This window comes from Salinicola sp. MIT1003 (genome assembly GCF_001858555.1).
Classification (GTDB): domain Bacteria; phylum Pseudomonadota; class Gammaproteobacteria; order Pseudomonadales; family Halomonadaceae; genus Salinicola; species Salinicola salarius.
Genome location: NZ_MCAP01000057.1, coordinates 57,672 through 171,738, shown reverse-complemented (window position 1 = coordinate 171,738; position 114,067 = coordinate 57,672). Strand labels below are relative to the sequence as shown.

Genomic DNA, 114,067 nt, shown 5'->3' with positions numbered 1-114,067 from the left:
CAGAACGGACAAGCTCGAGGCCCTGGTGGCTTCTCTCGGCGAGGAGCGCGCCCTGGCGCTGAGCTGCGATGTCACCTCCGCCGAGGATCAGCACCGGGTCGTCGAACAGACCCTTTCCCGTTTCGGCCGCCTCGACGGACTTTTCGCCAATGCCGGCATGGGCGGCACGCCCGGTGGCTTCAGCGGCGCGGATGCCGATGTGTGGAAGTCGATGATACTGACCAACGTCTACGGCGTCGGCCTATCGATCCAGGCAGCGCTGCCGGCCTTGCGCGAGAGCCATGGTCACGTGCTACTGACGGGCTCGGCCGCCGGCCGCACCACCATCGCCGGCTCGATGTACAGCGCCACCAAGTGGGCGGTCACCGGCATCGGTCACAATCTCAGAGAAGAACTGCGCGGTTCGGGGATTCGCGTCACCCTGATCGAACCCGGCATGGTGGACACCCCGTTCTTCGACTCGCCGCCCGAGCAGGCGCTCCAGGATCAGGATATCGCCAACGCCGTGCTCTATGCGCTGAGCCAGCCGGAACGCGTCGATGTCAACGAGATCCTGATTCGACCGACGCCACCGCGTGACAAGACTTGAAAGCCGTGACGCTGTCATCCTGGCAGCAAATGCAACTTTTTCTCATCGGGAAACTCTCAGCAACAGCCGAAAAAGGAAGGACCTTCATGTTGTTGCCGTCGAGACTCCCGCATTACCCGCGCCTGACCTGGCTGGCGCCGTTCACGTTGCTGGCCGGTTGCACGGGCGTGCCCGAAGGCACCCAGCCGGTCAGCGACTTCCGAATCGATCACTACCTGGGCCAGTGGTACGAGATCGCTCGACTCGATCACGGCTTCGAGGAAGGTCTCGAATGCGTCACGGCGGAATACAGCCGCCGTGACGATGGCGGTATCCGGGTCATCAATCGTGGTTACGATCCGGCCGAACAGCGCTGGGAAAGCGCCGAGGGTCGGGCCAGTTTCGTCGGCGACCCCGATGTCGGCCATCTCAAGGTCAGCTTCTTCGGCCCGTTCTATGCCGGCTACAGCGTGCTGGCGCTGGATGACAGTTATCAACATGCCCTCGTCGCCGGCCCGGACCGAGACTACCTGTGGATACTTTCGCGGGACCCGACCCTGGATGCCTCCACCTACACTGACCTGGTATCCCGGGCGCGCGAGCTGGAGTTCCCGGTCGACGAGCTGATCCAGGTCTCGCAGGATGCGCAAGCCTGCCAGCGAACCGGGAATGTCGGCGAAGCGCCCGGCTGATCCGTTCCGAAGCCACCACCTTGAGGCGCATCCGCCTCGACGCTCATGCTTTGGTCGACGTTCGAAGGTCTCTTTCTCGCCTCATCCGGCTGACGTCCTATAGTGGAAGTCATCCTTCCGACCTGGAGCCTGCCAATGACCCTCGATCGTCGACAGCTGTTGCGCAACTCGGCGCTGCTCGGTGCCTCCCTCGCCTTTTCCCCCGGCCTGCTGGCCCAGACGACCGGCGCACCGCCCGCCCGCTACCCGGACGCGGCGTGGCAGGTGCTGGACGATCGCTTCAAGCCCTACTACCTCTTCAACTCCCCGCTCGAACGCCACTGGTCGGACGGGCTGTGGCTGGAAGGCCCGGCCTGGAACGCCGTGGGGCGTTATGCCGTGTTCAGCGATATCCCCCGCGCCCGGCAGATGCGCTGGGATGAAGTGACCGGCCAGGTCAGCGTGCTGCGCGAAGGCGTCGGCCACTCCAACGGCAACGCCTTCGACCATCAGGGTCGCCTCGTCGCCTGCGAGCATTCACCGGCGCGGGTCGTGCGTTACGAATGGGATGGCACCACCACGGTGCTGGCCAGCCGCTTTCAGGGCAAGCCGCTGAATGCCCCCAACGACCTGGTGATTCTGGACAACGATGGCGTGATCTTCACCGATCCCGGCTACGGTGCCCACGTTGATTATGAAGGCGAGAAGCGTCCGCTGGCGCTCAAGCCGGCGGTCTATTACATCGACGACACCATGGACACGCCCAGGCTGCTGACCGACGAGCTGGGCAAACCCAACGGCATCGCCCTGTCCGGCGACAAGCGCCGCCTCTACGTCAGCGACACCGCGCCCTCCCACTTCCCCGACCGACCGGCAACGGTGTCGCGCTGGGCGATCTCCCAGGATGGCCAGTCGCTCAGCGGCCGCGAAACCGTGGTATCGAGCCAGGATACGGAAACCTACGATGGCATCACGCTGGACCAGGACGACAACCTGTGGGCGGCGACATCCGGCGGCAAAGGGCATGACGGCGTATCGATCTTCGCCCCGAACGGGGACCGGATCGGCCGGATCCTGCTGCCGGAGGTTTGCGCCAACCTCTGCTTCGTCGGCGAGCATCGCAACCGGCTGTTGATGACCGCCAGCCGTTCGATCTACGCCCTCTACACCGGAACCCGAGGGCTGGTATAAGACCCGACCGGCGTCTGGCGTAGACTTGGGCGTAGCCTGGCGTAGAAGACCTGGGCGTAGCCTGGGCGCGGCCTGAGTGCGGTCTGAGTGCGGTCTGGCGACGCAGGACACGAATCCGGAACGGCACGCGGCAAGCGGGCCTTCCGGATTCCATTGCAGGAGCGTGGCAGCGCGACGACGAGAACGAGGGCTTTCCAGCCCAGACTATCAAGAACCGCGCTTTCATGATCGAGCCGCGTTTTTTCAGCGTATCGACGCGGCGGCTTGCCGGAGATCGCGAACGGGGTAAGCTGATCTCACCGTGATAACAGCCGAAGCTGGCGAGAGAGCCTATCCTGCCCATGTCCGTGCCGATCTCGATACCCGCCCCGCCCGACACCCTTCGAATGCTTACGCCGTGGCGAGCGCGCCATGCTGGACTGTCGCGCCATGCTGGATAAGTGGCTCTCGGCGACACTGGACGAGGCATCGAAGCCGGGCGACGGCGCCTCGGGTTCCACCGACCGCAACGCAGCAGAACAAGGCCGCCTGCCCGGCGGGCGCTATCGAATCCTCGGCGAGGGCATCCTCGAGCTGACGCCGGATACCGCCGCGCCGGATGCCCGTAGCGTAGTGGTTTCCGCCGGCATTCACGGCAACGAGACGGCGCCGATCGAGCTGGTCGGCGAACTGCTTGCGGCGCTCGAGGTCGGCCGCCTCACGCTGGGCGCGCCGTTGCTGGTCATTCTCGGCAACATCCCCTCGATCCGCGCCCGGACCCGTTTCGTCACCACCAATCTCAACCGCCTGTTCAGGCGCGATCTCGATCAGACGGGCGACGAGCCCCAGCGAGCGCGCGAGCTGATGCGCGCAGTCGATGAGTTCTTCGTGAAACATCCCGACCAACCGCTGCATCTCGATCTGCATACCGCCATTCGCGACAGTCGTTACCCGCGCTTCGCCGTCGTCCCCTATACGGAGACGCAGCCCGAGTCCCGTTGGCCGGGACTGGCCGCGGCCGGCATGCAGGCCGTGCTGCTGCAGCATCAGCACAGCTGGACCTTTTCCCACTATTCGCGTCACTATCACGCGGCCGAAGCCTATACGCTGGAGCTCGGCAAGGTGCGCCCCTTCGGTGAAAACGATCTCGACGCCCTAGGCGGCATGCGGGCCTGGCTCGCCGCCCTCGCGGAAGGCCGCCCGTTTTCGGCCGACAGTCTGGATGGCCTGCGCTTCTTCCAGGTCGCTTTCGAGCTGATGCGCACGAGCGAATCCTTCCGGCTCACCTTTGCCGAAGACGTCGCCAACTTCACCGAATTCGCGATCGGCGAGACGCTGACCGAGGACGACGCGACCGGGGCCTTTACCGTGCAAGAGGCACCGCTGTCGGTGGTCTTCCCCAACGCCCAGGTCGAGCTGAATGCGCGCGCGGCCTTGCTGGTCCGCCCCTGCGTGCCCCCCGGCTCGTCGTAGTGCTTTTGCGTCCCTCGGCTACGTCCCCGAGATTCGACCACGACGTCTCGGGGCTCGACCACAACGACCTTGGACTCAGTTCGCAGCGATTTTGATTCCACCAACAACGACAACACTTACCAGGAGTTTTCCCAAAATGAACAATGAGTTACCGCTCGCTTACCCGGTTTTTGCCGCATCGCGCCCTCGCTCCGAGCAGGCGTTGTCTGGAACCTAACGGCGAAACTGCTAGAATCGCCGCATTTTTCGCCGGGGAGTCGGCGTCGCCCATGCCATCCGACGATGGCACGATCGACAGCAAGACGGGCCATCTGACGCCGTGCCGCTTCCCGCCAGCCAACCCACTCGGTGGACAACATCATGGCCGCGACCCCCATCCCCCTGGAAGCGAAGGGCATCAAGAAGCGCTTCGGCGATCATGAGGTGCTCAAGGGGATTTCTCTCCAGGCGCACAAGGGTGACGTCATCACCCTGATCGGTGCTTCCGGTTCCGGGAAGAGTACCTTTCTTCGCTGCATGAACCTGCTGGAACAGCCCGACGAAGGCGAGCTGATCGTTCACAACGAAACGATCGACTTTCGCGCGACCAAACACGGCCGCGAGCCGGCCGACTGGAAGCAGGTCGAGCGGATTCGCGCCAAGCTGTCGATGGTGTTCCAGAATTTCAATCTCTGGTCGCACATGACGCTGCTCGAGAACGTCATCGAAGCGCCGGTTCACGTACTCGGCAAGCCCAGAAAGCAGGCGATCGACGAAGCCCGCGCCCTGCTCGATCGGGTCGGCCTGCTCGATCGTGCCGACTACTTTCCGACCCAGATGTCCGGCGGCCAGCAACAGCGCGGTGCCATCGCCCGCGCCCTGGCGATGGATCCGGAAGTGATGCTGTTCGACGAACCGACCTCGGCGCTCGATCCGGAACTGGTCGGCGATGTGCTCCAGGTCATGCGGGGCCTCGCCGACGAAGGTCGCACCATGATCCTGGTGACCCACGAGATCGCCTTTGCCCGGGACGTTTCCAGCCAGGTGATCTACCTGCACCAGGGCGTGGTCGAAGAGTCCGGTACGCCGGCCGACGTCCTCGACAACCCGCGCTCCGAGCGCCTGCGCCAGTTCCTGGCGCCCAAGCACTGAGGCGGACTCCATCATGATCGACCTGCAAGGCTACGGCCCGCGGCTGCTCGAGGGGGCCATGGTCACCATCGAACTGGCCGTGCTATCGCTGATACTGGCAGTCATCCTGGGATTGCTGACTGCCAGCGCCAAGCTGTCGCGCAATCGGCTGATCCACGGTATCGGTACGCTCTACACCACCCTGGTGCGGGGCGTGCCGGATCTGGTGCTGATGATGCTGCTGTTCTACGGCGGCCAGATCGGTATCAACATGCTTACCGATCAGCTCTATTACGCCTTCGACATCGATATCTTCGTCAACATCAATGCCTTCGTCGCGGGCGTCATCACCATCGGCCTGATCTTCGGTGCCTACATGGGCGAAACCTTCCGCGGCGCCTTTCAGGCAGTGGAAGAGGGACAGATGGAGGCCGCGCGCGCCTACGGCATGAGCCCCCTGCTCGCGTTCAGACGCGTTCGCTTTCCGCTGATGATGCGTCATGCCCTGCCGGGTATCGGCAACAACTGGATGGTGCTGCTCAAGACTACCGCGCTGGTCTCGATCATCGGCCTGACCGACATGGTCCGTGTCGCTGCCGAAGCCACCAAGGCAACCCATGAGCCGTTTCTGTTCATGATTCCGGTGGCGATGATCTACCTGCTGATCGCGACGTTGTCCGAGTGGGGCTTCGCCAAATTGACCAAGCGCTACAACACCGGCTTCGGGGAGTCCAGCGAATGGAACAATTGAACGGCTGGTTCACCGACCTGTTGTCCAACAACGCGATCTTCACCGCCAATACGCTGGGCTTCTACTGGGACGGGCTCGTCACCACGGTACAGCTGGTCTTCCTGTCGCTGCTGATCGGCGTGATCCTGGCGGTGCCGCTGGCCATCGGCCGCGGTTCGAAGCGACGCTGGATCAAGCTGCCGATCTACGCCTACACCTATGTCTTCCGGGGCACGCCGCTGCTGATCCAGCTCTATCTGGTCTACTACGGCGTGGTCTTCTTCGAAGGCATCCAGGACAGTATCTTCTGGGTAGTTTTCAAGCAGGCGTTCTTCCCGGCGCTGATCGCATTCACGCTCAACACGGCGGCCTACACCACCGAGATCTTCCACGGCGCGATCAAGAACACCGCCAAGGGCGAGATCGAGGCGGCCCGCGCCTACGGCATGTCGCGCAAGTTGATGATGCGCCGCATCATTCTGCCCAGCGCCTTTCGCCGTGCCCTGCCGGCTTACGGCAACGAGGTGATCTTCATGCTGCATGCCAGCGCCGTGGCCAGCGTGGTGACGATCATGGATCTGACCGGGGCGGCCTACTATGTCTACGCCCGCTTCTACGCGCCGTTCGATGCCTTCATCTTCGTCGCACTGATCTATCTCTGCCTGACCTTCGGCATCATGTTCGTGTTCCGAAAACTGGAAAAACGCTTGCTGGCGCACCTGCGTCCGCGCGGCGCCTGACCGCAGACCGAGTCATCGCTCGACGTCATCCGCCACCCATCACGAGCCATCACCTACAAGCCACCACATACACAAAAGAGAGCTTCTCATGAACAAGTGGATCACCAGTGCGCTTATCGCGGGCGCCCTTTTCTCCGGTCAGGCATTCAGTCAGGCCATGGCCCAGGAAAGCCAGGATGCCATTCGCCTGGGTATCGACGTGCCCTATGAACCCTTCGTCGTACGTAACGCGGATGGCGATCTCGACGGCTTCGAGATCGATCTCGGCAACGAGCTGTGCGCCCGCGCCAACCTCGAGTGCAGCTGGGTGGAACAGGGCTGGGACGGCATCATTCCGGGTCTGCTGGCACGCAAGTACGACGCCATCCTGTCGTCGATGGCGATCACGCCGGAGCGTGAGCGCCAGGTGATGTTCTCGCTGCCCTACTACAACACGCCCAGCGTCTGGATTACCGCACGCGATCGCGATATCGACATCGACGACAAGGACTCCCTGAAAGGGCTCTCCGTCGGCGTACAGCGCGGCACCATCCGTGACGTCTACGTCACCCAGGAATACGGCGACGTTCTCGATATCCACCGCTACGGCTCTTCCCAGGATGTGGTCAACGACCTCAAGTCCGGCCGGCTCGACCTGACCTTCGAAGACTTCCCGATCGCCAACGACGCCATCGATTTCCGCAAGGACGACAGCCCCTACAAGCAGCTCGGCGACAGCATCAAGACGCCCACCTCGATCTTCGGGGAAGGCGCGGCGATGGCGTTCCGCCAGCGTGACAAGGCGCTGGCCGCCAAGTTCGACAAGGCGATCTGCGAGGTTTACGCCGATGGCACCTTCGACGAGCTGATGGAAAAGTACTTCGACTACAATCTGTCGGTACGCCCGAGCGAGCAGGACTGCGCCGAATAAACCCGCCCTGTCCGGTCGCTGGTCGTAGTGCCAGCGACCGGGCTCATGATTCTCGAGTCGAGGAAGTGTCGTGGAACACCAGAAGCACCCTTTGATCAGCCCGGTGCCGGGCACCGAACGCTACATCGACAGCTTTCATTTCGGCCCGGCGGATGCCGAGCGGCATCTGTACGTACAGGGCGCGCTGCATGCCGACGAACTGCCGGGCATGCTGGTCGCCTGGACGCTCAAGCAGCGCCTCGCCGAGCTCGAGGCCCAGGGGCAGCTGGCCTGCCGCGTGACGCTCGTGCCCGTCGCCAACCCGGTGGGGCTGGACCAGCAACTGATGGATACGCCGCTGGGGCGCTACGATTTCGAGAGTCTGACCAACTTCAACCGTCGCTACGTGAACGTCGCCGGTAACATTGCCGACGGACTGGAAACAGTGCTGACCGACGACATCGCCCACAATCGCCAGGTGATTCGCGATCGTTTCGAAGCCGCGCTGGCGTCGATCACACCGACCACCACGCTGGAGTCGATGCGGTTGACGCTGCAGCGCCTGGCCTGCCGCGCCGACTTCGTGCTCGACCTCCACTGCGATTTCGATGCCGTCGAACATCTCTACACCACGCCGGCGGCCTGGCCGGTGTTCGAGCCGCTGGCGCGCTACTTCGGCGCCAAGGCCAGCATGCTGGCCACCGATTCCGGCGGTCAGTCGTTCGACGAGTGCTTCACGCTGGTGTGGGAACAGCTGCAGCAGACGTTCGGCGCGCGCTTCCCGCTCGACTACGGCTGCCAATCGGTAACGCTGGAGCTGCGTGGCCAGTGTGACGTCGACCATGCTCTGGCCGGCCACGATGCCCAGGCGATCATCGACTGGTTGCGGCATCTAGGGCTCGTCGCCGGCGAGGCCCCGGCATTGCCCGAGCTGGCCTATCCGGCCACCGAACTGGCGGCGATGGACTTTCTGCATGCGCCGATCGGCGGTCTGCTGGTATTCCACGCCGAACCCGGCATCGAAGTGGAAGCCGGCCAGCTCATCGCCGAGATCATCGATCCGATCAGCGATCGCGTCGAGCCGGTCCATGCCACTCAGGCCGGCATGTTCTACGCCCGCAGCCAGCGTCGGATGGCCACTGCCGGCATGATCGTCGCCGATATCGCCGGCCATCACAGCCACCGGAGCGGCTACCTGCTGGCGCCGTGAACCAGGCGTTGATTGCGGCGATATTCAACCGTACAAGCATTGGTTATGCTGCGGTTGTCGCCCATCGAGTGTCAGGGAGCGTTCACCGTTCAAAAGGCGGTGAGCGGACCGGAACCGAGTCGCAACACACAAGAACTCACGCATCACAAGAGAGAAGCGATCCATGAAGAAACTGCTGACTACCAGCCTGCTCGGCGCCGCGCTGATCGCGGGTGTCGCCCAGGCCCAGGATACCGAACAGCTGCGCATCGGCGTCGACGTTCCCTACGAGCCGATGGAATACCGTACCCCGGAAGGCGAGCTGACCGGCTTCGACATCGAACTCGGCAACGCCCTGTGCGCGCAGATCAAGGCCGAGTGCGAATGGGTCGTTCAAGCCTGGGACGGCATCATCCCCGGCCTGCTGGCACGCAAGTACGACGCCATCATGTCGTCGATGACGATCAACGACGAGCGCCGCCAGACCGTGCTGTTCTCCGATCCGTACATCAAGCCGCCCTCTGCATGGTTCGCCGCCGCCGACAGCGGTATCGACACGGTCTATCCCGAGTCGCTGAAAGGCAAGACCATCGGCGTCCAGCGCGGCACGCTGCAGGACAACTACGTGACCGACATGTACGGTGACGATGCCGATATCAGCCGCTATTCCACCGCCGACGATCTGGTGCTGGACATGGACGCCGGACGCGTCGACATTGCCTTCCTCGACTTCCCGGTCGGCAAGTCCACCCTGCTGGACAGCAAAGAGGGCAACTACGTCACTGTCGGCGACATGATCAGCGAACCGGAGAAGTATTTCGGTGAAGGCTTCGGTATCGCCTTCCGCCCGCGCGACAAGGAGCTCGCCAACCGCTTTGACGACGCCCTCGTCACGCTGAAGCAGAACGGCACCTACGACGAGATCTACGACAAGTACTTCAAGGTCAAGTAATCGTCACCACCCGCCGGGCGTGATTCCGCACGCTCGACGACGCGCGGTTTCTTTCGAGACTCGCCGCGTCAAGGCGCAAGGCCCCGATCCCAGGATCGGGGCCTTGCGTTTTCATGCCCGCCTTCATGCGCACCGATACGACTGGTTTGCCAGCACGGCCTCCCGCTGGATCGGCAATAGCAATCCTTATCGATCGCTACGTAAGACAGCAATTGTTTACCGTTCTAATGTGGAGAGCGGTAGTGGCGATCCGTATTCTGCTAGGCATGTCGGGTCTGCCAGCAATGCTGGATTTGAGAGAGAAAGGAGCCCAAGCAGGCACCGTAAGAAATAACGACTTTGCCCACCGATAGAGGCTATCGCGTCAAGAAGCAGGGGAGACCCCATGGATCAATGGTTCAATCAAACGCCGGAAGAGATAGCACTGTGCCTGGGCCTGGCCTCTCTCGTACTGGTTTATCGGCGTCTCTCCCGCCCGGGCCTGTCAGCTTGGCTCGCCACGTCAATGCTTCCCACCGATGGCAGAGGGGCGGAAATTGCCGTTCAGGTGGCCGCCCATCCGGTTAGCGGAAAACTGCAGGTCTACCATCTGTCGCGCTGGTTCGAGGCGGTGCTGATCGATCCCGCCAACCCGCCGCTACGCGACGGCGAGACCGTCTACCTGATCCGCTGGGAGGCGCGCCAGGCCTGGGTCAGCCGGGTACGCAGCCATACCCCGGCCAAGCCTTCGAAGCGCACTCACAAGCGCTGGCAGTGGAGCTTCGATTAGCCGGGCCGGAGCGGCTCGAATGACTCGAAACCAACACCGGGTTCTACGCCGTCGAAGGTCTGGCAAAACGCGCCACCAGTCTCGCCATCCCCGGCCCCACCAGTACGACCGTGAACAGTCGCAGCGTCTGCAACGCTACCACCAGTCCGACATCGGCATGAGTATCGATGGCGATGATCGTCATCGAGTCGAGGCCACCGGGGCTGGTGCCGAGATAAGCGGTGATGAACTCGGTATGCATCAGCAGGGTCATCAGCCAGGCGGACAGGGCGCATAGCGCAATCAGCATCAGCGAGGCGAAGATCATCTTGCTCAACGCACGGGCAATGTTGTGGACCGTCTCGCGGTCGAAGCGCAGCCCCACGTAGGTACCGATGACGCCGTAAGCCAGTTCGAGCAGCGGCTGCGGCAACACGATGGTGATTACCCCGGTCAGATGCAGCACGCTCCCCACCACCACCGGCCCCAGCAGCGCACCGGCGGGCATCCGTCGATCGAAGATCCACACGCCAATGGCAACCACCGCCAGCGTCGCGACGAGGTTGCCCAGATAGCCCAGGTCGACGGGAAGAGCCGCCGCATGGCCAGCGTTGCCGCTATCCGTCACACCCAGATAATGACTGACCAGCGCTCCCACCAGTACCACGCAGACCACGCGCACGTACTGCATCGCCGCCACGATTCGCGGATCGGCATCGCTCTCCTCGGCCATCGCGACCATGGCGGCGGCGGCGCCAGGCGTCGTGCCCCAGGCTGCCGTCGATCCCGGAAGCCCGCCGTAGCGAACCAGCCCGATCCCCACGATCAGGCTCAACAGCAGGGTAATCGCCGTGGCGATCAGCATGACCGGCCAGGCATCGAGAATCTTGAACAGCACCGACAGGGTCAGCGTCTGGGCGATCAGCACTCCGATGACGCCCTGACTGAGCTTGAAGCCGATGCGGGGCAGCCTCAGGCCACCGACCATGACGCCATAGGTGATCGAGACCGCCATCGGCCCGATGAAGCCGCCAGCCGGCATATGGATCGCATTCAATGCGCGGTTGGCGATGACACAGCCGAGGACGAGCAGCAGCCAACGCATCCATGTCGGGGGAGACAAGCGCGGCGGAGAGGAATCAGCAGACAAGGTCAAGCTCCGGTAAAAGGCTAATGATATCAACTTTGGCTAATACCGGGCAGGGTTTGTCGACAATCTCACGTTCGGATGTCGCTTAGCGCCACGATGCGACTCGCCATGCCGCCCGCTCGCGCGGAAGGCTGCTACAGTCAGAAAGGAAGCGCGATGCCAACCCCATGGAGACTGACATGATACGAAGCCTCGTGACCTCGTCCGGCACTGCCCTGCTGCTATCGCTCTGCGGCGAGACGCTGGCCCAGCAGCCGGTACAGGGCGGCCCGCCCAACGCACCGGATCAGACGCCGGCATTCGAACGCCAGACCCGCGCCCCCGCGCTCGAGGATGATGTCGCACTGACCACGACGCCCGTGGCCGAGGGGCTGGTCCACCCGTGGGGGCTGGCTTTTGTCGACAACGACCTGGCGCTGGTGACCGAGCGCCCCGGACGCCTGCGCGCCGTCGACCTGCAGAGCGGCACGCTGTCCGAGCCGATCGAGGGGTTGCCGGAGATCGACGCCCGCGGCCAGGGCGGGCTGTTCGACGTGAGTCTCGATCCCGACTTCGCCGATAACCGTCGGATCTACTTCAGCTACGCCGAGCCCCGAGGCGATGGCAAGAACGGCACTGCCGTCGCTCGCGGCGTTCTCGGCCAGGACCACGGCCGCCTGGAAGACGTGGAAGTCATCTTCCGCCAGACGCCGGCGTGGGACTCCACCAAGCATTTCGGCTCCGTGCTGGTGTGGGACAACGAAGGCAGGCTCTACGTGACCCTGGGAGAGCGCTCGCTACCCGAATCCCGGCAACTGGCACAGGATCTGAGCACCCATCTCGGCAAGATCGTGAGGATCCACGCCGACGGCTCCATTCCCGATGGCAACCCGTTCGCCGATGGTCAGAACGCCAGTGTCGCAAAAGACGGGCTGGCCGAGATCTGGTCCTACGGCCATCGCAATGTGCAAGGTGCCGCGCTATCTCCGGAAAGCGGCAAACTATGGACGATCGAGCACGGCCCGAAGGGCGGCGACGAGCTCAACGTCCCGGAACCCGGCAAGAACTATGGCTGGCCGATCATCACCTACGGCGAGGACTACAACGGCGCGCCCATCGGCGAGGGTCTGACCGCCAAGGAAGGCATGGAGCAGCCGATCTACTACTGGGACCCGGTCATTGCTCCGGGCGACATGACCTTCTACCAGGGAGAACGCTTCCCCGGCTGGCAGGGCAATCTTATCATCGCCTCGCTCTCGCCGGGCGGCCTGGTTCGGCTCGCGCTCGATGGGGAACGGGTGAGTGGCGAGCAGCGTCTCGCACAATCTCTCGGCCGCGTGCGCGCCGTGACGGAAGGGCCGGACGGCGCGCTATGGGTGCTGACGGATGCCAGCAACGGCGCGCTGATTCGAATCACGCCCGAAGACGAGTGATTCCGTTCATAACGGCAGGTGAACGATAGCGCCGCGAATGCCGCGTTCGTCGATCCATAGCTTGCCGAGCGTGATGGGCAGGCGAAAGCGGCGCTTTCCCGCCGCGCCGGGGTTGAACCACAGCTGGCGTGCGCTGGCGCTCTCCCGCCACTCGTTGCGCGGCTTGTGGGAATGGCCGTGCAGCACGGCCTCACAGCTCATCCCGGGATCGATATCTGCGATATCGTGAACCAGCTGCAGGGCCCGGCCATTGATCACCAGGCGCCGGTGCAACGGCAAGGAAGCACATTCGCCTTCGATATCGATATTGCCGCGGACGGCATGAACGGGCGCGAGCTCGGCCAGTCGCTCGAGAATGGCCGGATCGCCCACGTCACCCAGGTGGAACAGCGGGTAGCAACCGGCCAGCAGCGCCAGCGCTTCGTCTCGCAGCAGCCCGTGAGTATCCGAAATGACGCCGACAGGAGCGTCGGTCTCGAACGTTGCCGAGGGAATCGCCTCTGCCATCGCTACCCTGGTCCGAACCCGTCAGATGTGTGGACAAAACAACCGCGCCATGGCGTCGCAGCGAAGCCATGGCGTAGCCAAAGGAATAGACTCAAGCGCCACCCGGGCTGGATTTGACGGTCGCGGTTTTTTCCATACCCTCGTAACTCATGTTGCCGTCGGCGTCGATCTTGCAGGTGAGGTTGTACTTGGCGTTACCCGCGCCAAGCAGATCGACGAGCAGCTCGAACTCCTCTCCCTGTTTGTAATTCTTGGCGTTGGTCTCGTAGATGGACTTGCCATCTATCTCCTCGGACTGTTCATCCTTCTGCACGGCAAGATCACGGCACTCCTGCGCGAGCTTGGGGACCCCATTCTTCTGAACCCCCGTCTCGCGGGCGTCCTCCTGCTCGTTGGTCTGATCTCCCGACTGCTTGTCCAGATTGGGCTGATCACTCGTCTTGTCCTGTGCCATTGCCCCGCCGCCGAACAGCAGCGCGCCGAGCGCCAACCCCACACCGGCATTCTTCATCCCTTTCATCGACATTGCACTTCTCCCTGTTGTGCCGCTTGCCCACGCAGTATAGGAGAAGGCCACAGCCTGCAAGGTTACGTTTTGCAATGAACGCTCAGCCCCACAGCCGACGGGTGGCGATCGCCGCGCCCTCGCTCAGCGCCTTGAGCTTGGCCCAGGCCACGTCCTGGGCGACGAACTCATAGCTGGCGAAGGTGCCGAAGCCGCAGTCGGTGCCAGCGACGACACGCTCACGGTCGCCGATGGCCGCCACCGAGGCGCAGATACGGTTGGCGACGACCTCCGGGTGCTCGAGATAGTTGGTGGTAACGTCGATCACGCCCGGCATCAGCAGCATGTGATCCGGCAGCGGATGCGTCTTGAACGACACCGTCTCGTGCTCGTGGCGCGGGTTGCCCAGCGGAATGCTCAGCGCCCCGACCTTGGCCCGGTAGAGGATCGGCAGCAGCTCGGCCACGGGCACATCATCCTGGTGCGGCCCCTGCCAGTTGCCCCAGCAGACGTGCAGCCGCACCTTGTCAGCGGGAATGTTTTCCAGTGCCAGGTTGATCGCTTCGATGTGCAGCTCGACCCGTTCGAGGAACGTGCCCAGATCGTCATCGCCGAACATGATCACCCGCTCCATGGCCAGATCCGGCGCATCGAGCTGCAGCACATGACCGGCCGCGACGATGGCCTCGTACTCCTGCTTCATTTCCCGCGCCACCGCCAGCACGTAGTCGCGGTCGGTGGGATAGTCCGGGTTGTTCTCCGCCCGCAGCATGGTCGTGGTCACGACGCCGGGAGACGCCGCCGTCATGAAGGTCTCCAGCGGTTGAGGGCGATTGGCGAGCGCGGCATCGAACGAGGCGAGCTCCGCCTTGACCCCGGCCAACGTCGGGTCGTACTGGACGGCGCGCTGGGCCAGCGGCGTGTTCCAGACCTTGGCGAGATCGTCGGAGACCCCGATCTGACGCGCCATGTGCTCGGCGTAGCCGGGGAAGCGCTGGATATCCAGCGTCGGCTTGCGCCGCCCTTCCCCGCCGAAGCCGGTCATGCGCTCGGTGACGTAGGTCGAGAAGCCGACCCGCGGCGCCTCGCCGTTGTTGATGCTGTCGAGCCCGGCGTCGAGCTGAGCGGCGATCACCCCGTCCAGGCAGCGGGCGACCTCGCTATCGAAAGCCGCGGTGTCCACCGGCTTCCCCTGCTCGCGCATGACCAGCAGCTTCGATAGTTCGAGCGTTCGCGGCAGGCTGCCGGTATGCGTGGTGATGATGCGATCGCGACTGGTCTTCATGATCTTTCCTTGGCGTTGTTGGCCGGTTCGAAGGCGGCGAGAGGGTCGGCGGGCGCAGCGCCGCCGAAAACACAGGCCGCCAAGGATACCCAAGCGGCGATGAGGATAGGCGCATGACGGCATGAAAGTTATGCAGCCACTTCATGAACTGAATTCATTAGCATGCGGAAAAAATCGGTACGCGAACGAAAACGCCCCGAGGTCGAAACCTCGAGGCGTTCGTACGGCTAGCGTCGATGCGAAACGGCATCGATCGCCCGGCGCCGGTTCAGTCGTCCAGCGCTTCGGGCAGGTCGGTGACTGCCCCCTTGGACGCCGAGCTGACCGTACGCGCGTACTTGGCCAGCGTGCCACGGGTGTAGCGCGGTGCCGGACGCTTCCAGGCCGCGCGGCGGCGCTCCATCTCGGCATCGTCGATATGCAGCGTCATCACGTCGTTCTCGGCGTCGATGGTGATCTCGTCGCCGTCCTCGATCAGGCCGATCGGGCCGCCGACGAAGGCTTCCGGCGTGATATGGCCGACCACGAAGCCGTGGCTGCCGCCGGAGAAGCGACCGTCGGTGATCAACGCCACCTTGTCGCCGAGGCCGCGGCCCATGATCGCCGAGGTCGGCGTCAGCATCTCGCGCATGCCAGGACCGCCCTTCGGCCCTTCGTAACGAATGACCACGACATCGCCGGCGACCACGGTCAAATCGTTGATCCGCGCCTGCGCTTCCTCTTCGGAATTGAATACCCGAGCGCGGCCGGTGAAGCGGGTGCCTTCCTTGCCGGTGATCTTCGCCACCGCCCCTTCCGGCGCCAGATTGCCGTAGAGAATGCGCAGGTGGCTGGTCGCCTTGACCGGCTTGTCCAGCGGCTTGATGATCTGCTGATCGACCGGATACGGCTTCACGTCCGCCAGGTTCTCGGCCAGCGTCTTGCCGGTGACGGTGATGCAGTCGCCATGCAGCATGCCGGCATCGAGCAGGATCTTCATCAGCGGCTGGATACCGCCGATCGCCACCAGCTCGCTCATCATGTAGTGGCCGCTGGGGCGCACGTCCGCCAGTACCGGAACGCGCTTGCCGATCTCGGTGAAGTCATCGAGGGAGAGCTCGACACCGACGGTATTGGCGATCGCCAGCAGGTGCAGCACGGCATTGGTGGAACCGCCGAGGGCGATGACCACGGTGATGGCGTTCTCGAACGCCTTGCGGGTCATGATGTCGGACGGCTTCAGGTCCAGTTCGAGCAGCTTGAGCACGGCCTCGCCGGCGGCGCGGCAATCGTCGTGCTTGGTCTGCGAGACGGCTTCCTGGGCCGAGGAGTTGGGCAGGCTCATTCCCATCGCCTCGATCGCCGAAGCCATGGTGTTGGCGGTGTACATGCCACCGCAGGAGCCTGGCCCGGGGATCGCGGTCTCCTCGATCTGCTTGACCTCGATCAGCGACTTGTTGCCCTGGGAGTAGGCGCCCATCGCCTCGAACACCGAGACGATATCGGTGTGGCCGGCGCCGGGCTGGATGGTGCCGCCATAGACGAAGATGCCGGGGCGGTCGAGGCGCGCCAGGCCGATCATGCAGCCGGGCATGTTCTTGTCGCAGCCGCCGATGGCGACCACGCCGTCGAATCCTTCGCAGCCGGCTACCGCCTCGATGGAATCGGCGATGATCTCGCGCGAGGCCATGGAGTACTTCATGCCCTCGGTGCCGTTGGCGATGCCATCGGAAATGGTGATGGTGTTGAAGATCACGCCCTTGCCGCCAGCGGCATCGGCGCCGTCGCTGGCCGCTTCCGCCAGGACGTTGATATGGCTATTGCACGGGGTGACGCGGCTCCAGGTCGAAGCGATACCGACCTGAGGCTTCTTGAAATCTTCATCGGTGAAACCGACGGCGCGCAGCATCGCACGGCTGGCCGCCTTGCCGGGACCATCGACCACGTTGGCGGAATGGCGACGGCGGTGGTCCGTATTGCCGGGAAAATTGTCGTCCGGGAAATCCTGGCTCATCAAGCACTCCTCATTTTCGTCTGTTCGCCGCGAGGGCAGTCTGGCTGCCACGTCGGGCAGAGGTTGAGCGACACAGGCCGGCTGGATGATGCAGCGAAAGGTGACGGTCGGCTTGTGTCGTGGTGTCACGGTCAGATGACAATGCACGGACGCGATGGCTCTTGTGAAGCGGCTCTCGTGAAGCGAATCGGCCGCGTCCGATACAGAAAGGGTGACCCATTGTAGCGGCCCGAAGCGCGCACGGACATCCGACCATGGCGGAAATCGCCCATCTCCTGCGCGCGATCGTCTATGCAATACTGGCGGGCGCCCTGTGCCACCGTTCCCCACCGCAACCCGAGCGAGCCCGTCATGTTCGACTTCAAGGAAATCGAAGCCTTCGTCTGGATCGTGCGGCTGGGATCGTTCCGCCTCGCGGCGCGCCATCTCCACCTGACCCAGCCCTCGGTGTCCGATCGTATCGCAAGGCTGGAGTCCATCGTCGGCGAGCCCTTGCTGGAACGTACCCAGCGGCCGATCAAGCCGACACCGAAAGGGCGTCAGTTCCACCGTCACGCCTTGCGCCTGATGGAAGCTCGCGAAGAAGCCATGACCATGCTGGAGCTGGCAACCCCGTTTCAGGGCACGCTGCGCCTGGGGGTTGTCGAATCCATCGCCCACAGCTGGCTACCCCAGTTTCTAGCCGAACTGTCGCGGCGCTTTCCGGAGATGACATTGGAGCTCGAGGTGGACAGCTCACCGGGGCTGGCCGCCAAACTGCACAACCGTGACATCGATATGGCGTTTCTGATGGGGCCGGTCAACGTTCAGGAAGTGTTCAACCGATTTCTCTGCCACTACACCATGGGGCTGATCGCGAGCCCGCGCCTCGGGCTCGATCCCGCTCACTTCTCCCTTCATCGGGTGCACGGACTGCCGCTGATCACCTTCGCCCGTGATAGCCGGCCCTATCGCGAACTGGGCTCGCTGCTCCACCAGCAGAAACTCGAACACTTAAAGCTGCACTGCTCGAGTTCGCTATGGACAATCGTGCGAATGACGCTGGATGGCCTCGGGCTCGGTGCCATTCCCCCACGGCTGGTTCGGGAGGAGCTGGCCGAGGGCAAGCTGATCGAACTGCCCATCGAATTGCCCGAACTCGAATTCACCGCCTCCTGGCCACAACATCTGGATAAATCGCTGGCCGAGGGCGTCACGGAACTGGCGATCGAGATCGCTCGGCTCGATCAGCAATCCTCGCTTCCGGGTGCCAATTCCAGCAAATGAAAGGTTATTCCTATCCGTTAACATCAAAAAAATCGATTTGCCTTATCGATTGCCGCTTTTTATTGTCGAGACCATAATCACAACCGAGTCATCGACATGATCGCCTCGACCGATTTATCCCGACCGTTCGCCGCCCGCCAGGCCATTCGCCAAGGCCAGTGGCAACGTCATACCAGCGGGCTCGCGCCAGGTTACGCCCAGGCCAACTTGGTAATCCTGCCCGCTCGTTACGCCGAAGATTTTCTCCGCTTCTGTCAGCGCAACCCGCGCGCCTGCCCGCTGCTCGACGTTACCGATCCCGGCGATCCACATCCGCGATCACTGGGTGACGATATCGATCTGCGCCACGACGTACCGCGTTACCGTCTTTACCGCGACGGGGTATTGAGCGAAGAGCCCACGGATATCGCCGATCTATGGCAGGACGATCTGGTCACCTTTTCGATCGGCTGCTCCTTCTCGTTCGAGGATGCCCTGATCGCCGACGGGCTCGAAGTCCGCCATATTCAGCTCGATCGCAACGTGCCGATGTACCGCACACGAGTCCCGCTCGCGCCCAGCGGTCCATTCGGCGGCAACCTGGTCGTCTCGATGCGTCCGTTCAAGCCGGCCGATGCCATCCGTGCCATCCAGATCACGACCGACATGCCGCGGGTTCACGGGGCACCGGTTCACATCGGTCTGCCGGCATCGCTGGGGATCGCAGATCTTGCCCGGCCGGATTTCGGCGACGCCCCGGTCGTCAACGACGACGAGCTGCCGGTTTTCTGGGCCTGCGGCGTCACGCCCCAGGCCGCCATCGAAGCGGCAAGACTCCCGCTGGTGATAACGCACAGCCCGGGACACATGCTGATCACCGACATTCCCAACCATCGACTGAAGTACGGCTAGAACTGGAAGTACGGCTAGCCCGAGCCAAACGGGCGATTCTCGACGCAACGTCGATAGTACGACACAACATCAACAACGAATGCCAATAGCGAGGCTCACCATCATGATCTGCAACCCTGCAAAACCTCTCCGTCGAACCCGCACCGCGGCCGCAGTGATTGCCGCCGCACTCAGCGCCAGCGTTGCCACCTCGGCAGTGGCGGAAACGTCACTCAATGTCGTCGGCAGCTGGGGCAGCCTGGAGCTGCACCAGAAGTTCGAGCAGCCGTTCTGGAGCGAGACGCTGCCGGAAGCCAGCGATGGCGATATCACCACCCAGGTCACCAGCTTCGACCAGATGGGCATCGCCAGCGGCGACGTCTTCCGTTATCTCGGCGACGGACTGTTCGATGTCGGCATGACGGTGGGCGATTACACCGTCAGCGATGCGCCGGAGCTCGAAGGTCTCGACCTGCCGATGATGGCGACCGAAACCGACAAGGCCCGGGCGGTGGCGGATGCCTTCCGCCCCATCGCCGAGAAGACGATGAACGAGCGTTTCAACAGCCACGTGCTGGCCATCGTTCCCTACCCCGCCCAGGTCCTGTTCTGCAACACGCCGATTTCGGGCCTTGCCGATCTCGAAGGCAAGAAGGTACGTGGCAGCGGCCGCTCCACCGGTGAATTCCTCGAAGCCCTCGGCGCTCAGAGCCTCAACATTGCGTTCAACGAAGTGCCGGGATCGCTCGAGCGCGGCGTGATCGACTGCGCCGTGACCGGTTCGATGTCAGGCTACAGCGCCGGCTGGTACGACGTCTCGAGCCACATGCTGCCGCTGCCCATTGGCGGCTGGGACTACGTCATCACCGCGGTCAACCAGGACAAGTGGAACAGCCTGAGCGCGGACGAACAGCAGCTGATCCAGGAGCAGGTCGACAAGCAGTTCACCGCGCCGGTGTGGGCGAATTCCAAGACCGAAACCCAACGTGGCATTGCCTGCCTGACGGGACAGGGCCAGTGCGCATCCGGCAAGCCGGCCAGCATGACGCTGGTCAAGCCGACCCAGGCCGATATCGATCGTGCTCACCAGGCTCTCGAAGAAGTCGTGCTGCCCGCCTGGGCCGGTCGCGTCGATGCCGAAACGCTCGAGCAGTGGAACGCCGGCGTCGGCAAGATCGTCGGCCTGCAGGCCGAGACGCCCTGACGACCGCTTTCACACACACCGGCCCGCTCGGGCCGGTGTGTGTGAATCGTTACCTTCGATGGACAGGAACTTCCCATGTCTGCATTGATTCAGGGGCTGGACGGGCTGGTGCGTTTCACTCGCGGCCTGTCGCGGCTCGCCGCCCGCGTGATCGGCTTCGCGCTGCTGGCGGTGGTCATCTTCATTGGTGTGGAAATCCTGCTGCGCAAGCTGGCCGGCCATTCGCTCTCCGGCGTCCACGAGTATTCGGGCTACGTGCTGGCCGTGCTCTCGGCCTGGGGGATTTCCCACACGCTGCTCGAGCGGGCGCACATCCGCATCGATGTCGTTCACGGCCGGTTGCCGCCCTTGTCGCAGCACACTCTCAACATCGTGTCGCTGCTGGCACTCAATCTGGTGGCCTGGATGATCGCGCTGAACGCCTATCCGGTGCTGGCCAAGTCCCTCGCCAACGGTTCGACCGCCAACACCCCACTGGCCACACCACTGTGGATTCCTCAACTGCTGTGGGCCGCGGGCTATTGCTGGTTCGCCTTCACCACCAGCGTCATGGGCCTGAGAGTGCTGGTCGCGCTGTTCCAGCGGGACACGGCGACGCTCGATGCGCTGGCCGGCATGGATAACGGCGAACTTTCCGAAGCGCCACTTTCAGAGGAGTCACGCTGATGCTCGGATTTCTCTCGGTCGGCATTCTGGTGCTGCTGTTGGCCGGCATTCCGGTCGCGGTCACGCTGTTCCTGCTCGCCTTCGGTGTCGACCAGTTCTTCTCGTTCTTTCCGCTGACCAAGGCGCTGGGACAGAACCTGTGGTCGGCGGCGGACTCATTCCTGCTGATCGCGATTCCGCTGTTCGTGCTGATGGGCGAGATCATCGTCCGCGCCGGCATCGCCGAGAAGGCCTATCGCGCCATGGATCACTGGCTTTCGTGGCTGCCGGGCGGGCTGATCCACGCCAACATCACCACCGCCGCGCTGTTCTCGGCCACCTCGGGTTCCTCGGTCGCCACCGCCGCGACGATCTCCACCGTGGCGCTGCCACAGGGCGACAAGCTCGACTACGATCCCCGTCTGTTCTGCGGCAGCATCGCCGCCGGCGGTACGCTGGGAATTCTGATTCCACCGTCGATCAACCTGATCGTCTATGGGTTCCTGACCGAAACGTCGATTCCCAAGCTGTTCATGGCGGGGCTGGTTCCCGGCCTCGGCCTGTCGCTGCTGTTCATGGCCGTGGCACTGGTAATGTGCTGGTGGAAGCCGAGCCTCGGCGGCCCGCGCAACGTCGCCAGTTGGGACGCACGGCTGCGCAGCCTGGCCTTCCTGGCGCCGCTGCTGATTCTATTCATCGTGATCGTCGGTTCGATCTACCTGGGCTGGGCCACGCCCACCGAAGCGGCCGCCGTCGGCGTCATCGTCTCGCTGGGACTGGCGGCGGCCAATCGTCGCCTGGATCGTCGGATGCTGACAGCCGCGCTGGACGGTACGGTCAAGACGACCTCGATGCTGCTGTTCATCATTCTGGCGGCCTCGTTTTTGAACTTTGCGCTGACCTCGTCGGGGCTGGTACAGAATCTGACGACGCTGCTGAACACCTACGACCTCTCGCCCTACGGGCTGCTGCTGGCGGTCATCGCGCTGTTCATCGTCCTCGGCTTCTTCATCGAAACGCTGTCGCTGATGGTCATCACCATTCCGATCGTGACGCCGCTGATCGCCGCCGCCGGTTTCGACAAGGTGTGGTTCGGCATCGTCATGATTCTGTTCGTCGAGATGGCCCTGATCACGCCGCCGGTGGGACTCAACCTCTATATCGTTCAGGCATCCCGGCGCAGCAAGCCGTTCTCGGACGTGATCATCGGCACCCTGCCGTTCATCGGTGCCATGCTGCTGATGGCCGCTCTGCTGGTGGCTTTCCCCAGTATCGCGCTGTGGCTACCCGACTCACTATGATCCGCGCGCTGTGAACCTCATTCATCGAATCCGGAAACCTATCTCATGCTGACTTTCGAAACGCCCCAAGGCTCCCTCAGCGTCACCCCGCAACGCCTGGCCATCGCCGGCTGGGCCGGCCGCGACCAGGCCGGCGTCCAGCACCACATCGAGGAACTGGCCGAACTCGGCGTCAAGCCGCCGTCGAGCGTGCCGCTGTTCTACCGCGCCAGCGCGCAATTGCTGACCCAGGCCGAGAACGTCGAGATGCTGGGCGGCGAAGGCTCCGGTGAAGCCGAAGTCTGTCTGATCAGCGATAGCAACGGCCGCCTGTGGGTAACGCTCGCCTCCGATCACACCGACCGCAAGCTGGAAGCCGTCGGCGTGGCCGAATCCAAGCAGCTCTGCGCCAAGCCGGTCGCTACCCGGGCCTGGGCACTGGACGAGGTCCGTGATCATTGGGATTCGCTGGAACTGGCAAGCGAGATCGAAGAAAACGGCCAGACCGTCACCTATCAACAAGGCACGCTCGCCGAGCTGCTGGATGTCAATACGCTGCTGGCCAAACTGCCCGACGCGCTCAAGCAGGGGCAGTCGCTGGCGCCCAACACCCTGCTGCTGTGCGGCACGGTACCGGCCATCGGTGGCATTCGACCCAGCCCGCGCTTCTCGATGATGCTCAACGATCCGGTCCTGAATCGTCGTCTGGGCCACAGCTACACCGTCATCGAACTCGAGGTGGCGCAATGAGCCAGCTCGATGCCGCCAGCGCGTTCTGGGCCCGCCCGCCGCATCAGCGCCGCTTGAATGACTGGCAGGCGGCAGTCGATGCTGGCGATTTCACGCCCGCCCAGGCGCTCGAGGCGTTGATCGAGCGGGCGCAGTCGCAGACCGACGTCGCCACCTCTGCCTTCATCGAGTTCGATGCCAACAAGCTGCGCGACCGGCTGACGCGAGTCGACCCGAGCGAGTCGCTGGGCGGCGCTCCGATCAGCATCAAGGATCTGTTCGATGTTCGCGGCGAGGTGACCATGGCCGCTTCACGGGTGCTGGGTGACAGCGCACCGGCCGAGAGGGACGCGCCCTCGGTTGCCCGTCTGCGTCGCGCCGGGGCGCTGCTAACCGGACGCACCAACATGAGCGAGTTCGCGTTCTCGGGGCTCGGGCTCAATCAGCACTATGGCACGCCGCCCAATCCTTTCGATGCCGAGCGCATTACCGGTGGGTCGACCTCCGGTGGCGCCGCCTCGGTGGCGTTCGGCCTTGCCGCAGCCACGCTGGGCAGCGACACCGGCGGTTCGCTGCGCATTCCCGCCGCATTCTGCGGTCTGACCGGGTTCAAGCCCAGCCAGCAAGCCGTACCAGGCGAAGGCGCCTACCCGCTGGCGCCGAGCCTGGATTGCGTCGGACCGATCGCGCCCAGCGTCGACTGCTGCGCGCGGCTGTGGTCGATACTCGCCGACCGGCCGATGCCGCCACTGGATGCCTCGCCTCGGCCACTGCGGCTGGCGATCGCCGAAGGCGGTCTGCTGAGCGAACTGGACGATGCGGTCCGTGATGGCTTCGAAGCGGCCATAGCCGCACTCCAAGCCAAGGGGTGCCACGTCGAGCGCCTGTCGTTTTCGGCCGTCGACGGCGCGCTGGCGATCAATCAGCAGGGCGGTCTGGTGGTGCCGGAAGCGGCAGCGCTGCACCGTGAACAACTCGAGCGTGCCGAGGCGGACTACGATCCGCTGATCGCCGAGCGTCTGAACGGCGGCCGGGACATCAGCGCAGCGGACTATCTCCAGCGCCTGTGGCCGAGGGCCGGCTGGCAACGTCGCTTCGAAGTCGAGATGGCCGGCTTCGACGCAGTACTGCTGCCCACCGTCGCGACGCTGCCGCCCAAGCGGGCCGATCTCGAGAATGACGCCGCCGCGTTCCAACGCGCGAACCGGCTGGCGCTGCGCAACACCAGCGTCTTCAACTATCTCGACGCCGCTTCGATCTCGCTGCCCTACTTCCCTTCAGGCGCGGAACTCCCTATCGGCCTGATGCTGTCTCGCCCCCAGGGCGGCGACGCGGCGCTGCTGCAGCACGCCTGCGTCGTGGAGGCGATGCTGGGAGAGTGAGTCGCCTCGGGGAGTCCCAGGGCTCCCCGCGACGGCATCAGCGCCTGACCGAACGGAGCCAGTCGCCGACGCTGCGGCCGATCCTGTCCATCAACCCCAGCGGCGGCATGGCCGGCATGTAGAAGCGAGGGACCGGAGAGCCCGACATTGCTGACGAAACGGGCTTCCGGCAAGCGCCTCGAGCAGCCACGACTTCCTCCTGTCGCTTGTCCTGCTTTTCGTCCGAGCGATATCCGACCAGCATCGTCGCCAGAGCGATCAGCGCAAAGACGATGAAGCAGAAGGCGTACCCCCGGCTGCCGATCAGATAGCCGGCCAGCGGCGAGCCGACGATCTGGCCCACGGCGATCATCAGAAACGGCAGGCCAAGACCGATGGCGGGTCGGTCCGCGTAGAGCCGGATTCCCCACACCAGGTAGACACCGGTGAGCATGATGTAGGCGCCACCGAAAAGTGCGGCCGAGAAGAGCACCGCCGGCAGGCTGGATGGGATCAGCGCAAGCAAACCCAGCGAGAGCGCAAGCGCGGCCAGCGTTGCACGATGAGTGACGTTGAGGCCGAGGCGCTTGACCAAATCCCCCGCCAAACTACCGATCAGCCCGGCGACACCGATCAGGATCCAGACGATATTGGTCATCGCCTGATCGAAGTGGCCCAGCATAACCACGGCTTCGCTCGAAAAGGTCCAGTAGGCGGCGCTGGCCAGGCCCGTACTGGTGGCCGCGACCACGAGCATCAGCGCGCGCGGGCGCCAGAGACCGCCGCGAGGCTCTTCTTGCCGTGAACCGGATTGGCGGCCGGTACCGGAATTCGCTCGCGGCATGGTCACCAATAGCAGCAGCGCATTGAGCAGCGCGGCGACGGCGAACGCAGCGTAGGCGAGTCGCCACTGCCCCGTGGCGATGAAGGCCACCGGACCCGAGATCGCGACGCCGAGACTGGTCCCGGCATTGATGATGGTGTTGGCCCGGTTCTGCCGAGCGGGCGCGATCGACGCCGAGACGGCCTGGGCCATCGGCGGAGAAGCCAGCCCGGTGCTGGTACCCGCCAGTAGAATGGCCCCGGCCAGCAGCAGCGGGCTGGTACTGATCGAGATGATTGCCATGCCTGCCGCCGCGATCAGGGCCGCGGTGACCGCCACGAATCGCGGTCCCAGGCGCTCCACCAGCAGTGCGCTGACCACGATGGCGAGACAGTAGCCGACATAGGCACCACTACCGATCGCCCCGGCCATGGCCGAACTCAGCCCCACATCCTCGCGCATGCTGGGCAGAAAGAGTCCGTAGGCAAAGCGAGCCAAACCATAACTGACGCCGGTCAGCAGCGTGCCAGCGAGGACTAGGCGCATTTCCGAGCGCTTCATGAGGCATTCTCCATTCGAGCATTCACCGTCGCGAGACGGGAAATCCGGTTCGTCGAAAGCGATGTCCGATCAGATGTAAAACGATCGTTTTTATTACAAGCGTAAAAAATCCGCCGATCCTGGGGTCAGCTCGTTCGTCGAATACGGCCGTAAAGCCGCACCTGGGTAACCCGCGGCGTCAAGGCGTCCGTGCGATCTCGATCAGCCGATGGGCGGCACGCCGTGCACCATCGACAGCCGCACCGCCACGATAGGTCGCGGCGTGCATCGCGCCCTCGAACAGCAGCAGAATCGTTTCGGCCAGCTCGTCGTCGCGCCGGCCGATCTCCGCCACCACGATCTCGTCGATTCGCTGCCGCAGTCGCTGCTTGTGTCGCGCCATCGCCTCGGCGATTTCCGGCACGCCGCCACCGGTTTCGCCCCAGGCCCGCAGGAACAGACAGCCCCGCGCGCCCTCCTGTTCGAACCAGGTCTCCAGGGCTTCGAACAGCGCGTCGACACTGTCCGCGCCGACGAGCCGATGAAAGCGGCGGTCCCGCTCGTTCAGGACGGCGGCCATCAGCCCGTTCTTGCTGCCGACGTGCTTGTAAAGCGTACGGCTGGAGATCCCGGCCGCCTGCGTCAGCCGGTCCATCCCGGTGGCAGTGAAGCCGTACCGGTCGAACAGCTGCTCGGCAGTCGAGATGAGTCGTGTGCGAATATCCATGACACCCAATGTAAAACGACCACTTTACACGCGCAAGCACCAATCGCTTCGACTTTGACGTGCCTCGCGCAGCCAACGGGTGGTGAACCTCGCCAGCACCGATACGCCGATCAACGATGGTAAAATGCCGGCCCATTCAGCGAAGGATCATTCCCCGTGTCGTCAGCCTCGATCTCTCGTCCCCCGCTACCGGCCTGGCTGTGGCTCGTCGCCTTCGGTCTGGCGGCGATCAATCTGCGTGCGCCGATCGTCGTCATCGGGCCGGTACTCGATCCGATCATGTCGACGCTCTCCATCGGCGCGGGAACGGCGAGCCTGTTCACCACCGGGATGATTCTCTGCTTCGGGTTGCTCTCGCCGTTGGCGCCGGGCTTCGCCGATCGCGTCGGCCTCGACCGCGCCATCGCCTGCGCGATCACGCTGATCGCCCTCGGCGGCGTGCTGCGTGGCGTCGAGAGTCTGACGGTCATGCTGCTGGGGACATTGTGCGCGGGGCTGGGCATCGCCTTCGGCAATGTGTTCATGCCGAGCCTGGTCAAGCGCGATCGCGGCGACCGCCTGGGCCGCACCATGGGGCTCTACACGGTGATGATGGGCGTCGGCGCCACGATCAGTGCCGGTAGCGCCATTCCGCTGATGAATCTCTCCGGAAGCTGGTCCACGCCGATCTGGCTATGGGCGGCGTTCGGCATCGGCTCCGCCATCGTGTGGTGGCGGGTGGCGCTCACGCTGGCGCCCGAAGAACCGGCCGCCACGCGCCGGCCGCCGATGTCGCGGCTGTTCAGAAGTCCGGTGGCGTGGACGTTGACGCTGTTCATGGGCGCCCAGTCGCTCAGCTTCTACACGCTGCAGACCTGGGTACCGGCGGTGGCGATCCAGGCCGGCGTTCCCGTGGCGACCGCCGGGATCATGCTGTCGCTGATCAACCTCACCAGCATTCCGGGCAGCTACATCGTTGCTCGCTTGGCGTCGCGGCTGACCCATCACAGCCTGCTGGTGCTGGGGCTCTGCTCGCTGGTGGCGCTGGCGCTGTTCGGCCTGCTGCTCGCGCCCACGGCCTCGCCGCTGCTGTGGGCGTTGCTGCTGGGCGCCGGCCAGGGCGGCTGTTTCAGCTTCGCGCTGACCATGATCGTGCTGCGCACCCGTCAGCCCCAGCACGCCGCGATGCTGTCGGGCATGTCCCAGAGTATCGGCTACCTGATGGGCGCCAGCGGGCCGCTGCTGTTCGGCGCGCTGCACGGGCTGAGCGGCGACTGGCAGCTGTCGCTGATCTTCCTGATCGTGCTGCTGGCCGGCCAGAGCGTGGCCGGCGTGCTGATCGGCCGGCCGAAGATGGTCAAGCTGACGGACGACTGACGCACGGTTTCTCCCTTTCATTGCTCTCGGTAAAGCCGGGGCATGCCTTGGCTTTGCAATCCCCTGCCGCCTTCTATGCTGTAGAGAGTTATTTTCCAGAACAGACCCCGAAATAGACCCTGGAACAGACCTCGGAACAGGTCCCGAAACGGACTTCGCTCAGGCACGAGCGCGATGCGTCAAGGGCCGGCAAGGAGAGCGACATGGGTATCAGGCTGAAGCATCTCGAAGATCAGGTCGTCGTGATTACCGGCGCAACCTCCGGCATTGGGCTCTCCACGGCGCGCATGGCCGCCGATCGGGGGGCGCGCCTCGTGGTATCGGCACGTAACGAGAATACGCTGGTTCGACTGGTGGAGGAGCTTCGTCAACGTGGCGCGGAGGCGGTTCATGCCGTGGCTGACGTGGGCGATCCCGCTCAGGTACACGGCATCGCCGAGACCGCCTTCAACCATTTCAGAGGCTTCGATACCTGGATCAACAATGCGGGCGCGTCGCTTTACGGCTATATGCTCGATGTGCCGCTGGAAGACCATCGCAAGCTGTTCGAGACCAACTTCTGGGGCGTCGTTCACGGCTCGCTGGAGGCGGCGCGTTATCTCTCCACACGCACTGCGGGCCATGGCGGCGCGATCATCAATCTGGGTTCGCTGGTGTCCGATCGCGCGATTCCGATTCAGGGCATGTATTCCGCCTCCAAGCATGCCGTCAAGGGCTTCACCGATTCGCTGCGCGTGGAGCTGGAAGCCTTGGGCGCCCCGGTTTCGGTCACCCTGGTCAAACCCGGCAGCATCGCCACGCCCTATGCCGAACATGCCCACAACCTGCTCGAGCAGGAGCCCAGCCTGCCGCCGCCGCTTTACGAGCCGAGCATCGTCGCCAAGGCGATCCTGCACTGCGCCGTTCATCCCCGACGCGACATTCGTGCCGGGGGCGGCAGCAAGGCGATCGCAATGCTCGACTACTTCGCGCCGCGCCTGACCGATCGCCTCATGGGCGGCCTGATGATCGATCAGCAGAAGTCCGGGCGTGCGGAGCATCGCCAGTCATTTGCGCTACATGAACCCGGCACCGAGATGCGCGAGCGCGGGAACTACCCACATCATGTTTCCAAGACCAGCCTCTACACCGAGGCCTCGATGCACCCTGTCATCACCACAACGGTCATCGCGGGGGCACTGCTCGGCCTCGCGGCGCTGAGCCGGCGTCGACGGTTCTGACCAGGCAGGCGTCTCGTTACGCGCGTTCTGTCGACTCGCGCTGAAACGGATAGACGTTGCCGATACCGAGCAGCCGAGTCAGCTCGTCGAGCGCCGTGAGTGTCTCGTCGGCGAGCCGGGGGTCGGCCAGGTCGTCCGGAGTCAGGCTGTCGCGGTAGTGCCGCTCGACCCAGCCCACCAGATCGGCATGGAGCGCGTCGTTCAACAGCACCCGCCCGCTCAGCGCCTGACGCTCGGCCGCGGACAGCACGATCCGCAGGCGCAGGCAGGCGGGGCCGCCGCCGTTGCGCATGCTCTGCTTGACGTCCTTGACCATCACCTCGCTGATCGGGTTGTAGCCCGCCAGCAGCAGGTCCTGAATCGTCCGCCAGACGGATTCGTTTTCCTGACACTCCCCCGGTACCACCAGCGTCATGCTGCCATCCGGATTCGACAGCAACTGCGAGTTGAACAGGTAGGTCGATACCGCGTCTTCGAGACTGATCGCTTCGCTGGGCACCCGCACCGGGATGAGTGGCGTCGTCATTCGTTCGCGCAGCGCATCCAGCGTCTTCTCCTCGTCGAGAAACGCCATCTCGTGATAGAGCAGCACCGGCCCGTTGCCTACGGCGATCACGTCGTTGTGAAAGACACCGGCGTCGATGGCGTCGGGATGCTGCTGGGCGAAGACGGCCCGGGAATCCTCGAGGCCATGCTGGCGCGCGATCGCCTGGCTCGCTTCCAGCGTCTGACGAGCCGGATAGCGTTTGGGGGCGCGCTCGCCACCGAAGGCCTGACGGCCATAGACGAACAGATGCACGCCGGCGTCGCCGTGGTCGCCACAAAGGCGCGTGTGATTGGCGGCACCCTCGTCGGAGAATGCCGGCGTCGCCGGCAGCACGGGATGATGGGCGAAATGGCGTTCGTCGCGAAAGATCGAGGCGAGTACGCGGCCCGTGGTTTCCGGCTCGAGATAGCGATGGAAGCTCGACTGCAGGTTGGCGGGCGTGAAGTGAACGCGGCCGTCGGGCGCATCGAGACTCGGCGTGATGGTGGCGGCGTTGGCGGTCCACATCGACGAGGCCGAACACACCGCCCGCAGGATCTGCGGCGCTTCCCTGGCGGCCCGCGCCAGCACCTGGGTGTTGTCCCCCTGGAAACCGAGCGCCCGCAAGGCGCCCAGGTCCGGGCGCTGCTGTGGCGGCAGCACGCCCTGGGCGTAGCCAGCGTCCATCAGCGACTTCATCTTGGCCAGCCCCTGCAGCGCGGCCTCGCGCGGGTTGGACGCGAGCCCGCCATGGCGCATCGAGGCCACGTTGCCATGGGCCAGCCCGGCGTAGTTGTGGGTCGGGCCGACCAGGCCGTCGAAGTTGACCTCGCGCACGTCCCGTTCGGCCGTCATGTCCGCTTCGCTGCTCACAGTGTCACCCCCGGCGGCAGCTCCGTGGGCATCGTCAGCGTATCGGCCTCCATCGAGGCCACCGGGTAGGCACAGTAGTCCGCCGCGTAATAGGCGCTGGGGCGATGGTTGCCGCTGTCGCCGATGCCGCCGAACGGTGCATCGCTGGAAGCACCGGTGGTCTGGCGGTTCCAGTTGACGATACCGGCGCGAATCCGCAGCAGGAAGTCGTCCCAGTCGGCCTGGTCGCCGCCGATCAGGCCGGCGGAAAGGCCGTAGCGGGTATCGTTGGCCAGCTCGATCGCCTCGTCCCAGCTCTGGTATCGATGGACCTTGAGCAGCGGGCCGAAGTGCTCTTCGTCGGGCACGTCGCAGCCGGTGACGTCGACTAGCCCCGGGGACAGCAGGCTGGTGCCGGCCTGCAGGGACTGCATGCGTACCAGCACGCGTCCGCCACGGGCTTCGAGATCGCGCTGCGCCTCGAGCAGGCCTTCCGCCGCTTGCGGACTGACCAACCCGGCATAGAACGGCGCCGGCTCGCTGAACGGCTCGGCCACGCGAAGCTCGGCCAGCGCTTGCGACAGCTTCTCGACCAGCCGGTCGCCGGCCTCGCCCGCCGGCACGATCAGCCGGCGCGCACAGGTACAGCGCTGCCCGCCGGAAAGGAACGCCGACTGGACGATGGTCAGCACCGCCGCGTCGAGATCACGCACGTCCTTGACCACCAGCGGGTTGTTGCCGCCCAGCTCCAGCGCCAGGATCTTGCCGACCTGGCCGCCGAACTGGCGGTGCAACAGCCCGCCAACCTTGGCGCTGCCGGTGAACAGCAGGCCGTCGATATCGGCGTTGCCCGCCAGCGCCTGCCCCACTTCCGCCGCGCCCTGGACCAGGTTGATCACGCCGGCAGGCAGGCCCGCCCGCTCCCAGCACTGCAGGGTCAGGTCGGCGGTCATCGGCGTCTGTTCGCTGGGCTTGAACACCACGCAGTTGCCCGCCAGCAGCGCCGGCACGATGTGGCCGTTGGGCAGATGGCCCGGAAAGTTGTAGGGACCGAAGACCGCGAGCACGCCATGCGGGCGATGGCGCAGCACGGCGCGCGTGCCACCGGCATCCCGGGCGCGCTCGCCGGTGCGCTCGTGATAGGCGGTCAGCGAAATCGCCACCTTGCCGATCATCGCGCCCACTTCGGTGCGCGCTTCCCAGATCGGCTTGCCGGTCTCGTGCGCGATACAGTCGGCCAACGGCTCGCGGTGGTTCTCCAGCTCATCGCGGAAACGCTCGACGATCGCCTGGCGTTCGGCAAAGGGGCGACGCGCCCAGCCAGGAAACGCACGCCGCGCTGCCGAGATCGCCTCGTCGACCTGCTCGGGCGACGCCGCCGCGGCCTGCCACAGCGAGTCGCCCGAAACGGGATCGCGCTTGTCGAAACACGCCGCCGCGCCCTCGATCCAGCGGCCGTCGATCAGCAGTTGTTGTTTGGCGTGCATATGTCGCTCCTGATGATTGGTTGGTAAGCCGCGAGCCGCGAGCCGCGAGCCGCGAGCCGCGAGCCGCGAAATTCAGGATTCGATCACGCTGAAAGCTCGAAGCTCGAAGCTCGAAGCTCGAAGCTCAGGTTTCCAGCACCCGCAACCGGTCGCCGCTGGTCACGTCCAGGCGCTCGGCTTCGGCGGTGGTGAGCGTGATCACGTCATCCTCGCTGGGGCCGCGGCCGATCCAGCTGCAGCGGAAGTCGCTCATGCCGGTGGTCGCAGCCATCCAGCCGGGGCGCTCGGACTGTGCCAACCGCTCGCCGCCGACTTCCACCGTGACGCAGCGCGAATGCCGAATGGCGCGCACGTCATCGATGTAGGCTTCCACCGTGGGGCCGCCGTCGAAGATGTCGATGTAGCCTTCCCAGCGCAGCCCTTCCTTCTTGAGCATTTCCAGCGCGGGCCGGGTGTGCTCGTGGACCTGGCCGATGCAGTCCTGCGCCGCCTGCGGCAGAAACGGCACATAGATCGGGTACTTCGGCATTAGCTCGCCGATGAAGCTCTTCTGCCCCAGCCCGGTGAGCTGGTCGGCCTGCTTGAATTCCATCGGAAAGAAGTGGCTGCCGAGACTGTTCCAGAACGGGCTGACGCCGTCCGGACTGAAGACGCCGCGCATTTCCGCCAGCACCTTGGCCGGAAAGCATTCGCGGAACTCCGCCATGAACAGCCAGCGCGCCTTGGAGAGCAGCGTGCCGTTGCGGTCGCGCCGGTAGGCCGGACGCAGGAACAGCGAGGCGACTTCGGCGTCGCCGGTGTGATCCGAACTCAAAAACAGCGTATCGATGGTGCGATGCAGGTCGAGCTGGACCGATGAGTGGGCCAGCTTGCCGACACGATAGTGGTAGAACGGCGTCTCCCGGCCGACCTCGGCCTCGATCGCGCAGCAACCCGCCAGCGCGCCGGTCTGCTCGTCCTCGAGCACGAAGAAATAGAGCCGCTCCGGCTCGGGGACGCGACCTTCGAACGCCGCTACCGCGTTGTCGATCTTGGCGGTCAGGAACTCGCGGCTGTTGGGCAGCGAGGTGAAACCGACGCCGGTTTCCTGGGCCAGGGCCTGCAGTTCGTCGATATCGTGGTGCCCAATGGGTCGCAGGCGCATTACAGTTCTCCCTCGTCCAGCGCGTCTTCGACATTGGGTAGCGCCAGCGGCGCGACCAGCACGGCACGCCCCTCCTCGACGCCCAGCAATGCCGCCTGCTCTTCCGACAGCAGCAGCTGGCCGGTCGGGGTGAGCGCGTAACGCGCGACGGTGCAGCGAAAATCCGCCAGCTGTTGATTGGCCACCATCGCCGGCTCGGCATCCGGCAGCGAGGCCGCCGGACGGATCCGCACCGGGTGCCAGCCGCAGTGGGTCAGCGTGTGCAGCCGCTGCCTTTCCGCTCTGACCACCGGGCCGGCGTCGAAGATATCGACATGGCGCGAACGCACGAAGCCTTCGGCCAGCATCTCCTGTAGCGCCTGCTCGTGGGCCGGATGCTCACGCCCGATCGCCGCCCGGGCCTGCGGCGTCAGCAACGGCAGATAGAGCGGGAACTGCGGCATCACCTCGGCGATGAAGCTCTTCGAGCGCACACCCGCCAGCAGGTTGATCTCGTGGTAGCTCTGCTCGAAGAAGTGGCGGCCGACACTGTCCCAGAACGGCGAGCCGCCCGCCTCGTCGAGGTAGCCCGGGAAGGCGACGCCCAGCGTCTCCGCAAAGCGCTCGGGATACTGGGCGATGAACATCAGCCGGGCGCGGCGCAGCAGCGTCGCCGCACTGGTGCCGCGGTAGCGCGAATCCAGCGACAGCGCGCACAGCAGCGAGACTTCCGACATCTCGTGGGAAAGCGACAGCGTCTGCACCTCATGGCGCAGGTTGAGCTGCTGCGAGGCGTGGATCAGGGTTTCCTGGCGGTAGGTGTAATAGGCGTCCTGCGCGCCGGCCTGAGCCCGAATGCTCGCCGTGCCGATGATCTCCCCCAGGTTCCGATCCTCGAGCACGAAGGTGTAGAGCTCGTCGCCGGGGAAGTCGACATTGCGCGCAAGCGAACGGGAGGAGCGGGCGATCCGCTCCTCCAGCCGGTCGCGATGCGCGGGCAGGTTGGTCAGCTTGGGCGTGGAGCCGCCAGCCAGCCGCTCGATCGCGGCCAGATCGCCGGACTGCGCCGGACGAAACAGCAGGTGTCCGACGCTTCTCGTCGTCGAATCCGCTACGGCACCTGAGACAACATCGGCATGGATCATGATTGGCCGACGAGCTGCTCGATGGCCAGTTCCAGCCGCGCCATGCCTTCCTGGAGATCCGCTTCCGGGATCACCAGCGACGGCGCCATGCGCAGCACGTTGGGGCCGGCAACCAGAATCATCAGCCCCTGTTCGATGGCCAGCGGCAGGATATCCCGCGCGCGGCCCTCGAAGTCGTCGCTCATCTCGGCGCCGATCAGCAGACCCATGCCGCGGATCTCCTTGAACACACCGTACTTGCGATTGATGACCTCGAGATGCTCGCGGAAGAGCTCGTGACGACGCTCGACGCCCGCCAGCACTTCCGGCGTATCGATGGTGGTCAGCGCGGCCAGACCCACGGCGCAGGCCAGCGCGTTACCGCCGTAGGTGGAACCGTGCGTTCCCACCGCCAGCGACGGCGCCACGCGATCGGTGGTCAGCATCGCGCCGATCGGGAAGCCGCCGCCCAGCGCCTTGGCAGAGGTCAGGATGTCCGGGGTCACGCCGTAATGCATGTAAGCGTAGAGCTTGCCGCTGCGACCGACCCCGGACTGCACTTCGTCGAGGACCAGCAGGGCCTGGTGCTGATCGCACAGCTCGCGCAGACCGCGCATGAACTCGGGCGTTGCCGGCGTTACGCCGCCTTCGCCCTGGATCGGCTCGACCACGATGGCGCAGGTATCGTCATCGATCAGCGCGCGAACGCTGTCGAGATTGTTGAACTCGGCGTGCACGATGCCGCCCGGGATGGGGCCGAACCCCTCGGAGTACTTGGGCTGACCGCCGACGCTGACGGTGAACAACGTACGGCCGTGAAACGCCTGCTTGAACGAGATGATCTTGTGCTTCTTCTCGCCGAAGTTGTCGAAAGCCCAGCGCCGCGCCAGCTTGAAGGCCGCTTCGTTGGCCTCGCCGCCGGAAGAGCAGAAGTACGCCTTGTCGGCGAAGGTCCGCTCGACCATCTGCCTGGCCAGCGCCAGTGCCGGCTCGTTGGTATAGACGTTAGAGAGGTGCCACAGCTTGTTGGCCTGCTCCGTCAGCGCGCCGACCAGCGCCGGATGACAGTGCCCCAGCGCATTGACCGCGATACCGCCAGCGAAATCGATGTACTCCTTGCCCGCCTGATCCCACAGGCGGCTCCCCTCGCCGCGCACCGGAATCGCCTGCTGCGGCGAATAGTTGGGGGTCATGTAGCGGTCGAAATCGTCACGTGTCGGGCTCGCGGCCATGTCTTTCTCCCTGAGGGTTAGGGGTTATGTCAATCGAGTATAAGGAGGCGGCAGCCCCACGGCTTTCAGCGATGGGACGGCGAATTGCGAAAAGCGTCCTATGCCGAAGGTATCAGCACAGGTCCCCATCGCAAGGACTAGGTTCGAGCGGCTGCCAACGTCGAGTTTAGCCTTGCGACTTTCGTCGGCGCTACGTCTTGGCACGCATCGCGCAGTTGAGTTCGCCCGAACAAAAAGGCGCCAGCGACAATGTCGCTGGCGCCTTTTTTAGCTCGTAGCTCGTAGCTCGTAGCTCGTAGCTCGTAGCTCGTGGCTCGTGGCTCGTGGCTCGTGGCTCGTGGCTCGTGGCCGAAAGCTTACGCCTCGTAACGCTTGAAGATCGCGCTGGCGTTGACGCCCCCGAAACCGAAGCCGTTGCAGATGGCATGTTCCATCGGCATCTGGCGCGATTCGCCGTGGACGATGTCCAGGCCCGCCGTCATCGGGTCGGGATCGGCATAATTGCGGGTCAGCGGTGCGGTCTGGTCACGCAGCGCCAGCAGCGTGAAGATCGCTTCGACGCCGCCCGCGGCACCCAGCAGATGGCCGGTGGTCGCCTTGGTCGCGCTGATGGCCGGCGAGCGATCGCCGAACAGGCGATGAATGGCGGCGAGCTCGCCTCGGTCGCCCACCGGGGTCGAGGTGGCATGAGCGTTGAGATGCTGGATCTCGGACGCCTCCAGCCCAGCCTGGCGCAGTGCGATCTGCATCGCGCGCGCCGCGCCGGAGCCGTCCTCAGGCCCTGCCGTCATGTGGTAGGCGTCGGAGGTCGTGCCGTATCCGACCAGCTCGGCAATCGGCGTCGCACCCCGTGCCAGGGCGTGTTCGAGGGTCTCGATCACGATTAGGCCGGCACCTTCTCCCATCACGAACCCGTCGCGAGCCTGGTCGAACGGCCGCGACGCCTGCTCCGGCGTGTCGTTGAAATGGCTGGAGAGCGCCTTGGCGGCGGCGAAACCACCCAGGCTGACGCGATCGATACACGCCTCGCTGCCGCCGCAGAGCGCGACATCGGCTTCGCCGGCATGAATCATGCGCGCGGCATCACCGATCGCCTGCAGGCCGGCGGCACAGGCTGTCACCGGTGCGCCGAGCGGGCCCTTGAAGCCATGACGGATCGAGACCTGGCCGCAGGCGAGGTTGGCCAGAAACGAAGGAATGGTGAACGGAGACAACCGCCGCGGCCCCCGGCTGTCTACCGTGCGCACTGCATCGGCAATGGAGGGAAAGCCGCCAATGCCCGAGCCGATCAGGGTCGCCGTGCGCTCCTTCTCGGCTTCCGTCTGCGGGAACCAGTTGGCCTGGGTCAGCGCTTCTTCCGCCGCCGCGACCGCCATCTGGATGAAGCGGTCCATCTTGCGCCGCTCTTTCGGATCCATGGTGGCATCCGGGTCGAAGCCGGCGCTGTCTTCCTCGATGGTCGGCACCGGCCCGCCGACGCCCACGGCCAGACCTTCGACGGTCTCCGCCGGCAGCCGGCGCAGGCCGGAGGCGCCCGACAGCAGACGCTGCCACACGGTTTCGATACCGCATCCCAACGGCGAGAGGATGCCCATACCTGTCACTACGATACGTCGCATGACGATGTCCTTTCAGTCATTGATCGAGTTACTCGCAACATCGACAAGCTGGCCAGAAGCCTTCGCTGCCGCTGTCTGCGAGTGGGAAGAAGCACCACGGTCGAAGGCTTTCTGCATGCGCTCGATACGGGCATGAACCGCCGGGCTGGCGTCGGGGCCGGGGGCCAGACGCACATCGCCGGGCGACAATGGCCTGTCATGGTGGCGGTCGTACAGGATCGGATCGACAGGGTCCAGGGTCTGTCGATCGACCAGATGGAAGCCGTCGGCTTCAATCGGCAAATGGTCTTCGCCCCAGCGGTAGAGCATCAGAATGACCGGTGCGAGGTCGTGGCCCTTTGCCGTCAGATGATACTCGTAACGCGGCGGATGCTGCTGATAGCAGCGCTTTTCGAACAGCGTGTTGGCGACCATGCGATCCAGACGCCGCGTCAGCATGCTGGAAGCGATGCCCAGGCCGCGCTGGAACTCGTCGAAGCGACGCGCGCCTTGCATGGCGTCGCGCAGGATCAGCAGCGTCCAGCTGTCGCCGACGCAGTCGAGTGCGCGGGCCACCGGGCAGAAAGAGGAAATATCGTGGGTCACTTTCATTATGGAAGCGACTCTACCGAATTTCTCGGTTCAAGGGAAATGGAGACATCCGAAACCGGCAACGGTTGCGTTCACGTGCCGCCGGCATCCAGTGCCAATCGCATTCGCACTCGCGGCAGCCGCTCGCCCTGGCGTTCGCTCCACTCTTCGCCCAGGGTCGCCCAACCGCGCTCGGCCAACGACGGCGCCAGCACCAGACTCGCTTCGATCATTGCCTCGCTGTGCCCCGCTTCTCTCAATGCCTCGATGGACAGCGACAGCAGACGCGATCCCACGCCCTGCCGTGCCACCGACGGCCAGACGTAGAGCGTTTCGATGCGCCCGGCCCGGAGATCGCGTTCGCAGAAGCCGATGCAATGCCCGTCGCACTCTGCCACCAGCGTGGAGTGGATCGCCTGCCGCGCCATCCACGCTTCCGCAGTGCGCGGCAGCGCCGATGCCCAGGCCTCGCGCTGGGCCAGGGTATAGTGATTGGCCGCGCCTTCCATGATCGCATGGTAAAAAACCTCGGCCTGATCCGAGGCATCCCGAGGCAATGCCTCACGGAAGCGGGTTCGTTCGAGCATATCGAGATCCTCCGAGCTGACCGACCATCAACGACACCGCCGGATCACGCAGCGTCGTTGACCAGAGACTCATAGCGCGGGAAGCGCAGCGCGATGTCGCTGGCGGTTTCCGCCAGCGAATCCGTATCCCCTTCGCTGAGCGTCACGGTGACGAAATCCGGCTGTGGCCCCATATCGAACCAGTGAGGCAGATTCGCGGGAATGGTGATGAGATTGCCGCGCTCGCAGCCAACGACATAGACACGATAAGCCAGATGCAGGTAGAAAATCGCCTGACCATGGAGAAACAGATGCCATTGCTGCCCCATGCCGCGCGATTCGCTGTAGAGCAGCTCCCGCCGCAACTGGCCATCGGGATAGACCGGGCTCATGCCGCGAAGTTCGATCCGCTGACACCCGCTGTGCAAACGCATCTCGTCGATGAGCGCGGCGTGCTCATCGAGCACCTCGTCGGCACTCGCGGTACTGCGAAGCGGCGGTAGCGAATGGGACTGGAAGAGAATCTGATGGGCGCCCAGTTCCAGCTTGATACGTTCGTCATCGCGCGTCGACAGCAACGGCTGGTCGCCATCGGCTTCGTGGTAAACATGCAAAAAACTCATCAAACACCTCTCCTTGGTATCATGCGAGCTTCCGGAATCCTGCCGCACCCGGGGCCGAGCGCTACTGCATTATGGCACCATTGCAAAAGTTCACCTCGAAAAGCGCGATTTCATGATTTCAGAGCCCTCACGCCATGCCCCTGTGTCCGACAGCGCTTTCACGCTGGAGACGATCGGTCATGTCGCCAGCGATTATCCCGACAAGTTCGGGATTCCGCGCCAGCCGGGGTTGGCGCCGTCGGCGCGGGCGATTCTCTATCTGGCGCCGGCGTTCGACGATCCGCTCACCGTCGAAGGCCTGGAGGCGATGACCCATCTGTGGCTGACCTTCGTCTTCGATCGCAGCCCGGAGAACTGGACGCCCCGGGTGCGGCCGCCCCGCCTGGGAGGCAATCAGCGCATCGGCGTCTTCGCCAGCCGCAGCACCCACCGCCCCAACCGCCTTGGCCTGTCGCTGGTCGAGCTGGTCGATATCGAATGCACGCCGAAACCCGCGTTCGCCCAGACGCCGATTGCCGGGTCTCGGTTGGCCGAGTATCGAAGCCGGGTGAAACTGCACCTGCGGGGGCACGATCTCTGCGACGCCACGCCGATTCTCGACATCAAGCCTTATCTGCCCTGGGCCGAGTCCCGCCCCGATGCCGATGCCGGTTTCGCGCCCGCGCCGCCGCCCCGGCACCGCGTCGCTTTCAGTGCCGCGGCGCAGGAAGCGCTGCAGCGCCATCCCGACGGTGAATCGCTGTCCCGACTGATCGAAGAGGTGCTGGCCCAGGACCCACGCCCCGCCTATCACGGCAGCGGCTCGAACCGGCAGGACGTCACCCGGCGCTACGGCGTCTTCCTGCGCGACGTCAACGTGCGCTTTCGAGTCATGGAAGGTGCCGTCGACACCGAAATTCGGGTGGAAGCAATCGAGCCGCGCTGATGAGCGGATCGAACGTGACCAGGGCTGGTCACTCGGCACCGATGCGGCTAGGCTGGCGAACTTCGATGAATGACTGGAGTGCCTTCGATGCAAAAGTCGCTGATTGCCCTTTGCCTGTCCGCCCTGACGGCATTCTCTCTTCCGGCGCTCGCCGATGCCGATCATCCGCATGTGCGCCTGCACACGAGCCAGGGCGACATCGAAGTCGAACTCGATGCCCAGGCGGCCCCCAAGACGGTGGACAACTTCCTGAGCTACGTCGATGAAGGCTTCTATGCCGGCACGGTCTTTCATCGCGTGATGCAGGACTTCATGATCCAGGGCGGCGGCATGACGGCGGATCTCGAGCCGAAGGAGACCCACGCACCGATCGCGCTGGAGAAAAGCGGTCTCGACAATACCCGCGGCACCATCGCCATGGCGCGAACCGCCAATCCGGATTCCGCGACCAGCCAGTTCTTCATCAATCTGGTCGACAATAGCGCGCTGAACTACCGCGATCTCTACAACCCCGGCTATACGGTGTTCGGCCACGTGGTTTCCGGCATGGACGTCGTCGACGAGATCGCCGGCGTTGCCACCGGCCGCCAGGGCCCTCACGCCAATGTGCCGAAGACGCCGATCACAATCGAGAGCGCGGAACGCATCGACTGAAGGCGCAGGCATACGCCGGAAACCTCATCGCCAGAAAGCGAGAAGCCCCGACGTTGTCATGTCGGGGCCTCTCATGGAAATGTGCAAGGCGTACGGCGCGCAGGAACCGGAGCCTATGGGTTATAGGTGAGGATTCCGATCGGACCGGCGCACCGGGGCCGTACAACAAAGCAATTTGCCCGCGCAGGAATTGAGACAGCGTTTCTAGAAGGTCATGCCCAGACGCCGCCCCACCTCCTCATAGGCCTCGATCACGCCGCCCAGCCCTTGGCGGAAACGATCCTTGTCCAGCTTCTCGCGGGTCTCGGCATCCCAGAGCCGGCAGCCGTCCGGCGAGAACTCGTCGCCCAGCACGATCTCGCCCTCGAAGACGCCGAACTCGAGCTTGTAGTCGACCAGCAGCATGCCACCATCGAGAAACAGCTGCTTGAGCACGTCGTTGACCTGGAAGGTCAGCGCTTTCATGGTCGCCAGCTGCTCGGGCGTCGCCCAGCCGAAGGTCTCGGCCAGCGACTCGTTGATCATCGGGTCGCCCTTCTCGTCATTCTTCAGGAACAGCTCGAAGGTCGGCGGATTCAGGGCGATGCCTTCTTCGACGCCAAGGCGGCGCACCAGGCCACCGGCGGCCAGGTTGCGCACCACGCACTCCACCGGAATCATCTCCAGCTTCTTGACCACGCACTCGGTGTCCGAGAGCAACTGCTCGAAGTGCGTGGGAATGCCCGCCGCCTGGAGCTTCTCCATGATGAAGGCGTTGAACTTGTTGTTGACCATGCCCTTGCGCTCGAGGGCTTCCTTCTTCTTGCCGTCGAAGGCGCTGGTGTCATCGCGAAAGTGCAGGACAAGCCGCTGCGGGTCGTCGCTCAGGTAGACCGACTTGGCCTTGCCGGCATAGAGAAGATCGCGTTTTTGCATGGAGCTGTCTCCGCGTCGCGGCCCCTTGGGGCAGCAGGTTCATGAGGGTGATGAAGGTGAAACGTGGTGTGGCGACGAGACGGTTCCTGTCACCGTCAGGCCACCTGCTGCCAGTCGATACCGCTATCCTGGGCCGAGACCAGCAGACGCGACTCATCGCCGTCGAGCAGCGGCACCAGAGTTTCCAGTACCCGCTCGGGATGATTATTTTGCGCCGACAGGTGCGAGCAGACAATCCGCTGTAGCCGATCGAGCCCCAGCCGGCGCAGCAGTTCCGCCGCCTGGCCGTTGGCGAGATGGCCCCAGCGACCGGCGACACGGCGCTTCAGGTGCGGCGGATAGGGGCCTTCGGCCAGCATGCGCGGATCGTGATTGCACTCGAGGAACAGCGCATCGCAGCCGCCGAAGACATCGGCCACGTGAGACGTCGGGTGGCCGAGATCGGTCAATACCCCGAGGCGGCGGCCGTGGGCACGAAAGCAGAACTGGATCGGTTCACGGGCATCATGGGGAACGGTGACCGGATCGATCTCCAGCCCGCCGATGGCGAAGCGTGCCTGCGGCACCAGCAGTTCGTGCCTGGGCACCTCGCCCAATCTGCCGGAGAACCAGCTGCCGGCGCTCAGATAGACCGGCAGTTGGTGGCGGCGCGCCAGGGCGCCCACCCCGGTGATGTGATCGCTGTGTTCGTGAGTGACCAGTACCGCCGACAGCTGGCGCGGATGGACACCCAACCGCGCGAGGCGTTTCTCCGCCTCGCGCACGCCGAAACCGCAATCCACCAGCACCAAGGTCTCGCCATCGCTGACCAGCGTCGCGTTGCCCTTGCTGCCGCTGCCCAGCGAGGCGAAGTGAAGGCCCGGTGTGGAAGGCGACGCCATCAGCGCAGCGTGGACGCGATCGCGTCCAGCAGCTCCCGTGCCGCGGCCGGTGCCACCGGTTGACCATCGGCATCATCGACCGTCACCACGGTATTGTTGGCGTTCGAGTCGAGCTGCAGGCGGTAATGGTTGGGCTGCGGGTCGCTGCCGAACCAGTCGAACCAGCCACCGTCGTCGGCTTCCAGCGGCAGATAGTCGACGAAGAACTGGCCAGCGCTGCGGTTCTGATCCGTCACCGTCAGGCGATCGTCATCGAATCCGTTCTGCAACTGATAGTAGAGCTCGGACCAGGCACGCTCGCTGTCCAGTGCCAGGTCGAGCTTCCAGCCGCCGTCGCGGTTGCGCAGCTTCACGCGCTCGCTCTGGTCGAGCGGCTGTGCGGCCAGCGACACGCCGCTGTCGGCGGTATGGTTGCTGTCCAGATACGCCTTGACCGAGGTCAGACACTGGGCGCTGCTGCCGATATCGCAGCGGACTTCGCTGGTACCGCTGCGCAGCCCCTGACGCAGGCTCATGCTGCCCTGAGCGGTATCGATGCGGCCGCTGGCGGCATTGATGGCGGTCGGATTGACGCCATGATCGACGGCAAAGCCCTGCAGGCGCGGCCATACACTGGCCGGCGCGGCATCGACCAGCAGCCAACGCTCGCTGCCCGCCTGACGCATTTCGACATAAGGCTGCTCGTCGCTCTGCCCGGAGGCCAGCGGCTGCGGACGCGGCGCGTCGTCCATGGCCTCCGTCGACGAGAAATCGCTGTCGGCCTGGGGAACCGGCATCGAATCCTGATAGCGAACCTGATTGCGCGAAGCCGGCAGATCCAGCGGTTGGGTCATCTTGGCGTTCTGGTACTCGTCGTTGCGGTCATAGTAATAACCGTCTTGGAACAGACCGCAGCCGGACAGGACCAGCGACGAGCACAACACCAGAGGCATCCATTTGAGGACGGGCTTCATGCATCCACCTTTGTTTGAAGCAATGGGCTGGTTAGCGATTCGATCCACGCCGGGTGGTATCACTTGCTGTCGATGCCGGCGAGCTGCAACGCTTCGCCGACGCTGCCGTGGTAGCGCTCGGACAGCCAGGTCAGCGGCAGCCGGATCCCGGTGTCGGCATAACCCATGCGGTTGAGCGCCCACTTGACCGGAATCGGGTTGGATTCGATCCCCAGCGCCGTATGCAAAGGCGCCAGACGCGCGTTGATCTGGTGCGCCTTTTCGCGCTGGCCGCTGGTCGCCGCGACACACAGGTCATGCATCGACTTCGGTGCCACGTTGGCGGTGACGGAAATATCGCCGTGGCCGCCCATCAGCATGAAGTCGCAAGCGGTGGGGTCGTCACCGGAGTAGAGCGCGAAATCGCTGCCCTTGAGCCGATCGATCAACTCCTCGGCACGTTCCAGATTGCCGGTGGCATCTTTCAAGCCGACGATCCGCTCGAGCTCCGCCAGGCGGAAAACCGTCTCGTTGTAGATGTCGGAGCAGGTGCGACCAGGCACGTTGTAGAGAATGATCGGCAGTTCGCTGGCTTCGGCGACCGCCTTGAAATGCTGATACAAGCCTTCCTGGGTCGGCTTGTTGTAGTAAGGCGCCACCGACAGACAGCAGTCGGCGCCCACTTCGCTGGCGTAGCGCGCCAGCTCGACCGCTTCGGCCGTGTTGTTGGCGCCCGTGCCCGCGATGACCGGGATCCGACCGTTGACCTCTTCGACCACTGTGCGGATGACATCGAAGTGCTCGGCGAACGACATCGTGGTCGGTTCGCCCGTGGTACCGGCGGCGACGATCGCGTCAGTGCCGTGATCGAGATGGAAATTCACCAGGCGACGCAGCGCCTCCCAGTCGATCTCGCCACCGGCTTTCATCGGCGTCGCCATGGCAACGATACTGCCTGTGATCATCTTGCAGCTCTCTCCCTGTGGCCGGGATGGACGCCGGCCGCGTTAACTCACCGCAAGTCGATTATCCGGCAAGCGAACAACCGGACCTGACGGATCCCGGAACCCCGGACGCATGCCGATGCGGGCATGGCGCCTACCAGGCACGATTTGCAAACCTCAGATGGTACTCAGGCAGCCTCGGCGTGTACAGCCGGCAAGCCGGCTCCCCGCCGAGATCGGCGCCTCGACACCCGACGTCGCCGCTGGCTGAAGACCGCTGCCCGCCTCGATGATCGTCACGCCCGAGCATTGACCGCCAGAATCGGCTATCGTTCGTTCGCAACGGAATCCTCAGGGATTTTGGCGAACCCTTCCCCTTTCATTTCGGAGCGGCTCATGACCCTCAGCGTTGGACAACCCGTCGAAGATTTCTCCGCCGAGGCCACCGGCGACACGACCTTTCGTCTCGGCGACTACCGTGGCAAGCAGGTGGTGATCTATTTCTATCCCAAGGACAGCACCCCGGGCTGCACCACCGAAGGCGGCGATTTCCGTGATCGGATCGGCGAGTTCGAGGCCGCCAACACGGTCGTCTTCGGCGTCTCGCGGGATGGCCTCAAGTCCCACGAAAACTTCAAGGCCAAGCAAGGCTTCCCGTTCGAGCTGATCTCCGATCGCGACGAAGCGATTTGCCGGCAGTTCGACGTGATCAAGCTGAAGAAGATGTACGGCAAGGAGCATCTGGGTGTCGAGCGCAGCACGTTTCTGATCGACGCCGACGGCAACCTGGCCCGCGAGTGGCGCGGCGTCAAGGTGCCGGGGCACGTGGAAGAAGTGCTCGAAGCGGCGCGCGAACTCAACGCCTGACGGTCGGCGCGGACGCGCTTCAGGGCGCCTTCTCTATCTCGGCCTGGTCCGACTCGCCTCGCGGCCAGGCCTGCACCAGCGCCTTGATCAGGGTTGCCAGCGGAATCGCGAAGAACACGCCCCAGAAGCCCCACAACCCGCCGAAAAACAGCACTGCCAGAATGATCGAGACAGGGTGCAGGTTGACCGCTTCCGAAAACAGGACCGGCACCAGTACATTGCCATCGAGCGCCTGCAGAATGGCGTACGCCGCCAGCACATACAGGAACTGCTCGCTGGCGCCGAAATGAAAACCCGCCACCGCCGCGACCGGCAGCGTGGCAACCGCGGCGCCGATATAGGGCACCAGCACCGACAGCCCCACTATCAGCCCCAGCAAGGCGGCGTAGGGCAGCCCGAAGGCCCAGAAGACGATGAAGGCCACGCTGCCGACGATGATGATCTCGATGGTCTTGCCGCGCACGTAGTTGGCGATCTGGTCATCCATCTCCTGCCAGATACGGGTCATCAGCGTGCGCTTGCCCGGCAGCATCGACAGCATGAAGGCGACCAGCCGTTCGCGATCCTTGAGCATGAAGAAGACCAGGATCGGCACCAGGACCAGGTAGATGATCACCGCCATCAGATTACCCAGCGACGCCAGCGAGAAGGTCAGCGCCCGCTGGCCGAGCTGCGAGGCCTGGTGTCCGGCCGTGGCGATCCAGCCCTGGATCTGATCCGGCGTGACGATGGTCGGATATTTCGTCTGCATCTCGCCCAGCCAGCGTTGGCTGCTGGCAAACATGCTGGGGGCTTCCTGGACCAGCTCGACCAGCTGATTCCAGACCAGCGGCATGATGACCAGTGCCAGTGCCAGCAGCGCCCCCACGAACAGTAGAAAGACCAGCCCCACCGCCAGCAGACGCGGCAGCCCTCGACGCTCCAGCCAGGCCACCACGCCCTGCAACAGGAAGGCGACGACCAGCGCGGTGAAAAACGGTGCCAGCGCACCGCCGAGCCAGATCACGATGGCAAAGCCGCCGATCAGCAGTGCCAGCAGGACGATCGCTTCTTCATCGGAAAGATAACGCTCGAACCAGTGACGCAGAATGCCCTTCAAACTCATGCCGGTGCGTCTCCATCCGCCTTGCGCAGCCAGTAGCGATAGATTCCGTCCGCTTGCTCGCGCTCGACCAGCGTGTGTCGGCTGTGCTCGACGAAACTCTCGAAATCACGCCAGGAGCCCGCATCGGTCGCGATCACTTCGAGCAGTTGCCCGGCCTGCATGCCGGCGAGAGCCTGCTTGGCCTTGAGCAATGGAAGCGGGCAGCTCAGACCGGAGGCATCCAGTCGGCAATCGGGCGCTTGAGACATGACAGATCCCGGGTTGGTGAACGGTAAATTGAAAGATGAATCGAAAGTTCGTTAGCCTGCCACAGGGCCGGCGGCATCGCTCCCCGAGTTTTGGAAAGCGCCTGGGCACGTCTGCGACAAACTGTAGTCGAAGGCATGATAACCCAGACCGTTACCCCCTACCGCGGCTTTCGCCTGCAGCGTATCTTTGGCTGCGCCGGGTCTTTTGCCTGTACCGTAGCTTTGCCTGAATGGGGATCGAGACCGTCAGCATGACAAACCACCGACCGACATCATTCAAACGGCAGCTGTTGGCCGTCTCGCTGCTATCCGCAACGCTGGCCGGCGCCGCCCCGCTCGCCCAGGCCCAGCAAGGCTATCAGCTTCCGGATCTCGGCAGTACCAGTGCCGCCGTCACTACCAGTGACGAATACCGCCTGGGTCGCGCCTGGCTGCGCCAGTTCCGTGCCCAGACCGATCCCTGGCAGGATCCGATCACCCAGACCTACGTCCGCTCGATGCTGGCCAAGCTGGTGCCGTACAGCGGCGTCGACGAACGGCTCGTGGTCACGCTGGTCGACAGCCGTCTGCTGAATGCGTTTGCCGTTCCCGGCGGCGTGGTCGGGGTCAACGCCGGCCTGTTCACCACGGCGCCCGATGAAGACGAGTTCGCCTCGGTTCTGGCCCACGAACTGGGCCACCTGTCCCAGCGCCACTATGCCCGGCGCATGGAGCGGGTCGAGGAGACGCAGTTGCCGACCATGGCGGCGATGCTGGCGGGCATGGTGCTGGCGGCCGGAGGTGGCGGCAGCGCCGGCATCGCCGCCATGATGGGGACGCAGGCCGCCTTCATCCAGGACCAGCTCGCCTACTCCCGGCGCTTCGAGCAGGAAGCCGATCGCGTCGGTCTCAACGCCATGGCCAAGGCCGGGTACGACCCGCAGGCCATGCCGGACATGTTCCGCACGCTGCAGAAGCTTGCCGCGCTGCAAGGCGGCAACCCGCCGGAGTTTCTGCTGACGCACCCGGTCACCGAATCGCGCATCAGCGACACCCAGGCGCGCGCCGACCAGTTGTCCTCGCCTCCCCATCATGACGACCCCACGTACGCCATGGTTCGCGGCCGGGCACTGCTGATGATCAATCGGGACAACCCGACCCAGGCGATGACGGCGCTCGAGCAGGACAACCCGCCACCGGCGGCGGTGAGCTACCTTCGGGCGCTGGTCGACGCCCAGCAGACGCACACCGACGCCGCACTGAAAACACTGGACGAGCTGGCCCGGCAATACCCCGATCTTTCGATGATTCCCGCCACGGCGGCGCAGATCGCCTACGATGCCGGTCGCCGCCAGGAAGCCTTGACGCGGGCGCAACACATCCTGCGGCTCTCCCCCTCCTACTTTCCGGCGCAATGGGTACAGGCGGAAACGCTGTTGCAGACATCTCCCGTCCAGGCGTTCGACGTGCTGCGCGACATGAGCGAACAGTATCCGGAGGACCCTAACGTGTTCGGACTACTGGCCGAAGCCGCCGGCCGCACCGGCCGTGATGCCTGGGGCCAGCTGGCGCGCGCGGAGCAGCTACAGCTCGAAGGACGCATCGACACCGCCATCCGCCAGATAGACTCCGCCGAGAAAGTGGCCAGGCAGAGCGGCGACTACGCCATGGCCAGCCGCATCGAGCAGCGGCGCAAGGATTTCCTCGGCTACCGGGATACGATGCAAAACTTCTGACCTGCCCCGCCATCGGACCCCGGCGATGGCTTCCGGACATCTCGCGCCGAGCTCGCGCCGAGAAAGAAACGGCCGGAGAGCAGGATTCAGCGATGCCGGTCGAGGTGCGCGACGATCGCGTCGAAGAATGCCATGGGATCGATCGCCAACTTGCCCAACGGCTTGGGGGCGGCGGCGTTCTGCGCGATCACGATCTCACGGGCCGGATTGACGTAAATGGCCTGCCCGTGGATACCCTTCGCCGCATAGGCCTGATCCTGGCGTGAAGGGTCCGTCCAGGCAGTCCACCACATGTAGCCATATTCCAGTGGTTCAGTGCCCGGTGATTCGCCGCCAGCGAGCATGGTCGGCCGCGTGGCCTCGGCAACCCAGCCTTCGGGCAACAGCGGTTCGCCATCGATCTTCCCGCCTTCGAGCATGAACTGGCCGAAACGCGCGTAATCTCTCAACGTGGCGCTGATTCCGCTGCCGCCGATCTCGATGCCGTCCGGCGACTCCAGCCACCAGGTAGCATCGTGCTCCATGCCGAAGGGCTGCCACAGCTTGTCCGACAGATAGTCGGCCAACGGCCGGCCGATAGCACGGTGAACGAGCTCGGCGAGAATCTGCGTCTCGCCGGTGCTGTAGTTGTGGACCGTTCCCGGCATCGCGGCGCGAGGCAGCGACGCCATCACCTTCATCACCCCGCCCGGCTGCTGGGCGACTTGCGCCTCGAGCAGCCGACGGCGATCGGACGCCGGGTCGGTGTAGGTCTCGTTCCAGGCCACGCCGGAGGCCATCATCAGCAGATCGCGCAGACTCACGCCATCGTAGGCACTTCCCGCCAGCGCCGGCACGTAGTCGACCACCCGAGCCGCCAGCCCCTCCCGGATCGACCCGTCCTGAATCGCCATGCCGGCCAGCGTCGAGCAGATGGACTTGGCTACCGACATCGACATCCAGCGCGTGACGCGATCGTTGCCGCGCTGATAGGTCTCGTGGACGATGCGGCCCCGGTGGAGGACCACCAGCCCGGTGACCTGATTCAAGGCGAGATAGTCATAGAGGTCGTAGGACTCCCCGTTCACCGTGGCCAGCACACCGTCGAGACTTTCCAGCGCCTGCGTCAGCGGGCGTGGCCGCTCGCCGGCCGTGACGATCCTCGAAGGAAACAGCCGGTCGATGTTGCGAAAGGTGCTGACCGCCAGGTCCGGAACCAACCGCCCGCTGTAGATCTGCTCGACGCTGCCGATCGGCTCGTCGGCATGGCGATAGGCAACACTCGATCGGGACGAGTGTCGAGCGTCAGCGAGCGGCGCGGAGGCACGGGAAGACATGGGCTCTCTCCTGGAACGGTCATTAGGGTCTGTTGACGTTTCAGCGCGAACCGCGTTGCTGCGCCAAATGGCGCCAGGCCAGGCGCGGGATGCAGAGAAGGGTGGTTCCCTTTTCCAATCCCGCAACGCCGCATGGCGCCATTTGCCGCGCAACCCGAAGGGCCGGGCCAGTTTTTGCACGGTGCTGCGTTATTCGTCGTTCATTTGGAATGACCAAACTACGCTCCTCACGCCTTGCCCCGCACAAAAACTGGCTCCGGCGCGGCCGTGCATGAAACGTCAACAGACCCTAGATCAACCAGTACCACAGACACGACCAGGCGCGCATCAATCAGCGTGAAGCATGGAAATAAAAGCAGAATGGTGGGTCGTGTAGGATTCGAACCTACGACCAATTGGTTAAAAGCCAACTGCTCTACCAACTGAGCTAACGACCCGGAACGGATGATCGGCGAGAGAATGCCGAATCGATGCCGTGAAGGCGAGGAAGAGATCGATGGTGGGTCGTGTAGGATTCGAACCTACGACCAATTGGTTAAAAGCCAACTGCTCTACCAACTGAGCTAACGACCCCTTCCGACTGGGCGCACATGTTACTCATAAGCCTCGGAGCAGGCAAGCGTTTTTTCCCCGCTCCGAGGCAATCGACGCGCCGCCGGGATCAGGCGTCTTCGCGGCGCGGCCGACGCGGTTTCTTCATCGCGGTCACCGGGCGACGCTTGTTCTTGTCGCGGCTCCAGCGATTCTTCTCGTCCGGCGTCATCTCCGGCACCTTGCGCGGCTCGAGACCTGCCAGGGTCGAAAGCTCGTCGATCTCGTCCTGGGTCATCTCCGTCCACTCGCCGGCCTTGGCCCGCTTGTCGAGGAAGATGTTGCCGTAGCGCACGCGCTTCAGGCGGCTGACGGTCAGCCCCTGGGACTCCCACAGCCGGCGTACCTCGCGGTTGCGGCCTTCCAGGATCACCACGTGGAACCAGGTGTTGATGCCCTCGCCACCGAACTCCTGCACGTCGGTGAAACGGGCCGGGCCGTCCTCGAGCATTACGCCTTCGACCATGTTGACCACGTGCTCGCGCTTCACGTCACCCATCACGCGCACCGCGTATTCCCGTTCGATCTGGTGTGAAGGATGCATCAGCCGGTTGGCCAGCTCGCCGTCGGTAGTGAACAGCAACAGCCCGCTGGTATTGATGTCGAGACGCCCGATCGCGATCCAGCGCTCGCCCTTCAGTCGCGGCAGGCGTTCGAAGACGGTCCGCCGGCCTTCGGGATCCTTGCGGGTGCACAGCTCGCCTTCCGGCTTGTTGTACATGATCACCCGTCGCGGCACTTCCTCGACCGCTCGCAGATTGATCGCCCGGTCGTCGAGCGCCACACGGTCGCGTGCACCGACCCGGTCGCCCAGCTTGGCGACCTGGCCGTTGACCTTGATCCGGCCGGCGCTGATCGCCGTTTCCATCTCCCGTCGCGAGCCGTAACCGGCGCGCGCCAGCACTTTTTGCAGCTTTTCGGTGTTGGTATCCGTCATGTCTTTCATTGCCTCGTCGGCTGGAGAATTCGCCAGTGACCGTCGCGCCCACAGGCAAACCGATCGGAATTGGCGATTCTCAGGTGTCCGTGTCCGAATTCTCGTCCGCCGGGCCGGCGTTGTTCGCCGCCTCGGCCTGGCGTTTTCGGGCACGCTCGGCCAGTCGCGCTTCGAGCTCGGCAAAACTCAGCGACTCGCCGGGGGACGCCATCTCGGCGTGTTCGTCGTTGTCGGGCTCATCATTGTCACATTCACCCGACGCTGCCGATAAATCGGGTTCTTGCGTTTCCACCGCCGCTTTCGAGCCGCCTTCTTCATGTGACGGCGTCTCGCCGCCGGCCTCGCCAGCCGTTTCGACAGGGGGCACATCCTCGAACGGCTCGTGCATGCCGGTTTCGAACGTTTCGAACTGCTTGAGTTCATGCATCGGCGGCAACGAATCCAGGGTCTTCAGCCCCAGATCGTCGAGAAACGTCCGCGTGGTCGCGTAGACCGCCGGCCGTCCGGGCACGTCACGGTGTCCGACGACGCGAATCCAGCCGCGCTCCACCAGGGTGCGCATGATCGAACTGCTCACCGCCACGCCGCGCACCTCTTCGATATCGCCGCGGGTCACCGGCTGGCGGTAGGCGATCAGCGCCAGCGTCTCGAGCAGAGCCCGCGAGTAGCGCTGAGGCTTCTCGTCCCACAGTCGTGATACCCAGGGCGAATAGCGCTGCCGAATGCGCACCTGGTACCCCGACGCCGACTCGATCAGCTCCAGTGCGCCGCCGCTTGCCAGCCGCTCGCCGAGCTTGTTGAGCGATTCGCGGATCGCCGCCCGCGACGGCGGCCGCCTCGAATCGAACAGCCCTGCGTTAGCCTGGTCTGCCTCGAACACCGTCTCGAGCCGCTCCAGCGAGACCGGCTCGCCGGCGGCCAGCAGTATCGCTTCGAGAATTTCGTCCAGCGCTGGGGTCACGTAGGGGTCGGTCAGGCGGTTCATGCCTTCGCCTCGTCGTCGCTGCCGGTCTCGAAGACGCCCTCTGCCTCGCCGGGAGCGCCTTCGTTCTCGCCGGGGACGCCCGCCTCCAGCGCCAGCCGGGCCCGCAGGTGAATCGGCGAGAGCGGCGCATTCTGCACGATTTCGATCATCGACTCACGCGCTAATTCGAGAATCGCCATGAAGGTGACGATGACCCCGGCGCGCCCCTCGGAAAGCTCGAACAGCGATTCGAACGGCGTATAGCGATCCGCCTCGAGTCTGGCCATGATCGCGAGCATTCGCTCCCGCGTCGACAGCACTTCGCGGCTGATCCGGTGGGACTGGCGCAGGTCGGCGCGCTTGAGCATGCTGCCCAGCGCCCCGAGCAGATCGCTCAGCGAGACATCCGGATGCACCACGCGGGGCTCGAGCTCCGGCAATGCCGCCTGGACCGGATGCCAGTCGCGCCCCATCCGCGGCAGTTCGTCCAGCGTCTCGGCGGAAAGCTTGAGCTGCTCGTACTCCTGCAGGCGACGAATCAGTTCGGCCTGCGGATCATCCTCTTCATCCTCGTCGTCTCCCCTGGGCGGTCTCGGCAGCAGCGTGCGCGACTTGATCTCGGCGAGCATCGCGGCCATCACCAGATATTCGCCGGCAAGATCGATTTCCATCGCCTGCATCAGATCGACGTACTCGACGTACTGGTGGGTAATGGCGGCAACGTCGATGGCCAGAATGTCGAGATTCTGCCGGCGGATCAGGTAGAGCAGCAGATCGAGCGGGCCTTCGAAGGTCTCGAGGAAGACTTTCAGCGCTTCCGGCGGGATGTAGAGATCCTGCGGCAGCTCGGTCAGGCCTTCGCCATTGACCCGCGCCACGAATTCGAGCGGCAGCTGCGCGGAGGGCGACGCCTCGGCGGCATCGGGTCGTTCGGATTCGATAACGCTCACGCCGCCTCCCTCCTTGTTGCGCCATGAATTGTCGCGCAATGAAAAGCCGCTGAATGAAAAGCCACGAAATGAAAAGCCGGTGCTGGGCGGAAAGGCATCCAGTCTATCAAGCGTTGGCGCGGCGGCCTATCGGGGAGGAGGCGGCCTTCCCGTTCCCGAATCTTCGCTAGGCGGGCTGGCGTGAAAATCGGCGATAGGTGAATTCGTCGTCGCGCCGGGAGTCGACGATCGCCAGCGTCTGGATCTCGTCGTGATAGGGCGAAAGCTCGCAGACCGGGTCCATCTGGGTCGCGTCACCGGTCAGCATCAGAGCCTGACAGCGGCAGCCGCCCCAGTCGATCTCGCGGCGGTCGCAGCTCTGGCAGGCGTCCGGCATCCAGGCGGTTCCGCGATAGGCGTTGAACGCGGGGCTATGCTGCCAGATCTCGCCCAGGGCATGGTCGCGCACATTCCAGAACTTGAGACCGGGGATGGTCTCGGCGGCGTGGCACGGCAACACTTTCCCCAAAGGCGAGACATTGAGCGACTGACGCCCCCAGCCATTCATGCACGGCTTGGGCAGGCGCGCGTAGTAATCCGGCACCACGGCGTCGATCACCAGCTTGCCCTTGAGCCGCTCGCGGGCCGCTTCCACCAGTTCGAGGGCTTCCATCACCTGCTCCCGAGGCGGCATCAGCGCACCACGATTCTGCAGCGCCCAGCCGTAGTACTGCGCATGAGCGATCTCGAGCCGTCGCGCGCCGAGTTCCAGGGCCAGTTCGACCAGATCGGGGATCTGATGCAAGTTGGCACGATGGATCACGCTGTTGAGCGTCAGCGGCAGGCCAACGTCGATCACCTCCGCCGCGAAGGCGAGTTTCTTGTCGAAGGCGCCGGGCAAGTTGGCGATATGATCGTTGACCTCCGCCGTCGCCCCCTGCACCGAGAGCTGCACGTGATCGAGCCCGGCATCCGCCAGCGCTTCGAGACGCACGCGACTGATGTTGACGCCCGCCGTGATCAGGTTGGAATAGAGACCGTGCTCGGCACAGCTCGCCACCAGCGCTTCCAGATCCTGGCGCAGCGCCGGTTCGCCACCGGAGAGATGCACCTGCAGTACGCCAAGCTCGGCCGCCTCGGCAAAGACCCGCTGCCAAGTCTCGGTATCGAGTTCCTCGCGCTTGCGGGTCAGCTCGACCGGATTGGAGCAGTAAGGGCACTGCAGCGGACAGCGATGGGTCAGTTCCGCCAGCATGCCAATAGGGGGTGGCTGCATCGAGGGCTGCTGGCGCGCTTCCGATGGGGTATTCATGCCACTTCCAGAACGTTCTTGGTGATCAGATCGGCGAGCATCGCCCGCACATCAGCGAGAATGCGATCCCGCGGCGCGGCGAACGCCTGCGCCAGATCGTCGACGATGGCAGCGACGTCGCGCTCGCCGTCGACGCGAGTGAGCACCTGCTGGGCAATCGGATCGAGCTGGAACACCCGCTCCGGCGCCAGCAGCACCCAGCCGCCACGGGCCTTGTCCTCGCGTAGCCTCACGCCGCGCGGGATTCTCACCACGTCGCGCTCGGCAAGCGCTGGCACGCCGCCGGCATTGCTATCGAGATGGGTATCGCTATCGGCACTCATCGGGCAAGCCTCCCGTGGTCATTCAGGCCGTCACTCAGGCGGCCATTCATGTAGCCACCCAGGCCGTCACCTTCAATCTCCTGCCCTTCGATGCCGCTGCCCCAGGCACCGGGCGGCACCTGACCCGATGAATTCGAGCCGGCGCCAACGTAGGCATGTTGCAGCGCATCGAGCATCGCCCACAGCACGCTGCACTTGAAGCGCAAGGCATCGATGACCGCCTGCTGCTGGTCGGCGCGATGCGCGTGGCGCTTGACGTAATCGAGCGCCATCTCGGCATCGCGCGGCGCCTGGGTCAGGCGCGGCTCGAAGTACGCAAGCGTCTCGCGGGAGACGAAGTCGTAGTGTTCGAGCATGCCGCGCACGCGCTGGCCGATCACCATCGGCGAGAACAGCTCGGTCAGCGACGAGGCGATCGCCTCGAGCAGCGACCGGTCACGCACGAAGTGGGTATACGCCTCGACCGCGAAGCGCGTCGCCGGGAGGATGCCCCGCGTCGAGACGACCAGCTCCCGCGACAGGCCGAGGCCATCGGTCAGTTTGAGCCAGCGTTCGATGCCGCCCTCGCCCGCCGCTTCGCCGTCATGGTCGACCAGCCGCGAGCGCCAGGTGCGGCGCAGTTCGGGATCGTCGAGTCTCGCCATCAGCGAGGCGTCCTTGATCGGGATCATCGCCTGGTAGTAGTAGCGATTGAGCGCCCAGGCCTGGACCTGGCGCTTGTCGAGCTCGCCGTTCTGCAGCATCAGCTGGAACGGATGACGATGGTGATAACGCGTCTCGCCGACCTCGCGCAGTCGGGCTTCCAGCGCCTCGACGCTCAACGGTTCGGTCAGATCCGGATGATTCTCGAAGGTCAGGCTCAACAGCTCAACTCCATACCGTCGTAGGCGATCTCCCAGCCGGCGCGTTCGGCCGTCTGGCGCTCGGGGGAATCCGCGATCAACACCGGATTGGTGTTGTTGATGTGGACGAAGACGCGCTGGCCCAGCGAGAGATCGGCCAGCGCCGCGATACTGCCCTCGGCGCCGGACATCGACATGTGGCCCATGCGGTTGCCCGTCTTGTGGCCGACGCCGGCGCGCACCATCTCGTCGTCGCGCCACAGGGTGCCGTCGAACAGCAGCAGATCGGCACCGTCGAGGCGCGCGACCAGCGTCGGCGTCATCGTTGCGCAGCCGGGAATATAGTAGGCGCGCCTGTCGTCACTGATCAGTTCGACACCGACCGTGCTTTCTCCTTCGACACCGATCTCGACCTGATCGCCTTCGAGATAGAGCGCGGTCTTGCCCGGCACCGCGAACAGCCGGGCCTGCAGCCCGTCGAGCAGTGCAAAGGGCTGATCCAGGGCGATGGATTCACGGCTGACATGTTCGGGGTTCAGCACATCGAAGATCGGGCTGCCACGCAGCACATCCTGGATCATCGGCGTCGCCAGCAGCCGGAACGGCGAGCTCTCGCGAAGATTGAGCAGCCCGCCGACATGATCGACGTCGGCATTGGTCAGCAGCACGCTGGCAATCGGCGTATGCCGAAGGCCCTGGCGCGGATGCAATGCCGGCGTCCGTTGAATCTGTTTGAGAATATCGGGCGCGCAGTTGATCAGCGCCCAGTTTTCGCCGTCGACGCTGACGGCGATCGAGGATTGGGTCCGTGGCGTGACGCGTGGATCCCCTTCCCAGACCAGACGGCACACGTCGCAGCGGCAGTTCCACTGAGGCGAGCCGCCACCGGCGGCCGCCCCCAGTACGCGCAGCTGCAAGGCAGCGCCGCCACGCGCGTCTTGCTGCGGGTTCAAAATTCAGCGGGCATGTAGTCGTTGATTTCCATGCCGACACAGATTTCCTTCACTTCCGGGGTCGTCCAGCTCATGAGGAGCTCCTTGCTTAACGGTTTTGAGGGGCAGCGCCCTGATCGGCGCCTGCGGCGACGCTCGAGCGAGCGCTGCTTCATTCTAGTCAAAAGGTCGCCATTGCCCCAACGAATTTATTAGCAGGTAAATCATTTTTCACACTTCGGCCCCTGCGGCATCCGCCTTGCGGTAACGGCCAACGTAGTCGAACAGTTTCTCTTCGACCCGCCAATGTCGGCCGCTCTTGCGGCCGATGACGAAGTCCGGCGCGCGCAGACGCCCCGCTTCGGCAGCCGCCTCCTCGGCCGAACCGGGACGCCAGCCACTGCCCGGCGCGCGCAGATGCTGGCGTAGAAAGACGCGGTCGAAAACGTGCTGCTGTGCCGGCGTCTCCAGCCCGAACCATTCGTTCAGCGTCTCGCCATCCTCGTCGTGGTAGGTCACCTTGAGCCGCGGCACGCCGCGCCCGTTGGTGGTCGCCTCGAGCTGCATGCCGCTGACCCGAAGCACCTTGGCATGACGCAGTTTGAGCGCATCGCGCAATTTGTCGTCCGGATCGACCAATCGCTCGCCGCAATGGCCGCAGGCACGCGCGGCGATATCGTTCTCCCCGCCGCACTGCTCGCAGACCTTGAAGCGGAAGCGGAACGTGCATTGATGTCGGCTTTCCAAGGCGCCCGAAGCCGCGCCCTTCCCTTCACCCGCGCCAGAAGCCGCGCCCTTCCCTTCACCCGCGCCAGAAGCCGCGCCCACATCAGGCTCGCCCGCCGGGTTTGACCTTTCGTCTTTCGCGCGGGGTTGGGCGCGATGGAGAGCGGCGCGTGTAGATAGCACCAGCCCTTGGCAACGCCGGCCGTGATGTTCGATCACGAAGTCGCCGTCGCGCTTGCCCCAGAAGGTATTGGCGAAGCCGCACTCCGGGCATTCGACCTGCACCGGCTCGCTCTCGCCGTCCGGTCGCGCCTGGGCAATCTCCGGCGCATAGAGCTCCCACGGGTTGCCGGCATAGTCGAGGATCAGGCAGTCGGTCTTTCCCGGCGAGAGCCGCAATCCGCGGCCGACGATCTGCTGATAGAGCCCCACCGATTCGGTCGGACGCAGAATAGCGATCACATCCACATGCGGCGCATCGAAGCCGGTCGTCAGCACCGCCACATTGACCAGATACTTGAGCTTTCGCGCCTTGAACGCAGCGATCAATCGCTCCCGCTCCGGCCCCGGCGTCGCCCCGGTCACCAATGCACTCTCCTCCGAGGGCAGCAGCCCCAGCACTTCCTCGGCGTGCGCGACGGTGGCGGCGAAGACCATCACGCCCTGGCGATCGCGGGCGCGCTCGATCACGTCATGGATAATCTGGGGCGTGGCGCGGTTGCCCTGAACCACACCGTTGAGATCCCGCTCGGCGAACTGGCCGTTGCGCTGTGGCACTAGCTGCGAAAAGTCATAGAACGCCATGGCGCCATCGATGCGTCTGGGCTCGGCGAGATAGCCCTGACGCACCATCACCCGCAGCGGCTGCTCGAACACGCAGTCGCGGAAGAAGGCATCCTCCGGCCCTTTCACCATGCCGTGGTAGTGGCGGTGATAGAGAAACCCCTCGCCGAGGCGATACGGCGTTGCCGTCAGCCCCAACACCTTGAGGTTGGGCCGCGCTTCGCGCAGCCGCGCGATCACCTTCTCGTAGGTGGAAGCGCTGCGCTGGCGATCATCCTCGGCCTTTCCGGCACCGCGAGCCAGCGCCTCTTTTGAAATCGATAGGCGATGGCACTCGTCGATCACCAGCAGCGTGAACTCGCCGGTGGCGAAATCCTCCAGCCCGTTGACCACCGACTGCACCGAGCCAAACACCACCTGGCGACCGCTTTCCTTGCGTCCCAGACCGGCGCTGAAGATGTCCGCCTCGCGTCCGTAGGCCAGGTACTTGGCGTGATTCTGCTCGACCAGTTCACGGACATGCGCCAGCACCAGCACCCGGCCGCGCGCGCGGCGTGCCAGCTCGGCAATGACCAGCGATTTGCCGCTGCCGGTGGGCAGCACGACCACGGCCGGATCGTCGCTGCCACGGAAATGCGCGATGACGTTATCGACGGCTTGCGTCTGGTAAGGGCGGAGCTGGGGAAAGGCGTTGGCCGAAGGAAATTTGGACATGGGCGGCATGTTAAACCTCGACGCCATGGCCGCCAATTGGCTTCTCGCCGATGGCGTCAGTTGCCTTACAATGGGTTCATTGTCATCGGCGCCTTGTCGCCGCAACTCGACTTCGGAGCGTCTTCATGCAGTCTGACACCTCACACGAAGCCCCCACCCCGCTCGAACGCTATATCGAGCAGCTGCGCGCCATGGAGATCGACATCGAGGCCATGGACGCCCAGGCGGCGCGCATTCGTCAGGACAATCTCGAGTTCGTGCTGGTCGTCGCCACCGACGAACCGGCATTCTTTCAGTTGATGCTGCCCGGCGTGTGGCAGGCTGCTGCCGCCACCAATCGCACGTTGCTGCTGGAAACCGCCAACGACGTGATGAATACGCTGAAAGCCGCCAAGCTGGTAGTGCACAACGAGGCCGTGCACGTCAGCGTCGAACAGTTCGTCGAGGGGCCGGATCAGGGCGTCGCGCTGATTCCCGGATTGCTGGAACTCCTCAAGAGCGCCGTGGCCGAATTCCAGGAACGTCTCGGCATGGGCGAGGCGCCGCGCGTACACTGATGCCCAGGCCGGCGTGTCGGCGACGACGCGCTCGCCATTGCCCCGCTCAATTTCGATAAGGAGATCACCATGGCCGAATCCACCCACTTCGTGGTCATTGCCGAATTCCGCATCAAGCCGGGCCAGGTGCCGGCCTTCCTCGCACTGGCCCACAACGATGCCAGCGAGTCCCTGACCAACGAGGAAGGCTGCCTGGCATTCGACGTGCTGACGCCGGAAGGCAGCGAAGACATCGTCGTTCTGCACGAGGTCTATCGCGACCGGAACGCCTTCGAGCACCACATGCAGATGCCGCACTACCCGCCGTTCAAGGAAGGCACCGCCCCGCTGCTCGATGGCGAGCCTTCGGTACGTTTCTTCTACACCGCTACCCGTCCCGAGTAAGCCCATCGAAAAGAGGTGCCTGGCCGCCTCTGCTGGCCGCGAGCCTTGGCTCGCGGCTACACTCGGCGATCCATGAGCCTAACCGGACGCCGCCGCATGCCCCCGAACGCCCCGCTGGTCACTTTTGGCCCTACGCCGCTATCCCTCGAATCGATCATTGCTCTGGCTGAACGCCGCGCCGCGTCGGCACTCGATGCCGATCCGCAGTGGCGCGCCAGGATCGACCGGGGCGCGGCGGTCGTCGACGGCTTGCTGGACCGCGAGGGGCAGATCTACGGCATCACCACCGGTTACGGCGATTCCTGCGTTACCGCCATTCCGCTCTCCCAGGTCGAAGCGCTGCCGCGCCAGCTCTATACCTTTCACGGCTGCGGGTTGGGCCGCTTTCTCGAACCCGAAGCGGCGCGGGCAGTGCTCGCGACGCGTCTGCAGTCGCTGTGTCAGAGCGTCTCCGGCGTGCGCTTCACGCTGCTCGAGCGTCTTCACGCCTGTCTACAGGAAGATCTGCTGCCCAAGATCCCCGAAGAGGGCTCGGTGGGAGCCAGCGGCGACCTCACGCCGCTTTCCTACGTGGCCGCCCTGCTGTGCGGAGAGCGCGAGGTGATCTGGCGGGGTGAAACGCGAACGGCAGCCGAGGCGCACGCCGAGCTGGGCTGGGAGCCGCTCACGCTGCGACCCAAGGAAGCGCTGGCACTGATGAACGGCACGGCAGTCATGACCGCGCTGGCGTGCCAGGCCTTTGGCCGCGCCGAATATCTGCTGAAGCTCGCTACTCGCATCACCGCGCTCAACGTGGCCGCCCTGCGCGGCAACCCCAACCATTTCGAGGCGAGACTGTTCGCGGCCAAACCGCACCCTGGCCAGTCCCGTGTCGCCGCGTGGCTGAGAGCCGATCTGGAACTGGAAAATCTGCCGCCGCGGCAGCGCCTGCAGGACCGCTACTCGCTGCGCTGCGCGCCGCATGTGCTGGGCGTGCTGGCGGATAGCCTCGGCTGGCTGCGCGGCTTCATCGAGACCGAGCTCAACAGCGCCAATGACAACCCGCTGATCGATCCGGACGTCGGAGACGTCATGCATGGCGGTCACTTCTACGGCGGCCATATCGCCTTCGCCATGGACAGTCTCAAGACGTTGACCGCCAACGTCGCCGACCTGCTCGACCGCCAGCTCGCACTGCTGGTCGACACCCGCTACAACCACGGCCTGCCGAGCAATCTTTCCGGCGCGCCGGCCGAACGCGCGATGATCAATCACGGCTTCAAGGCGGTCCAGATCGGCGCCTCCGCCTGGGCCGCCGAAGCGCTCAAGGGCACCATGCCCGCCAGCGTCTTCTCCCGCTCCACCGAGTGCCACAACCAGGACAAGGTGAGCATGGGCACTATCGCCGCCCGCGACGCCCTGCGCGTGCTCGAACTCACCGAACAGGTCGCCGCCGCCGCGCTGCTGGCGGCATTGCAGGGGGTACACCTGCGCAGCGATCCGCTGCCCGCGCCGCTCGCCGAGATGGTCGACAAGCTGCGTGAAGATTTCGCCCCGGTAGTCGAAGATCGCGCGCTGGATGGCGAGCTCAGGCGGTGTCTCGAGCGGATACGGGCGCGGCATTGGATGCTTTATCCGGAAACCTGAAAGGCGGTCACAACGGACTCAGCAAAGGACACGACTGCTTACGGTCTTACTATCCTTTTGCACGGTCTGAAGAGAGGGCTTAACGCTCGCCCTCTCTTCGCTCTCCCTCTCCTCGCGCCCGAAATCGCGAAACCCTGGCGGATTCGCCGGCTGCGCTTCGGGTCGGCGCACACGGACATCCTGTCCTGGTGCGCCTCTTTCGACATCCATGTCGAAAGACCCGGCTAGCCGTCAATCCGCCAGCGCGCTTTCGAAGGCGCTGGCAGATATAACCATCCATAGCGATGTCCTCAGACAAAAAACCGGCTTGCCCCAGGGTATAAGACCCCAGGGCAAGCCGGCTTCCATCGTCACGCCAAAACGCTGACGTCAACCCCTTACATCAACCAACCCAGACGCGGGCATTGCGGAACATCCGCATCCATGCGCCGTCCTGCGTCCACTCCGGCGGGCGCCAGGAGTTGGTCACCGCGCGGGCGACACGCTCCGGGTGCGGCATCATGATCGTGACGCGACCATCCGGCGTGGTCAGGCCGGTAATGCCGGCCGGCGAGCCGTTGGGGTTGGCCGGATAACGAGTCGTGACCTGGCCTTCGTTGTCGATGTAGCGCATCGCGATCTGGCCGCTGGTCTGCATGCTGCGCAGGTGGCCGCCGTCCTCGAACAGCGCCTGACCTTCGCCATGGGCGACGGCGATCGGCAGGGTCGAGCCGGCCATGCCGGCGAGCAGGATCGACGGGCTCTCCTCGACCTGCACCATCGATACGCGGGCCTCGAACTGTTCGGAGTCATTGCGCACGAAGCGCGGCCAGCGCTCGGCGCCGGGGATCAGCTCCTTCAACTGCGAGAACATCTGGCAGCCGTTGCAGACGCCGAGGCCGAAGGTGTCTTCGCGTTCGAAGAAGGCGGCGAACTGATCGCGCGCGCGGCCGTTGAACAGTGCCGACTTGGCCCAGCCGCCGCCGGCGCCGAGCACATCGCCGTAGGAGAAGCCGCCGCAGCCGACCAGGCCTTTCATGTCGTCGAGGGTGACACGCCCGGCGAGGATGTCGCTCATGTGCACGTCGACCGCCTCGAAACCGGCATGATCGAAGGCCGCCGCCATTTCCATATGACCGTTTACGCCCTGCTCGCGCAGGATCGCCACGCGCGGGCGCACGCCGGTCTGGATGAAAGGTGCGGCAATGTCGTCGTCGACGTCGAAGGTCGGACTGGCCGACAGCCCCGGATCGCGCAGGTTGAGCAGGCCGTCGAACTCGCTCTTGGCGGCCTCGGGGTTGTCGCGCAGCGCCTGCATCCGGTAGCTGGTCTCGGACCAGGTGCGCTGGGTCATGGCGCGGGTGGTTTCCAGCAGAGGCTCTTCGAACAGCGTCACGCGGACCTGATCGTCGTAACGCGGCCGGGCGATGACACCGCAAGTCTCGAGCCCGGCGGCGGCGAACTGCGCCAGCACGAATTCGGTATCCTGACGGTTGACCTGAATCACTGCGCCGAGCTCTTCGGCGAACAGCGCATCCATCGCGCCGACGGCATCGTCAGTGAGCCAGTCGAGCTTGACCTCGAGCCCGCCGCGGCCGGCGAAGGCCATCTCCAGCAGCGTCACGATCAGGCCGCCGTCGCTGCGATCGTGATAGGCGAGCAGCTTGCCGTCGGCATTGAGCCCCTGGATGACGTTGAAGAACGCCACCAGGTCCTCGGCCTCGTCGAGATCCGGGCAGACGTTGCCGACCTGACCATAGACCTGCGCCAACGCCGAGCCGCCGAGACGGTTCTGGCCGCGGCCAAGGTCGATCAGGATCAGATCGCTCTCGTCCTGGTCGAGACGCAGCTGCGGCGTGAGCGTACGCATGGCATCGGTGACCGGTGCAAAGCCGGTGATGTTCAGCGTCAGCGGTGCGGTAATGCTCTTCTCGTCCCCCTCTTCTGTCTGCCAGGCAGTGCGCATGGACATCGAATCCTTGCCCACCGGCACGGCGATGCCCAGTGCCGGGCAGAGTTCCATACCCACGGCGTGAACGGCATCATACAGCGCCTGATTCTCGCCGACGTGGTCGGCCGCACTCATCCAGTTGGCGGAGAGCTTGATGTCGGAAAGCTTTCCGATCGGTGCCGCCGCCAGGTTGGTGATCGCCTCGGCCACCGCCAGCCGCGCGCTGGCCGCAGGATCGATCAGCGCCACCGGCGGGCGCTCGCCCATCGCCATCGCTTCGCCGGCGTGGGTGTCGTAGCTCGAGGTGGTCACCGCGCAGTCCGCCACCGGTACCTGCCAGGGGCCGACCATCTGGTCGCGGGCCACTTGGCCTGTAATCGAGCGGTCGCCGATGGTGATCAAAAAGCTCTTCGACGCCACCGTGGGCAGCCGCAGCACGCGATCCAGCGCTTCACGCAGGTCGAGGTTGTCGAGCCCCAGCCCCGGCAGGTTGAGCGTGTGCCGCTCGAAGCTGCGCTGCATCCTGGGTGGCTTGCCGAACAGCACGCTCATCGGCAGATCGACGGGATCGGCTTCGAAATGGCCATCGCGCACCGCCAGATGGTGCGCTTCGGTGGCTTCGCCGACTACGGCGTAGGGGCAGCGTTCGCGGACACACAGCGCATCGAAGGTGTCGAGCTGCTCGGGCGTGACCGCCAGCACGTAACGCTCCTGGGCTTCGTTGCACCAGATTTCCAGCGGGCTCATGCCCGGTTCGGCGTTGGGCACCGCACGCAGGTCGAACAGGCCGCCGCGGCCGCCGTCCTTGACCAGCTCCGGCAGGGCGTTGGAGAGACCGCCAGCGCCGACATCGTGGATGAAGGCGATGGGGTTGGCGTCACCCAGCGCCCAGCAGCGATCGATCACTTCCTGGGCGCGACGCTCGATCTCGGGGTTGTCGCGCTGCACCGAGGCGAAGTCGAGATCTTCGCTGGAGGCACCGGACGCCATCGACGACGCCGCACCGCCGCCGAGACCGATCAGCATCGCCGGGCCGCCCATCACGATCAGCTTGGCGCCGACCGGAATGTCACCCTTGAGCACGTGGCCGTCGCGGACGTTGCCGTAGCCGCCCGCCAGCATCACCGGCTTGTGGTAGCCGCGACGCTCGATGCCGCCGGCGCCCACCGCGTCGAGCTCGAAGGTGCGGAAGAAGCCGTTGAGGTTGGGCCGGCCGAACTCGTTGTTGAACGCCGCGCCACCGATCGGCCCTTCGAGCATGATGTCGAGCGCCGACTGGATCCGCTCCGGCTTGCCGTAGTCGAAGGCTTCCCACGGCTGCACGAATTCGGGAATGCGCAGGTTGGAGACGGTGAAGCCGGTGAGCCCCGCCTTGGGCTTGCCGCCGCGCCCCGTCGCGCCCTCGTCGCGAATCTCGCCGCCGGCGCCGGTGGCCGCGCCCGGATGCGGGGCGATCGCGGTCGGGTGGTTGTGGGTTTCCACCTTCATCAGGATATGGATCGGCTCTCGGGTCGCACCGTAGACCTGGCTGTCCGGCGCGGGGAAGAAGCGCCCGGCCGTCGGCCCTTCGATGATCGCCGCGTTGTCGCTGTAGGCCGAGAGCACCTTGTCGCTGGACTGCTCGAAGGTGTTCTTGATCATCTTGAACAGCGAGTGGGTCTGGGGTTCGCCGTCGATCACCCAGTCGGCATTGAAGATCTTGTGGCGGCAGTGCTCGGAGTTGGCCTGGGCGAACATCATCAGTTCGACGTCGGTCGGGTTGCGCCCGAGCTCGCCGAAGGCCTCGACCAGGTAGTCGATCTCGTCGTCGGCGAGTGCCAGCCCCAGTTCGGTGTTGGCGTTGGCCAGCGCCGGCCGACCGCCGCCCAGCACGTCCACCGTCGACAGCGGCGTCGGCTGGTGGTGCGAGAACAGCTTGGCCGCGTCGCTTGCGTCGAACAGCACGGTTTCGACCATGCGATCATGCAGGTGCGCGACCATGGCCTCGTAGGCCTCGGCGCTCGGTGCGCTCTTCAATGTCACGCGGTAGGCGATGCCTCGCTCGATGCGCGCGACCTGATCCAGCCCGCAATTGTGGGCGATATCGGTGGCCTTGGAGGACCAGGGCGAGATCGTGCCGATCCGGGGAACGACCAGAAACAGATGGCCGTCGGCGGACGCACGCTGGTCGGCGTCGCTGCCACGGCTTTCGAAACCTTCGAGGCTTTGAACACCGTAGTCCAGCAGCCGGTCCAGCACTTGGCGAGCCTGATCATCGAGCTCGTCATGGTGATCGACGAAGTGGACGTAATGCGCGCTGAGAGACTCGACTTCGGGAACGACAGCGCGAAGATCGGCGAGCAGTTTGGCGTGACGGAATGCAGATAGCGCGGGAGCGCCTTGCAATTCGAGCATGGCGTGGAAAGCCTCCAGGACGGTCGAGGATCGCGTTGGTCTCATTTCGAGATACTGAGCTCGAGACGGGCAGCGATGCCGGGATCAGGGCGACATGATACTGGAAAGCGGCGGCGCTCGCTAAGTCAACACGCCGGTCTCGGTCGCAAGCCATGAATCCGGCGGGAAGATACCGCCATGATCGACGCCTGATGCCCGCGTTTCGGGGTGCGTGGCAGGAAACCGAATGGATGACAGCGAGACGGTGGCCGGCTATGGTGTCCCGTCACGCTGTTACCGACCCCATTGCATGCCCAAGCTCCTGACACGTCTGCGACTCGCGCTGACAGTGCTGCTGACGCTGGCGACTCTTCTCTGCCCCGCTCAGTTCGCGCTGCGCTACAGTGACGGGCTCGATCCGATTCGCAAGCGCGATTTCCTGCAGGTCGCGACTCGCAAGGGTCCCATTACCTTCTATAACGGGGGGCATGGGCCGACCGGATTCGAATACGAACTGATGCGACGTTTCGCACAGTCGCTGGGCGTCAGTCTGGCGGTCGACAGCAATACCCGTATCGACGATGTCCTCGACGACGTGCGCAGCGGCAAGGCGGACTTGGGCGCCGCCGCATTGTCTCTGGATCTGAGCCGACCGGGCATTCGCTACAGCAAACCGATTTTGACGCTGCAGCCGCTGGTGGTCTATCGCCGTGGCCTGCCACCGGTGCGCACCCTGGACGACCTCGTGGGGCTGCGTATCGGGGTCATTGCCAACTCCGGCAACGCCGAGGCACTGCACACGCAGCAGCAGAACCTGCCGGGGCTCGGCTGGCGCGAAGCGGACGGGCTGACCATTGCCGATCTGATGGAGATGGTCGAGCGCGACGATCTCGATGCCGCTGTCGTCTATACCCACCAGTTCCAGCTCAACCGCCTGTTCTTCCCCAACGTCGAGCGTGGCTTTCCGTTGGGCAAGCCCCTGAGCCTGGCCTGGGCCTTTGCGGCAAACCAGCCGATCGATCTCCTCAATGCCGCCAACGACTTTCTCCAGGCGCAGCGGCGCAATGGCGGGCTGGACGAGCTCATCGGACGGTATTTCGGCCATGACGACTACCTCGAGTATGTCGGCGCCCGGCTTTTCATCCATCACATCGGCACTCGTCTGCCGCGTTTTCTGCCTTACTTCAAGGAGGCCGCGCGCGAGACCGGTTTCGACTGGCGTCTGCTGGCGGCGCTGGGTTTCCAGGAATCGCACTGGGAAGCCGATGCCGAGTCGCCGACCGGCGTTCGCGGCCTGATGATGTTGACGCGCCCCACCGCCGAGGAGATCGGCATCGATAATCGCCTCGACCCGCGCCAGAGCGTCGACGGTGGCGCGCGATACCTGCTTCAGGTCAAGCAGCGCCTCAGCGAGGACATCCCCGAGCCGGATCGCACCTGGATGGCGCTGGCCGCCTACAACGTCGGGCTCGGGCACCTGTTCGATGCCCAGGATATCGCCCGCCTGCGCGGGGGCGATCCCAACCGCTGGGCCGACGTTCGCGAAGCGCTGCCGTTGCTGCAGGACCGGGAATGGTACTCTCGGGTACACCACGGTTACGCTCGTGGCGGGGAACCGGTAATCTACGTGCGTAACGTGCGCCGCTATTACGAAATATTAAAGTACGTCAATCGCAGCCAGCAGCAGTTCAACCTGTTAGGGGAGCGCGCACTCGAGGGGGATACGCTACCTCTCGAGACCGTCGCTCCCCTGCTGTGACCGGTCGTTCTGCCAGACTGTCACCGGATTGTCGCCGAGTTGTCGCTGGGCTGTCGTCGGCAGCCGCGGTGGAGAACCCTAACGTCTATGTCGATGGTGTTGTCCCGTCTGTCGTTGTATCTGGCACTTCCGGCCTTGCTGCTGGGTCTCTGGCCAGACGGCGAGCCAGACCAGTACTGGATCCTTCTGCTGCTTGGCCTGCTGTGGCTGGGTCAGTTCGCTGCCCTTCGTCAGCGGATCGGGACCAGTCGCTGGCTGCTGATTCCCACCGGTATCCTGACCCTGGCGATCATCGCCACCTTTCTCATCGCGGAACACTGGGTCAGCGTCGATCTCTGGCAACGCGGGCTCGATTTTCTGCCAGGCCATTGGGAGCTCTTCCACAGCCGCCCACCCATTCTCGCGCTGTGCATGATCTTCGGGCTGATTCTCAATGTGCTGCTGCTGTCGCGGCTGGGCCTGGGCTCCCCCATCACGCTGCTGCTGGTGGCCATGTGCGGCGCCTGGCTCGGCTATCGCTCGCTGACTCCACCACCGGAACATGCCTCCAGCCTGAACGGTATCCCGTTGCCGATGCTGGTGGCGCTATGGCTGTTGTGGGCCGCTCAGGGGCTATCGCTCTTTCCGACGCTACGACGCTACTGGCGGCGAATTCTGCTACCGCTCCTGGTCGGTGGCTTGATCGCGCTGCTGGCCATGGTCAGCTGGCAGGAGCAGCGCCAGACGGATGACCTGCGCCTCTACGCCCTCGCCGCCAGCGAGGGCAACAGGATCGCGACTCTGCTGGCCACGGAAACCGACGATCACGTCAAGGCCATGCGACGCTTCGCCAGTTTCTGGAACATGCTGGGGCACGTGCCCACACGCTCGGAATGGGAACAGCAGGCCAAACGCTATCACGACGATTTCGGCTACTTCCGTAACATTGCCTTCATCGACCTCGATGGCACCGTCATCCGCGTCTATCCGCTGCGCGGCAATCAATCCACCCTCGACCTCAATCTCTACAAGTCGTACACGTTGGCCAGGAAAGCACTGGACCGATCGCTGATCTACGGCATCGAGGGGCAGACCGGCATCGTCGACTTCCTTCAGGGCGGGCGCGGCATCATCAATTATCTGCCGGTGCGCAACCTGGTCGATGGCACGCTGCTGGGCGCGGTCAGCATGTCGGTCAGCGTCGACACTCTGCTCAATTCGTTGCTCGCGCAAACCAGCAACAGGAATCAAGCCATCACGCTCAGCGGCAACGGCCAGCTCTATTTCCATTATGGCCCGCTCGGCGACCTGGCCGACTGGCGCTATCAACAGATGGTCGAGATGGGCACCGACCGGCTCATCCTCAGCGTGAGACCCTCCTTGTCCTGGTTACAGGCGATGCGGAGCAGGCTACCGGAAATCACCCTGATCTTCGGCATTCTGCTCGCCTATCTGTTGCATATGGTGCTCTACATCTATCGGCGTCTGGCGCACCAGCATCGTCTGGCCAATCAGGCCAACGCCTCGCTACGCGAAGAGATCAAGGAGCGAGAACGGCTTCAGCAGGAAATCGAATGGATCGCCAGTCACGACGAGTTGACCCAACTGCCCAATCGGCGCGAGTTGATGCATTGGATGGATGCCTGCGAGCATCCCTTGCCACTGGCGGTATTGATCTGCGATCTCGATCACTTCAAGAGCGTCAACGACCATTTCGGGCATCTGGAGGGGGATCGTTACCTCAAGACGATCGCCGAGCGCTGCCGCCTGCCGGTGGAGCGCGCGGGTGGAATGTTCGCCCGCTACGGCGGCGAGGAGTTCGTCGCCTGTCTGCCGAATTGCGACCGCCATATGGCCGGGAAGATCGCCGAATCGATACGCCGAACGGTCGCCCAGAGCGGCCTCGTGCTACCTAACGACGAGCCGGTGACGCTGAGCATCGGGGTCAGCGTCACCGACTCGCTCCCGTTGCAGCGCAACCGGATTTTCCAGACCGCCGACGATTCGCTGTACCGCGCAAAGCAGGAGGGCCGCAATCGCGTCGTGCTTGCCGAGCCGTCCGAATCGACGCTTTAAGCTCTGTCTGAAAACGCAGACATTTTTCAGACACAGCGTAGGGTCGGACAGAAGCTCCCCCTTCGCGCCGGCTCGGTCAGTTCGAAGAGCCCCCCGGTGACGCATCATGCTGGCGACGTTCCCGAAAGAACTGCTGGAGCAACCGCTTCGCCGGGGCGGCAAGCACGCCTCCGTCGATCTCGACGCGGTGATTGAACCAGGGCTGTGCGAAGAGATTGGCACGGGATTCGACCATGCCGCCCTTGGGTTCGGCGGTGGCGTAGACGACCCGGCGAATACGGGCATGGATGATCGCGCCCGTGCACATCAGGCAGGGCTCGAGGGTGACGTAGAGCGAGCACTCGTCCAGCCGATAGTTGCCCAGTGCCAGCGCCGCGCTGCGCAGCGCCTGCACTTCGGCATGGGCGGTCGGGTCCTTCCCCTCGACCGGGCAGTTGTAGCCGACCCCGATCACCGTGCCCGCGGCATCGACCACCACGGCACCAACCGGCACCTCGCCACTGTCGAACGCCCGTTGCGCCTGCTCCAGCGCACGGTGCATGTAGAATTCGTCGCTACGTATCATGACCGTCCCGTATTGCCCATCCGGCGTCGCGGCGAGTCGTCGGCGAGCAGGATATACTCGTGACGAATCTGGTTCGAAAAGCCTTCATCGACGCGCCATCAAGGATACCCGAATGACACAAGCGCTGAACGACCTTATCCAGCTTCTTGGCCTGGAAGCGCTGGAGGAGAACCTGTTCCGCGGCCAGAGCCAGGATCTGGGACTGCCCCAGCTGTTCGGAGGTCAGGCCCTCGGACAATCCGCCGCCGCCGCTACCCGCACGGTCCCCGAAGACCGCTTTTTGCACTCGCTGCACGGCTATTTCCTGCGCCCCGGCGATGCCCAGTTGCCAGTCGTCTATTCCGTCGATCGCGTTCGCGATGGCGGCAGTTTCACCACGCGTCGGGTCACGGCGATTCAGAAAGGCAAGCCGATATTCTTCTGCAGCGCTTCCTTCCAGGGGCGTGAACACGGCCTGCACCACCAGCCTACCGCGCCCGACGTGCCGTCGCCGGAAGCGTTGCTGGCGGAGGGCAAGGCGGTCCATCAGCGCTTTCGCGGTCATCCCGTCGAGTTCATCACGGTGGAAGAGCGCCATGACTGCCCCCCCTCGCGAATGATCTGGTTTCGCATGGGCAGCGGGACTATACAAGACGAGGGCATGCCGTCGGACCCGGCCCTGCACCGTTACCTGCTCGCCTACAGCTCTGACTTCAACCTGCTGCTGACCTCGCTGCTGGCGCATGATGTGGAATTCGGCGACCCGCGGCTGCGCATCGCCAGCCTGGACCACGCCTTGTGGATCCATCAGGACCCGAAGATCGACGAGTGGCTGCTGTACGTGATGGAGAGCCCGTGGGCGGGCGGCGCCCGCGGTTTCGCCCGCGGCAGCTTCTACGATCGCGATGGCCATTTGATCGCCTCCACCGCACAGGAAGGACTGGTCAGGGTTCAGTCCTGAGCCGCGAGCCGCGAGCCGCGAGCCGCGAGCCGCGAGCCGCGAGCCGCGAGCCGCGAGCCGCGAGCCGCGAGCCGCGCAATCAGGATGTTGCTCCTGTAACGAAAACCGCCAGTGACATTATCACTGGCGGTTTTCTTAGCTCTTAGCTCTTAGCTCTTAGCTCTTAGCTCTTAGCTCTTAGCTCTTAGCTCTTAGCTCTTAGCTCTTAGCTCTCTTTGATCGACGCCATATCGATCACGAAACGGTATTTCACGTCGCCCTTCTGCATCCGCTCCCAGGCTTCGTTGATCTGATCGATGTTGATCATCTCGACGTCGCAGGTAATGCCATTCTCGGCGCAGAAATCCAGCACTTCCTGGGTTTCCGGCATGCCGCCGATCAGCGAGCCGGCTAGCACGCGGCGACGGAATATCAGATTGGCACCGGAAATTGCCGGATCGAGCGGTTCGAGCAGCCCGACCAGAATGTGCGTGCCGTCCGGCTTCAGCGCATTGAGATAGGGGTTGATGTCGTGCTGCACCGGCACCGTGTCGAGCATGAAGTCGAAGGTCTCGGTGACTGCCTGCATCTCGTCTTCACTGGTGGAGATCACGACATGGTCGGCGCCCTGCTTCTTCGCTTCGGCCTTCTTTGACTCGGAGCGCGTGAACAGCGTCACCTCGGCACCCAGCGCCTTGGCGAGCTTGACCCCCATGTGACCGAGGCCGCCCATGCCGATGACGCCTACCTTGTCGCCCGGCTTGACACCGTAATGCTTCAGCGGCGAATAGGTGGTAATGCCGGCGCACAGGATCGGCGCGGCAGATTTGAGATCAATGCCGTCGGGCATGCGCACCACGAAGCGCTCGCTGACCACGACCTTATCGGAATAGCCGCCCTGCGTCAGCGTGCCGTCGTGCTTGTCGGGGCTGCCGTAGGTCATCACGAAGCCTTCAGCGCAGTAGTTCTCGAGGCCAGCGTTGCACGCCTTGCACTCGCGGCACGAGTCGACCATGCAGCCGACGCCGACCAGATCGCCGACCTGGTACTGGCTGACTTCGTCACCCACGGCGGTAACGCGGCCCACGATCTCGTGGCCCGGCACGACCGGATAGGAGGACATGCCCCAATCGTCTTGGGCGAAGTGGAGATCGCTGTGGCAGACGCCGCAGTAGAGGATCTCGATCGAGACATCGTCCGGACGCGGCGCACGCCGCTCGAAGTTCCAGGGCGCCAACGGCGTGGTGGCGGAATGCGCGGCATAACCCTTGGCAGGTGTGGCAGTAGCTTGTGCCATGTTTCTGACTCCCCATAACGATGGGTGAATGGACGGGATCGTGGGCACAGTGTGGTCTACAACGTCCTCGGCAGCCATGCCGTTTCCTGCGCAACATCTGCTCGATCCTCCGAATCTCGCAAGGCCATTACCCCTATCGAGCCGTGCTCATGCACAATACGCTGACCTTGTTCATCTTCCTCAGCGCGAGGTCGCCATGCTCGATCGTCTCCCTGCCTCCTCTCTTCAGGATCGTGCGTCCCGGGATCCCGCTTTCGGCTCCTCGAACGCCCGCGACGCCTGGGCGTTCCAGCTGGCCCGAACGCTGGCGCCGCTGGCCAGCACCGACGGCTTTTCCGACACGGCCATCGATGGCGTCAAACTGATCGCCTCGGAATGCAGTCACTCGCGCACGCCGCTGATCTACGAGCCGGGGCTGTTCATCATCGCGCAGGGAGACAAGGTCGGCTACCTGGGAGACAGGGTGATTCACTACGGCCCCGGCAACTATCTGGTACAGGCGATGCCGTTGCCGTTCGAATGCGAGACGCTCACCCGCCCGGATGCCCCGTTACTGGGCCTCTCCATCGGCGTGGATCCGCTGATGCTGAGCGAACTGGTGCATCATCTGCCCGCGCCGCCCCCTCTCGACCGCGGCTCTCCCGAGCCCATGGCGGCCGTGGCCCTCGATGCACCGATGGCGGAAGCGGTACAACGCCTGGCGTCGTGCCTGCAGGATGAACACACCAGCCGCGCGCTGGGCGCAGGCCGAGTACGGGAAGTGCTGTTCGCCGCGCTCAACGGCCCGCAGGGCCAGTCGCTTCGTCAACTGGTGCAGCAGCAGGGGCACTACGCCCGCATTGCCGAATCGCTGAACTACCTCCACCGTCACTTCGCCCTGCCGTTGACGGTGGAAACGCTTGCCGAGCGCGCCAACATGAGCGCCTCGCACTTTCACCACCACTTCAAGCGCGTGACTCAGCTCTCGCCAGTGCAGTATCTCAAGCGCCTGCGACTGCTTCGGGCTCGAATGCTGCTCGGCCAGCAGCGCGTCAACGTCGCGCGCGCCGCCGCCGATGTCGGCTATCGCAGCACGTCGCAGTTCAGTCGCGAGTACAAGCGCTATTTCGGCGTCAGCCCATCCCAAGGCTGAATGGGTGGGAGCTCGGCCCGTGATATTGCTAGGCCAGAAGCCCCATCAAACCGCGAATCAGGTAATAAGCGCCCACCACCGTGACGATCCAGCGCGTCCAGTAGCGGAAGCCGGCATCCGTCAGCCGCGACAGGATCAGATTGCCGGTGCGCGTTCCCAGGAACGCGAAGGGAATCGCCAGTGCCACCCAGCCCCACTCGCCGCTGTCCATCGCCACCGCCGCCTGCCAGTAATAGAGAATCTTGAGGGTGTGGGCGATGACCTGAATGGTCGCCTTGGTCGCCACCACGGTGCGCCGGTCGAGCTGGGTGCGGATGAATCCGATGTCGATGGTCGGGCCGGAAACCCCGACGGCGATGGTCAGGCCGCCGGAAACGATGCCACACATGACCGCATGCCCGGGCCGCGAGACATCGAAGTGGAACCAGCGCTTGGGAATCCACACCATGACCGGCATCAGCCCCAGCACGATCAGTACCACCGTCTCGCTGGGCGAATAGCGCACCAGCATCAGCAAGGCCGCCGAGATCAGGACGCCACAGGCGATCATGCCGACGATGCGCCAGGCGATGAATCGGCGCGACAGCCAGGCTCGCGACGCGTTGGCGGTGAGCTGGATCACCCCGTGTACCGCGATCGCCGTTGCCGCCGGCAGCCAGGCAAGCAAGAAGCCTAGCAGGATCAATCCGCCAGCCATGCCGAACACGCCGGACAACACCGAGGTCGAGAACACTACGGCCAGAAAAAGCAACGCAACGGGTATCGCCATGCGGGGTCTACACTCCAATGACGGGCCACGATAGCCCATGAAAAATGCCACGAGATTCTGCGAGCGTGAGCCCGCCATCCTGAAAGCCATGATTGCCGCTCTATCAATCGGCAACCACTAACCAGCAACGACCAACCAGCAACGACCAACCAGCAACGACCAACCAGCAACAAGGAATGTTCCCAATGCGCCGTTCTAACTTGCACTCCATTCCTGTTTCTCTTGCCGCAGCCCTGCTCACGCTGGCCGGTTCCGCCCACGCCTCCAGCGATGCGGCGTGGGCAGAACACGACCGCGCCGTCGTCGAGCAGTGCCAGAACGCCAGTCAGTTCCCGGATGCCGCGCCGGCCGGCGACCCCGTACCGTTCGATGACGAAGCCGGCATGACGGCACTGCTGATCCAGGGGCACTATTCACAGGATCATATGAACGGAGAGGCCGGCCGCGAGCTCTGCCTGTTCCTGCGCAGCAGCCAGGAAGTCTACATGGCAGACGCCGACAAGCTCGCAATCGGCTCCGATGCCCTGCCCAGCACACCGACCGATGCGATCAACGAGAGCGCCGAGACCCAGGAGGCTGAGCATGCGCCATCGGCCCCGACCGATGACGATCCCTGATCACCCCGAGACAGGATTCGTCGGCGTCGCCAACACCCGTTGATAGAACGCCAGGTCGAGCCAGCGATCGAACTTGTAGGCCGCCTGGCGCACGGTCCCCGCGTGGACGAAGCCCAGCTGTTCGTGCAGCGCGATGCTCGGCGTGTTGGACGCGTCGATACCGCCGATCAGGGTGTGGTACTGCTGTGCCTCGGCGCGTTCGATCAGCGCTGTCATCAATTGCCGGGCCACGCCGCGTTGACGAAAGTGGCGGTCCACGTAGACGGAATGCTCGACGCTGTAGCGGTAGGCGGCATGAGGGCGAAACGGGCCATAGCTGGCAAAGCCCATCAGCCGCCCACTCTCGTCGTCGAGCATGCCGATGACCGGAAAGTTGCCATCGCGCTTGGTCTGGAACCAGTTCTCGACGAACGCCGCGGTGCGTGGCTGGTATTCGTAGAGTGCCGTGGTGTTGAGAATGGCATCGTTGAAAATCGCCAGCACAGCTTCACCGTGCGGGCCGAACTCGCAGTCGATCAGGGTCAAGGTTCGGTTCTCATGATCAGGTCAGGTATCGTCAGCTCGGAAGTCGTCAGGCCGAGAGCCTAGCGCATAGTCCAGGCGCGCAGTCTAATACAGCGCGTTGGCCTTGAGCTCGGCCAGCGCTCGATCGTCAGCGTCCTGCAGCACCAGTGACTGGCCCACGAGCGCATAGTGCGCCGTCTCGGAGAGCGCCGCCAGCCACGCCTGTTCGAGTGTCGCCATGTCACCCGGGCATGCCATCCGGGTCGAAGCGAGCCGGGAGAAGGTCAGCGTGTCCCCTTCAAGCCGATAGCTGCCCATCAGCCGGTTGCAGCCGGTCGAACCGGAAACGCGCCCGTCTTCACCGAGAACCAGATGCGCTTCACGCCGGCCGTCCGCCACGGTCACCGGCTTGCCGTCGAGCAGCATCAACTTCCAGTAGGTGCCGACCAGGTCCTCGCTGGCGGTTTGCGTGGTGACGTCAGGATTCGTGGCACAGCCGGAAACGGCCATGACGGCAACGACAGCCACCGAGACGGCGATCAAGTGTTTAAGGCGTGATAGCACGATGAGGTCCTCTTCAAAAGAACGTACGGAAAGCGCGTTTCGATCATGCCGGGGCGACCGGAAACAGGCCGGTCGCCGCGTCGGGTTGCAGGCTAGTGGCGTTCGATCATCGCGGTCAGGTCATCAGAGACCAGCGGCAGCGTCTCCCGCCAGGAAAGATAAGGCGTCGACCCGGTGCCGTTGACCAGCACCGCGAAGCTGCCCCAGCGCCCGCTCTCGGTACGAAAATAGCCGGCAATGGCACGTACCGTCACCGGCTCGTTGAGCGTGCCCGTCTTGATCATCACGTGATCCTGGAACGTCTGGCTGCCGCGACGGATGAAGTGCATCGGCCCGTTGGTGGGTACCTGCATGCCGGCCACAAAAGTGGGGAACAGCGACGCGCGTCCATACATCGCGCCGAGCAGCGCGTTGACGCTCTGCGCCGAAACGCGATTTTCCGGCGTCAGACCGCTGCCGCTACGCAGGGTCACCGCGCTGTGCCCCGGCAGGCCGGCGGCGAAACGTTCCAGCTCGCGGCCGGCATCCGACAGGTTCTGCTGCGTGCCGGAGGTCAGGTCCAGCGCCAGCGTGTCGGCCATGAAATTGTTCGAATAATTGAGCGTGCGCAGCAGCAGCTCCTGCAGCGGCTTGCCCTCGACGGCGGCCAGCGGCTGCGCGGTGGACGGCGGCGCCTGGCGACTGACGGCGTAGCCGCCGCTGACCGTAATGCCGGACTGGCGCAGCAGCGACAGCAGCGTCTGGCCGGTCTGGTCGGCAGGATCGGAGCTGGCCTTGTAGACCGGGCGCGGATAGCTGCCGGCCGGTATCTGCCCGCTGACCCGCAGCGTATCGCCCTGGCTGTCGGTGATCCGCCTGGCGTAGAGCTTGGCCGAGCCGCCAGCGGCAACGGTGGCGACGTCGTTCTCGATGCGAATGGTCGGCGCCACCGTATCGCAGCTGGTGACCCGCGCCGGCTGCCCGACGATCCCCGGCATCACCGTGGCGCACCAGCTGCCGTAGTTGATCGCGGCAGAAGAGAGCAGCGCCGCGTAGGCGTTGGTGCCTTCCGTCTGCGTCTCGCAGCGATCGGTGGTAATGCAGGTCACCGGGCCGAAGCGCCACTGGCTGACCACCAGTTGGCCATCGACGCTGGAGACACCGAGCTCCCGCAGTTTCTGAATCAAGCGCCAGAGTTCTTCGGAGGTCAGCGCCGGGTCCCCGCCGCCTTCCAGCACCAGATCGCCGTGCAGTACGCCATTGCCATCGAGCGTGCCGGTGGAGACGAAACGCGTGGTAAAGCGATGCTGCGGCCCCCAGCGATCCAGCGAAGCGGCCGCGGTGTAGAGCTTGGTGACCGAAGCCGGTGACAATGACTGCGCCGGATTGATGGCGCCGAGAACCTCGCCGCTATCGAGCAGGCGCGCCTGGGCGCTGACCACGAAACCTTTATCCGCAAGCCGGGCGACATGCTCGAACCCGGCCGCCTGCGCGGCGATGGTGAAGACAGAGAGGGATAACGCACCGAGAAACAGAGAACTTCGACCTAGCCATCGCCGCATAATGGGATGCTCGCTCCAAAGAAAAATGAGGGCCAATCTCATCCAGAGCGTACCAATTAACTCACTGAGAATGCGATGCCCCATGTCATGTTCCAGTGGCGAAAGACGCGATCGTGATGAAAGCGCCAGTGGCAGGAAAGACGCCAGAGTGACGAGAGCCTCAGTGCGACGATAGACGCGAGAACACCTGGATGATGGCGACTCCGGCGATGATCAGCCCCATGCCAAGATAAGCGGGCAGGTCCGGCTTTTCGCCGTAGAACACGATGCCGATCACCGTCACCAGCACGATGCCGAGCCCCGCCCAGATCGCGTAGGTAATACCGACCGGCAATGACTTGAGCACCAGCGACAGCGCATAGAACGAAAAGCCGTAGCCGACCACCACGATCACGCTCGGCAGCAGCCGTGAAAAGCCGGCGGAAGCTTTCAGCGAACTGGTCGCCACGACTTCGGCGACGATCGCCAGCGCTAGCAGCAGATAGCTCATCGGGCTTGATTCCTATTCGGTTGAGGGAGACTCGGTTGAGGGCGACTCGGTGAAAGTCGATTCGGTTGAGTCCGATTCAGCCGAGGCAGTTGCGTCGAACCCCGTCGTCGACAGATCGACTCGGTAGCGCCATAGCGTCTGGCCGCTCTCGACGTATTTTTGTTCGAACGGCGTCAGGAAAGTCTGTTCGAACGGCGTCATCAACGCTCCACCCGGTGCGTAGGAGTCGATCTCGCCTTCGAGACCACGGAGCGTCTTCACGCCCAGCGCGAACTCCTGAACGTAGATCGCCCAGTTGGAGCGCAACTCGAGCATACCCCCAAGGGCGAGTATCGCCGGAAAGACCGGATGCCCCTGCCAGCGCTTCTTGAGCTGCGTGCTCTTGGGGTAAGGATTGGGATAGAGCAGGAAGTGCCGCGCCGGCCGCCACTCGGCTGCCACCGCCAGGCGCCAGAAATCGACCAGATCGGCGCGCACCAGCAGCGCGTTGTCCGGCAGGGCGCCATGGTCGCGTGACAGCCGCTGCTCGCTGCGATCTACCCCCAGCACGGCGTGGTCGGGATAGCGCTCCGCCAGCCGGCGCGTGGAGAGGCCTACGCCGCAACCGGCATCGAGAATCAGCGGCCGATGTTGATCAGCCAGCCACTGTGCCGCCCCCTCGAAGGCGATCCGCGTGTGCTCGGCGGGCGGACGTTGCCAGGCGCTGTCCCGGGCACGCTGAACGCGGCGCACCAGATCCTGGTGCGGCCCCTGCTGACTGGAAGTGATGGCGCGCGAAGACGCTTGCATGGCAATTACCGTTGTAAGGATGAGGCCCGTTAAAGGTTGTGTCCCGTTGAAAGGAGAGTACCGTTTACGACTGACGACAGAGCGCGCATTCTAGCAGCCACGACGTCGGCATTCCTGCCGCCGTGGCGCCGGCTCCCGCGACGCGTTCGTGGACGAGCCACCCACGCGGCATGACGGCGCGCGCGCGCAGGTGTATCATCCCAGCCCACATTCAGCCAATCCTGGCAATACGGCCTTCGATGGCATGCGCGATGACTGTCCCCCGCTCGTTCCGGGGCCATTTTTCACCGACTCAGGGCTCTCCTCCACCGGCTCGGGGCTACCCTTCGCCGATTCGAGGTCGACAGCGCAAGCCTTTGCCGGGGATGCCCTTTCATCGCAGTTTCGTCATCTCCATGTCATCGTTCACCGATTGCCCCCAATGTTCACGAGGGACGTGGCTTGTCACATTTACCGGTAATCGTCGGTATGGGCGGCGTCAACGCCGCGGGTAGAACGTCCGGGCACCAGGCCTACCGCCGCACGATTCTCGACGTTCTGCCAACGGCCGAACAGACTCGTACGCTTGTCGCACTGGCAACCCTGATGCAACTGGTCACCTCCCGGGAGGACGGCCAGTGGCAAAGCGCCGACGGCGAGATTCTGAGCGAACAGGCGGTCGTCAGCCGCTATCGCGAGTACATTCTCAAGCATACGCTGATCCGTCGCATCGAGGATGACGCCTTCGGGGAGGCCGGCATTCCCGGCAACCGTGAAGTGCGGATGACGCTCGATAGCCCCTTGCGCTTCACCGCGTCGCGACGCCAGTTGCCGCAGCCGCTGCCCGCGGGCTGGCAAGTGCGCGAGCTCGACAAGCAGACGGTCGAGGTCAGCGTTCCCGCCGGGACGCTGGATGCGCTGCTGCCCGAACGGCGCCAGGCGCTGGTGCGCGCTGCCGGCCGCCTGCCGGAAGGCTTCGCGCCGGACAGCTTCTATCGCAGCGTGCATCATCCACGCGGGCTGTCGATGGCGATCTTCGGTGTCAGCGACTGCCTCGGCCAGAGCGGGCTCGACTGGGAGTCGCTGCGCGACCGGGTGGACCCGGACGCCATCGCCGTCTATGCCGGCAACTCGATCGGCCAGTTGGACGACGCCGGCTGGGGCGGCATGCTCAAGAGCTTCGTCACCGGCAGCCGCACTACCTCCAAGCAGATGCCGCTGGGCTACGGCCAGATGCCGGCGGACTTCCTCAACGCCTACGTTCTGGGGAGCGTCGGGGGAACCGGCGCGGTTCAAGGCGCCTGCGCCACGTTCCTCTACAACCTGCGCCTGGGTATCGACGATATCCGTCACGGCCGCCGCCGCATCGTCATGGTCGGCACCAGCGATGCGCCGGTGACGCCGGAAATCATCGAAGGATTCCGCGCCATGAGTGCGCTGGCCGATGACCAGAGCCTGATGGCGCTCGACGCCCTCGAGCTGCTGACCGATGAGGACTACCAGCGCGCCTGCCGTCCGTTCGCCCGCAACTGCGGCTTCACCATCGCCGAAGCGTCGCAGTTCGTGCTGCTGATGGACGACTCGCTGGTACTCGAGACCGGCGCCCAGATCCTGGGTTCCGTGCCCGAGGTGAACGTCAACGCGGATGGCTGGAAGCGCTCGATCTCGGCGCCCGGCATCGGCAACTATCTCACCCTGGGCAAATCCGTCTCGCTGGCTACCTCGATCCTCGGCGAACGGAGCGTGCGCCAGCGCAGCTATCTGCATGCCCACGGCACCAGCACGCCGAAGAACCGCACCACCGAGTCGCATATCTTCGATCAGGTGGCGCGCGCCAACGGCATCGAGAACTGGCCGGTCGCCGCGATCAAGGCGTTCATCGGCCACTCCCAGGGCAGCGCCGCCGGGGACCAGATCGCCAGTGCCCTGGGCACCTTCGCCCACGGCTGGGTGCCGGGCATCCCGACGCTCGACGCGGTCGCCGACGATGTTCACGCCGAACGGCTGCGCTTCTTCCAGGCGCCGATCGAGCTCGAGACCGACTGCAGCTTCATCAACGCCAAGGGCTTCGGCGGCAACAACGCCACCGGCCTTTTGCTGTCGCCGCAGGTCACCGAACGCCTGCTGGCCCAGCGCCACGGCCAGCGCGCGCTCGACGACTGGCGGCATCGTCGCGAGCAGACCCTCGCCGCCGCCGCGCAGCACGAAGCCACCGCCGATGCCGGGCGATTCGATGTCATCTATCGCTTCGGCGAGGGCGTGCTGGAAGGGCCGGAGCTGGAAGTCGGTCGCGACTCGATCCGCATCCCCGGCTATGCCAACCCGGTGTCACTGAAGGTCGACAATCCTTTCGGTACACTGGATTGAGTTTGAACGTCTCGGGTCCGGGTACGGCAGCGCGTGCGAACCTCGCACCGTCCGCCGGCCCCGTTCCCGGCCATCGCGGAGCCTTCTGAATGCAGAATACCGTCGTCTATCCCGGCACGTTCGATCCGATCACCAACGGTCATCGCGATCTGATCCATCGGGCTGCGCGGATCTTCGACAAGGTCGTGATCGCGGTCGCGGAGAGCCCGCGCAAGCAGCCGACGCTCTCGCTAGAGGAGCGCGAGGCGCTGGCGCGGGAAGTGGTCGCCGAATGGCCCAACGTCGAGGTGATCGGCTTCAACGGTCTGCTCACCGAACTGCTGGCACAGCAGCAGGCACGCATCATCCTGCGCGGGCTGCGGGCGGTATCGGATTTCGAATACGAAATGCAGCTGGCCAACATGAACCGCGCTCAGGCGCCGGACGTCGAGACACTGTTTCTGACGCCCGAGATCGAGAACTCCTATATTTCCTCGACCCTCGTGCGCGAGATCGCGCGCCTCGGCGGGGACGTTTCCCAACATGTATCGCCGTGCGTGGCCGAAGCCCTGCAGCGGCGATTCGCGGCAGACGGCGGTCACCCGTCGCGAGGACGTTGATATGGCCCTGATGATTACCGATGAATGCATCAACTGCGATGTCTGCGAGCCGGAATGCCCCAACGATGCGATCTCGCCCGGCGAGGAGATCTACGTCATCGATCCGAACCGCTGCACCGAGTGTGTCGGTCACTTCGACGAGCCCCAGTGCCAGCAGGTCTGTCCGGTGGACTGCATTCCGCTCGACCCCGAGCGTGAAGAGACCAAGGACGAACTGATGGAGAAATACCGGATCATCACCGCGGCCTGACAGCCGCGCGCCTGCCACGACACCGAATCGCCGCCGCTTCCGGCGGCGCTTTCGTTTGTGCCGCCCGGCTCGACGGCACCGTGCCGCTGAAGGCCAAGGCCCGAACACGACCAACGGAGACGAGACACCCAGTGGGCCGCACCGACACTTCCCCGAGCAAGCCGGGTCACGACGCCAGACGCTATACCACCCGCCATATCTGGAAACTGGCGTGGCCGATCATCCTCTCCAACATCACCGTACCGCTGCTCGGCCTGGTGGATACGGCCGTGGTCGGCCATCTGCCGGATTCACGCTATCTCGCCGCGGTGACGCTGGGCGCGACGCTGTTCAGCTTTCTCTACTGGGGCTTTGGCTTTCTGCGCATGGGCACCACTGGCCTGACCTCCCAGGCCGTCGGGCGCGAGGACGACAGCGGCGTAAGGCTACTGCTGGCCCAGTCGCTGGTGATGGCGGTCGCGATCGGGCTGGCCTTGATCGTACTGTCGAAACCGCTGATCGATTTCGGCCTGTGGCTGCTCGACGGCAGCGAAGCGGCGATGTCGCTGGCCGCCAGCTACGCCCATATCCGGATCTTCTCGGCACCGGCGGTGCTGGCCAACTACGCCATCCTTGGCTGGTTCATCGGCCAGCAGAAGACGCGTATCACCCTGGCGATCCTGCTGCTCACCAACGGCGTCAACATCGTGCTCGACCTGCTGTTCGTGGTCGGCTTCGGGCTGGCCAGCGACGGCGTGGCCTGGGCCTCGTTGATTGCCGACTACAGCGCGCTGGCCTTCGGCCTGTGGCGGGTCGCCGTCCATTGCCGCCAGTTGGGCGGATCGCTGTCGCGTCAGGCGCTATGGGTGTGGCAGCACTACTCGGCGTTGATCCGCGTCAATCAGCATCTGTTCGTGCGCACGCTGGGACTGCTGTTCGCCCAGGCGTTCTTCACCGCTCAGGGTGCCAATTTCGGCGACACCGTGCTCGCCGCCAACGCCGTGCTGCTGCAGTTCATCATGCTCACCTCCTTCGCGCTGGACGGTTTCGCCAACGCGGCCGAAGCGTTGACCGGGCGTTCCGTGGGCCGGCGGGACTGGGACGACTTCGGCGACGCCGTGCGGGCCGCCGGCAAGCTGTCGCTGCTGGTGGCGGGGGCATCGATGCTGCTGTTCGCGATTGCCGGCGATGGCCTGATATCGCTGCTGACCGATCTGCCGGCAGTGCGCGCCACGGCCGCCGACTATCTGCCCTGGATGATCGCCATGCCGGCACTGGCGGTGTGGAGCTACCTGCTCGACGGCGTCTTCATCGGCGCCACCGAAAGCCGCGCCATGCGCGACACCATCTGGCTGGCGATCGCCTTCTACCTGCCGGTGTGGTGGCTGACACAAGGCTACGGCAACCACGGCCTGTGGTTCTCGTTTCTGTTGTTCACCCTGGTACGCTCGGCCTCGCTGGGTGCCTGCTATCTCCGCTACCGCCGGACCCGCTGGTCCTACGGCGCCGAAATCGCCCCGGAATCAAGACGCTAGACCAAGGTTGACTGATGACGGATCGAAGGATGCGTTAGGCTCGCGCTACCTTTTCTCCAACGAGTGACCCCATCATGTTGCAGCGTCTCTCACGCCCGGCGGTCAAGCTGGTCGAGCGCTACCTGCCCGACCCCTACATCTTCGTGTTGCTGCTGACGATCGTCGCGGCGCTGGCGGCGATGCTGTTCGAGCAGCGCTCGCCACTGGCGGTGATGCAGTACTGGGGCAACGGCTTCTGGGGGCTGCTGTCGTTCTCGATGCAGATGCTGCTGGTGCTGGTCACCGGCTTCATGCTCGCCAACTCACCGCCGATCAAGCGCCTGCTGGACAGGCTCGCCGCTACCGCCCGGACGCCTGCCAGCGCGATCATCCTGGTGACTCTGGTTTCTCTCGCCGCCAGCTGGATCAACTGGGGCTTCGGCCTGGTGATCGGCGCGCTGTTCGCCAAGGCGCTGGCGCGACAGATCCGGGTCGACTACCGCCTGTTGATCGCCAGCGCCTATTCCGGCTTCGTCGTCTGGCATGGCGGCCTGGCCGGTTCGATCCCGCTCACCATCGCCACACCGGGGCATTTCAGCGAGGACCAGATCGGCATCATTCCCACCTCGCAGACCATCTTCGCCGGCTACAACCTGATCATCGTCGTCGCGCTGTTCGTGATCATGCCGCTGATCAATCGCTGGATGATGCCGGCGGAGGACGAGAGCGTCTTCGTCAGCCGCGAGCAGCTCGCGGAGCCTGAAAGCCCCGACCGCAACGCCATCGAGCGCCCGGCGGACCGGCTGGAAAACAGCACTCTCCTGTCGATGCTGGTCGGCGTTCCGGGCCTGCTCTATCTGGTTCACTACTTCTTCTTCGCTGGCGGCGGGCTCAACCTCAACAGCGTCAACTTCCTGTTCCTGTCGCTCGCCATCGTCCTTCATCGTACTCCGCGCAGCCTGCTCGCGAGCCTCAACGAGGCGATCAAGGGCGGCGCCGGCATCGTGATCCAGTTCCCGTTCTATGCCGGCATCATGGGGATCATGATGCAGTCCGGCCTGGCACAGTCGCTCTCCGAGCTGTTCGTTGCCATCGCCAATGCCGATACGCTGCCGTTCTGGTCGTTCATCAGCGCCGGCATCGTCAACCTGTTCGTCCCTTCCGGCGGCGGCCAGTGGGCGGTGCAGGCGCCGGTCATGCTGCCTGCCGCCGAAGCGCTGGGCGCCGATGTCTCGCGCGTGGCGATGGGCGTCGCCTGGGGCGATGCGTGGACCAATCTGCTGCAGCCGTTCTGGGCGCTGCCGGTGCTGGCCATCGCCGGGCTCAATGCCAAGGACATCATGGGATTCTGTCTGATCCAGCTGGTGGTCACGGGGGTGGTGATCGGCCTTGGGCTGACCCTGCTCTAGGTTCCGCCGAAAGCGGTCTGCATGGATCTGGTCGGCGGTTCGACTATCGAGCCGATTGATGGGCAGTCGCGGTGAAACGTGTTACATCTGGCGCACAATCATTCCTGTACTGGATTTGTCTGCACTGGATTTCGAGGATACCGTGACGCCCGATGACCTGCCTCGTCAGCACGAGCTGTCGATGACCGTACTCATGACTCCCGACATGGCCAACTTCAGTGGCAAGGTGCATGGCGGGGCGATTCTCAAGAAACTCGATGAAGTCGCCTACGCCTGTGCCAGCCGCTATGCCGGCAGCTACGTGGTGACGCTTTCCGTCGACCAGGTGCTGTTCAAGCAGCCGATCCACGTCGGCGAGCTGGTCACCTTCCTGGCTATGATCAATCACGTCGGCCGCTCGTCGATGGAAGTCGGCATCAAGGTGCTGGCGGAATCGATCCAGGAGCGGGTGATCCGACACACCAACAGCTGCTACCTGACCATGGTCGCCGTCGACAGCAGCGGCAAACCGGTCCCCGTGCCGGCGCTGGAATTGAAGACACCGCTGCAGAAGCTACGCTTCGAGAAGGCCGCGTTACGCAAGAAACTGCGCAAGCAGGAAGCGGAAGAGGAGCGTAACGCCATGGCCGAACACCTCAAGGCGTACCCGACCGATCGGCTCGACGGCTAGACCGGCGCCGTCCTTGCCTGGCGACGTCTGACGACATCTGACGACGCCTGAATGGCGCTTCAATCGCGCCATCAATGCACCTCGACCACAGCCCCTGCGAACAAGGACGTTCGATGCCTGAGACCCGCTCCCGCCAACCCCGCGCCACACGGCGGCTCAGCCTCCTCAGCGAGCGGATGCTGATGATCTGGGATTTCGCCGTCGTCATCCTGGTGGCGATCAACCTGGCGTTGCTGCTGTTCGACAGCCTGTTCCTGATTCCGCCGCTCAATGCCGCCTTCGCTGCCGTGGCACCGGGTCTGCACGACGCCTACGCGTCGACCATCCGGGCCAATTTCTTCGAGATCGACCTCTGTTTCGTCGCCATCTTCATGCTCGACGTGCTGCTGGGCTGGGCGATAGCCATCGCCCAGCGGCGCTATGCTCGGTGGTTCTTCTATCCGTTCGTGCACTGGTATGACGTGCTCGGCTGCATTCCGCTGGCCGGCTTCCGGCTGCTGCGCGTGCTGCGTATCATCTCGCTGTTGATACGTCTGCAGCGCCTGGGCGTGATCGACATCACCCGCTGGCGCCTCTATCGCTTCTACCGTACTTACTACGGGGTGCTGATGGAGGAGATTTCCGATCGCGTCGCCATCAACCTGCTCGGTGACATACAGGACGAGATCCGCGACAGCGAACACCTGACCCAGCGTATTTCGACCGAGGTGATCCAGCCGCGCAAGGCTGCGCTGGTCGACGAGATCGCCGCACGCCTGGAGCGAACTATCGACAAGGGCTATGCGGAGAATCATCAGCAGGTTCACCGCTACGTTGCCGCGCTGGTGAGCAGAACGATGGCGGAGAACGACGAGCTGCGTCGCCTGCGCAGCCTACCCATGGGCGACGCCGTCGCCGAGGGTATCGAGCGTAGCCTGAGCGACATCGCCAGCCGCGTGGTCCACGAGGCCATCGACGGCCTGCGTTCGCCCCACTTCCACTCGCTGATGACCGATCTGGTCGGCAGCGGCGTCGATGCCTGGCTCCAGGTCGACAACAGGACCGATAAGGTCACCCAGCAGGTACTGATCGACATGCTGGAACTGCTCAAGGAACAGGTCGCCGTGAAGCGCTGGAAAAGCGAGCTCAGCGAGCCTCGGACACGGCACGACGCTCGTCCGAGTCGCGAGCCCGGCGCCTGACCTGGTCGGTCAGGCGTCAGACCGTCGGCGCCTTCGGCGTCACTCGATGATCCGCAGCACGGTATAGGGCGCCTCGCACGCTTCCCGTTCGTCACGCTCGTCGATCCGCCCCAGGGTCATGTCGCGGTCGTTGTCGTAGGCCACGAACAGCCGCTCTGTATCGAGCACCGCCAGCCCCTCCGCCTTGTGCTCGAACTCCAGCACCTCGCCATGGGCGTCCTCGACGATCGACGGGCCGACGTCGCGGGTCAGATCGGCCAGCGGCATCGACCACAGATAGCCACCGGTCTGCTCGCCCGCCTCGTCCTCGATCTCGAAACTCGCCATCAGGTAGAGGCGATCGTTGTAGGGGTCGTACTCGAGACTCGAAAGCCCGCAGACATGACGAACGCCAGCGTACTCCGAGGGCTCGAAGCGATAGCGCTCGCAAAGCTTGTCGACGAACTCGAGATTGCCGTCGGCCGTCATGCGGTAGTGAACGCCCACCAAGCGTGCCACGTACTCGAAATCGTCGTAGGCCTGACCCTGTTCGCGCACGCCGAACAGCAGCAGACCATCGCACTTTTCGCCAAGGTCGGTCAGCGCCGGGACCGCTGCCAGCCCTTCGATCTTGTAATACGGCAGGCCGATCGCTTCATCGAGCTTGCGCCGCAACTCCAGCGAGCCCCCGACGCCGTCGCGCGGATCCGGGTCCACGACCTGGACGCGATCCGGCTCGCCCACCGGCCAGACCAGCAGATGGTTGTAGGCATTGAGCGCGTGACTCTCGTCGTCGATGCGGTCGAAGCCGGTCGTCGCCAGGATATAGCGACCATCGACGGTCAGGGCGAAATCCTCGTACTTGACCGCGTGCCGGATGGCATCCGCGGTCAGGTACTGGATACTGTCCGGATCCGGCAAGCCATCGATCAACTCGAAAGCGAACGCCGCGGAACGCTCGTCGCCGGGGATCGGCTTGTCGCTGGCCAGAATCAGACGCTCGCCGTCGAAGACCACGGCCGAGACTTCGACATTGACCAGCGAGCCGTTTTCGTACTTCAGCCCGCGAGGAAAGCAGTGCAGCGTGCCTTCGTTGAGGATCTCGGTGCGTAACATGGGGTCTCCTTGCTGAATGCTGCGGCAACGTCTTTCGAGAGGCTGTCCGATCTGCCGGAGCGCCACTGGCTGGCAGATTTCTGAAACGTCGAGGGCCGGTCTTTGGCCGGCCCTCGAAATATTCCTTTCTAGCGCTTAACCACAGGTGATATCCGTGATCATGCGCTGATCGTCGACCTTGATGTTGAGCCGTTCTGAACGATAATCCATCGTGTAAGCCTTGCCAGGTTCCATGACCCGGATCTCGGCGGCACGCGAGCGATCCGCGATATGCGCCTGCAGATCGTCCGTCAGGATCTGCCCTACCAGACTGCCGACGGTCTGGGCACCGCAGGCATCTTCGGGAACCGGCTTCACGTCCGGCGGCCGAGGCGCCTCGTCGGGCTTGGGCGCGGTGCTGCAACCCGCCAGTAGAAAACCGCTCACGATCAACGCCGCACCAGGAAACTTCATGTCCTACTCCTCATTGGATCCACTTCGGATGAATCCATCCTAGCAGCTAGCGCCAGGCTCGGCATCGGCTGGTCGGCCGGGCGCAGTATCGCTAGACTCAAACCTTGGCCTGACCAGGTTCATCATTTGGCCCTCGACAACAGCCGTCCCGGACGGACGCCCACAACAATCGAGTCTGCAAGCTCGACAACCGAGCCTTGGGCTCATCGATCGCAAAGGAACGCCGCCATGTCCCACTCGCTCCCCCGTCTACTCACTTCCGTTGCCGCCTTCGCGATGACCGTCAGCCTGGGCATGAGCCAGGCCATGGCGCAGGACGACCAGCAGCCGATTCGCGTTGCCTCCAAGATCGATACCGAAGGCTCGCTGCTCGGCAACATGATCGTCGACGTGCTGGAAAACGCCGACCTGCCGGTGGAGAGCCGTCTGCAGCTCGGCCCGACCAACATCGTGCGCCAAGCGCTGGTGGCCGGCGATATCGATCTCTACCCCGAGTACACCGGCAACGGCGCGTTCTTCACCGACACCACCGACGACCCGGCGTGGAAGGACGAGCAGGCAGGCTACGAGAAGATCAAGGCCGCCGACAGCGAAGCGCACCAACTGGTGTGGCTGACTCCGGCACCCGCCAACAACACCTGGGCGATCGCCGTGCGCCAGGATCTGGCCGATGAAAACGATCTCTCCTCCATGGCTGACTTCGGCCAGTGGGTCAGCGACGGCGGCGAGATCAAGCTGGCCGCCTCGGCGGAATTCGTCGAAAGCGACGCGGCGCTGCCGAGCTTCCAGCGCGCCTATGACTTCACGCTCGGCGAAGACCAGCTGCTGGTGCTCTCCGGCGGCAATACTGCCGCGACGATCCGCGCCGCGGCCGAAGGCACCAGCGGCACCAATGCGGCGATGGTCTACGGCACGGATGGCGCCATTGCCGCCGCCGGGCTCAAGGTGATGGACGATCCCCAGGGCGTGCAGATGGTCTACGAACCGGCTCCTGTGGTGCGCCAGTCGGTACTCGAGTCCTATCCGCAGATCGAGGAGCTGCTGAAACCGGTGTTCGAATCGCTCGACCGTGAAACGCTGCAGACGCTGAACGGCAAGATCCAGGTCGACGGCCTGCCGGCGGATCAGGTCGCCCACGACTATCTCACCGAACAAGGCCTGCTGGACTGAACTCGATCATGGCGTCAGTCGCAAGCCATCGATGGGTCGGCAATCGGGTGCTGATGACGCTGCTCGTCGCCGCCGTCGCCAGCGTCGGGCTGCTGCCCTTCGCCAGTCTCTCGCCCAACCGGCTGGCCTCGGGGCAGTCGGTGATGCTCTGGCAGGCGCTGGCAAGCTGGCAGCTCGCTGCCCTTGCTCTGATCGGAATGACCCTGCTGATCGCGGCGCTGGCGAATCCGATGGGGCCACGCGCCTCCCAATGGCTCGCGCTGGCCGCCACGCTGCCGCTGCTGGCGCTCGATTTCTACGGCCTCGGGGATTACGCCCATCGCGCGCTGGTCGATGCCTCGCCAGCTGCGCGCGTTTCCCAGGGCGCGACCTTCTGGATCCTGCTTCTCGTCTCCGCCCTGATCGCCATCGACGCCCTGCAGCGACTGCGCCTCGGCCTGATCCAGCGTGCGCTGTACGGCGCGCTGGCCCTGGCCGTGATCGGCATCTGTTTCTCCGGCGAGCTGCTCGCGCCGCTGTCGATCATGCGCGAGTTCGGCAATCAGGAGGAAAACTTCGTCGACCAGCTCATTCGCCACCTGCTGCTGGTGGGCGGCGCCCTGCTGCCTGCCCTGCTGATCGGCCTGCCGCTGGGACTGCTGGCGAATCGTCGCGCCCGCCTGCGCAACGGCCTGTTCAGCGTGCTCAACGTCTTCCAGACACTACCCTCGATCGCCGTGTTCGGGCTGCTCATCGCGCCGCTCTCGGCGCTCGGCCGCGCCGTGCCGTGGCTGGGCGATCTCGGTGTCAGCGGAATCGGCGTGGCGCCGGCAATCATCGCGCTGGTGCTCTATTCGCTGCTGCCGATCGTGCGCAACACCTACTCCGGCCTTGCCGGCGTCTCCAGCGGTGCGCTGGAAGCGGCTCGCGGCATGGGCATGACGCCACGTCAGATACTGTGGCAGGTGGAGATTCCGCTGGCACTGCCGGTGATTCTCTCGGGACTTCGTATCGTCACCGTCCAGGCGATCGGCCTGGTGGTCGTCGCCGCGCTGATCGGCGCCGGCGGCTTCGGCGCCTTCATCTTCCAGGGGCTGGGCCAGTACGCCATCGATCTGGTGCTGCTGGGGGCCATCCCGACCATCGTGCTGGCGGTGATCGCCGACTTCGTGCTGCAGATTCTGGTCAGTCTGAGTCGCCCATCCGGCACTCGCTGACGCCGTTTCAGGCACTGATCAGGAAAGATCCATGATTGAATTGCAAGGATTGACCAAGACCTACGCCGGCACGAACGTCGTCGATGACGTCTCGCTGACGTTGGAGACTGGCGAGTTCGGCGTGCTGATCGGGCCATCAGGCTGTGGCAAGTCGACCACGCTGAAGATGATCAATCGCCTGGTCCCCCTGAGCGGCGGCCGCATCATTCTCAATGGCGACGACGTCACCGATCTGCCGGCCGAACAGCTCAGACGGCGGATCGGCTACGCGATTCAGTCGACCGGGCTCTTCCCGCACTGGAGCGTGGCCCAGAACATCGCCACCGTGCCGCAGCTGCTGAAGTGGCCGAAGTCGCGTATCGACGACCGGGTCGACGAGCTGATGGCGATGTTCCATCTCGATCCCGCCGAATTCCGCCACAAGTATCCGCATCAGCTCTCCGGCGGGCAGGCGCAGCGTGTCGGCGTGGCCCGGGCGCTGGCCGCCGATCCGGAAGTGCTGCTGATGGACGAACCCTTCGGCGCGGTCGACCCGCTCACCCGCGAGGTGCTCCAGGCGGAACTCAAGCGCGTCCACCAGCAGACCGGCAAGACCATCGTCTTCGTCACCCACGACATGGACGAGGCGCTGCAGCTCGCGACCCGCATCGCGCTGCTCAACGGCGGCCGGCTGGTACAGTACGACCGCCCGATCGAGATGATGGTGAAGCCTGCGGACGACTTCGTGCGCGAATTCATCGGCCAGGCGGATCTCGGCCTCAAGCTGCTCTCGAGGCGCTGGGTGCATCAATACCAACGGCCACCGAGTCTCGAACACCACGCTACCCTTCCCGGTCTCGATCACTGCTGGCAGCTCGACGATGCCGGCCGGCCGATTGCCCTCGAAGGCGCGCGGCTGGACGACGACCATGGCGTCACGCCGGTCAAGGCCGAGTGGACCGCCACGCCCGAGATGAGCCTGAAGGAGGCGCTCTCCCGCATGGTGTGGTATCGCGTGATGGTACTGCCGGTGATCGACGACGCGGGCAAGCTGATCGGCGAGATCGGCATGCAGGGCATCATGGGAATTCAGGCGGAAGCGGGGAGCGAGGTTTCATGAACGGCGCGATCCACGGGGCACGGCGGCTACGCGCTGCCTCCGCCGGGAACGGGGTGCTGGGCGTACTGATCGTGTTGCTGATCGGCCTGACGCTGGGCATGGGCCAGCTGGAGCCGCTGTTCCGGGCGCTGTTCCCGGACCTCGGCAACCCGCTCTACGCCCGGGACAGCTTCCTCAACCTGATGCTCGCGCACATCGGGCTGGTGCTGATGTCGTCGCTGATTTCGGTGACGATCGGCGTCGCCGCGGGCCTGTTCGTGACCCGCCCGGTCGGGCGCGAGTTCGAGCCGATGGTGTCGTCGCTGGCCGCGATCGGCCAGACCTTCCCGCCCGCCGCGGTACTCGCCATTGCCGTACCGCTGGCCGGCTTCGGCTTCGCTCCGACCATCATCGCGCTCTCGCTCTACGGCCTGCTGCCGGTGATCCAGAACACCATCGCCGGTCTCGGCACGGTGCCCCGGACCACGCTCGAAGCCGCCCGCGGCAACGGCATGAACCGCTGGCAGATTCTGCGCCGCGTGGAGCTGCCCCTGGCGATGCCGGTGATCATTGCCGGCATTCGCATTTCGGTGATCGTCAACATCGGCACCGCCACCATCGGCTCCACCGTCGGCGCCAAGAGCCTCGGCACGCCGCTGATCGCCGGCCTGGTCGGCAACAACCTGGCCTACGTGATCCAGGGGGCGCTGCTGGTCGGCCTGCTGGCGATCGTCACCGACCTGCTGTTCGAGCGACTGGAGCGACGGTACTCGTTCGGGGATTGAGCTCAGCCAAAGCTCTTAGCCAAAGGCCCTTAGCCAAAGCCCTTAGCCAAAGCCCTCAACCAAAGTACTGGGCTCCGTTGATGTCGACGATGGTGCCGGAGACGAAAGCGGCACCGTCGCTCGCCAGCCAGACTGCCGCCGAGGCGACGTCCTCGGGCAGCCCGGCGCGCCCGGCGGGGATCGTCTCGATGGTGGCGCGCTTGGATTCGTCGGTGGTGAAGGTCGCGTGGAACGGCGTCGCCTCGATGAAGCCCGGCGCCAGCGCATTGACCGTGATTCCCCGATTCGCCACTTCCTTGGCCAGCCCGCGGGTGAAGCCGAACAGCGCCGCCTTGGCGGTGGCGTAGGCCGTGGCGCCGGGATGACCGCCGTTGCGCCCGGCCAGCGAGGACACCGTGACGATGCGTCCGCCGCCATCGCGAACCAGCGGCAGCAGATGGTGGGTGACCAGAAAAACCGAATCCACGTTGAGCGCCTGCACCTGGCGCCACAGCGAGAACGGCATCTCCTCGATGGTCGAGCGCTGAACCAGGCCGCCGGCGTTGTTGATCAGAATATCGATACCGCCGACTTCCTCTTTCAGCCAGCTCGCGAAGCGCTCGACGGCCGCTTCGTCGGTGACGTCCAGCGACCGGGCCAGCGCCGTTTCACCGCTGCTGGCGGTCAACGCTGCCAGCGCTTCTGAATCGGGCTCGTGGGAACGATAGGTAATCACCACCCTCGCCCCGGCGGCCGCCAGTGCCTTGGCGATGGCATGGCCGATACCCACGCCGCCGCCGGTCACGACCGCGACCCGTCCCTGCAGATGATTGTCCGGCATGTAACGCTCCCTTTTCTCCGGTGATCGTGTTTTCCGTTGATCGTGCTCTACGATGATCGCGACAATCGGCGATACCGGCATTGAGTCAGCAAACGGGCGATAAAATCAACCGCAGGGCGGGGCTGGCGCCGCCGGCCGGCCGGGTCAGGACCCAGCCGCCGCTTTCGAGCTCGGTCGCGGCGCGTCGGACCAGGGCGTGTTCGATGCCCAGGCGGCGCGACAGCACCGCCGTGGTCGTGCCCGTCTTCTCCTCTCCACCGCCGCCCTGTGCATCGAGCGCTCTCAAGGCTACCAGCACCAGTGCCGCCAGCGGATCGAGCTGGGGCTGCTCGATCTGCAGCGCCTGCCACTGGCGCTGCAGGTCGACCGGGTCAGGGAGCTCAGGCAAGCCGCGTGCTCGCCTCGAGCCTGACGGCGACCGACTTGGACGCCGGCGTGTGGCTGAAATCGCCCTTGTGGTCGAGCGGGATCAGCGGATTGGTCTCCGGATAGTAGGCAGCGGCGCAGCCTTGGGGCGTGTCGTAGGCGACGATCTTGAAGCCCTCGACGCGGCGGGTCACGCCATCGTCCGATTCACCGATCAGATCGACCCACTGCCCGGCCTCGAAGCCCAGACGCGCGATGTCGTCCCGGTTGAGGAAGAGCACCCGCCGGCCGCCCTCGATACCGCGATAACGGTCGTCGTAGCCGTAGACGGTGGTGTTGTACTGATCGTGGGAACGCATCGTCTGCAGCGTCAGCCAGCCCTCGCGCGAGGCGAGACGCTGGTGCATGACCGCCGTCGGCAGCGCGTCATCGGAAAACTCGGCCTTGCCGGTCGCCGTGCCGAATTCGAGCCGGGCCACCGGGTTGGCGAGCCAGAACCCTCGCGGCGCGCGCACGCGGGAGTTGAAGTCCTCGAAGCCGGGGATGACCGCCGCGATATGCTCGCGGATGACGTCGTAATCCTCGCGCATCGCGGCCCAATCGATGACCTCGTCATCGATCGTTTCGTTGGCGAACAGCCGCTCGGCGATGCCGGTGAGGATGGCGATCTCGGAACGCAGCGCCTTGTCCGCCGGCTTGTTGATACCGGCGGAGCCGTGAACCATGCTCATCGAATCTTCCACCGTGATCAGTTGCGACTTGCCCGCGACTCCGTTGCGATCGATGCTGCGGTCGATCTCGCTGCGGCCGATGCAGGGCAGAATCAGCGCCTGCTCGCCGGTGACCAGGTGGCTGCGGTTGAGCTTGGTGCTGATGAACGCGGTCAGCCGGCAGTTGGCCATCGCCTTCTCGGTGACGACGCTGTCGGAAATCGCGCGGGTGAAGTTGCCGGCCAGACCGATGAACACCTTGCCCGGCCGGTCGCGCATCGCCTCGACCGCCGCTACGGAATCGACCCCGTGCTCCCGCGGCATCGGCCGGCCGTACTTCGCCTCCAGCGCATCGAGCAGCGCCTTGGAGGGCTTCTCGAAAATGCCCATGGTGCGATCGCCCTGGACGTTGGAGTGGCCACGAACCGGCGAGGTACCGGCGCCCGGCTTGCCCAGGTTGCCGCGCAGCATCAGCAGATTGACGATCTCGCGTACCGTCGGCACGGAATGGACGTGCTGGGTGATGCCCATCGCCCAGCAGGCGATGGTGGCGTTGGAGCGCGCGTAGAGTTCGGCGGCCTGCTCCATCTCCTCGCGGGTCAGGCCGGACTGGGCCTCCAGTGCGGTCCATTCGGTCGCTTCGACGCGAGCACGATAGGCCTCGAAATGAGCGGTATGGGCTGCCAGGAAGTCGTGATCGAGCACGTCCTCTCCGGCGGCATCGCGAGCGAACAGCGCCTTGGCCATGCCGCGCACCACGGCCATGTCGCCGCCCAGCTTGGGCCGGAAGTAGTGGCTGCTGATGCGATGGCTGCCGTTGTGCAGCATCTCTAACGGCTTCTGCGGATCGGCGAACTTCTCGAGCCCCCGCTCCTTCAAGGTGTTGAAGGTGACGATGGTCGCGCCCCGCTCGGCGGCCTCGCGCAGTACGCCGAGCATGCGCGGGTGGTTGGTGCCCGGGTTCTGGCCGAACACGAAGATCGCCTCAGCCTTTTCGAAGTCCTCGAGCCGCGCGCTGCCCTTGCCGGTGCCCAGCGCCGCATTGAGCGCCACGCCACTGGCTTCGTGACACATGTTGGAGCAGTCCGGCAGGTTGTTGGTGCCGTAGAGGCGTGCCAGCAGCTGGAACACGTAGGCGGACTCGTTGCCCGCCTTGCCGGAGGTATAGAAGATGGCGTCGTCCGGCGTGGGCAGCGCCTTGAGCTCGGCGGCGATCATCTCGAGCGCGTCGTCCCAGGCGATCGGCTCGTAGTGGTCGGTGTCGGCGTTGTAGCGCATCGGCTCCACCAGCCGCCCCTGGTCCTCGAGCCGATAGTCGTCCCAGGTCTTCAGTTCGCTGACGCTGTGTCTGGCGAAGAACTCGCGAGTCACACGCTTGGCCGTCGCTTCCCAGGTCACCGCCTTGACGCCGTTTTCGCAGAACTCAAACGAGGAGCCGTGCTCCGGATCGCCCCAGGCACACCCGGGACAGTCGAAGCCGTCCGGCTGGTTGAGCTTGAATAGCGAACGCGCATTGAGCGCCGGCGAACGGCTGTGCAACAGATGCTTGCCGACCGACTTCAGCGCGCCCCAGCCGCCCGCCGGGTTGTGATAGTCGAAGATCTTCGCATCCGGCGGGATGACATCGGCGCCGGACGCGTTCTGGCTGGATTCTTGGCGGGGCTGGGACATGTTTCTCCTCCCGGGAAACGATCGGACAACGATCACGAATGCTTGCAGGCTCGGGGCGTGAGCGCAATGACACTCGGTCGTCAATGGTAACAAGTTCGATCAGGAAAACGTCAGGAGCAGGCGTGTTCGGGGTTGGCCGAGCGCATCTTCGGCTGGCGGCAATGCTTGCTGATCTCGTCTCGAACGATGCTGGCTTTCAACGCTGACCGGATCGACGCTGCCGGCCGACAGGCGATAGGGCGACCTCCAGCGGAGCGCTGACGACATTCGTGCCTCGGAAGCTGTCGAATGCCGAGAAGACGATGAGGGCAACGTCGTATCAGGGGGCCACAGCATAGCATGCAGCAAAATAGTTCGCATGCTCATCGATGTTCATCGACCCTCATCGGTTCCGCCGAACCGTGGCTCAGCCATCGCCGCGACTCAACAGTTCGAGCCGTTTGCCACGATGGCAGTTGATCAGCGTCAGGTTGCAGCTGCGCGCGACTTCGACCGCGAGACGGGAGGGATAGGAGAGCGTCGCCAAGGCAGGGATCTTCGCCCTGACGCTTTTCTGAACCAGCTCCAGGCTACAGCGGCTGGAGGTCATCACCAGCGCCGGCAGGATGCCGGCGATCAGGCTGGCGCCGATCACCTTGTCCAGGGCGTTGTGCCGCCCGATATCGCGGCCGACCGTGGCGACCGTGCCCGCCTGGGAAAGCCCCAGGGCCAGGTGCATGCCGGGGGCGGATTCGGTGCGCAGGGATTCAAGGCCCGACGCGAGGGTATCGACTTCCGGCAGCGCCGCGTCGGGCAGACGGGTCAGGCCAAACAGCAACTGCGACTCCTCCTGCACGCCGCAGGCGCCGCAGCCGCTGGTCGACAGCGTTGCCCGCGCCTGGCTGCCGGCGCGTCTGGCGATCCGGTCGGCAACCCGCAGACGAACCCGGAAACCGTGGCGGCTGGTCTCGATCTCGATGGCACCGACATCGGCATAGCGATCGATCACGCCCTCGCTGAACGCGAACCCGACCGCCAGCGCTTCGAGCTGGTCCGGCGTCGCCAGCACAGTGGCGTAGGCGGTGTCGTTGAACACGATGGAGACGGGAGACTCCTGCGGCCCGGGAAGCGTATCGAGGGAGCAGGCACTGGCGTCATCGAAGATCGCCACGGGATCGTTATCAGACAGAGATGACTGGGAAGACGATGTCATGCATGACTCCGTTCCATCGACGCGTCAGGGAGGAAGCACGGCTTTACTTTATCACGAGATCATGGGGTCACGGGTGCGTTGCGAGAGGCGGGGATGACGTGGACGAGGTCAGGCAAGATATTCATCAGACAAGATATTCTGGCAAGGCGGAATGGCAAAACGCCCGATCCTCGGGACCGGGCGTTTGTGAACTCAGCTGGCAGCGTCCTGTACGGCTTCGCCACCGGCTTCGACGTCCTTGCCAGCGCCATCGACGGTGTTGCATCCCGCCAGGATACCGGCGCTGAACAGTGCGAACAGAGAGAAAGCAATCAGGCGTTTCATGGTGTCGTCCTCCTTAACGTTTTAGACGGATGAATTCTTGGCTCATCCGGGCCGTTTTGTTATCGGCCTGTCATCAAGGTAGCAGAAAGTCATGAAAAACGCGCAATACGACTTGTCTAACTGTCGGATTTCGCTTCCAAACTGCCGGCCTATCACCGTTTCATGCACGGCAACGTGGGTCGCGCCGAGACGGCAACGGGCCTAGGGTCTGTTGACGTTTCATGCACGGCCGCGCCGGAGCCAGTTTTTGTGCGGGGCAAGGCGTGAGGAGCGTAGTTTGGTCATTCCAAATGAACGACGAATAACGCAGCACCGTGCAAAAACTGGCCCGGCCCTTCGGGTTGCGCGGCAAATGGCGCCATGCGGCGTTGCGGGATTGGAAAAGGGAACCACCCTTCTCTGCATCCCGCGCCTGGCCTGGCGCCATTTGGCGCAGCAACGCGGTTCGCGCTGAAACGTCAACAGACCCTAGCGGGAAGCGTTCTGGATCTTCTCGCCGCCGCGCTCGATATCCTGGCCCAGCCCATGCATCGTGTTGCAGGCACTCAGTGTCAATAACAGGCAGCCAATGGCCAGCCATCCCCATCCAGCTTTCATCGTCCAATCCTCGTTACAGGGCCGCCTTTCGATAGCGCTTACCGCTATCACGGCGGCAACGCCGAAATCTTACCACCGTTCCCGCGGTCGCCGCGCGACTCGACGCCCTCATGGCAGCGACGTAAAGTGGCGCCTCGAACCCTCTCTTTCGACCTTGTTCTTCGCCGCCTTCCAACCGGAGCCGCCATGTCCCTCTTCACGCTCGACGCACGCCTGCAGCAGGATAGCGTCCACGTCATCGATCTGCGGTTGTGCCAGGTCCGTTTGAGCCGGGATGCGCGCTACCCCTGGGTCATTCTGGTCCCGCAGCGCGACGATGTCGTCGAGATCTACGATCTGTCCCCCGACGATCAGGCGCGTCTGTGGCAGGAAGCCACTCGACTTGGCCAGGCGATGATGCGCCACTACGGCGGCGACAAGCTGAACGTCGCCACGCTCGGCAATCTGGTGCCGCAGCTCCATCTGCACGTGATCGTACGCTTTCAGGGCGATGCCGCCTGGCCAGGCCCGGTCTGGGGGCAGGGAGTGGCCGAGGCCTACGCCGACAACGCGCTCGAAGGGCGCCGCGACGAGATCGTTCGACTGGCAGGTGAAGCCGGTCTCTTGAGTTGACGACCTGGCGACCTGGCGACCTGGCGACCTGGCGACCTGGCAAGCTAACGACTTGGCGAGCTGACGAACTGACCGCGAGCTTGGCGCGTCGGCTCGAGCCGATCCAGAATCAGCCGCGCCCCGATCCGAATGGCCCCGGGGCAGGTTCGGACTGCGCCGTGGGTGCGCCCAGCATGGGCGGCGCGGCGGCCGGGCCTCGCTGCCACTGCGCCAGCGTCAGCGACAGCCCCAGCACGAGTATCAGCGCTCCGCCCGCCAGGCCGATCCAGGCCTGCCACTGACCGCCGCCAGCCGCCGGCTCGAGATGACGCGTGACCCAATCCCGCGCCACGACGCTGAGCAGCGCCAGCACCGAGACGGTCAGCGCCGTTCCCGCCGACATCGCCAACACCGCCACCACGCCCTTGCCGAACTCGTCCAGCAACGCGGCCGCGCCCAGCAGCAGGACGGCGCCGCTACAGGGCCGAATGCCGATCGAGAGCACCGTCAGCAGAGCCACGCGCCAGTCGCTCGCCTTGCGCGGGTCGACATGATGCTCGTGCCCGCAGCCGCAGTGCGCCCCGTGCGTATGGCGCTGCTCATGAATGCCCTCCTGCACGAGCGAACTGGCGTGGCGCGAACGCCATAGGCGACGCAGCGAACGCACGCAGAGCCACAACCCCAGCAGCGAGACGACGGCGAAGCTGACGAGCTCGGCCTGCTCGATGCTGCCCATCGCCTGTCGGGTCAGCCAGCCCAGACCGAAGACCAGCACGCCGATGATGGAGATCGCCATGACGCCCTGCAGCAAGGCCGCCAGCGCGGAAAGCCCCAGCGCGCGACGCCAGGCGCCGCCCTGCGAGGCCAGGTAAGTGCTCAGCACCACCTTGCCATGACCCGGCCCCGCCGCATGGAAGACGCCGTAGCCGAAACTCACGCCGAGCAACAAGCCCCAGGTCGCCGCGCTCGGCGTACGCTTGAGGGCGGTGACCGCCTCGACCAGGGCGTGGTAGAACTCGCCCTGCCAGTACACGATGCGTACCGCGGCCTGCTGCCACCAGCCCAGCGAATACCCCACCACGCCGATGGCGACCAGCATTGCCAACGGAATCATCACTTTCAGCAACGCATTCAACCGGGGCACGTGATCTCTCCGGTCTCGGCAAAGAAGCGGCCGAGATTCGGCTCGCCGGTCTCGCTCTTGTCCAGCATCGCCGCTTCCATCACCTTCTGCGGGTCCGGCGTTGCCTTGACGACGACCGTGGCACACCCCTCGGGGGCGTTTGCCAGCGTCAGGGCGCCAGGCAGCGGCCGGGAGCCATCCTCGTTGGCCTCGTGGACCATCTCGATGTAGTAGGTCGGATCGAAGATCCGATAGCGCAAGGTACGACCGGCCAGCGGTTGCGGCGTCGCCAGCGGCAGCACGAAATCGTAGATCAACCGCTCGTCGCGATAGTCGGTATTGGTGTCGCTGACATCTCCCTGGGCCAAGGGGTCGTCGTCGAGAGTGATAGTGGTGAGGTTGTGCTGGGTGGCGAGGTTGTCGCGGATCTCGACGCCCAGCGCATCGAGACGCTCGGCCATGCTGGTGGCGTCGTCGGCGGTCGCCATCTCCTCCATCACCACCTGGCTGTAGAACGGGTCCATGCGCCAGCGCTGACGCAGCGCGGTCAGGTTTCCTTCGTCATCGAAGATCCCTTCGACGCTCATGTCGACCCAGCCGTGCGGGTGAGCCAACGCCGCCGAAGGCTCTCCCAGACACAGGGCGATCCCCAGGCCCAGCCAACCATAGCGGCAGCGAGACGACGCTTTCTTCAAGGCAACAATCCCAACCGATTCTGAACGTCGATGAACAGCGGATCGAGCTCCAGCGCATCCAATGGCTGGTCGCCGCGCCGGCCACTCAGGGTGAGGAAGGTATCGCCGTTCTGGATGACCAGCCCCGGAGGACGCTCGCCCCCACTGGTGACCTGGGCGTGGACCTCGTACCCGGAGCGGGACGCCAGCACGGCATCGATCTGGCCCAGGTCGCCATCGGCGTGACGGATCACGAACCCGCGCTCGGCCAGCATCGCGAGCGTTGCCTTGAGGGTGGATTCCGCCGTCGCCTCGACGGCGATACTCCGCGGCTGCGGTTGGGGCGCGACGGCACAGCCGGTCAGCGAAAGCATCCCGATCAGCAGCCCCAGCCCGGCGACTCGCCAGGGGCGGGAACGGGAAGCCGTACGCCGCCGAAGCGCGGGTATCTTGCGATGATTCATGGCGTTGCCTCCCCAGCGGTCCCGTTCAAGCGGGTGTCGATGTCCTGTCGCAACTGCTGACAGAACGACGGCTGGTTGTAGCTGCGTGCGTCGATCAGATAGCCGTTGTAATCGACCACGACCGAATCACGGTCGACCAGGGTCGTCTGCTCCGGCGTCACCACCGAGACGCGCTCGATCTGGACCGGGTCGGTGTTGTAGCCACCGCCGAAGTTCTGGAACACGCCCAGCGAATAGCCGTTCCGCCCACCCAGGCCGAAGCCGCCCCAGAAGCCGGTGCGCCCTAGCGGGCTTTCCACCGCGCCGAGGCCCGGTTGCAATGTCTTGCGCTCGGCGCTGACCAGGCCCAGCGTGGCATCGGTATCGAGAATGGCGTAGCCCTGGCTCTCGAGCGCCTCGCGCGTGGCCCGTAGCCGCTCCAGCGGATCGGCACTGCCGGCCGGCCAGCGGCAGGCGGCCGGTAGCGCATTGCCGCCGGCCGCCGAGGTGGGCGCCGGTGCCGACAGTGCCTGGCAACCGCTCAACAATCCGAGCCCGATGAAGAGAACCATCCAGCGCCCAATCCGACATCGTCGATCGTTCATGACAGCCTCCTTGCGGGGGATTGCGAACAGCGTTCAGCATGCCAGTTTCCCCCCTGCCAATCCACGCCCATCGTGATGACTTCCGACGGGAGCGGGCGGCAACGTCGCACGAGCGCGCGAGTGGCGATCAGCAGGTCACGATAGCCCGTCGCCGTCGGCGTGGAACGACGCTATGCTGACCGCTGCCACGACGAGCCCGTTTCACTCTCGTTTACTCTCGACAGAGGATGCCATGAATATCGTCATTGCCCCTGACAGCTTCAAGGATGCGCTCTCCGCCCGCGACGCCGCCGCCGCCATTGCCGCCGGCCTGAAGCGGGAGCTACCCGATGCCATCTTGCATGAATGCCCGATGGGCGATGGCGGCGAAGGCACGCTGGATGCGCTGCTGGCGGCCACCGGTGCCGAGCGGCGCACGGCGAACGTGCAGGACGCGCTGGGGCGCGAGGCCACGGCGGCCTGGGGCTGGCACCAGGCCACCCTCACCGCGTTCGTCGAACTGGCCGAAGCCAGCGGCCTGCAGCAGCTCGAACGAGAGGAGCGCACCGCGCTTCACAGTACCACCTTCGGCGTCGGCCAACTGATCGAGGCGGCGCTGGATGCGGGGGCTCGTTCGCTGGTACTGACGCTGGGCGGCAGTGCCACCAACGATGCTGGCGCGGGCATGCTGGTGGCCCTCGGCGCCCGCCTGCTCGACAGCGAAGGGCGGCCCCTTCCGCCGGGTGGCGCCGCGCTGGCCGATCTGGCGACGCTCGATCTCGACGGGCTCGACCCTCGCCTGGCCTCGCTGGAGGTGCGGACCGCCGTCGACGTCGACAACCCCCTGCTCGGCCCGCGGGGTGCCAGTGCCATCTTCGGCCCGCAGAAAGGCGCCACCAGCGCCGACGTCGAACGGCTCGACCGTGCGCTCTCCCACTTCGCCGATCATGCGGCGGAAGCCTTGGGGGAGGATTTCCGCGAACTGCCGGGTGCCGGTGCCGCCGGCGGCATGGGCTTCGCCGCGCGCGCCTTCCTCGGCGCCACGCTGCGCCCCGGCATCGAGCTGGTCATGGAGCAGGTGAAATTCGACGCGCTGCTCGCCGATGCCGACTGGGTGATCACTGGCGAAGGCCAGCTGGACGGCCAGAGCCTGTCAGGCAAGACGCCGATCGGCATCGCTCGCCGTGCCGAACGCTTCGGCGTTCCTACCGTCGCGCTGGTCGGGCGCCTGGGGGACCAGTGGCAGGCCGCCTTCGATCACGGCATCACGGCGGCGTTTGCTCTGGCGGACGGCCCGCTCACACTGGACGAGGCGCTGTCACGCTGCGGCGAACTGCTGAGCGACCGCGCGCGCACACTGGCCCGACTCTGGCAGGTCGCCCCTCGCTAGAGGTGCGACATTTCGCTCGCTTCAGGCCCTTGCTTTCCCCTCGTGCTGCCCTGATATCTTCAAGAGAGCGCGGCACGTCGCGACATGATCGCGACATGATAGAACGTCACTATTCATCCCATACAGATGCTTGGATGGGCCTCGATGTGACGCCCGGTTAGACTGACTTTCAGCACCTTCAAGGAGAGATCTCATGTCCGATACCAATGCCATTGGCCTGCACGCTTCCAGCGCGTCCCAGCTTGCGGAAAAGCTCAACGCCCTGCTGGCCAACTATCAGGTGTTCTACATGAACGCCCGCGGCTATCACTGGAACATCAAGGGCGAGCATTTCTTCGAGCTTCACGCCAAATTCGAAGAGATCTACACCGACCTGCTGACCAAGGTCGACGAAGTGGCCGAGCGCATTCTCACACTGGGTTATCAGCCGCTGCACGCCTACAGCGACTACGCCAAGATTTCCCAGATTCAGGAAGACAAGCAGGTCTCCGACGGCAAGCAGTGCGTTCAGGGCCTGGTGAAAGGCTTTCAGGTTCTGATCGAGCTCCAGCGCGAGCTGCTCTCTCAGGCTAGCGATGCCGACGATGAAGGCACCGCCTCTATGGCCAGCGATTACATTCGCGAGCAGGAAAAGACCGTGTGGATGCTCAACGCCTATCTGGGCTGAGTATTCGCCGTAACCTGTTGGAAAAAGTGAAGCCTGCCGATAGAAAAGCCACCCTCGGGTGGCTTTCCTGTCTCTTCCCCCTGAAGCCTCTCGACATTTAAGTAAACTTTAGTACACCATTGTAACGCGGCATTAACCCACCAGCGCATGGGCCTTTATTGTCTGCCCGCAGGCTCGCGCGTGATCTTGCACGTCTTGGAGTCATCCAGCATGTCGGTCGATTTTGATTATCCCCCCGTCACCCTCGACACTCAGAGCCAACAACTGGATGCGCTGTGGAAAGCCATTGACCGTTCCCAGGCCATCATCGAGTTCGATCTGCAGGGAAAGGTCGTCAGCGCCAACGCCAACTTCCTCGATCTGATGGGTTATACGCTCGACCAGATCGTCGGACAGCACCACCGCCTCTTCTGCGACCCCGCCGAGATATCCACGCCGGAGTACCGCACGTTCTGGCAGCAGCTCGCCCAGGGTGAGCTGATGGCAGGCGAATACCGCCGCCTGACCCAGAGTGGCAAGGAGGTCTGGCTCCAGGCCACCTACAATCCGGTTAACGATGCGGACGGCAAGCCGTACCGGGTCATCAAGATGGCGACGGACATCTCCGCGGAAAAGCATCTGGCGGCCGAGTACGAAGGCAAGGTCAACGCCATGGATCGCGCCCTGGCGGTGATCGAGTTCGATCTCAAGGGCAATATCCTGTCCGCCAATCGCAACTTTCTCGACACCATGGGCTACCAGGCCGACGACATCATCGGCCATCATCACCGCATGTTCTGCGAACCGGATTACGTCACCAGCCGGGAGTACCGCGACTTCTGGCAGTCCCTGGGGCGCGGCGAGTTCTTCAGCGGGCGGTTCATGCGGTTCGGCAACCATGGCCGCCGCGTCTGGATCCAGGCGACCTACAATCCGATCTTCAATGCCGATGGCGCCCCCTACAAGGTGGTCAAGTTCGCCACCGACATTACCGATCAGGTCGAACTGGAAGAGCATATCCAGACATTGACCGAGGCGATGAGCGTTTCGCTGCAACAGCTCAACGCCTCGATTGCCTCGATCGCCGAGAACACGCAGCTGACGCGGGAACTGGCGCGCGCCACACAGCAGGAAGCCGAACACGGCACCCGCTCGCTGGACGACTCCCGTACCGCGATGACCGCCATCCAGAAATCCTCGGAAGACATCAACGACATCGTCCAGGTCATCGGCGAAATCGCCTCGCAGACCAACCTGCTGGCCTTCAACGCAGCGATCGAAGCGGTTCGTGCCGGCGAACACGGCCTCGGGTTCTCCGTGGTGGCCGACGAAGTGCGCAAGCTGGCCGAGAAATCCGCCGATGCCACCCGCCAGATCAACCGCCTGCTGGGGGAATCTCTCAAGCGTATCGAGAGTGGCAATACCGTCTCCCAGCGCGCCGCCGACTCCTTCGGACGCATCGTCGACGGCGTCGGGCAGACCACCGCCTCGGTCGAGAAGATCGCCAGCTCGGCAGGCGAACAGCTGGAAACCGCCAAGCATGTCGACGAACTGATCCGCGACCTGGCCCAAGCCACCCAGCGCGGGGCGGGTAACGACAAGACATCATGACCCAACGCGTACTGGGAATACTGCGCCTCAACGACAGTGACATCGCGCTGGATGCCGCGCACCTGATCGAGGTGGTACGTCTCGAGACGCCTCTTTCTCCCCGCCCGCTGGCGCCAAGCTGGTCGCTGGGTACGTTGCTGTGGCGGGGCTCGCCGGTGCCGGCGATCGACCTGGGCAGGCTGCTCGAACTGGACCCGAGCACGGGCCCGCGGGAAGCCGGCGAGCTCATGGCGATCATCGAATATCGCGGCGGCCGCTTCGGGATGCGGATTTCGCACATCAGGGACCTGGTGAGCGTCGATCCCGAGCAGCTCCATACGCTAAAGAACGCGGCGGGCGATGCCGACGCCCTGACGCCGCAGTTGCTCGAGCATCCCGACTTCGACAGCGCCATCTACGTGCTCGACCTCGAAGCGCTGTTCGCCCTCGAGGGCATGGTCTCGGTACACGTCGAAGCCGACCGGCAGAGGACGAATGCCGCCACCGTGAAGGAGAACACCCACAGCGACCGGCGCTGGCTCGTCGTCGATTGTGACGACACGCGACTGGCGCTGGATGTGGGCGCGGTACGGGAAGTCGCCACCTGCGGCCCCATCGACTCCCCCATGATCGATCTGCCGGCCTATCTCGGCAATGTCACCCTGCGTGGCGCCACCCTGCCGCTGTTCGATCCCCGAGCGCTGATCGGCCAGCCGGCCCGCCAGACACCACCATCTCATCTCGCCGTTCTCGATAGCGATCACGGTCGTGTCGCCCTCGCCGTCGATCGCGTCGCGACGCTGACGGGCAGCGACCAGCCGGCGCCTCTACCGGTCTCCCCGAGTGCGGGCTACGCCCCCGCCGTCAGCGCACTGGTGCCCGCCGCGGACGAGGGCAAGGACGCCCTGGCGATCGATCACCACGAGCTGTTCGGCAACCTCAACGTCAACGCGCTGGCGCGTCTCCATACCCGGCTCGATACGGAGGCCAGGCAAGCGCGGGAACAGCGCGACTGGCAGCGATTCGCCTTCGTCCATTTCCGCTGCGGCGGCGATTACGTCACGACGCTCGACCAGCTCGAAGCCGTCGACTCGGCACCGACGGACTATCAGAAGAGTTCGCATCCGGCCGGCCCTTTTCTCGGCGCCTGGCGTCGACAGGATCGCAGCGTCTCGCTGGTAGATCTGCGCGCGCTGCTGGGAATCGACTCCTCCCACCCCGCGAATCACGTCCTGGTCGTCGAGACGGGTTACGGTCTCGTCGGGTTCCTCGTCGACTACCTCCGCAGAATCGAGTACGTCGAAGCGCCCAGGGAGAGCTTTACCATTCGCTGGCGCGGCGATGCCGTCGACGGCGCGTCGCCCGAGCCCTCCCCCGTCAAGGCGGCCAAACGGCTGATCTCGGTCGGCGAAGGCGACAAGCGTCAGGTGATGGCGCTTTTGTGTCTGCAGACCCTGGCCAAGCGGCTCAGCGAGGCTGGCTCGACCGCCTGAGACAAACGCCTGAGACGAACGCGCGGATTCGAGCATCCCATCGACATCCCGGTCAGCCTCTGGCGTCGTCCGATTCGCGGAAGTCGGGGGGATCGTCGCCATCGGGCTCAGCGCGCCGATCCTCATCGCTGACCTTGGACGTTCCGATGCTGCCGGGCGACCCGACGGCCCTGGATTCGGCAGGCTCGTCCTCCTCGGCATCGCGGGTCAGGTGCGAAGGCAGGTCGCGTTTCATGCGCACGCCCAGCCGGTTGAGCGCCAGCGCCTGGCCGACCAGGCTCCCCTGCCCGGTCGAAAGCCGACCCATCGCCTGATCGTAACTGCCCTGGGCCCGCCCCAGATGCCGACCCACGTCCTCCAGACTCGAGACGAAGCCCTGGAACTTGTCGAGCAGCTTGCCGGCGCGCTCGGCGATGTGCCTGGCGTTCTCGTTCTGCCGCTCCAGATTCCACAGGCTCGATACCGTGCGCAGGCTGGCCAGCAGCGTGGTCGGCGTGACCACCACGATGTCGCGTGAAAAGGCGTCCTGGAACAGTGTCTCGTCATGCTGAAAGGCGACGGCGAAGGCCGGCTCCACCGGCATGAACAGGAACACGAAATCCGGCGAACGCAGTCCGGGAAGCCGGGGATAGTCGCGCCCGGACAGCGCGTCGATATGGCTTCTCACCGCCTGCACATGAGCGCGCAGGGCCTGGGCGCGCTCGGCATCGTCCTCGGCGTTGACGTAGCGCACGTAGGCGTTGAGCGAGACCTTGGCGTCGACGATCAGGTGCTTGTCGTCCGGCAGGTAGATGACCGCATCCGGGCGCTGGCGCCCCTGATCGCCATCGAGGGAAACTTCACGGCGGTATTCGATATCCCGCCGCAGGCCGGAGCGCTCCAGAACCGACTCGAGCATCATCTCGCCCCAGTTGCCCTGCATCTTCTTGTCGCCCTTGAGCGCTCGGGTGAGATTGGCGGCCTCTTCGGTGATCTGGCGGTTGAGCGTGGCCAGCTGGTCGATCTGCACCTTGAGCGTGGTCCGCTCGCGCACTTCCTGGCCATGGATCTCCTCGAGACGCTGGCGGAAGCCGCTGACCTGCTCGCGAAACGGCTTCAGCAACGCTTCGAGACTGTCCCGGCTCTGGGCGCTATAGGCGCGCTGGCGCTCGTCGAAAATGCGTCCGGCGAGCGATTCGAACTCGTGTCCGAGGCGGGTCTTTGCCTGCTCCAGCAACTGGAGCTGTTCCGCATGCTGGTTCTGCTGCTGCTCGTGCCGGGTTTCCAGTCGCCCATACTGCTCTCGCAGCGTCGCCAGACGTTCGTTGAGCGCCTCGAGCTGATGTTCGCGAGCGGCCAACTGCTGCTGCAGCTGGGCCTGGCGCTCGCGCAGATCGTCCTGCTGCCCATCGCTCTGGGCCAGCTCCTGCTCCAGCCGCAGGCACTGGGTCTCGCTGGCCTGCAAGCGGGATCGAAGCATGTCCCGCTCGCGCGCGTAGCGCCGCTGCTGCCACACCACGCCGACGCCGAGTCCTAACGTCACGAACAACGTCACGAACCCGAGCAGCAAGACAAGCCCACCTCCCGACAGCCACTCACCCGCTACACTCATCGCTCTGCCTTCCTCTGACCTCGGCACCATCGCGGCGCCACCATCCGTGAGTCCTTGCCTCAGCGCAAGCGATGATATCGAAAGCGCCCGGTTTTCCTTGAACTCTGCCCAGACTATCCCAAACTTCTTGAGTCAGCCGAGACATGGACCGGGATGGCCCATGGGCTTGTCATCTATCGAAACATCAAGCCGATTTATCAAGACCAGGAGGTCACGATGGCTCAGCAACTCAATGGTAAACGTGTCGCAATCCTCGCCGCCGACGGGTTCGAGGAAGCTGAACTCTCTTCTCCGCGCGCCGCACTGCAAGGTCAGGGCGTCGAGACACATGTCATCACCCCGGACGGCAAGGGCATTCGTGCCTGGGCCGAAACGGACTGGGGCAAAACCTATGAAGCGGACAAGAGCCTGGCGGACGCCAACCCCGCCGACTACCATGCGCTGGTTCTGCCAGGCGGCGTGTTCAACCCAGATGAACTACGCACGAACGAAAAAGCGCTTGGCTTCGTCAGGAGCTTCTTCGAAGCCGGCAAGCCGGTTGCCGCGATCTGTCACGCGCCGTGGATTCTGATCAACGCAGGCGTCGTCGACGGCCGCAAACTGACTTCCGTGCCGTCCATTGCGCAGGATCTCAAGAATGCCGGCGCCAACTGGGTCGACGAATCGGTAGTGGTCGACAGCGGCTTCGTCACCAGCCGCACGCCGAAGGATCTCGATGATTTCAACGGCAAACTGATCGAAGAGCTGGCCGAAGGGCGTCACAGCGAGCAGCATGCCTGATCGCCTTTCGCGACGCCAAACGAGCGCCCGCCGATCGGTGGGCGCTTTTTTTATGTCATGCCGGCTGTCGTTAGACCGACCGAAGCCCGACCAGACTTTGCAGGATAGCGCGCGAGTTCCCATACTCACCGTTAATCAAACCTAGGATTCTCCGTCATCGTGCCTCAATTTCGCGATACTTCCGCCGACACTGCCACCTCGGGCTCGCTGCCTCGGCTCTTCGTGACGAAACTGGTTCATTTCGCCAAGAAACTGGTTCGCCTCTTCATCCGGCCGATGCGCGGCGACAAGGGCCGAGGCGGGGTCGTCGTGCATCCGTATCGCGGTTACGGTTCTCACTCGGAAGCCTTCATCATGGGCCGCGTCTTTCGCCAACCCGGACGGCTAAGGAACTGGGAAAAAGGCGGCATCGCCCGCGATCTGGTGGATGTCGCGCGTCGCCTGGTGAGGCACGGCGTCCGCGACGCCCGCGTCGACATTCGGATTGGCGCGACCCAGGCCTCCGTCACCACCGACCGCGACGGCTATTTCCACGCCCATATCGACATTACCCACACGCTTCCTGCCGAGGCGATCTGGCACTCGGTCAAGCTGCAGGTGCTCTCCGAGGACGACGCCATCAGCACCGAGACCGAAATCTACATTCCGCCGGCGAGCACCGACCTGATCGTGATCAGCGATATCGACGACACGGTGATGTACACCGGCGTCGCCAACAAGCTGAAGATGCTGTATCGCCTGTTCATGGAGAAAGCGGATCGACGCACGGCCTTTCCCGGTGTCGCTGCGCTGTATCGGGCGCTCTACGGTGGCGCCGAGGGCAATCGCCACCGCCCCATGCTCTACGTGTCACGCGGTCCGTGGAGCATCTACGAAGTTCTCGAGATGTTCTTCAACATGAACCGCATTCCGGTAGGGCCGATCCTGTTCCTGCGCGAATGGGGCATGACGTTGAAGCGCCCCTGGCCGCGCAAGGCCGAGGACCACAAGTCCGACGTGATCCGCAACATGCTGTCGCTCTACGACACGTTGCCGTTCATCCTCATCGGCGACAGCGGCCAGCGGGACCCGGAGGTCTATACCGAGATCGTCAAGGAACACCCGGAGCGCGTGCGCGCCATCTATATCCGTAAGGTGGACAACGACCCCGAGCGGGACGCCGCGATCGAGGCGCTGGCCAACGAGGTCCGCCATGCAGGCTGCGAGCTGATTCTCGCCCATGACAGCGTGAGCATGGCGGAGCATGCGCTCTCGAAGGGGTACATCTCGGAGGAAGGCTGCGAGGCGGTACGTAAGGATACGCACCAGTATTAGTCTCAGTCGGCGGCGTCTGCCGCCCGCCTTCCCTTGCCAGCCCGGGTTCAACCGCTCTTTTCAGCCGCCTCTGCCTTGCCACCGCGCCTTCTCTTCCACCGCGCTTTCTCTTCCACCGCGCCTCTTTTTTACAGCGCCTTCTCTTCCACCACGCCTTTCCCCGTCCCCCTTTGCCAGCGTATTTGCCAGCGGTTATCGCCGGGCGAAGGCATCGAATTCCCGGAGCCGGATTAGTGGCAGCGATTGATGCAGGTTAACGGCAGCCGAATCCCCCCTTTGCCATCGTCGGTGGAGGCTTCTAGTTGTAAGAGGAGTTTCACCCGCACACTAACGGCAGGTGCTCCGGTTGGCTGTCGATCAGGGATGTCGACATCCCGGAGTATCTGCCGTCGATTCAAATCAGGAGATACGGATGTCCAACAATCCTCACACGTCCTCCAACCGTGGCGGCCCCAACGATACGGACGTCAAGACCACCGAGCAGAGCAAGTCGGAGAATCTGGAAAAGTACCGTAGCGATGCCGAGGGGCATGACCTGCGCACCAATCACGGCACCCGGATCGCCGACAATCACAACTCGCTGAAGGCGGGCGAGCGTGGCCCGACCCTGATGGAAGATTTCGTCTTCCGCGAGAAGCTCAACCATTTCGACAACGAGCGCATTCCCGAGCGTATCGTCCACGCCCGCGGCGCGGCAGCGCACGGTTATTTCCAGCCCTACGCGGAAGCCGCCCGGTACTCCAAGGCCGGACTGTTTCAGGATCCCGACAAGAAAACGCCGGTATTCGTGCGCTTTTCCACCGTCCAGGGGGCCCGCGGCTCCAACGATACCGTTCGTGACGTGCGCGGCTTCGCCACCAAGTTCTACACCGACGAGGGCAACTGGGATCTGGTCGGCAACGACATGCCGGTCTTCTTCATCCAGGACGCGATCAAGTTTCCCGACTTCGTGCACGCGGTGAAGCCCGAACCACACAACGAGATCCCTCAGGGGCAGTCGGCCCACGACACCTTCTGGGATTTCGTCTCGCTGATGCCGGAAAGCTCACATATGGTGCTGTGGACTATGTCCGACCGCGCCTTCCCGCGCCATTACCGCAACATGGAAGGCTTCGGCGTGCACACCTTCCGGCTGGTCGACAAGCAGGGCAAGGCGCGCTTCGTCAAGTTCCACTGGAAGCCGCTGGCCGGCACCTGTTCGCTGATCTGGGACGAAGCGCAGAAGCTGTGGGGCCGGGATCCTGACTTCAATCGTCGCAACATGTGGGACGATATCGAGAACGGCGACTTTCTGGAATTCGAGTTCGGGATTCAGGTCGTGGAGGAAGAGGACGAGCACAAGTTCGACTTCGATATTCTCGATCCGACCAAGCTCATCCCCGAGGAGCAGGTGCCGGTCACCCCTATCGGCAAGATGGTGCTCAACCGCAATCCGGACAACTATTTCGCCGAGACCGAACAGGTGGCATTCAATCCGGCCCATATCGTGCCGGGGATCGACTTCACCAACGACCCGCTGCTGCAGGGCCGGCTGTTCTCCTATCTCGATACGCAGATGCTGCGCCTGGGCGGGCCCAACTTCCACGAGATTCCGATCAACCAGCCGGTATGCCCGTTCCACAATAACCAGCGCGACTCCATGCACCGCCAGACGATCAACAAGGGCCAGGCCTCCTACGAGCCCAATTCGATCGACGGCGGCTGGCCCAAAGAGACGCCGCCCGCGGCGGAAAACGGCGGGTTCGAGACGGTCAACGAGCGAATCGACGCCAACAAGATTCGCGCGCGCAGCGCGTCGTTCGGCGATCACTACTCCCAGGCGACGCTGTTCTGGAATAGCCAGACCGACGTCGAGAAGGAACACATCATCGCCGCCTACACCTTCGAGCTCTCCAAGGTGCAGCGGCCGTGGATTCGCGAGCGGGTGATCAAGGAGATTCTGCCCAACATCGATCTGGAACTGGCACGCCGGGTCGGCGAGAACCATGGCATCGAGGCACCTTCCAGCAAGCCGGCGCCGGCCGATGAACTGGGCCGGAGTGCGCAGCAGGAATCCCCGGCGCTGAGCCTGATGACGCGTCTGCCGGGCAATATCAAATATCGCAAGGTAGCGATCCTGGTCGCCGACGGTGTCGACAGCGATCAGGTGGAGACGATCAAGAGCAAGCTCGAGGCCGAAGGCGCCGAAGGCATGGTGATCGCCCCCAGCATGGCGCCGGTGAAGGCCGCGAACGGCCAGACGGTCACACCCGATGCCATGCTCAACGGCCAGCCCTCGGTGACCCTGGATTCGGTTATCGTCGCCGGCGGGGCGGAAAGCGTCCGGACGCTGTCGCAATCCGGACTGGGGCGCTACTACGTCCAGGAAGCCTACAAGCACCTCAAGGCGATTGCCGCCATCGCGGAAGGCAAGGAGCTGTTGGCCGCAGCCAACGTGCCCACCCAGGAAGACGGCATCTTCCTCGGCGCCAGCGTGGACGACGTGTTCATCCCCTTCACTCAGGCCATGGGGCAGCACCGCGTCTGGTCGCGCGATGCCAGGGCCAACGACATGCCGGCTTAGTGGTCTTTATGGCCCAGTACGTCCCCAATACGTCATGGCCCAGTACGTCATGACCCAGCACGTCATGAGCTAGTACGTCTTGTCCGGCAGGGTCGTCTCAGGCGGCCTTGCCGGAAGCGATGTCGGCTACCAGCGCCTTGAGTACACGCCAGAACTCCTCGACGGACGCCAGTTCGGTGCGCTCGGTGGGCGAATGCGCCCCGCGAATCACCGGTCCGAAGGAGATCATCTCCAGTTGCGGATACTTGCCGCCGATGATGCCGCACTCCAGCCCGGCGTGGATCACCTTGACCGCCGGGTCTTCGCCCAGTGCTTCCTGGTGCAGGCGACGGAAGCGGGTCAGCAGCGTGCTGTCCGCGCTCGGCGTCCAGCCCGGATAGGCGTTCTCGACCCGCGTCTGGGCGCCGATCAGCCCGAACAGTGCCGTGAACCGATCGGCCAGATTGCGCGTCGCGCTATCCCGCAGCGAGCGTACCAGCGCACACAGATGGAACCGCCCCTTCTCCAGCGACACCACACCAAGATTGTTGGAAGTCTCGACGACGCCCGGCACTTCGACGCTCATGCGTTCGACGCCATAGGGCGCGGCATGTAGCGCGGAAACCAGCAGTTGGGTCGCGGTATCGGTGAGCGCTTCCACCTCGTCGTCGCAGGAGACCGCCGCTGGCGACAGGGAGAGCGTCACGTTGTCGTCGACGCCCGCCAGCTCCTCGCGGTAGAGCGCCTGCAAGTTGGTGAGCGCTTCCTCCACCGCCGGCAGGTGATGCTCATCGACCACGATGGTGGCAAAGGCTTCGCGTGGCAGAGCGTTACGCAACGTGCCACCGTGGTAGTCCACCAGGCGAATCTCGAACTCGCCCAGCCCGCGCAGCGCGCGCACCAGCAGCTGGTTGGCGTTGCCGAGCTCCTTGTGGATATCGGCCCCGGAGTGCCCGCCGACCAGGCCGGTGAGAGAGACCCGACGCATCACCTCCCCTTCGTCGCAGCCGCGCATCGGCAGATCGGCATCGACGACTACGTCGGCGCCGCCGGCACAGCCGATGTAGACCTCGCCACGATCCTCGGAGTCGAGATTGAGCAGATAGCGGCCTTCCAGCCAGTTCTCCTCCAGCGACAGCGCGCCCTGCAGCGAGGTTTCCTCCTCCAGGGTGAACAGCGCCTCGAGCGGGCCGTGATCGATATCGTCCGCTTCGAGAATCGCCAGCGCCGCCGCGACGCCGAGACCGTTGTCGGCGCCGAGCGTGGTGCCACGGGCGTGCAGCCAGCCGTTCTCGACGTAGGTATCGAGCGGGTCGTTGAGGAAATCGTGAGGGTGGTCGCTGTTGGCCTGCGTGACCATGTCGAGATGACCCTGCAGGATCACGCCGGGCACCGCCTCGCAGCCCGGGCTCGCTGCCTTGCGGATGCGCAGGTTGCCGTAGCTGTCGCGATCATGGGCCAGCCCCTTGTCGTCGGCCCAGCGCTCGAGGATGTCGACCAGCTTCGCTTCGTGACCAGAGGGACGCGGCGTATTGCAGAGCGTCCGGAAATGGCGCCACACGGGCTCGGGAGAGAGTTGCAGCAGATGATCGTTCATGGTCGATTCCAGCCTCGTCGTGCGGCGAGCAGGCCACCGCAAC

The 114,067-nt window shown here is 64.5% G+C and carries 106 protein-coding genes and 2 tRNA genes (1 of these 108 running past the window's edge); 52 read left to right on the top strand and 56 right to left on the bottom strand.

What is annotated here, in order from left to right; all coding sequences use genetic code 11:
• The 11 genes from BC443_RS15850 to BC443_RS15800 all read left to right on the top strand — a co-directional run.
• A protein-coding gene (locus BC443_RS15850; protein WP_071232793.1) for an SDR family oxidoreductase crosses the window boundary here: on the top strand, window positions 1-589 show its 3' portion. Its footprint begins 107 nt before the window's first position; 589 of the gene's 696 nt are visible here — the last part of the coding sequence; its start codon lies beyond the left edge, outside the window; it ends in the stop codon at window positions 587-589.
• A gap of 86 nt (window positions 590-675) precedes the next feature.
• Window positions 676-1,260, top strand: a complete 585-nt coding sequence (locus BC443_RS15845; RefSeq protein ID WP_071232792.1) for a lipocalin family protein — start codon at window positions 676-678, stop codon at window positions 1,258-1,260.
• Between the two features lie 135 nt (window positions 1,261-1,395).
• Window positions 1,396-2,430, top strand: a complete 1,035-nt coding sequence (locus BC443_RS15840) for an SMP-30/gluconolactonase/LRE family protein (protein WP_071232791.1) — start codon at window positions 1,396-1,398, stop codon at window positions 2,428-2,430.
• A 411-nt stretch (window positions 2,431-2,841) separates the two neighbouring features.
• Complete coding sequence (locus BC443_RS15835; RefSeq protein ID WP_247643306.1) at window positions 2,842-3,882, top strand: succinylglutamate desuccinylase; 1,041 nt, start codon at window positions 2,842-2,844, stop codon at window positions 3,880-3,882.
• A 360-nt stretch (window positions 3,883-4,242) separates the two neighbouring features.
• Window positions 4,243-5,013 (top strand): ATP-binding cassette domain-containing protein, encoded by a 771-nt coding sequence (locus BC443_RS15830; protein ID WP_071232790.1) that lies wholly within the window; start codon window positions 4,243-4,245, stop codon window positions 5,011-5,013.
• 13 nt (window positions 5,014-5,026) lie between these two features.
• Window positions 5,027-5,743: an ABC transporter permease gene (locus BC443_RS15825; protein WP_071232789.1), complete on the top strand. Its 717-nt coding sequence runs from the start codon at window positions 5,027-5,029 to the stop codon at window positions 5,741-5,743.
• Window positions 5,731-6,462, top strand: a complete 732-nt coding sequence (locus BC443_RS15820) for an ABC transporter permease (RefSeq protein ID WP_071232788.1) — start codon at window positions 5,731-5,733, stop codon at window positions 6,460-6,462. Before BC443_RS15825 ends, BC443_RS15820 begins: the two co-directional genes overlap by 13 nt.
• Before the next feature lie 88 nt (window positions 6,463-6,550).
• Window positions 6,551-7,372 (top strand): transporter substrate-binding domain-containing protein, encoded by an 822-nt coding sequence (locus BC443_RS15815; protein WP_071232787.1) that lies wholly within the window; start codon window positions 6,551-6,553, stop codon window positions 7,370-7,372.
• Window positions 7,373-7,442: 70 nt separating this feature from the next.
• Window positions 7,443-8,561: a succinylglutamate desuccinylase/aspartoacylase family protein gene (locus BC443_RS15810; RefSeq protein ID WP_071232786.1), complete on the top strand. Its 1,119-nt coding sequence runs from the start codon at window positions 7,443-7,445 to the stop codon at window positions 8,559-8,561.
• Window positions 8,562-8,724: 163 nt separating this feature from the next.
• The gene (locus BC443_RS15805; protein WP_071232785.1) at window positions 8,725-9,492 is read left to right on the top strand and encodes a transporter substrate-binding domain-containing protein; all 768 of its coding nucleotides are present in this window, start codon (window positions 8,725-8,727) and stop codon (window positions 9,490-9,492) included.
• A gap of 385 nt (window positions 9,493-9,877) precedes the next feature.
• The gene (locus tag BC443_RS15800; RefSeq protein ID WP_071232784.1) at window positions 9,878-10,261 is read left to right on the top strand and encodes a hypothetical protein; all 384 of its coding nucleotides are present in this window, start codon (window positions 9,878-9,880) and stop codon (window positions 10,259-10,261) included.
• A 43-nt stretch (window positions 10,262-10,304) separates the two neighbouring features.
• Here the strand turns inward: BC443_RS15800 and BC443_RS15795 are convergent, their stop codons facing one another.
• Complete coding sequence (locus BC443_RS15795) at window positions 10,305-11,390, bottom strand: AbrB family transcriptional regulator (RefSeq protein WP_244179823.1); 1,086 nt, start codon at window positions 11,388-11,390, stop codon at window positions 10,305-10,307.
• A gap of 179 nt (window positions 11,391-11,569) precedes the next feature.
• On the opposite strand from BC443_RS15795, the gene BC443_RS15790 reads away from it, so the two are divergent.
• A complete protein-coding gene (locus tag BC443_RS15790; RefSeq protein WP_210766296.1) occupies window positions 11,570-12,802 on the top strand; it encodes a PQQ-dependent sugar dehydrogenase in 1,233 nt (410 codons plus the stop codon).
• Between the two features lie 6 nt (window positions 12,803-12,808).
• On the opposite strand, the gene BC443_RS15785 is transcribed toward BC443_RS15790, so the two are convergent.
• The 4 genes from BC443_RS15785 to ilvD all read right to left on the bottom strand — a co-directional run bounded on the left by BC443_RS15785 (window position 12,809) and on the right by ilvD (window position 17,092).
• Window positions 12,809-13,309: a metallophosphoesterase family protein gene (locus tag BC443_RS15785; RefSeq protein ID WP_071232781.1), complete on the bottom strand. Its 501-nt coding sequence runs from the start codon at window positions 13,307-13,309 to the stop codon at window positions 12,809-12,811.
• A 91-nt stretch (window positions 13,310-13,400) separates the two neighbouring features.
• Window positions 13,401-13,835, bottom strand: a complete 435-nt coding sequence (locus tag BC443_RS15780) for a hypothetical protein (RefSeq protein ID WP_071232780.1) — start codon at window positions 13,833-13,835, stop codon at window positions 13,401-13,403.
• Window positions 13,836-13,917: 82 nt separating this feature from the next.
• Window positions 13,918-15,099, bottom strand: a complete 1,182-nt coding sequence (locus BC443_RS15775; RefSeq protein ID WP_071232779.1) for a methionine synthase — start codon at window positions 15,097-15,099, stop codon at window positions 13,918-13,920.
• A gap of 268 nt (window positions 15,100-15,367) precedes the next feature.
• Entirely contained in the window at window positions 15,368-17,092 is a 1,725-nt protein-coding gene (gene ilvD, locus BC443_RS15770; RefSeq protein ID WP_071232778.1) for a dihydroxy-acid dehydratase, read from the bottom strand.
• A gap of 351 nt (window positions 17,093-17,443) precedes the next feature.
• On the opposite strand from ilvD, the gene BC443_RS15765 reads away from it, so the two are divergent.
• The 7 genes from BC443_RS15765 (at window position 17,444) to BC443_RS15735 (ending at window position 24,468) form a co-directional block, all read left to right on the top strand.
• Entirely contained in the window at window positions 17,444-18,358 is a 915-nt protein-coding gene (locus BC443_RS15765; protein ID WP_071232777.1) for a LysR family transcriptional regulator, read from the top strand.
• Window positions 18,359-18,454: 96 nt separating this feature from the next.
• On the top strand, window positions 18,455-19,249 hold the full coding sequence (locus tag BC443_RS15760) for a putative hydro-lyase (RefSeq protein WP_071232776.1): 795 nt from the start codon (window positions 18,455-18,457) through the stop codon (window positions 19,247-19,249).
• 154 nt (window positions 19,250-19,403) lie between these two features.
• On the top strand, window positions 19,404-20,432 hold the full coding sequence (locus tag BC443_RS15755; protein WP_247643305.1) for a TRAP transporter substrate-binding protein: 1,029 nt from the start codon (window positions 19,404-19,406) through the stop codon (window positions 20,430-20,432).
• Window positions 20,433-20,507: 75 nt separating this feature from the next.
• On the top strand, window positions 20,508-21,098 hold the full coding sequence (locus BC443_RS15750) for a TRAP transporter small permease (RefSeq protein WP_071232774.1): 591 nt from the start codon (window positions 20,508-20,510) through the stop codon (window positions 21,096-21,098).
• Window positions 21,098-22,378, top strand: coding sequence for a TRAP transporter large permease (locus tag BC443_RS15745; RefSeq protein ID WP_071232773.1), 1,281 nt, complete (start codon window positions 21,098-21,100; stop codon window positions 22,376-22,378). The genes BC443_RS15750 and BC443_RS15745 overlap by 1 nt, the downstream gene beginning before the upstream one ends.
• Before the next feature lie 45 nt (window positions 22,379-22,423).
• Window positions 22,424-23,107, top strand: a complete 684-nt coding sequence (locus BC443_RS15740; RefSeq protein ID WP_071232772.1) for a DUF2848 domain-containing protein — start codon at window positions 22,424-22,426, stop codon at window positions 23,105-23,107.
• Window positions 23,104-24,468, top strand: a complete 1,365-nt coding sequence (locus BC443_RS15735; RefSeq protein ID WP_083387459.1) for an amidase — start codon at window positions 23,104-23,106, stop codon at window positions 24,466-24,468. The genes BC443_RS15740 and BC443_RS15735 overlap by 4 nt, the downstream gene beginning before the upstream one ends.
• A 37-nt stretch (window positions 24,469-24,505) precedes the next feature.
• On the opposite strand, the gene BC443_RS15730 is transcribed toward BC443_RS15735, so the two are convergent.
• Together BC443_RS15730 and BC443_RS15725 are read right to left on the bottom strand one after the other, a co-directional pair.
• Window positions 24,506-25,831: an MFS transporter gene (locus BC443_RS15730; RefSeq protein WP_071232771.1), complete on the bottom strand. Its 1,326-nt coding sequence runs from the start codon at window positions 25,829-25,831 to the stop codon at window positions 24,506-24,508.
• A 178-nt stretch (window positions 25,832-26,009) separates the two neighbouring features.
• Window positions 26,010-26,537, bottom strand: coding sequence for a TetR/AcrR family transcriptional regulator (locus BC443_RS15725; protein ID WP_071232819.1), 528 nt, complete (start codon window positions 26,535-26,537; stop codon window positions 26,010-26,012).
• A gap of 156 nt (window positions 26,538-26,693) precedes the next feature.
• Between BC443_RS15725 and BC443_RS15720 the strand changes: the two genes are divergently transcribed.
• Together BC443_RS15720 and BC443_RS15715 are read left to right on the top strand one after the other, a co-directional pair.
• Window positions 26,694-27,893, top strand: a complete 1,200-nt coding sequence (locus BC443_RS15720) for an MFS transporter (protein ID WP_071232770.1) — start codon at window positions 26,694-26,696, stop codon at window positions 27,891-27,893.
• A 203-nt stretch (window positions 27,894-28,096) separates the two neighbouring features.
• Window positions 28,097-29,113: an SDR family oxidoreductase gene (locus BC443_RS15715; protein WP_071232769.1), complete on the top strand. Its 1,017-nt coding sequence runs from the start codon at window positions 28,097-28,099 to the stop codon at window positions 29,111-29,113.
• 16 nt (window positions 29,114-29,129) lie between these two features.
• Here the strand turns inward: BC443_RS15715 and astB are convergent, their stop codons facing one another.
• The 9 genes from astB to BC443_RS15670 all read right to left on the bottom strand — a co-directional run bounded on the left by astB (window position 29,130) and on the right by BC443_RS15670 (window position 38,835).
• Window positions 29,130-30,494 carry an N-succinylarginine dihydrolase gene (astB, locus tag BC443_RS15710; protein ID WP_071232818.1) on the bottom strand — a complete coding sequence of 455 codons (1,365 nt, stop codon included), beginning with the start codon at window positions 30,492-30,494 and terminating at the stop codon, window positions 29,130-29,132.
• A gap of 14 nt (window positions 30,495-30,508) precedes the next feature.
• Window positions 30,509-31,978, bottom strand: coding sequence for a succinylglutamate-semialdehyde dehydrogenase (gene astD, locus BC443_RS15705; RefSeq protein ID WP_071232768.1), 1,470 nt, complete (start codon window positions 31,976-31,978; stop codon window positions 30,509-30,511).
• Between the two features lie 124 nt (window positions 31,979-32,102).
• The gene (gene astA, locus BC443_RS15700; RefSeq protein ID WP_071232767.1) at window positions 32,103-33,122 is read right to left on the bottom strand and encodes an arginine N-succinyltransferase; all 1,020 of its coding nucleotides are present in this window, start codon (window positions 33,120-33,122) and stop codon (window positions 32,103-32,105) included.
• Window positions 33,122-34,246, bottom strand: a complete 1,125-nt coding sequence (locus tag BC443_RS15695) for an arginine N-succinyltransferase (RefSeq protein ID WP_083387458.1) — start codon at window positions 34,244-34,246, stop codon at window positions 33,122-33,124. Before BC443_RS15695 ends, astA begins: the two co-directional genes overlap by 1 nt.
• The gene (locus BC443_RS15690) at window positions 34,243-35,457 is read right to left on the bottom strand and encodes an aspartate aminotransferase family protein (RefSeq protein WP_071232766.1); all 1,215 of its coding nucleotides are present in this window, start codon (window positions 35,455-35,457) and stop codon (window positions 34,243-34,245) included. The genes BC443_RS15695 and BC443_RS15690 overlap by 4 nt, the downstream gene beginning before the upstream one ends.
• A gap of 356 nt (window positions 35,458-35,813) precedes the next feature.
• On the bottom strand, window positions 35,814-37,076 hold the full coding sequence (fabF, locus tag BC443_RS15685) for a beta-ketoacyl-ACP synthase II (protein ID WP_071232765.1): 1,263 nt from the start codon (window positions 37,074-37,076) through the stop codon (window positions 35,814-35,816).
• A 12-nt stretch (window positions 37,077-37,088) separates the two neighbouring features.
• On the bottom strand, window positions 37,089-37,667 hold the full coding sequence (locus BC443_RS15680; protein ID WP_071232764.1) for a helix-turn-helix domain-containing protein: 579 nt from the start codon (window positions 37,665-37,667) through the stop codon (window positions 37,089-37,091).
• A gap of 71 nt (window positions 37,668-37,738) precedes the next feature.
• A complete protein-coding gene (locus tag BC443_RS15675; RefSeq protein WP_071232763.1) occupies window positions 37,739-38,233 on the bottom strand; it encodes a GNAT family N-acetyltransferase in 495 nt (164 codons plus the stop codon).
• 44 nt (window positions 38,234-38,277) lie between these two features.
• Complete coding sequence (locus BC443_RS15670) at window positions 38,278-38,835, bottom strand: hypothetical protein (RefSeq protein ID WP_071232762.1); 558 nt, start codon at window positions 38,833-38,835, stop codon at window positions 38,278-38,280.
• Between the two features lie 142 nt (window positions 38,836-38,977).
• Here BC443_RS15670 and tsaA point away from each other — a divergent pair, with 142 nt between their 5' ends.
• Together tsaA and BC443_RS15660 are read left to right on the top strand one after the other, a co-directional pair.
• Entirely contained in the window at window positions 38,978-39,760 is a 783-nt protein-coding gene (tsaA, locus tag BC443_RS15665) for a tRNA (N6-threonylcarbamoyladenosine(37)-N6)-methyltransferase TrmO (protein ID WP_348769680.1), read from the top strand.
• Window positions 39,761-39,847: 87 nt separating this feature from the next.
• Window positions 39,848-40,414: a peptidylprolyl isomerase gene (locus BC443_RS15660; protein ID WP_210766295.1), complete on the top strand. Its 567-nt coding sequence runs from the start codon at window positions 39,848-39,850 to the stop codon at window positions 40,412-40,414.
• A gap of 204 nt (window positions 40,415-40,618) precedes the next feature.
• On the opposite strand, the gene purC is transcribed toward BC443_RS15660, so the two are convergent.
• The 4 genes from purC to dapA form a co-directional block, all read right to left on the bottom strand.
• Window positions 40,619-41,329: a phosphoribosylaminoimidazolesuccinocarboxamide synthase gene (gene purC, locus BC443_RS15655; RefSeq protein ID WP_071232759.1), complete on the bottom strand. Its 711-nt coding sequence runs from the start codon at window positions 41,327-41,329 to the stop codon at window positions 40,619-40,621.
• Window positions 41,330-41,424: 95 nt separating this feature from the next.
• Window positions 41,425-42,210, bottom strand: coding sequence for an MBL fold metallo-hydrolase (locus tag BC443_RS15650; RefSeq protein WP_071232758.1), 786 nt, complete (start codon window positions 42,208-42,210; stop codon window positions 41,425-41,427).
• Window positions 42,210-43,163, bottom strand: a complete 954-nt coding sequence (gene bamC, locus BC443_RS15645) for an outer membrane protein assembly factor BamC (protein ID WP_071232757.1) — start codon at window positions 43,161-43,163, stop codon at window positions 42,210-42,212. Before bamC ends, BC443_RS15650 begins: the two co-directional genes overlap by 1 nt.
• Before the next feature lie 59 nt (window positions 43,164-43,222).
• Entirely contained in the window at window positions 43,223-44,107 is an 885-nt protein-coding gene (gene dapA, locus BC443_RS15640) for a 4-hydroxy-tetrahydrodipicolinate synthase (protein ID WP_071232756.1), read from the bottom strand.
• Window positions 44,108-44,482: 375 nt separating this feature from the next.
• On the opposite strand from dapA, the gene BC443_RS15635 reads away from it, so the two are divergent.
• Window positions 44,483-44,953 carry a peroxiredoxin gene (locus BC443_RS15635; protein WP_071232755.1) on the top strand — a complete coding sequence of 157 codons (471 nt, stop codon included), beginning with the start codon at window positions 44,483-44,485 and terminating at the stop codon, window positions 44,951-44,953.
• A 19-nt stretch (window positions 44,954-44,972) separates the two neighbouring features.
• Here BC443_RS15635 and BC443_RS15630 read toward each other — a convergent pair whose 3' ends face one another.
• Both BC443_RS15630 and BC443_RS15625 read right to left on the bottom strand, forming a co-directional pair.
• Window positions 44,973-46,058 carry an AI-2E family transporter gene (locus BC443_RS15630; protein ID WP_071232754.1) on the bottom strand — a complete coding sequence of 362 codons (1,086 nt, stop codon included), beginning with the start codon at window positions 46,056-46,058 and terminating at the stop codon, window positions 44,973-44,975.
• The gene (locus BC443_RS15625) at window positions 46,055-46,306 is read right to left on the bottom strand and encodes a sulfurtransferase TusA family protein (RefSeq protein WP_071232753.1); all 252 of its coding nucleotides are present in this window, start codon (window positions 46,304-46,306) and stop codon (window positions 46,055-46,057) included. The genes BC443_RS15630 and BC443_RS15625 overlap by 4 nt, the downstream gene beginning before the upstream one ends.
• A gap of 251 nt (window positions 46,307-46,557) precedes the next feature.
• On the opposite strand from BC443_RS15625, the gene BC443_RS15620 reads away from it, so the two are divergent.
• Complete coding sequence (locus BC443_RS15620) at window positions 46,558-48,021, top strand: M48 family metalloprotease (protein ID WP_071232752.1); 1,464 nt, start codon at window positions 46,558-46,560, stop codon at window positions 48,019-48,021.
• A gap of 86 nt (window positions 48,022-48,107) precedes the next feature.
• On the opposite strand, the gene BC443_RS15615 is transcribed toward BC443_RS15620, so the two are convergent.
• The 11 genes from BC443_RS15615 to BC443_RS15565 all read right to left on the bottom strand — a co-directional run bounded on the left by BC443_RS15615 (window position 48,108) and on the right by BC443_RS15565 (window position 58,390).
• The gene (locus BC443_RS15615) at window positions 48,108-49,337 is read right to left on the bottom strand and encodes a serine hydrolase (protein ID WP_071232751.1); all 1,230 of its coding nucleotides are present in this window, start codon (window positions 49,335-49,337) and stop codon (window positions 48,108-48,110) included.
• Between the two features lie 361 nt (window positions 49,338-49,698).
• A tRNA-Lys gene (locus tag BC443_RS15610) sits at window positions 49,699-49,774 on the bottom strand.
• Window positions 49,775-49,834: 60 nt separating this feature from the next.
• A tRNA-Lys gene (locus tag BC443_RS15605) sits at window positions 49,835-49,910 on the bottom strand.
• An 88-nt stretch (window positions 49,911-49,998) separates the two neighbouring features.
• Window positions 49,999-50,865, bottom strand: a complete 867-nt coding sequence (gene rluB / locus BC443_RS15600; protein ID WP_083387467.1) for a 23S rRNA pseudouridine(2605) synthase RluB — start codon at window positions 50,863-50,865, stop codon at window positions 49,999-50,001.
• A gap of 79 nt (window positions 50,866-50,944) precedes the next feature.
• Window positions 50,945-51,850, bottom strand: coding sequence for an SMC-Scp complex subunit ScpB (gene scpB, locus BC443_RS15595; RefSeq protein ID WP_071232749.1), 906 nt, complete (start codon window positions 51,848-51,850; stop codon window positions 50,945-50,947).
• Entirely contained in the window at window positions 51,847-52,722 is an 876-nt protein-coding gene (locus tag BC443_RS15590) for a ScpA family protein (RefSeq protein WP_247643307.1), read from the bottom strand. Before BC443_RS15590 ends, scpB begins: the two co-directional genes overlap by 4 nt.
• 223 nt (window positions 52,723-52,945) lie before the next feature.
• Window positions 52,946-54,070: a pyrroloquinoline quinone biosynthesis protein PqqE gene (gene pqqE / locus BC443_RS15585; RefSeq protein ID WP_071232747.1), complete on the bottom strand. Its 1,125-nt coding sequence runs from the start codon at window positions 54,068-54,070 to the stop codon at window positions 52,946-52,948.
• Window positions 54,067-54,393, bottom strand: a complete 327-nt coding sequence (pqqD, locus tag BC443_RS15580) for a pyrroloquinoline quinone biosynthesis peptide chaperone PqqD (protein WP_071232746.1) — start codon at window positions 54,391-54,393, stop codon at window positions 54,067-54,069. Before pqqD ends, pqqE begins: the two co-directional genes overlap by 4 nt.
• Window positions 54,390-55,256 (bottom strand): pyrroloquinoline-quinone synthase PqqC, encoded by an 867-nt coding sequence (gene pqqC, locus BC443_RS15575; protein ID WP_210766294.1) that lies wholly within the window; start codon window positions 55,254-55,256, stop codon window positions 54,390-54,392. The genes pqqD and pqqC overlap by 4 nt, the downstream gene beginning before the upstream one ends.
• Window positions 55,253-56,152, bottom strand: a complete 900-nt coding sequence (gene pqqB, locus BC443_RS15570; RefSeq protein ID WP_071232816.1) for a pyrroloquinoline quinone biosynthesis protein PqqB — start codon at window positions 56,150-56,152, stop codon at window positions 55,253-55,255. The genes pqqC and pqqB overlap by 4 nt, the downstream gene beginning before the upstream one ends.
• Before the next feature lie 246 nt (window positions 56,153-56,398).
• Entirely contained in the window at window positions 56,399-58,390 is a 1,992-nt protein-coding gene (locus BC443_RS15565) for a DEAD/DEAH box helicase (RefSeq protein WP_139284346.1), read from the bottom strand.
• Window positions 58,391-58,515: 125 nt separating this feature from the next.
• Here BC443_RS15565 and BC443_RS15560 point away from each other — a divergent pair, with 125 nt between their 5' ends.
• The 3 genes from BC443_RS15560 (at window position 58,516) to BC443_RS15550 (ending at window position 60,957) form a co-directional block, all read left to right on the top strand.
• On the top strand, window positions 58,516-58,947 hold the full coding sequence (locus BC443_RS15560; RefSeq protein WP_071232745.1) for a hypothetical protein: 432 nt from the start codon (window positions 58,516-58,518) through the stop codon (window positions 58,945-58,947).
• A gap of 69 nt (window positions 58,948-59,016) precedes the next feature.
• Complete coding sequence (locus BC443_RS15555; RefSeq protein ID WP_071232744.1) at window positions 59,017-59,331, top strand: putative quinol monooxygenase; 315 nt, start codon at window positions 59,017-59,019, stop codon at window positions 59,329-59,331.
• Between the two features lie 96 nt (window positions 59,332-59,427).
• Window positions 59,428-60,957 carry an aromatic amino acid ammonia-lyase gene (locus BC443_RS15550; RefSeq protein WP_071232743.1) on the top strand — a complete coding sequence of 510 codons (1,530 nt, stop codon included), beginning with the start codon at window positions 59,428-59,430 and terminating at the stop codon, window positions 60,955-60,957.
• A 382-nt stretch (window positions 60,958-61,339) separates the two neighbouring features.
• Here the strand turns inward: BC443_RS15550 and purL are convergent, their stop codons facing one another.
• Window positions 61,340-65,281, bottom strand: coding sequence for a phosphoribosylformylglycinamidine synthase (gene purL, locus BC443_RS15545; protein ID WP_071232742.1), 3,942 nt, complete (start codon window positions 65,279-65,281; stop codon window positions 61,340-61,342).
• 226 nt (window positions 65,282-65,507) lie between these two features.
• On the opposite strand from purL, the gene mltF reads away from it, so the two are divergent.
• On the top strand, window positions 65,508-67,019 hold the full coding sequence (mltF, locus tag BC443_RS15540; RefSeq protein WP_247643304.1) for a membrane-bound lytic murein transglycosylase MltF: 1,512 nt from the start codon (window positions 65,508-65,510) through the stop codon (window positions 67,017-67,019).
• Between the two features lie 87 nt (window positions 67,020-67,106).
• A complete protein-coding gene (locus BC443_RS15535) occupies window positions 67,107-69,074 on the top strand; it encodes a diguanylate cyclase (protein ID WP_071232741.1) in 1,968 nt (655 codons plus the stop codon).
• 76 nt (window positions 69,075-69,150) lie between these two features.
• Here BC443_RS15535 and tadA read toward each other — a convergent pair whose 3' ends face one another.
• Window positions 69,151-69,636, bottom strand: coding sequence for a tRNA adenosine(34) deaminase TadA (tadA, locus tag BC443_RS15530; RefSeq protein WP_071232813.1), 486 nt, complete (start codon window positions 69,634-69,636; stop codon window positions 69,151-69,153).
• Between the two features lie 115 nt (window positions 69,637-69,751).
• On the opposite strand from tadA, the gene BC443_RS15525 reads away from it, so the two are divergent.
• Window positions 69,752-70,579, top strand: coding sequence for an acyl-CoA thioesterase II (locus BC443_RS15525; RefSeq protein WP_071232740.1), 828 nt, complete (start codon window positions 69,752-69,754; stop codon window positions 70,577-70,579).
• A gap of 205 nt (window positions 70,580-70,784) precedes the next feature.
• Here BC443_RS15525 and BC443_RS15520 read toward each other — a convergent pair whose 3' ends face one another.
• The gene (locus BC443_RS15520) at window positions 70,785-71,855 is read right to left on the bottom strand and encodes an NAD(P)-dependent alcohol dehydrogenase (protein ID WP_071232739.1); all 1,071 of its coding nucleotides are present in this window, start codon (window positions 71,853-71,855) and stop codon (window positions 70,785-70,787) included.
• Window positions 71,856-72,051: 196 nt separating this feature from the next.
• On the opposite strand from BC443_RS15520, the gene BC443_RS15515 reads away from it, so the two are divergent.
• Window positions 72,052-72,987 carry an AraC family transcriptional regulator gene (locus BC443_RS15515; protein ID WP_083387455.1) on the top strand — a complete coding sequence of 312 codons (936 nt, stop codon included), beginning with the start codon at window positions 72,052-72,054 and terminating at the stop codon, window positions 72,985-72,987.
• A 28-nt stretch (window positions 72,988-73,015) separates the two neighbouring features.
• Here the strand turns inward: BC443_RS15515 and BC443_RS15510 are convergent, their stop codons facing one another.
• Window positions 73,016-73,756 (bottom strand): TSUP family transporter, encoded by a 741-nt coding sequence (locus BC443_RS15510; protein ID WP_071232738.1) that lies wholly within the window; start codon window positions 73,754-73,756, stop codon window positions 73,016-73,018.
• A 185-nt stretch (window positions 73,757-73,941) separates the two neighbouring features.
• Between BC443_RS15510 and BC443_RS15505 the strand changes: the two genes are divergently transcribed.
• Window positions 73,942-74,373 (top strand): hypothetical protein, encoded by a 432-nt coding sequence (locus BC443_RS15505; protein ID WP_071232737.1) that lies wholly within the window; start codon window positions 73,942-73,944, stop codon window positions 74,371-74,373.
• Here BC443_RS15505 and BC443_RS15500 read toward each other — a convergent pair whose 3' ends face one another.
• The 5 genes from BC443_RS15500 to BC443_RS15480 form a co-directional block, all read right to left on the bottom strand.
• Entirely contained in the window at window positions 74,374-74,898 is a 525-nt protein-coding gene (locus tag BC443_RS15500) for a GNAT family N-acetyltransferase (protein WP_071232736.1), read from the bottom strand.
• An 84-nt stretch (window positions 74,899-74,982) separates the two neighbouring features.
• Window positions 74,983-75,441: an META domain-containing protein gene (locus tag BC443_RS15495; protein WP_139284344.1), complete on the bottom strand. Its 459-nt coding sequence runs from the start codon at window positions 75,439-75,441 to the stop codon at window positions 74,983-74,985.
• 92 nt (window positions 75,442-75,533) lie between these two features.
• On the bottom strand, window positions 75,534-76,982 hold the full coding sequence (gene dacB, locus BC443_RS15490; protein WP_071232735.1) for a D-alanyl-D-alanine carboxypeptidase/D-alanyl-D-alanine-endopeptidase: 1,449 nt from the start codon (window positions 76,980-76,982) through the stop codon (window positions 75,534-75,536).
• A gap of 160 nt (window positions 76,983-77,142) precedes the next feature.
• Window positions 77,143-77,472, bottom strand: a complete 330-nt coding sequence (locus BC443_RS15485) for a multidrug efflux SMR transporter (RefSeq protein ID WP_071232734.1) — start codon at window positions 77,470-77,472, stop codon at window positions 77,143-77,145.
• Window positions 77,473-77,484: 12 nt separating this feature from the next.
• Window positions 77,485-78,261, bottom strand: coding sequence for a methyltransferase domain-containing protein (locus BC443_RS15480; RefSeq protein WP_071232733.1), 777 nt, complete (start codon window positions 78,259-78,261; stop codon window positions 77,485-77,487).
• A gap of 468 nt (window positions 78,262-78,729) precedes the next feature.
• Between BC443_RS15480 and BC443_RS15475 the strand changes: the two genes are divergently transcribed.
• From BC443_RS15475 to BC443_RS15445, 7 genes are all read left to right on the top strand, one after another.
• Window positions 78,730-80,607, top strand: a complete 1,878-nt coding sequence (locus BC443_RS15475; protein WP_071232732.1) for a beta-ketoacyl synthase — start codon at window positions 78,730-78,732, stop codon at window positions 80,605-80,607.
• An 89-nt stretch (window positions 80,608-80,696) separates the two neighbouring features.
• Complete coding sequence (coaD, locus tag BC443_RS15470) at window positions 80,697-81,206, top strand: pantetheine-phosphate adenylyltransferase (protein ID WP_071232731.1); 510 nt, start codon at window positions 80,697-80,699, stop codon at window positions 81,204-81,206.
• Between the two features lies 1 nt (window position 81,207).
• On the top strand, window positions 81,208-81,456 hold the full coding sequence (locus BC443_RS15465; RefSeq protein ID WP_071232730.1) for a YfhL family 4Fe-4S dicluster ferredoxin: 249 nt from the start codon (window positions 81,208-81,210) through the stop codon (window positions 81,454-81,456).
• Between the two features lie 197 nt (window positions 81,457-81,653).
• The gene (locus tag BC443_RS15460) at window positions 81,654-82,970 is read left to right on the top strand and encodes an MATE family efflux transporter (protein ID WP_071232810.1); all 1,317 of its coding nucleotides are present in this window, start codon (window positions 81,654-81,656) and stop codon (window positions 82,968-82,970) included.
• A gap of 74 nt (window positions 82,971-83,044) precedes the next feature.
• Window positions 83,045-84,358 carry a short-chain fatty acid transporter gene (locus tag BC443_RS15455; protein WP_071232729.1) on the top strand — a complete coding sequence of 438 codons (1,314 nt, stop codon included), beginning with the start codon at window positions 83,045-83,047 and terminating at the stop codon, window positions 84,356-84,358.
• Window positions 84,359-84,539: 181 nt separating this feature from the next.
• On the top strand, window positions 84,540-85,028 hold the full coding sequence (locus tag BC443_RS15450) for an acyl-CoA thioesterase (protein WP_071232809.1): 489 nt from the start codon (window positions 84,540-84,542) through the stop codon (window positions 85,026-85,028).
• A 113-nt stretch (window positions 85,029-85,141) separates the two neighbouring features.
• Window positions 85,142-86,209 (top strand): ion transporter, encoded by a 1,068-nt coding sequence (locus BC443_RS15445; protein ID WP_071232728.1) that lies wholly within the window; start codon window positions 85,142-85,144, stop codon window positions 86,207-86,209.
• Between the two features lie 39 nt (window positions 86,210-86,248).
• Here BC443_RS15445 and BC443_RS15440 read toward each other — a convergent pair whose 3' ends face one another.
• Window positions 86,249-87,304 (bottom strand): hypothetical protein, encoded by a 1,056-nt coding sequence (locus BC443_RS15440; protein WP_071232727.1) that lies wholly within the window; start codon window positions 87,302-87,304, stop codon window positions 86,249-86,251.
• A 135-nt stretch (window positions 87,305-87,439) separates the two neighbouring features.
• On the bottom strand, window positions 87,440-87,757 hold the full coding sequence (locus tag BC443_RS15435; RefSeq protein WP_071232726.1) for an I78 family peptidase inhibitor: 318 nt from the start codon (window positions 87,755-87,757) through the stop codon (window positions 87,440-87,442).
• Window positions 87,758-88,033: 276 nt separating this feature from the next.
• Here BC443_RS15435 and BC443_RS15430 point away from each other — a divergent pair, with 276 nt between their 5' ends.
• Genes BC443_RS15430 through BC443_RS15415 form a run of 4 tightly spaced genes read left to right on the top strand, consistent with a single transcriptional unit; the run spans window position 88,034 to window position 91,986 of the window.
• Entirely contained in the window at window positions 88,034-88,927 is an 894-nt protein-coding gene (locus BC443_RS15430) for an ABC transporter substrate-binding protein (RefSeq protein ID WP_139284352.1), read from the top strand.
• An 8-nt stretch (window positions 88,928-88,935) separates the two neighbouring features.
• Window positions 88,936-90,123: an ABC transporter permease gene (locus BC443_RS15425; protein ID WP_071232724.1), complete on the top strand. Its 1,188-nt coding sequence runs from the start codon at window positions 88,936-88,938 to the stop codon at window positions 90,121-90,123.
• A gap of 31 nt (window positions 90,124-90,154) precedes the next feature.
• Window positions 90,155-91,222: an ABC transporter ATP-binding protein gene (locus BC443_RS15420; protein WP_071232723.1), complete on the top strand. Its 1,068-nt coding sequence runs from the start codon at window positions 90,155-90,157 to the stop codon at window positions 91,220-91,222.
• A complete protein-coding gene (locus tag BC443_RS15415; RefSeq protein WP_083387451.1) occupies window positions 91,219-91,986 on the top strand; it encodes an ABC transporter permease in 768 nt (255 codons plus the stop codon). Before BC443_RS15420 ends, BC443_RS15415 begins: the two co-directional genes overlap by 4 nt.
• A 55-nt stretch (window positions 91,987-92,041) precedes the next feature.
• Here BC443_RS15415 and fabG read toward each other — a convergent pair whose 3' ends face one another.
• The 6 genes from fabG to BC443_RS18375 all read right to left on the bottom strand — a co-directional run bounded on the left by fabG (window position 92,042) and on the right by BC443_RS18375 (window position 97,666).
• The gene (fabG, locus tag BC443_RS15410) at window positions 92,042-92,806 is read right to left on the bottom strand and encodes a 3-oxoacyl-ACP reductase FabG (RefSeq protein WP_071232722.1); all 765 of its coding nucleotides are present in this window, start codon (window positions 92,804-92,806) and stop codon (window positions 92,042-92,044) included.
• A gap of 85 nt (window positions 92,807-92,891) precedes the next feature.
• On the bottom strand, window positions 92,892-93,194 hold the full coding sequence (locus tag BC443_RS15405) for a MarR family transcriptional regulator (protein WP_071232721.1): 303 nt from the start codon (window positions 93,192-93,194) through the stop codon (window positions 92,892-92,894).
• Entirely contained in the window at window positions 93,187-95,553 is a 2,367-nt protein-coding gene (locus BC443_RS15400) for an FdhF/YdeP family oxidoreductase (RefSeq protein WP_083387450.1), read from the bottom strand. The genes BC443_RS15405 and BC443_RS15400 overlap by 8 nt, the downstream gene beginning before the upstream one ends.
• Window positions 95,554-95,959: 406 nt before the next feature.
• Window positions 95,960-96,745 carry a formate dehydrogenase accessory sulfurtransferase FdhD gene (locus tag BC443_RS15395; RefSeq protein WP_071232720.1) on the bottom strand — a complete coding sequence of 262 codons (786 nt, stop codon included), beginning with the start codon at window positions 96,743-96,745 and terminating at the stop codon, window positions 95,960-95,962.
• A gap of 192 nt (window positions 96,746-96,937) precedes the next feature.
• Entirely contained in the window at window positions 96,938-97,069 is a 132-nt protein-coding gene (locus BC443_RS15390; protein ID WP_071232719.1) for an entericidin A/B family lipoprotein, read from the bottom strand.
• 468 nt (window positions 97,070-97,537) lie between these two features.
• Window positions 97,538-97,666: an entericidin A/B family lipoprotein gene (locus BC443_RS18375; RefSeq protein ID WP_083387449.1), complete on the bottom strand. Its 129-nt coding sequence runs from the start codon at window positions 97,664-97,666 to the stop codon at window positions 97,538-97,540.
• Between the two features lie 186 nt (window positions 97,667-97,852).
• On the opposite strand from BC443_RS18375, the gene BC443_RS15385 reads away from it, so the two are divergent.
• Window positions 97,853-98,278, top strand: a complete 426-nt coding sequence (locus BC443_RS15385) for an HIT domain-containing protein (protein WP_071232718.1) — start codon at window positions 97,853-97,855, stop codon at window positions 98,276-98,278.
• A 109-nt stretch (window positions 98,279-98,387) separates the two neighbouring features.
• Here BC443_RS15385 and BC443_RS15380 read toward each other — a convergent pair whose 3' ends face one another.
• Genes BC443_RS15380 through BC443_RS15365 form a run of 4 tightly spaced genes read right to left on the bottom strand, consistent with a single transcriptional unit; the run spans window position 98,388 to window position 101,102 of the window.
• A complete protein-coding gene (locus BC443_RS15380; RefSeq protein ID WP_247643303.1) occupies window positions 98,388-99,401 on the bottom strand; it encodes a nickel/cobalt transporter in 1,014 nt (337 codons plus the stop codon).
• Complete coding sequence (locus BC443_RS15375; protein WP_071232717.1) at window positions 99,389-100,075, bottom strand: DUF1007 family protein; 687 nt, start codon at window positions 100,073-100,075, stop codon at window positions 99,389-99,391. The genes BC443_RS15380 and BC443_RS15375 overlap by 13 nt, the downstream gene beginning before the upstream one ends.
• Window positions 100,072-100,518 carry a hypothetical protein gene (locus BC443_RS15370; RefSeq protein WP_071232716.1) on the bottom strand — a complete coding sequence of 149 codons (447 nt, stop codon included), beginning with the start codon at window positions 100,516-100,518 and terminating at the stop codon, window positions 100,072-100,074. The genes BC443_RS15375 and BC443_RS15370 overlap by 4 nt, the downstream gene beginning before the upstream one ends.
• Window positions 100,515-101,102, bottom strand: a complete 588-nt coding sequence (locus BC443_RS15365; RefSeq protein WP_071232715.1) for a hypothetical protein — start codon at window positions 101,100-101,102, stop codon at window positions 100,515-100,517. The genes BC443_RS15370 and BC443_RS15365 overlap by 4 nt, the downstream gene beginning before the upstream one ends.
• 232 nt (window positions 101,103-101,334) lie before the next feature.
• Between BC443_RS15365 and BC443_RS15360 the strand changes: the two genes are divergently transcribed.
• From BC443_RS15360 to BC443_RS15345, 4 genes are all read left to right on the top strand, one after another.
• The gene (locus BC443_RS15360; RefSeq protein ID WP_071232714.1) at window positions 101,335-102,471 is read left to right on the top strand and encodes a glycerate kinase; all 1,137 of its coding nucleotides are present in this window, start codon (window positions 101,335-101,337) and stop codon (window positions 102,469-102,471) included.
• 193 nt (window positions 102,472-102,664) lie between these two features.
• On the top strand, window positions 102,665-103,138 hold the full coding sequence (locus tag BC443_RS15355) for a Dps family protein (protein WP_071232713.1): 474 nt from the start codon (window positions 102,665-102,667) through the stop codon (window positions 103,136-103,138).
• Between the two features lie 210 nt (window positions 103,139-103,348).
• A complete protein-coding gene (locus BC443_RS15350; protein ID WP_071232712.1) occupies window positions 103,349-104,728 on the top strand; it encodes a PAS domain-containing methyl-accepting chemotaxis protein in 1,380 nt (459 codons plus the stop codon).
• Window positions 104,725-106,200, top strand: coding sequence for a chemotaxis protein CheW (locus BC443_RS15345; RefSeq protein WP_071232711.1), 1,476 nt, complete (start codon window positions 104,725-104,727; stop codon window positions 106,198-106,200). Before BC443_RS15350 ends, BC443_RS15345 begins: the two co-directional genes overlap by 4 nt.
• Before the next feature lie 52 nt (window positions 106,201-106,252).
• Here BC443_RS15345 and rmuC read toward each other — a convergent pair whose 3' ends face one another.
• On the bottom strand, window positions 106,253-107,791 hold the full coding sequence (gene rmuC / locus BC443_RS15340) for a DNA recombination protein RmuC (protein WP_071232710.1): 1,539 nt from the start codon (window positions 107,789-107,791) through the stop codon (window positions 106,253-106,255).
• Between the two features lie 216 nt (window positions 107,792-108,007).
• Here rmuC and BC443_RS15335 point away from each other — a divergent pair, with 216 nt between their 5' ends.
• The 3 genes from BC443_RS15335 to katE all read left to right on the top strand — a co-directional run bounded on the left by BC443_RS15335 (window position 108,008) and on the right by katE (window position 112,448).
• A complete protein-coding gene (locus tag BC443_RS15335) occupies window positions 108,008-108,571 on the top strand; it encodes a type 1 glutamine amidotransferase domain-containing protein (RefSeq protein ID WP_071232805.1) in 564 nt (187 codons plus the stop codon).
• A gap of 159 nt (window positions 108,572-108,730) precedes the next feature.
• A complete protein-coding gene (locus BC443_RS15330; RefSeq protein ID WP_322528726.1) occupies window positions 108,731-109,885 on the top strand; it encodes a phosphatase domain-containing protein in 1,155 nt (384 codons plus the stop codon).
• A 337-nt stretch (window positions 109,886-110,222) separates the two neighbouring features.
• Window positions 110,223-112,448 carry a catalase HPII gene (gene katE / locus BC443_RS15325; protein ID WP_282097212.1) on the top strand — a complete coding sequence of 742 codons (2,226 nt, stop codon included), beginning with the start codon at window positions 110,223-110,225 and terminating at the stop codon, window positions 112,446-112,448.
• Between the two features lie 97 nt (window positions 112,449-112,545).
• On the opposite strand, the gene BC443_RS15320 is transcribed toward katE, so the two are convergent.
• On the bottom strand, window positions 112,546-114,024 hold the full coding sequence (locus BC443_RS15320; RefSeq protein WP_071232708.1) for an aminoacyl-histidine dipeptidase: 1,479 nt from the start codon (window positions 114,022-114,024) through the stop codon (window positions 112,546-112,548).
• Between the last annotated feature and the right edge of the window lie 43 nt (window positions 114,025-114,067).

Bases quoted from the DNA above. Each gene is read 5' to 3' on its own strand.
- BC443_RS15485 (WP_071232734.1), bottom strand. From the start codon at position 77,472: ATGAGCTATCTGCTGCTAGCGCTGGCGATCGTCGCCGAAGTCGTGGCG.
- BC443_RS15675 (WP_071232763.1), bottom strand. From the start codon at position 38,233: ATGCTCGAACGAACCCGCTTCCGTGAGGCATTGCCTCGGGATGCCTCG.
- BC443_RS15420 (WP_071232723.1), top strand. From the start codon at position 90,155: ATGATTGAATTGCAAGGATTGACCAAGACCTACGCCGGCACGAACGTC.
- purC (WP_071232759.1), bottom strand. From the start codon at position 41,329: ATGCAAAAACGCGATCTTCTCTATGCCGGCAAGGCCAAGTCGGTCTAC.
- BC443_RS15435 (WP_071232726.1), bottom strand. From the start codon at position 87,757: ATGAAGTTTCCTGGTGCGGCGTTGATCGTGAGCGGTTTTCTACTGGCG.
- BC443_RS15345 (WP_071232711.1), top strand. From the start codon at position 104,725: ATGACCCAACGCGTACTGGGAATACTGCGCCTCAACGACAGTGACATC.
- fabG (WP_071232722.1), bottom strand. From the start codon at position 92,806: ATGCCGGACAATCATCTGCAGGGACGGGTCGCGGTCGTGACCGGCGGC.
- BC443_RS15760 (WP_071232776.1), top strand. From the start codon at position 18,455: ATGATCGCCTCGACCGATTTATCCCGACCGTTCGCCGCCCGCCAGGCC.
- purL (WP_071232742.1), bottom strand. From the start codon at position 65,281: ATGCTCGAATTGCAAGGCGCTCCCGCGCTATCTGCATTCCGTCACGCC.
- BC443_RS15565 (WP_139284346.1), bottom strand. From the start codon at position 58,390: ATGTCCAAATTTCCTTCGGCCAACGCCTTTCCCCAGCTCCGCCCTTAC.
- BC443_RS15555 (WP_071232744.1), top strand. From the start codon at position 59,017: ATGGCCGAATCCACCCACTTCGTGGTCATTGCCGAATTCCGCATCAAG.
- BC443_RS15695 (WP_083387458.1), bottom strand. From the start codon at position 34,246: ATGATCCATGCCGATGTTGTCTCAGGTGCCGTAGCGGATTCGACGACG.
- BC443_RS15390 (WP_071232719.1), bottom strand. From the start codon at position 97,069: ATGAAACGCCTGATTGCTTTCTCTCTGTTCGCACTGTTCAGCGCCGGT.
- BC443_RS15750 (WP_071232774.1), top strand. From the start codon at position 20,508: ATGTCTGCATTGATTCAGGGGCTGGACGGGCTGGTGCGTTTCACTCGC.
- BC443_RS15775 (WP_071232779.1), bottom strand. From the start codon at position 15,099: ATGAAGACCAGTCGCGATCGCATCATCACCACGCATACCGGCAGCCTG.
- BC443_RS15550 (WP_071232743.1), top strand. From the start codon at position 59,428: ATGCCCCCGAACGCCCCGCTGGTCACTTTTGGCCCTACGCCGCTATCC.
- astB (WP_071232818.1), bottom strand. From the start codon at position 30,494: ATGACGGCCGAACGGGACGTGCGCGAGGTCAACTTCGACGGCCTGGTC.
- BC443_RS15715 (WP_071232769.1), top strand. From the start codon at position 28,097: ATGGGTATCAGGCTGAAGCATCTCGAAGATCAGGTCGTCGTGATTACC.
- BC443_RS15625 (WP_071232753.1), bottom strand. From the start codon at position 46,306: ATGTCTCAAGCGCCCGATTGCCGACTGGATGCCTCCGGTCTGAGCTGC.
- BC443_RS15385 (WP_071232718.1), top strand. From the start codon at position 97,853: ATGTCCCTCTTCACGCTCGACGCACGCCTGCAGCAGGATAGCGTCCAC.
- BC443_RS15365 (WP_071232715.1), bottom strand. From the start codon at position 101,102: ATGAACGATCGACGATGTCGGATTGGGCGCTGGATGGTTCTCTTCATC.
- BC443_RS15355 (WP_071232713.1), top strand. From the start codon at position 102,665: ATGTCCGATACCAATGCCATTGGCCTGCACGCTTCCAGCGCGTCCCAG.
- BC443_RS15845 (WP_071232792.1), top strand. From the start codon at position 676: ATGTTGTTGCCGTCGAGACTCCCGCATTACCCGCGCCTGACCTGGCTG.
- BC443_RS15320 (WP_071232708.1), bottom strand. From the start codon at position 114,024: ATGAACGATCATCTGCTGCAACTCTCTCCCGAGCCCGTGTGGCGCCAT.
- rmuC (WP_071232710.1), bottom strand. From the start codon at position 107,791: ATGAGTGTAGCGGGTGAGTGGCTGTCGGGAGGTGGGCTTGTCTTGCTG.
- BC443_RS15415 (WP_083387451.1), top strand. From the start codon at position 91,219: ATGAACGGCGCGATCCACGGGGCACGGCGGCTACGCGCTGCCTCCGCC.
- BC443_RS15765 (WP_071232777.1), top strand. From the start codon at position 17,444: ATGTTCGACTTCAAGGAAATCGAAGCCTTCGTCTGGATCGTGCGGCTG.
- BC443_RS15520 (WP_071232739.1), bottom strand. From the start codon at position 71,855: ATGGCACAAGCTACTGCCACACCTGCCAAGGGTTATGCCGCGCATTCC.
- BC443_RS15475 (WP_071232732.1), top strand. From the start codon at position 78,730: ATGGGCGGCGTCAACGCCGCGGGTAGAACGTCCGGGCACCAGGCCTAC.
- BC443_RS15515 (WP_083387455.1), top strand. From the start codon at position 72,052: ATGCTCGATCGTCTCCCTGCCTCCTCTCTTCAGGATCGTGCGTCCCGG.
- rluB (WP_083387467.1), bottom strand. From the start codon at position 50,865: ATGACGGATACCAACACCGAAAAGCTGCAAAAAGTGCTGGCGCGCGCC.
- BC443_RS15370 (WP_071232716.1), bottom strand. From the start codon at position 100,518: ATGAATCATCGCAAGATACCCGCGCTTCGGCGGCGTACGGCTTCCCGT.
- BC443_RS15360 (WP_071232714.1), top strand. From the start codon at position 101,335: ATGAATATCGTCATTGCCCCTGACAGCTTCAAGGATGCGCTCTCCGCC.
- BC443_RS15395 (WP_071232720.1), bottom strand. From the start codon at position 96,745: ATGACATCGTCTTCCCAGTCATCTCTGTCTGATAACGATCCCGTGGCG.
- BC443_RS15560 (WP_071232745.1), top strand. From the start codon at position 58,516: ATGCAGTCTGACACCTCACACGAAGCCCCCACCCCGCTCGAACGCTAT.
- BC443_RS15800 (WP_071232784.1), top strand. From the start codon at position 9,878: ATGGATCAATGGTTCAATCAAACGCCGGAAGAGATAGCACTGTGCCTG.
- BC443_RS15455 (WP_071232729.1), top strand. From the start codon at position 83,045: ATGTTGCAGCGTCTCTCACGCCCGGCGGTCAAGCTGGTCGAGCGCTAC.
- astA (WP_071232767.1), bottom strand. From the start codon at position 33,122: ATGCGCCTGCGACCCATTGGGCACCACGATATCGACGAACTGCAGGCC.
- BC443_RS15335 (WP_071232805.1), top strand. From the start codon at position 108,008: ATGGCTCAGCAACTCAATGGTAAACGTGTCGCAATCCTCGCCGCCGAC.
- pqqD (WP_071232746.1), bottom strand. From the start codon at position 54,393: ATGAGTGCCGATAGCGATACCCATCTCGATAGCAATGCCGGCGGCGTG.
- BC443_RS15400 (WP_083387450.1), bottom strand. From the start codon at position 95,553: ATGTCCCAGCCCCGCCAAGAATCCAGCCAGAACGCGTCCGGCGCCGAT.
- BC443_RS15825 (WP_071232789.1), top strand. From the start codon at position 5,027: ATGATCGACCTGCAAGGCTACGGCCCGCGGCTGCTCGAGGGGGCCATG.
- coaD (WP_071232731.1), top strand. From the start codon at position 80,697: ATGCAGAATACCGTCGTCTATCCCGGCACGTTCGATCCGATCACCAAC.
- bamC (WP_071232757.1), bottom strand. From the start codon at position 43,163: ATGAAGCCCGTCCTCAAATGGATGCCTCTGGTGTTGTGCTCGTCGCTG.
- BC443_RS15805 (WP_071232785.1), top strand. From the start codon at position 8,725: ATGAAGAAACTGCTGACTACCAGCCTGCTCGGCGCCGCGCTGATCGCG.
- BC443_RS15840 (WP_071232791.1), top strand. From the start codon at position 1,396: ATGACCCTCGATCGTCGACAGCTGTTGCGCAACTCGGCGCTGCTCGGT.
- BC443_RS15505 (WP_071232737.1), top strand. From the start codon at position 73,942: ATGCGCCGTTCTAACTTGCACTCCATTCCTGTTTCTCTTGCCGCAGCC.
- BC443_RS15650 (WP_071232758.1), bottom strand. From the start codon at position 42,210: ATGGCGTCGCCTTCCACACCGGGCCTTCACTTCGCCTCGCTGGGCAGC.
- BC443_RS15815 (WP_071232787.1), top strand. From the start codon at position 6,551: ATGAACAAGTGGATCACCAGTGCGCTTATCGCGGGCGCCCTTTTCTCC.
- BC443_RS15790 (WP_210766296.1), top strand. From the start codon at position 11,570: ATGATACGAAGCCTCGTGACCTCGTCCGGCACTGCCCTGCTGCTATCG.
- BC443_RS15735 (WP_083387459.1), top strand. From the start codon at position 23,104: ATGAGCCAGCTCGATGCCGCCAGCGCGTTCTGGGCCCGCCCGCCGCAT.
- BC443_RS18375 (WP_083387449.1), bottom strand. From the start codon at position 97,666: ATGAAAGCTGGATGGGGATGGCTGGCCATTGGCTGCCTGTTATTGACA.
- BC443_RS15510 (WP_071232738.1), bottom strand. From the start codon at position 73,756: ATGGCGATACCCGTTGCGTTGCTTTTTCTGGCCGTAGTGTTCTCGACC.
- BC443_RS15670 (WP_071232762.1), bottom strand. From the start codon at position 38,835: ATGAGTTTTTTGCATGTTTACCACGAAGCCGATGGCGACCAGCCGTTG.
- BC443_RS15525 (WP_071232740.1), top strand. From the start codon at position 69,752: ATGACACAAGCGCTGAACGACCTTATCCAGCTTCTTGGCCTGGAAGCG.
- BC443_RS15620 (WP_071232752.1), top strand. From the start codon at position 46,558: ATGACAAACCACCGACCGACATCATTCAAACGGCAGCTGTTGGCCGTC.
- BC443_RS15780 (WP_071232780.1), bottom strand. From the start codon at position 13,835: ATGTCGATGAAAGGGATGAAGAATGCCGGTGTGGGGTTGGCGCTCGGC.
- BC443_RS15660 (WP_210766295.1), top strand. From the start codon at position 39,848: ATGCAAAAGTCGCTGATTGCCCTTTGCCTGTCCGCCCTGACGGCATTC.
- ilvD (WP_071232778.1), bottom strand. From the start codon at position 17,092: ATGAGCCAGGATTTCCCGGACGACAATTTTCCCGGCAATACGGACCAC.
- BC443_RS15480 (WP_071232733.1), bottom strand. From the start codon at position 78,261: ATGCAAGCGTCTTCGCGCGCCATCACTTCCAGTCAGCAGGGGCCGCAC.
- mltF (WP_247643304.1), top strand. From the start codon at position 65,508: ATGGATGACAGCGAGACGGTGGCCGGCTATGGTGTCCCGTCACGCTGT.
- fabF (WP_071232765.1), bottom strand. From the start codon at position 37,076: ATGCGACGTATCGTAGTGACAGGTATGGGCATCCTCTCGCCGTTGGGA.
- pqqE (WP_071232747.1), bottom strand. From the start codon at position 54,070: ATGAATACCCCATCGGAAGCGCGCCAGCAGCCCTCGATGCAGCCACCC.
- BC443_RS15440 (WP_071232727.1), bottom strand. From the start codon at position 87,304: ATGTTACGCACCGAGATCCTCAACGAAGGCACGCTGCACTGCTTTCCT.
- BC443_RS15535 (WP_071232741.1), top strand. From the start codon at position 67,107: ATGTCGATGGTGTTGTCCCGTCTGTCGTTGTATCTGGCACTTCCGGCC.
- astD (WP_071232768.1), bottom strand. From the start codon at position 31,978: ATGCACGCCAAACAACAACTGCTGATCGACGGCCGCTGGATCGAGGGC.
- scpB (WP_071232749.1), bottom strand. From the start codon at position 51,850: ATGAACCGCCTGACCGACCCCTACGTGACCCCAGCGCTGGACGAAATT.
- BC443_RS15615 (WP_071232751.1), bottom strand. From the start codon at position 49,337: ATGTCTTCCCGTGCCTCCGCGCCGCTCGCTGACGCTCGACACTCGTCC.
- BC443_RS15425 (WP_071232724.1), top strand. From the start codon at position 88,936: ATGGCGTCAGTCGCAAGCCATCGATGGGTCGGCAATCGGGTGCTGATG.
- BC443_RS15820 (WP_071232788.1), top strand. From the start codon at position 5,731: ATGGAACAATTGAACGGCTGGTTCACCGACCTGTTGTCCAACAACGCG.
- BC443_RS15680 (WP_071232764.1), bottom strand. From the start codon at position 37,667: ATGAAAGTGACCCACGATATTTCCTCTTTCTGCCCGGTGGCCCGCGCA.
- BC443_RS15630 (WP_071232754.1), bottom strand. From the start codon at position 46,058: ATGAGTTTGAAGGGCATTCTGCGTCACTGGTTCGAGCGTTATCTTTCC.
- dapA (WP_071232756.1), bottom strand. From the start codon at position 44,107: ATGATCACAGGCAGTATCGTTGCCATGGCGACGCCGATGAAAGCCGGT.
- BC443_RS15445 (WP_071232728.1), top strand. From the start codon at position 85,142: ATGCCTGAGACCCGCTCCCGCCAACCCCGCGCCACACGGCGGCTCAGC.
- BC443_RS15725 (WP_071232819.1), bottom strand. From the start codon at position 26,537: ATGGATATTCGCACACGACTCATCTCGACTGCCGAGCAGCTGTTCGAC.
- BC443_RS15730 (WP_071232771.1), bottom strand. From the start codon at position 25,831: ATGAAGCGCTCGGAAATGCGCCTAGTCCTCGCTGGCACGCTGCTGACC.
- BC443_RS15690 (WP_071232766.1), bottom strand. From the start codon at position 35,457: ATGGCCGCGAGCCCGACACGTGACGATTTCGACCGCTACATGACCCCC.
- BC443_RS15740 (WP_071232772.1), top strand. From the start codon at position 22,424: ATGCTGACTTTCGAAACGCCCCAAGGCTCCCTCAGCGTCACCCCGCAA.
- BC443_RS15350 (WP_071232712.1), top strand. From the start codon at position 103,349: ATGTCGGTCGATTTTGATTATCCCCCCGTCACCCTCGACACTCAGAGC.
- BC443_RS15785 (WP_071232781.1), bottom strand. From the start codon at position 13,309: ATGGCAGAGGCGATTCCCTCGGCAACGTTCGAGACCGACGCTCCTGTC.
- BC443_RS15450 (WP_071232809.1), top strand. From the start codon at position 84,540: ATGACCGTACTCATGACTCCCGACATGGCCAACTTCAGTGGCAAGGTG.
- BC443_RS15430 (WP_139284352.1), top strand. From the start codon at position 88,034: ATGACCGTCAGCCTGGGCATGAGCCAGGCCATGGCGCAGGACGACCAG.
- dacB (WP_071232735.1), bottom strand. From the start codon at position 76,982: ATGCGGCGATGGCTAGGTCGAAGTTCTCTGTTTCTCGGTGCGTTATCC.
- BC443_RS15830 (WP_071232790.1), top strand. From the start codon at position 4,243: ATGGCCGCGACCCCCATCCCCCTGGAAGCGAAGGGCATCAAGAAGCGC.
- BC443_RS15835 (WP_247643306.1), top strand. From the start codon at position 2,842: ATGCTGGACTGTCGCGCCATGCTGGATAAGTGGCTCTCGGCGACACTG.
- BC443_RS15745 (WP_071232773.1), top strand. From the start codon at position 21,098: ATGCTCGGATTTCTCTCGGTCGGCATTCTGGTGCTGCTGTTGGCCGGC.
- BC443_RS15635 (WP_071232755.1), top strand. From the start codon at position 44,483: ATGACCCTCAGCGTTGGACAACCCGTCGAAGATTTCTCCGCCGAGGCC.
- BC443_RS15465 (WP_071232730.1), top strand. From the start codon at position 81,208: ATGGCCCTGATGATTACCGATGAATGCATCAACTGCGATGTCTGCGAG.